105 protein-coding genes, 9 tRNA genes, 1 other RNA gene and 3 pseudogenes (2 of these 118 cut by a window edge) are annotated in these 115,343 nt (G+C 43.3%); 24 read left to right on the top strand and 94 right to left on the bottom strand.

Going from position 1 to position 115,343, the window contains the following annotated elements; genetic code table 11:
- From LPB220_RS01630 to LPB220_RS01620, 3 genes are all read right to left on the bottom strand, one after another.
- Positions 1–769 carry the 5' portion of a uroporphyrinogen decarboxylase family protein gene (locus LPB220_RS01630; RefSeq protein WP_150905226.1) on the bottom strand. Its footprint begins 233 nt before the window's first position, so only the first 769 of its 1,002 coding nucleotides appear in the window; it begins with the start codon at positions 767–769; its stop codon lies off the left edge, out of view.
- A 99-nt stretch (positions 770–868) separates the two neighbouring features.
- Complete coding sequence (locus LPB220_RS01625) at positions 869–1,069, bottom strand: hypothetical protein (protein WP_049473093.1); 201 nt, start codon at positions 1,067–1,069, stop codon at positions 869–871.
- Positions 1,070–1,086: 17 nt separating this feature from the next.
- A complete protein-coding gene (locus LPB220_RS01620; protein WP_150905224.1) occupies positions 1,087–2,088 on the bottom strand; it encodes a uroporphyrinogen decarboxylase family protein in 1,002 nt (333 codons plus the stop codon).
- A 435-nt stretch (positions 2,089–2,523) separates the two neighbouring features.
- On the opposite strand from LPB220_RS01620, the gene LPB220_RS01615 reads away from it, so the two are divergent.
- Complete coding sequence (locus tag LPB220_RS01615) at positions 2,524–3,381, top strand: 5'-nucleotidase, lipoprotein e(P4) family (protein WP_003004374.1); 858 nt, start codon at positions 2,524–2,526, stop codon at positions 3,379–3,381.
- 57 nt (positions 3,382–3,438) lie between these two features.
- Here the strand turns inward: LPB220_RS01615 and glmS are convergent, their stop codons facing one another.
- From glmS to LPB220_RS01580, 7 genes are all read right to left on the bottom strand, one after another.
- Complete coding sequence (glmS, locus tag LPB220_RS01610; protein WP_150905222.1) at positions 3,439–5,247, bottom strand: glutamine--fructose-6-phosphate transaminase (isomerizing); 1,809 nt, start codon at positions 5,245–5,247, stop codon at positions 3,439–3,441.
- Positions 5,248–5,477: 230 nt separating this feature from the next.
- Complete coding sequence (locus LPB220_RS01605; protein WP_150905220.1) at positions 5,478–6,863, bottom strand: glycoside hydrolase family 1 protein; 1,386 nt, start codon at positions 6,861–6,863, stop codon at positions 5,478–5,480.
- Between the two features lie 135 nt (positions 6,864–6,998).
- Positions 6,999–7,694, bottom strand: coding sequence for a gamma-glutamyl-gamma-aminobutyrate hydrolase family protein (locus LPB220_RS01600; RefSeq protein WP_225305920.1), 696 nt, complete (start codon positions 7,692–7,694; stop codon positions 6,999–7,001).
- A 180-nt stretch (positions 7,695–7,874) separates the two neighbouring features.
- Positions 7,875–9,395, bottom strand: coding sequence for an ABC transporter permease/substrate-binding protein (locus tag LPB220_RS01595; protein ID WP_150905216.1), 1,521 nt, complete (start codon positions 9,393–9,395; stop codon positions 7,875–7,877).
- Positions 9,388–10,116 (bottom strand): ABC transporter ATP-binding protein, encoded by a 729-nt coding sequence (locus tag LPB220_RS01590; RefSeq protein ID WP_150905214.1) that lies wholly within the window; start codon positions 10,114–10,116, stop codon positions 9,388–9,390. Before LPB220_RS01590 ends, LPB220_RS01595 begins: the two co-directional genes overlap by 8 nt.
- Positions 10,109–10,963 carry an SDR family oxidoreductase gene (locus LPB220_RS01585; RefSeq protein WP_150906780.1) on the bottom strand — a complete coding sequence of 285 codons (855 nt, stop codon included), beginning with the start codon at positions 10,961–10,963 and terminating at the stop codon, positions 10,109–10,111. The genes LPB220_RS01590 and LPB220_RS01585 overlap by 8 nt, the downstream gene beginning before the upstream one ends.
- A 17-nt stretch (positions 10,964–10,980) precedes the next feature.
- Complete coding sequence (locus LPB220_RS01580) at positions 10,981–11,430, bottom strand: MarR family winged helix-turn-helix transcriptional regulator (protein ID WP_150905211.1); 450 nt, start codon at positions 11,428–11,430, stop codon at positions 10,981–10,983.
- Positions 11,431–11,718: 288 nt separating this feature from the next.
- Between LPB220_RS01580 and cbiM the strand changes: the two genes are divergently transcribed.
- From cbiM to LPB220_RS01565, 3 genes are read left to right on the top strand one after another with little or no spacing between them, the layout of a single operon-like run.
- Positions 11,719–12,702, top strand: a complete 984-nt coding sequence (gene cbiM / locus LPB220_RS01575) for a cobalt transporter CbiM (protein ID WP_150905209.1) — start codon at positions 11,719–11,721, stop codon at positions 12,700–12,702.
- Positions 12,695–13,483 (top strand): energy-coupling factor transporter transmembrane component T, encoded by a 789-nt coding sequence (locus LPB220_RS01570; RefSeq protein ID WP_150905207.1) that lies wholly within the window; start codon positions 12,695–12,697, stop codon positions 13,481–13,483. The genes cbiM and LPB220_RS01570 overlap by 8 nt, the downstream gene beginning before the upstream one ends.
- A gap of 12 nt (positions 13,484–13,495) precedes the next feature.
- Positions 13,496–14,221 carry an energy-coupling factor ABC transporter ATP-binding protein gene (locus LPB220_RS01565; RefSeq protein WP_150905205.1) on the top strand — a complete coding sequence of 242 codons (726 nt, stop codon included), beginning with the start codon at positions 13,496–13,498 and terminating at the stop codon, positions 14,219–14,221.
- A 53-nt stretch (positions 14,222–14,274) separates the two neighbouring features.
- Here LPB220_RS01565 and LPB220_RS01560 read toward each other — a convergent pair whose 3' ends face one another.
- The 5 genes from LPB220_RS01560 to LPB220_RS01535 all read right to left on the bottom strand — a co-directional run bounded on the left by LPB220_RS01560 (position 14,275) and on the right by LPB220_RS01535 (position 21,358).
- Complete coding sequence (locus LPB220_RS01560; RefSeq protein ID WP_150905204.1) at positions 14,275–14,688, bottom strand: YjdF family protein; 414 nt, start codon at positions 14,686–14,688, stop codon at positions 14,275–14,277.
- Between the two features lie 144 nt (positions 14,689–14,832).
- Complete coding sequence (locus LPB220_RS10740) at positions 14,833–16,062, bottom strand: acyl-CoA thioesterase/BAAT N-terminal domain-containing protein (RefSeq protein WP_191904614.1); 1,230 nt, start codon at positions 16,060–16,062, stop codon at positions 14,833–14,835.
- A gap of 56 nt (positions 16,063–16,118) precedes the next feature.
- Complete coding sequence (locus LPB220_RS01545; protein WP_150905202.1) at positions 16,119–16,574, bottom strand: MarR family winged helix-turn-helix transcriptional regulator; 456 nt, start codon at positions 16,572–16,574, stop codon at positions 16,119–16,121.
- Positions 16,575–16,756: 182 nt separating this feature from the next.
- On the bottom strand, positions 16,757–19,258 hold the full coding sequence (gene leuS, locus LPB220_RS01540; RefSeq protein ID WP_150905200.1) for a leucine--tRNA ligase: 2,502 nt from the start codon (positions 19,256–19,258) through the stop codon (positions 16,757–16,759).
- A gap of 123 nt (positions 19,259–19,381) precedes the next feature.
- Positions 19,382–21,358: a peptide ABC transporter substrate-binding protein gene (locus tag LPB220_RS01535; RefSeq protein ID WP_150905198.1), complete on the bottom strand. Its 1,977-nt coding sequence runs from the start codon at positions 21,356–21,358 to the stop codon at positions 19,382–19,384.
- A 165-nt stretch (positions 21,359–21,523) separates the two neighbouring features.
- On the opposite strand from LPB220_RS01535, the gene LPB220_RS01530 reads away from it, so the two are divergent.
- The gene (locus LPB220_RS01530; protein WP_150905196.1) at positions 21,524–22,846 is read left to right on the top strand and encodes a DUF1958 domain-containing protein; all 1,323 of its coding nucleotides are present in this window, start codon (positions 21,524–21,526) and stop codon (positions 22,844–22,846) included.
- Between the two features lie 58 nt (positions 22,847–22,904).
- Here LPB220_RS01530 and LPB220_RS01525 read toward each other — a convergent pair whose 3' ends face one another.
- Positions 22,905–23,996, bottom strand: coding sequence for a glycerol dehydrogenase (locus LPB220_RS01525; RefSeq protein WP_061591484.1), 1,092 nt, complete (start codon positions 23,994–23,996; stop codon positions 22,905–22,907).
- Positions 23,997–24,401: 405 nt separating this feature from the next.
- Complete coding sequence (locus tag LPB220_RS01520) at positions 24,402–26,297, bottom strand: M13 family metallopeptidase (RefSeq protein WP_150905194.1); 1,896 nt, start codon at positions 26,295–26,297, stop codon at positions 24,402–24,404.
- A 148-nt stretch (positions 26,298–26,445) separates the two neighbouring features.
- On the opposite strand from LPB220_RS01520, the gene LPB220_RS01515 reads away from it, so the two are divergent.
- The 4 genes from LPB220_RS01515 to tpx all read left to right on the top strand — a co-directional run bounded on the left by LPB220_RS01515 (position 26,446) and on the right by tpx (position 29,522).
- The gene (locus tag LPB220_RS01515; RefSeq protein WP_150905192.1) at positions 26,446–27,168 is read left to right on the top strand and encodes a metal ABC transporter ATP-binding protein; all 723 of its coding nucleotides are present in this window, start codon (positions 26,446–26,448) and stop codon (positions 27,166–27,168) included.
- On the top strand, positions 27,165–28,007 hold the full coding sequence (locus LPB220_RS01510; RefSeq protein WP_118397261.1) for a metal ABC transporter permease: 843 nt from the start codon (positions 27,165–27,167) through the stop codon (positions 28,005–28,007). The genes LPB220_RS01515 and LPB220_RS01510 overlap by 4 nt, the downstream gene beginning before the upstream one ends.
- Positions 28,008–28,018: 11 nt before the next feature.
- The gene (fimA, locus tag LPB220_RS01505; RefSeq protein WP_150905190.1) at positions 28,019–28,948 is read left to right on the top strand and encodes a metal ABC transporter substrate-binding lipoprotein/fibrin-binding adhesin FimA; all 930 of its coding nucleotides are present in this window, start codon (positions 28,019–28,021) and stop codon (positions 28,946–28,948) included.
- A gap of 79 nt (positions 28,949–29,027) precedes the next feature.
- Positions 29,028–29,522: a thiol peroxidase gene (tpx, locus tag LPB220_RS01500; RefSeq protein WP_049473113.1), complete on the top strand. Its 495-nt coding sequence runs from the start codon at positions 29,028–29,030 to the stop codon at positions 29,520–29,522.
- A 33-nt stretch (positions 29,523–29,555) separates the two neighbouring features.
- On the opposite strand, the gene LPB220_RS01495 is transcribed toward tpx, so the two are convergent.
- A complete protein-coding gene (locus LPB220_RS01495; protein ID WP_150905188.1) occupies positions 29,556–30,581 on the bottom strand; it encodes a DUF3114 domain-containing protein in 1,026 nt (341 codons plus the stop codon).
- Positions 30,582–30,705: 124 nt separating this feature from the next.
- On the opposite strand from LPB220_RS01495, the gene LPB220_RS01490 reads away from it, so the two are divergent.
- A complete protein-coding gene (locus LPB220_RS01490; RefSeq protein WP_150905186.1) occupies positions 30,706–31,359 on the top strand; it encodes a metal-dependent transcriptional regulator in 654 nt (217 codons plus the stop codon).
- A 21-nt stretch (positions 31,360–31,380) separates the two neighbouring features.
- Here the strand turns inward: LPB220_RS01490 and dtd are convergent, their stop codons facing one another.
- The 8 genes and pseudogenes from dtd to LPB220_RS01450 all read right to left on the bottom strand — a co-directional run bounded on the left by dtd (position 31,381) and on the right by LPB220_RS01450 (position 38,292).
- Positions 31,381–31,824, bottom strand: a complete 444-nt coding sequence (gene dtd / locus LPB220_RS01485) for a D-aminoacyl-tRNA deacylase (RefSeq protein ID WP_150905184.1) — start codon at positions 31,822–31,824, stop codon at positions 31,381–31,383.
- 206 nt (positions 31,825–32,030) lie between these two features.
- Positions 32,031–34,250 (bottom strand): annotated as a pseudogene (locus LPB220_RS01480) (RelA/SpoT family protein).
- 188 nt (positions 34,251–34,438) lie between these two features.
- Positions 34,439–35,182 carry a 16S rRNA (uracil(1498)-N(3))-methyltransferase gene (locus LPB220_RS01475; protein ID WP_150905182.1) on the bottom strand — a complete coding sequence of 248 codons (744 nt, stop codon included), beginning with the start codon at positions 35,180–35,182 and terminating at the stop codon, positions 34,439–34,441.
- A 1-nt stretch (position 35,183) separates the two neighbouring features.
- The gene (gene prmA / locus LPB220_RS01470) at positions 35,184–36,134 is read right to left on the bottom strand and encodes a 50S ribosomal protein L11 methyltransferase (protein WP_150906778.1); all 951 of its coding nucleotides are present in this window, start codon (positions 36,132–36,134) and stop codon (positions 35,184–35,186) included.
- A 137-nt stretch (positions 36,135–36,271) separates the two neighbouring features.
- Positions 36,272–36,745: a GNAT family N-acetyltransferase gene (locus LPB220_RS01465; RefSeq protein ID WP_031574866.1), complete on the bottom strand. Its 474-nt coding sequence runs from the start codon at positions 36,743–36,745 to the stop codon at positions 36,272–36,274.
- On the bottom strand, positions 36,742–37,176 hold the full coding sequence (locus tag LPB220_RS01460) for an NUDIX hydrolase (RefSeq protein WP_031574864.1): 435 nt from the start codon (positions 37,174–37,176) through the stop codon (positions 36,742–36,744). The genes LPB220_RS01465 and LPB220_RS01460 overlap by 4 nt, the downstream gene beginning before the upstream one ends.
- Before the next feature lie 49 nt (positions 37,177–37,225).
- Positions 37,226–37,768: a hypothetical protein gene (locus tag LPB220_RS01455; protein ID WP_150905180.1), complete on the bottom strand. Its 543-nt coding sequence runs from the start codon at positions 37,766–37,768 to the stop codon at positions 37,226–37,228.
- 53 nt (positions 37,769–37,821) lie between these two features.
- Positions 37,822–38,292, bottom strand: coding sequence for a DUF3013 family protein (locus tag LPB220_RS01450; RefSeq protein WP_150905178.1), 471 nt, complete (start codon positions 38,290–38,292; stop codon positions 37,822–37,824).
- Between the two features lie 114 nt (positions 38,293–38,406).
- Between LPB220_RS01450 and LPB220_RS01445 the strand changes: the two genes are divergently transcribed.
- The 5 genes from LPB220_RS01445 to LPB220_RS01425 all read left to right on the top strand — a co-directional run bounded on the left by LPB220_RS01445 (position 38,407) and on the right by LPB220_RS01425 (position 41,261).
- The gene (locus LPB220_RS01445) at positions 38,407–39,678 is read left to right on the top strand and encodes a replication-associated recombination protein A (protein WP_150905176.1); all 1,272 of its coding nucleotides are present in this window, start codon (positions 38,407–38,409) and stop codon (positions 39,676–39,678) included.
- A 66-nt stretch (positions 39,679–39,744) separates the two neighbouring features.
- Positions 39,745–39,937: non-coding RNA, 6S RNA (ssrS, locus tag LPB220_RS01440), on the top strand.
- 5 nt (positions 39,938–39,942) lie between these two features.
- Positions 39,943–40,015: transfer RNA gene (locus tag LPB220_RS01435), tRNA-Lys, on the top strand.
- Positions 40,016–40,110: 95 nt separating this feature from the next.
- Positions 40,111–40,527 (top strand): helix-turn-helix domain-containing protein, encoded by a 417-nt coding sequence (locus tag LPB220_RS01430; protein ID WP_225305933.1) that lies wholly within the window; start codon positions 40,111–40,113, stop codon positions 40,525–40,527.
- 218 nt (positions 40,528–40,745) lie between these two features.
- Entirely contained in the window at positions 40,746–41,261 is a 516-nt protein-coding gene (locus LPB220_RS01425; protein WP_003004261.1) for an HdeD family acid-resistance protein, read from the top strand.
- A 545-nt stretch (positions 41,262–41,806) separates the two neighbouring features.
- On the opposite strand, the pseudogene LPB220_RS01415 reads toward LPB220_RS01425, so the two are convergent.
- Positions 41,807–42,148 (bottom strand): annotated as a pseudogene (locus LPB220_RS01415) (T6SS immunity protein Tdi1 domain-containing protein); the annotation flags it as partial.
- Between the two features lie 102 nt (positions 42,149–42,250).
- Between LPB220_RS01415 and LPB220_RS01410 the strand changes: the two are divergent.
- The 3 genes from LPB220_RS01410 (at position 42,251) to LPB220_RS01400 (ending at position 45,637) form a co-directional block, all read left to right on the top strand.
- Positions 42,251–43,093 (top strand): aldo/keto reductase, encoded by an 843-nt coding sequence (locus LPB220_RS01410; protein WP_150905174.1) that lies wholly within the window; start codon positions 42,251–42,253, stop codon positions 43,091–43,093.
- A gap of 304 nt (positions 43,094–43,397) precedes the next feature.
- Positions 43,398–44,549: a low temperature requirement protein A gene (locus LPB220_RS01405; protein WP_150905172.1), complete on the top strand. Its 1,152-nt coding sequence runs from the start codon at positions 43,398–43,400 to the stop codon at positions 44,547–44,549.
- Between the two features lie 557 nt (positions 44,550–45,106).
- Positions 45,107–45,637 (top strand): hypothetical protein, encoded by a 531-nt coding sequence (locus LPB220_RS01400; RefSeq protein ID WP_150905170.1) that lies wholly within the window; start codon positions 45,107–45,109, stop codon positions 45,635–45,637.
- A 197-nt stretch (positions 45,638–45,834) separates the two neighbouring features.
- On the opposite strand, the gene LPB220_RS01390 is transcribed toward LPB220_RS01400, so the two are convergent.
- The 19 genes from LPB220_RS01390 to LPB220_RS01295 all read right to left on the bottom strand — a co-directional run bounded on the left by LPB220_RS01390 (position 45,835) and on the right by LPB220_RS01295 (position 61,682).
- Entirely contained in the window at positions 45,835–46,542 is a 708-nt protein-coding gene (locus LPB220_RS01390; protein WP_150905168.1) for an ABC transporter, read from the bottom strand.
- On the bottom strand, positions 46,539–47,219 hold the full coding sequence (locus tag LPB220_RS01385) for an ABC transporter ATP-binding protein (RefSeq protein ID WP_061591468.1): 681 nt from the start codon (positions 47,217–47,219) through the stop codon (positions 46,539–46,541). The genes LPB220_RS01390 and LPB220_RS01385 overlap by 4 nt, the downstream gene beginning before the upstream one ends.
- A 289-nt stretch (positions 47,220–47,508) precedes the next feature.
- On the bottom strand, positions 47,509–48,813 hold the full coding sequence (locus LPB220_RS01375; protein ID WP_150905166.1) for a sensor histidine kinase: 1,305 nt from the start codon (positions 48,811–48,813) through the stop codon (positions 47,509–47,511).
- A gap of 13 nt (positions 48,814–48,826) precedes the next feature.
- The gene (locus LPB220_RS01370) at positions 48,827–49,561 is read right to left on the bottom strand and encodes a response regulator transcription factor (protein WP_150905164.1); all 735 of its coding nucleotides are present in this window, start codon (positions 49,559–49,561) and stop codon (positions 48,827–48,829) included.
- Between the two features lie 633 nt (positions 49,562–50,194).
- Positions 50,195–51,820, bottom strand: a complete 1,626-nt coding sequence (groL, locus tag LPB220_RS01365) for a chaperonin GroEL (RefSeq protein WP_150905162.1) — start codon at positions 51,818–51,820, stop codon at positions 50,195–50,197.
- Between the two features lie 21 nt (positions 51,821–51,841).
- Positions 51,842–52,123, bottom strand: a complete 282-nt coding sequence (gene groES / locus LPB220_RS01360) for a co-chaperone GroES (RefSeq protein ID WP_024055367.1) — start codon at positions 52,121–52,123, stop codon at positions 51,842–51,844.
- 129 nt (positions 52,124–52,252) lie between these two features.
- Positions 52,253–52,546 carry a hypothetical protein gene (locus LPB220_RS01355; RefSeq protein WP_003004348.1) on the bottom strand — a complete coding sequence of 98 codons (294 nt, stop codon included), beginning with the start codon at positions 52,544–52,546 and terminating at the stop codon, positions 52,253–52,255.
- Between the two features lie 100 nt (positions 52,547–52,646).
- Positions 52,647–53,501: a PTS system mannose/fructose/sorbose family transporter subunit IID gene (locus tag LPB220_RS01350; protein ID WP_173018936.1), complete on the bottom strand. Its 855-nt coding sequence runs from the start codon at positions 53,499–53,501 to the stop codon at positions 52,647–52,649.
- Positions 53,485–54,327, bottom strand: coding sequence for a PTS mannose/fructose/sorbose/N-acetylgalactosamine transporter subunit IIC (locus LPB220_RS01345; protein WP_003019182.1), 843 nt, complete (start codon positions 54,325–54,327; stop codon positions 53,485–53,487). The genes LPB220_RS01350 and LPB220_RS01345 overlap by 17 nt, the downstream gene beginning before the upstream one ends.
- 56 nt (positions 54,328–54,383) lie before the next feature.
- Positions 54,384–54,878, bottom strand: a complete 495-nt coding sequence (locus LPB220_RS01340) for a PTS system mannose/fructose/N-acetylgalactosamine-transporter subunit IIB (protein ID WP_000261775.1) — start codon at positions 54,876–54,878, stop codon at positions 54,384–54,386.
- A gap of 14 nt (positions 54,879–54,892) precedes the next feature.
- A complete protein-coding gene (locus tag LPB220_RS01335) occupies positions 54,893–55,330 on the bottom strand; it encodes a PTS sugar transporter subunit IIA (protein ID WP_003004126.1) in 438 nt (145 codons plus the stop codon).
- Between the two features lie 140 nt (positions 55,331–55,470).
- Complete coding sequence (locus LPB220_RS01330; RefSeq protein ID WP_150905158.1) at positions 55,471–56,769, bottom strand: ABC transporter substrate-binding protein; 1,299 nt, start codon at positions 56,767–56,769, stop codon at positions 55,471–55,473.
- Complete coding sequence (locus tag LPB220_RS01325) at positions 56,766–57,452, bottom strand: response regulator transcription factor (protein ID WP_003004460.1); 687 nt, start codon at positions 57,450–57,452, stop codon at positions 56,766–56,768. Before LPB220_RS01325 ends, LPB220_RS01330 begins: the two co-directional genes overlap by 4 nt.
- Before the next feature lie 3 nt (positions 57,453–57,455).
- Positions 57,456–58,772, bottom strand: coding sequence for a sensor histidine kinase (locus LPB220_RS01320; RefSeq protein WP_049522525.1), 1,317 nt, complete (start codon positions 58,770–58,772; stop codon positions 57,456–57,458).
- Positions 58,772–59,755, bottom strand: coding sequence for a substrate-binding domain-containing protein (locus LPB220_RS01315; protein WP_061455740.1), 984 nt, complete (start codon positions 59,753–59,755; stop codon positions 58,772–58,774). The genes LPB220_RS01320 and LPB220_RS01315 overlap by 1 nt, the downstream gene beginning before the upstream one ends.
- 189 nt (positions 59,756–59,944) lie before the next feature.
- On the bottom strand, positions 59,945–60,340 hold the full coding sequence (locus tag LPB220_RS01310; RefSeq protein ID WP_021154298.1) for a single-stranded DNA-binding protein: 396 nt from the start codon (positions 60,338–60,340) through the stop codon (positions 59,945–59,947).
- A 101-nt stretch (positions 60,341–60,441) separates the two neighbouring features.
- Complete coding sequence (ytpR, locus tag LPB220_RS01305; RefSeq protein WP_150905156.1) at positions 60,442–61,068, bottom strand: YtpR family tRNA-binding protein; 627 nt, start codon at positions 61,066–61,068, stop codon at positions 60,442–60,444.
- A 9-nt stretch (positions 61,069–61,077) separates the two neighbouring features.
- Complete coding sequence (locus LPB220_RS01300; RefSeq protein WP_013904499.1) at positions 61,078–61,395, bottom strand: thioredoxin family protein; 318 nt, start codon at positions 61,393–61,395, stop codon at positions 61,078–61,080.
- Entirely contained in the window at positions 61,392–61,682 is a 291-nt protein-coding gene (locus tag LPB220_RS01295) for a DUF4651 domain-containing protein (RefSeq protein ID WP_150905154.1), read from the bottom strand. Before LPB220_RS01295 ends, LPB220_RS01300 begins: the two co-directional genes overlap by 4 nt.
- 143 nt (positions 61,683–61,825) lie before the next feature.
- Here LPB220_RS01295 and pepA point away from each other — a divergent pair, with 143 nt between their 5' ends.
- Both pepA and LPB220_RS01285 read left to right on the top strand, forming a co-directional pair.
- Positions 61,826–62,890, top strand: a complete 1,065-nt coding sequence (pepA, locus tag LPB220_RS01290; protein ID WP_150905152.1) for a glutamyl aminopeptidase — start codon at positions 61,826–61,828, stop codon at positions 62,888–62,890.
- Between the two features lie 244 nt (positions 62,891–63,134).
- Positions 63,135–64,619 (top strand): DUF1846 domain-containing protein, encoded by a 1,485-nt coding sequence (locus tag LPB220_RS01285; protein WP_003009791.1) that lies wholly within the window; start codon positions 63,135–63,137, stop codon positions 64,617–64,619.
- Between the two features lie 335 nt (positions 64,620–64,954).
- Here the strand turns inward: LPB220_RS01285 and folK are convergent, their stop codons facing one another.
- The 18 genes from folK to pbp1b all read right to left on the bottom strand — a co-directional run bounded on the left by folK (position 64,955) and on the right by pbp1b (position 86,399).
- Positions 64,955–65,764, bottom strand: coding sequence for a 2-amino-4-hydroxy-6-hydroxymethyldihydropteridine diphosphokinase (gene folK, locus LPB220_RS01280; RefSeq protein WP_150905150.1), 810 nt, complete (start codon positions 65,762–65,764; stop codon positions 64,955–64,957).
- A 25-nt stretch (positions 65,765–65,789) separates the two neighbouring features.
- Positions 65,790–66,344, bottom strand: a complete 555-nt coding sequence (folE, locus tag LPB220_RS01275; protein ID WP_031572633.1) for a GTP cyclohydrolase I FolE — start codon at positions 66,342–66,344, stop codon at positions 65,790–65,792.
- Positions 66,345–66,352: 8 nt separating this feature from the next.
- Positions 66,353–67,663, bottom strand: coding sequence for a bifunctional folylpolyglutamate synthase/dihydrofolate synthase (locus tag LPB220_RS01270; RefSeq protein WP_070586318.1), 1,311 nt, complete (start codon positions 67,661–67,663; stop codon positions 66,353–66,355).
- A complete protein-coding gene (gene folP, locus LPB220_RS01265; RefSeq protein ID WP_070586317.1) occupies positions 67,664–68,614 on the bottom strand; it encodes a dihydropteroate synthase in 951 nt (316 codons plus the stop codon). It lies immediately after the preceding gene.
- 162 nt (positions 68,615–68,776) lie between these two features.
- Positions 68,777–69,508 carry a CPBP family intramembrane glutamic endopeptidase gene (locus LPB220_RS01260; protein WP_150905148.1) on the bottom strand — a complete coding sequence of 244 codons (732 nt, stop codon included), beginning with the start codon at positions 69,506–69,508 and terminating at the stop codon, positions 68,777–68,779.
- Between the two features lie 72 nt (positions 69,509–69,580).
- Positions 69,581–70,774, bottom strand: coding sequence for an acetate kinase (locus tag LPB220_RS01255; protein ID WP_150905146.1), 1,194 nt, complete (start codon positions 70,772–70,774; stop codon positions 69,581–69,583).
- A gap of 51 nt (positions 70,775–70,825) precedes the next feature.
- Positions 70,826–71,779 (bottom strand): class I SAM-dependent methyltransferase, encoded by a 954-nt coding sequence (locus tag LPB220_RS01250; protein WP_021154287.1) that lies wholly within the window; start codon positions 71,777–71,779, stop codon positions 70,826–70,828.
- Between the two features lie 30 nt (positions 71,780–71,809).
- Positions 71,810–72,277: a competence type IV pilus minor pilin ComGG gene (gene comGG, locus LPB220_RS01245; RefSeq protein WP_225305918.1), complete on the bottom strand. Its 468-nt coding sequence runs from the start codon at positions 72,275–72,277 to the stop codon at positions 71,810–71,812.
- Positions 72,234–72,686, bottom strand: a complete 453-nt coding sequence (gene comGF, locus LPB220_RS01240) for a competence type IV pilus minor pilin ComGF (RefSeq protein ID WP_031572613.1) — start codon at positions 72,684–72,686, stop codon at positions 72,234–72,236. The genes comGG and comGF overlap by 44 nt, the downstream gene beginning before the upstream one ends.
- On the bottom strand, positions 72,676–72,963 hold the full coding sequence (comGE, locus tag LPB220_RS01235) for a competence type IV pilus minor pilin ComGE (protein WP_003004353.1): 288 nt from the start codon (positions 72,961–72,963) through the stop codon (positions 72,676–72,678). Before comGE ends, comGF begins: the two co-directional genes overlap by 11 nt.
- Positions 72,929–73,333, bottom strand: a complete 405-nt coding sequence (comGD, locus tag LPB220_RS01230) for a competence type IV pilus minor pilin ComGD (RefSeq protein ID WP_003004513.1) — start codon at positions 73,331–73,333, stop codon at positions 72,929–72,931. The genes comGE and comGD overlap by 35 nt, the downstream gene beginning before the upstream one ends.
- Entirely contained in the window at positions 73,323–73,640 is a 318-nt protein-coding gene (gene comGC / locus LPB220_RS01225) for a competence type IV pilus major pilin ComGC (protein WP_150905144.1), read from the bottom strand. Before comGC ends, comGD begins: the two co-directional genes overlap by 11 nt.
- Positions 73,637–74,668, bottom strand: coding sequence for a competence type IV pilus assembly protein ComGB (gene comGB, locus LPB220_RS01220; protein ID WP_176745544.1), 1,032 nt, complete (start codon positions 74,666–74,668; stop codon positions 73,637–73,639). Before comGB ends, comGC begins: the two co-directional genes overlap by 4 nt.
- On the bottom strand, positions 74,601–75,542 hold the full coding sequence (gene comGA, locus LPB220_RS01215; RefSeq protein ID WP_021154281.1) for a competence type IV pilus ATPase ComGA: 942 nt from the start codon (positions 75,540–75,542) through the stop codon (positions 74,601–74,603). The genes comGB and comGA overlap by 68 nt, the downstream gene beginning before the upstream one ends.
- 87 nt (positions 75,543–75,629) lie before the next feature.
- Positions 75,630–76,019 (bottom strand): DUF1033 family protein, encoded by a 390-nt coding sequence (locus LPB220_RS01210; RefSeq protein ID WP_042759849.1) that lies wholly within the window; start codon positions 76,017–76,019, stop codon positions 75,630–75,632.
- A 190-nt stretch (positions 76,020–76,209) separates the two neighbouring features.
- Positions 76,210–79,863 (bottom strand): DNA-directed RNA polymerase subunit beta', encoded by a 3,654-nt coding sequence (rpoC, locus tag LPB220_RS01205; RefSeq protein ID WP_049492130.1) that lies wholly within the window; start codon positions 79,861–79,863, stop codon positions 76,210–76,212.
- Between the two features lie 158 nt (positions 79,864–80,021).
- Entirely contained in the window at positions 80,022–83,591 is a 3,570-nt protein-coding gene (rpoB, locus tag LPB220_RS01200; protein ID WP_023919659.1) for a DNA-directed RNA polymerase subunit beta, read from the bottom strand.
- A gap of 351 nt (positions 83,592–83,942) precedes the next feature.
- Positions 83,943–86,399, bottom strand: a complete 2,457-nt coding sequence (gene pbp1b, locus LPB220_RS01195; protein WP_191904613.1) for a penicillin-binding protein PBP1B — start codon at positions 86,397–86,399, stop codon at positions 83,943–83,945.
- 182 nt (positions 86,400–86,581) lie between these two features.
- Between pbp1b and tyrS the strand changes: the two genes are divergently transcribed.
- Positions 86,582–87,838, top strand: coding sequence for a tyrosine--tRNA ligase (gene tyrS, locus LPB220_RS01190; RefSeq protein ID WP_150905140.1), 1,257 nt, complete (start codon positions 86,582–86,584; stop codon positions 87,836–87,838).
- 62 nt (positions 87,839–87,900) lie between these two features.
- Here tyrS and LPB220_RS01185 read toward each other — a convergent pair whose 3' ends face one another.
- From LPB220_RS01185 to LPB220_RS01165, 5 genes and pseudogenes are all read right to left on the bottom strand, one after another.
- A complete protein-coding gene (locus tag LPB220_RS01185) occupies positions 87,901–88,314 on the bottom strand; it encodes a DUF3021 domain-containing protein (RefSeq protein WP_049472884.1) in 414 nt (137 codons plus the stop codon).
- 9 nt (positions 88,315–88,323) lie between these two features.
- Positions 88,324–88,779 (bottom strand): LytTR family DNA-binding domain-containing protein, encoded by a 456-nt coding sequence (locus LPB220_RS01180; protein ID WP_049523750.1) that lies wholly within the window; start codon positions 88,777–88,779, stop codon positions 88,324–88,326.
- An 18-nt stretch (positions 88,780–88,797) separates the two neighbouring features.
- Positions 88,798–89,640, bottom strand: a complete 843-nt coding sequence (locus LPB220_RS01175) for an ABC transporter permease (protein ID WP_150905138.1) — start codon at positions 89,638–89,640, stop codon at positions 88,798–88,800.
- Positions 89,640–90,506, bottom strand: a pseudogene (locus tag LPB220_RS01170) (ATP-binding cassette domain-containing protein). The gene LPB220_RS01175 and the pseudogene LPB220_RS01170 overlap by 1 nt, the downstream one beginning before the upstream one ends.
- Positions 90,507–90,630: 124 nt before the next feature.
- Positions 90,631–90,948, bottom strand: coding sequence for a winged helix-turn-helix transcriptional regulator (locus LPB220_RS01165; protein ID WP_150905136.1), 318 nt, complete (start codon positions 90,946–90,948; stop codon positions 90,631–90,633).
- Positions 90,949–91,035: 87 nt separating this feature from the next.
- Here LPB220_RS01165 and LPB220_RS01160 point away from each other — a divergent pair, with 87 nt between their 5' ends.
- Together LPB220_RS01160 and LPB220_RS01155 are read left to right on the top strand one after the other, a co-directional pair.
- Positions 91,036–91,353, top strand: coding sequence for a YciI family protein (locus LPB220_RS01160; protein WP_150905134.1), 318 nt, complete (start codon positions 91,036–91,038; stop codon positions 91,351–91,353).
- A gap of 107 nt (positions 91,354–91,460) precedes the next feature.
- Positions 91,461–92,315 carry a methyltransferase domain-containing protein gene (locus tag LPB220_RS01155; protein ID WP_150905132.1) on the top strand — a complete coding sequence of 285 codons (855 nt, stop codon included), beginning with the start codon at positions 91,461–91,463 and terminating at the stop codon, positions 92,313–92,315.
- Positions 92,316–92,399: 84 nt separating this feature from the next.
- Here the strand turns inward: LPB220_RS01155 and LPB220_RS01150 are convergent, their stop codons facing one another.
- The 12 genes from LPB220_RS01150 to LPB220_RS01095 all read right to left on the bottom strand — a co-directional run bounded on the left by LPB220_RS01150 (position 92,400) and on the right by LPB220_RS01095 (position 108,001).
- The gene (locus LPB220_RS01150; RefSeq protein ID WP_014712763.1) at positions 92,400–92,963 is read right to left on the bottom strand and encodes an NAD(P)H-dependent oxidoreductase; all 564 of its coding nucleotides are present in this window, start codon (positions 92,961–92,963) and stop codon (positions 92,400–92,402) included.
- Positions 92,963–93,556, bottom strand: a complete 594-nt coding sequence (locus LPB220_RS01145; protein WP_150905129.1) for a TetR/AcrR family transcriptional regulator — start codon at positions 93,554–93,556, stop codon at positions 92,963–92,965. The genes LPB220_RS01150 and LPB220_RS01145 overlap by 1 nt, the downstream gene beginning before the upstream one ends.
- A 197-nt stretch (positions 93,557–93,753) precedes the next feature.
- Positions 93,754–95,058 carry a response regulator transcription factor gene (locus LPB220_RS01140; protein WP_150905127.1) on the bottom strand — a complete coding sequence of 435 codons (1,305 nt, stop codon included), beginning with the start codon at positions 95,056–95,058 and terminating at the stop codon, positions 93,754–93,756.
- A gap of 10 nt (positions 95,059–95,068) precedes the next feature.
- Complete coding sequence (locus LPB220_RS01135) at positions 95,069–96,715, bottom strand: sensor histidine kinase (RefSeq protein WP_150905125.1); 1,647 nt, start codon at positions 96,713–96,715, stop codon at positions 95,069–95,071.
- Between the two features lie 2 nt (positions 96,716–96,717).
- Positions 96,718–97,329 (bottom strand): YesL family protein, encoded by a 612-nt coding sequence (locus LPB220_RS01130; RefSeq protein WP_150906772.1) that lies wholly within the window; start codon positions 97,327–97,329, stop codon positions 96,718–96,720.
- Between the two features lie 171 nt (positions 97,330–97,500).
- Positions 97,501–98,982, bottom strand: coding sequence for an ABC transporter substrate-binding protein (locus LPB220_RS01125; protein WP_150905123.1), 1,482 nt, complete (start codon positions 98,980–98,982; stop codon positions 97,501–97,503).
- A gap of 79 nt (positions 98,983–99,061) precedes the next feature.
- Positions 99,062–99,994, bottom strand: a complete 933-nt coding sequence (locus LPB220_RS01120; RefSeq protein WP_003004100.1) for a carbohydrate ABC transporter permease — start codon at positions 99,992–99,994, stop codon at positions 99,062–99,064.
- 13 nt (positions 99,995–100,007) lie between these two features.
- Positions 100,008–100,937 (bottom strand): ABC transporter permease, encoded by a 930-nt coding sequence (locus tag LPB220_RS01115; protein ID WP_003009701.1) that lies wholly within the window; start codon positions 100,935–100,937, stop codon positions 100,008–100,010.
- Positions 100,938–101,164: 227 nt separating this feature from the next.
- The gene (locus tag LPB220_RS01110) at positions 101,165–103,045 is read right to left on the bottom strand and encodes a beta-N-acetylhexosaminidase (protein ID WP_150905121.1); all 1,881 of its coding nucleotides are present in this window, start codon (positions 103,043–103,045) and stop codon (positions 101,165–101,167) included.
- On the bottom strand, positions 103,039–103,908 hold the full coding sequence (locus tag LPB220_RS01105; RefSeq protein ID WP_150905119.1) for an ROK family protein: 870 nt from the start codon (positions 103,906–103,908) through the stop codon (positions 103,039–103,041). Before LPB220_RS01105 ends, LPB220_RS01110 begins: the two co-directional genes overlap by 7 nt.
- A gap of 90 nt (positions 103,909–103,998) precedes the next feature.
- Positions 103,999–106,644: an alpha-mannosidase gene (locus LPB220_RS01100; protein ID WP_150905116.1), complete on the bottom strand. Its 2,646-nt coding sequence runs from the start codon at positions 106,642–106,644 to the stop codon at positions 103,999–104,001.
- Between the two features lie 76 nt (positions 106,645–106,720).
- Positions 106,721–108,001: a glycoside hydrolase family 125 protein gene (locus LPB220_RS01095; RefSeq protein ID WP_150905114.1), complete on the bottom strand. Its 1,281-nt coding sequence runs from the start codon at positions 107,999–108,001 to the stop codon at positions 106,721–106,723.
- A gap of 215 nt (positions 108,002–108,216) precedes the next feature.
- Between LPB220_RS01095 and LPB220_RS01090 the strand changes: the two genes are divergently transcribed.
- Positions 108,217–110,292, top strand: a complete 2,076-nt coding sequence (locus tag LPB220_RS01090; RefSeq protein WP_150905113.1) for a GH92 family glycosyl hydrolase — start codon at positions 108,217–108,219, stop codon at positions 110,290–110,292.
- A gap of 189 nt (positions 110,293–110,481) precedes the next feature.
- Here LPB220_RS01090 and LPB220_RS01080 read toward each other — a convergent pair whose 3' ends face one another.
- The 13 genes from LPB220_RS01080 to LPB220_RS01020 all read right to left on the bottom strand — a co-directional run.
- Positions 110,482–111,051 carry a DUF6287 domain-containing protein gene (locus LPB220_RS01080; protein ID WP_023919723.1) on the bottom strand — a complete coding sequence of 190 codons (570 nt, stop codon included), beginning with the start codon at positions 111,049–111,051 and terminating at the stop codon, positions 110,482–110,484.
- Positions 111,052–111,189: 138 nt separating this feature from the next.
- The gene (locus tag LPB220_RS01075) at positions 111,190–112,695 is read right to left on the bottom strand and encodes a zinc ABC transporter substrate-binding protein AdcA (RefSeq protein ID WP_118096029.1); all 1,506 of its coding nucleotides are present in this window, start codon (positions 112,693–112,695) and stop codon (positions 111,190–111,192) included.
- Between the two features lie 2 nt (positions 112,696–112,697).
- Positions 112,698–113,501 (bottom strand): metal ABC transporter permease, encoded by an 804-nt coding sequence (locus LPB220_RS01070; RefSeq protein ID WP_150905111.1) that lies wholly within the window; start codon positions 113,499–113,501, stop codon positions 112,698–112,700.
- On the bottom strand, positions 113,494–114,198 hold the full coding sequence (locus LPB220_RS01065; protein ID WP_003013743.1) for a metal ABC transporter ATP-binding protein: 705 nt from the start codon (positions 114,196–114,198) through the stop codon (positions 113,494–113,496). The genes LPB220_RS01070 and LPB220_RS01065 overlap by 8 nt, the downstream gene beginning before the upstream one ends.
- Before the next feature lies 1 nt (position 114,199).
- The gene (locus tag LPB220_RS01060) at positions 114,200–114,637 is read right to left on the bottom strand and encodes a zinc-dependent MarR family transcriptional regulator (protein ID WP_003004547.1); all 438 of its coding nucleotides are present in this window, start codon (positions 114,635–114,637) and stop codon (positions 114,200–114,202) included.
- Positions 114,638–114,740: 103 nt separating this feature from the next.
- Positions 114,741–114,824: transfer RNA gene (locus LPB220_RS01055), tRNA-Leu, on the bottom strand.
- A 10-nt stretch (positions 114,825–114,834) separates the two neighbouring features.
- Positions 114,835–114,906, bottom strand: a tRNA-Gln gene (locus LPB220_RS01050).
- Between the two features lie 19 nt (positions 114,907–114,925).
- A tRNA-His gene (locus tag LPB220_RS01045) sits at positions 114,926–114,998 on the bottom strand.
- A 12-nt stretch (positions 114,999–115,010) separates the two neighbouring features.
- Positions 115,011–115,081 (bottom strand) — tRNA-Trp (locus LPB220_RS01040).
- 6 nt (positions 115,082–115,087) lie between these two features.
- A tRNA-Tyr gene (locus LPB220_RS01035) sits at positions 115,088–115,168 on the bottom strand.
- Between the two features lie 15 nt (positions 115,169–115,183).
- A tRNA-Phe gene (locus LPB220_RS01030) sits at positions 115,184–115,256 on the bottom strand.
- Positions 115,257–115,259: 3 nt separating this feature from the next.
- Positions 115,260–115,333 (bottom strand) — tRNA-Met (locus LPB220_RS01025).
- Between the two features lie 9 nt (positions 115,334–115,342).
- Position 115,343: transfer RNA gene (locus LPB220_RS01020), tRNA-Ser, on the bottom strand (it continues 89 nt past the right edge of the window).

The following is a 115,343-nucleotide window of genomic DNA, read 5'->3' as shown; positions in this document are numbered from 1 at the left end:
TTCCTTCTGGTCCAACTGCCCAGTTAATGACTTGAGCTGGGTAGTCTGTGAAGAGATGGATATCATTGCGAGCTCCTTCGTAGCCACAGATATGAAGGATATTTACCCCACCTGCTTCATTGGCTGCTTCTAAGACATGGAGTTCACTCGGTGCAATACTATTTTTATAAACTTCTTGGCTCACGCGCGCATCTTGGATACTTTGAACACTGAGGTAGATCCCGTCTGCTCCTGCTTCTTTAATGATGCGTTGGCTCAAACTTGCAATATCTTGACCAATCGTATCCAATACTTTTTTAAGAGTTGCTGCATCTTGATCGATGAAGTTTGCGATCAAGTCATCTCCTCCTGAAACTTCTCCGACCAACCATTTAAAGTAGGTCACTGGAGCAAAGATATTGTAGATAGCCACAATGTCTTCTTCAAAACCGGCACGGATTTTTTTCACAAGCTCTACCTGCTCTGTGATCCATGGATGATCTGCTCCGAGTGGTTCAATCCCTGCTAAGTCAGAAATATTTTCAAGGCCTTTGTGAATGGCTGGATTTGGATAAGCAAAGTAACCATCACTCATGAGTTTGACAAAGTCTGGTTTGACCTTGTGAAGGAAGTTTTTATGGCCATTGAGATTTTTTTCAATAATTTCCGGATTGGAAAATCCTTTCAACCATTCTTCTTCTGTTGTAAAATGATGCCAAAATCCAACTGGCACACGGTCAACTGCTTCTCCTTTAAAAGCTTTTAAGACTAATTCTCTTTTTGATGACATGTTCTTACCTCGTTCTAATCTTTTCTTGTTTGTTATCTTATCACTTCGATAATTGTTTGACTAATATATATTTTTTATCAAGCTCTTCATCTTTTTTTATCACTGATCTTCAAGGAGTAGAATTCCTGCTAGGTCAGATGGGCGGATGAGGGAGAAACTATGAGCTGGAATCTTCTCCAGTCTTGCCATATCTGGATCTTTTTTGGCTTTCCCCTGACTACTTGCAAGAGCAGCTTTACTAAGCCCTAAAAGCAAAAACAAAACGGTTACCAGGATACACCATACATTGATCTTTTTCATCTCCCTCTCCTTTCGTCTTACAATACAGCTGCTTGACGTACCCAATCTAGGCGTTCCAATTGGAAATCATCTGGCACGGTACAGTCTGCTCCAAGGATCAAACCACGGCTTCCAGCTTCTGCCACCAAGCGACGCGTTTCTTGCTCGATCGCTTCTCGTTCCCCTTGGTAGAGCAAGCCTTTCTTGCCATTGACAAAACCACCCAAGACAGCACGATCACCAAAGAGCTTGCGACCCTCTGCTAAGCTGAGCCCTTCATGATGGGTCGCCCAGTTAATGACTTGAGCCGGATAATCCTTGAAGAGCTCCACTTCATTGCTAGCTCCTTCAAAGCCGCAAATATGAAGGATATTGATGCCACCCGCCTCATTGGCTGCTTCTAGGACAGCGATGTTGCTTGGTTCGATCACCTTACGGTATTCTTCCTGGGTTACGCGCTCATCTTGGACCTGCTGGGTTGAGAAGTAAATCCCTTCAACACCTGCTTCTTGGATCAAGCGACGACTTAAAGTAGAAATGTCTCCTGCAATGACGTCAAGAACATAGGCCAAGGTTTCTGGATCTTCCTTGATAAAGTCCGCCATCACTTGGTCCCCACGGGATTGATCCGTCCGAAACCAGCGTTTCAAATAAGAAATGGGCGAGAAGATATTGTAGAAAGAAGCAATCTCTTCATGGAAATGGGAACGAATCTCCTTGACCACTTCAATTTGTTTTTCAATCCATGGATGATGCTCTCCAATCGGTTGAATATCCTTCAATTCTCGGATCGATTTGATCTCTCTCGAATAAAGAGCACTCGGATAGCGGAAGAAGCCATCGCTCATGATCTTGACAAAATCAGGTGAAATTTCTTCTACATAGTGTTGGTGGCCCTTAATACTTTTTGCTACTACAGCCGGATTGTCGAGACCCAATTCTTTTTCTTCTTGAGTCACATAATGGAGCCAAAATCCTACAGGGATTCGTTCTACTGTTTCGCCTCGAATGGCACGAAGAACCAGTTCTTTTTTACTCATACTGTGAATCCTCCTCAATATTTCTCCAATAGAAAGGCTAACTGCTTTCCTTCTGGAATTTGTAACCATGATATCACCTCGAAAAGTAGCTGACTAATATATTTTCCCTATCAAGGCCTTAAAATTTCTTTATTGAGAAAGCCATCAAAAAAACGCAAGCCCTTGAAAATAGGGACTTGCGGCTATCTTTCTTTATTCTTTCATTTTAGAAGAAAAAGGCTGCTTTGATCTTTTCTTGATCCGGTTATAGCAAAAAACTATACCCCTTCTTTTGAAGGAAAAAATGGCGTATGTTAAAGCAAAGAAACCTTTCATAACAGCATTTTTCCTCCTTTGTTCTTTTCACCGATTCCTAGACACCTTCTTCTCTTTCTTGTCAGGCAAGATTGAAAGGAGTATAATTTTTATAGAATAATTTTAAGGAGTGTACGGTTTATGAAAACAACAAAAACCACCTTTACCATCGTTTCTGCTCTTGCTTCTGTCATTTTACTGACGAGTTGTGGAAGCAACACCACTAAAACGCAAGAGACAAAAGCAAGTAGCACTAAAAATCAGGTGACGATGACCTATGATCAGCAGCGCTCACAAGAAAATACCATGTCTGTTCTCTGGTACCAAAAGGCAGCAGAAACCAAGGCTTTGTATTTACAAGGCTACAATGTCGCTACTGACCGTTTGAAAGAGATCCTCCAAACTCCTTCTGATAAGCCTTATTCCATCGTCTTGGATTTGGACGAAACTGTTTTAGACAACAGCCCTTACCAAGTTCAAAACGTCAAAGATGGTACGGCCTTCAATCCTAAAGATTGGGATGTTTGGGTGAAAAAAGCAGCCGCAAAAGCGGTGCCAGGTGCCAAAGATTTTCTTCAATATGCGGATCAAAACGGGGTTCAAATCTACTACATTTCTGACCGTACAACCTCTCAAGTAGATGATACCATCAAGAATCTTGAAAAAGAAGGCATTCCTGTTCAAGGACGTGACCACCTCATGTTCTTAGAAGATGGCGTCAAATCAAAAGAAGGCCGTCGCCAAGCTGTGCAAGAAAAGACCAATCTTGTCTTGCTTTTTGGGGACAACCTGGTTGACTTTGCAGACTTCTCTAAGACATCTGAAGCTGATCGCGACAAGAAATTGGACGAATTGCAAAAAGAATTTGGTGAAAAATTCATCATCTTCCCAAATCCAATGTATGGATCATGGGAATCTGCTGTCTACCAAGGTAAAAAACTAGATGCCAAGGGACAAACAGAAGAACGCCTCAAAGCCTTGCAAGGTTTTGACAAATAAAGCAAACATCCTCGCTAGGAAAAACCTAACGAGGATGTTTTTTCTATATAAACAAGTTTATTCAACGGTTACAGACTTAGCAAGGTTCCGTGGTTTATCAACATCGAGCCCACGATGAAGGGTTGCAAAGTAGGCAATCAATTGGGTTGGCACCACCATTGAGATTGGAGAGAGGTAAGGGTGAACCGCTGTCAAGACCAAATCATCTGTCTCTTTAGCGACATTTTCTTCTGCAATGGTTAAGACATGAGCCCCACGTGCTGCCACTTCTTGGATGTTCCCACGTGTGTGGCTGGCTAGGACTGGATCAGACAAGAGGGCGATGACCGGTGTACCGTCTTCGATCAGAGCGATGGTACCGTGTTTCAACTCACCCGCAGCGAAGCCTTCACATTGGATGTAAGAAATTTCTTTTAGTTTCAAACTAGCTTCCATGGCAACATAGTAATCTTGACCACGTCCGATATAGAAAGCATTGCGGGTTGTTTCCAACAAGCCACGAACTTTTTCATCGATCACTTCTTTTTCTGAAAGGGTTGATTCGATCGATTGGGCAACGATAGACAATTCGTGCACCAAATCAAAGGCTTTGGCCTTCTCATTGCCATTGGCTTCCCCAACAGCTTTAGCAAGAAAGGCAAGGGCTGCGATTTGAGCCGTATAAGCCTTAGTAGAAGCTACCGCAATTTCAGGACCCGCATGGAGCAACATGGTCATGTCTGCTTCACGTGAAAGAGTTGAACCTGGAACATTGGTCACTGTTAAGCTTGGAATGCCCATTTCATTGGCCTTGACCAGCACTTGGCGGCTATCGGCTGTTTCACCAGATTGACTGATAAAGATGAAGAGTGGTTTCTTGCTAAGAAGTGGCATACCATACCCCCACTCAGAGGAGATACCGAGTTCTACTGGAGTATCTGTCAACTCTTCCAACATTTTTTTAGACGCAAATCCAGCATGGTAAGAGGTACCAGCCGCAAGGATATAGATGCGATCTGCTTCTTGAACAGACTTGATAATAGCTGGGTCTACCACTACTTGACCAGATTCATCTGTATAGGCTTGGATCAACTTACGCATGACAGTTGGTTGCTCATCGATTTCTTTGAGCATGTAGTATGGGTAAGTCCCTTTTCCAATATCAGAAAGGTCAAGTTCAGCCGTGTAGCTAGCCCGTTCTTTGACGTTTCCATCATAGTCTTGTACTTCAACGCTGTCAGCCTTGACAATGACCAACTCTTGGTCATGGATTTCCATGTATTGGTTGGTTTCGCGAATCATGGCCATGGCATCAGAGCAGACCATATTGTAGCCATCTCCAAGACCGATCAAGAGTGGTGATTTATTTTTCGCCACATAGATGGTGCTTGGATCTTCCGCATCCATCAAAGCAAAAGCATAGGCCCCACGGATGATGTGGAGGGCTTTTTTGAAGGCTTCGAGCGTAGACAAGCCATCTTCTTCAGCAAATTTTCCGATCAAGTGGGCGGCGATTTCTGTATCTGTTTGCCCCTTGAAATGGTGACCGGCTAGGTATTCTTCCTTGATTTCAAGGTAGTTTTCAATCACCCCATTGTGGACCAAAACAAAGCGACCTGTTTCAGAGCGGTGTGGGTGGGCATTGTCCTCAGTTGGTTTTCCATGAGTGGCCCAACGGGTATGTCCAATTCCAGCTTCCCCTTCGACACCTTCTGCCTTAGCTGACAATTCTGCAATACGGCCGACTGCCTTCACCAATTGGCTCTTGCCTTCACTAGCCAGAAAAACACCTGCAGAGTCATAACCTCGGTATTCGAGTTTTTCAAGTCCTTGGATCAAAATATCTGTAGCATTTGTATTTCCTACAACACCAACGATTCCGCACATAGTCTTTACGATATAGCCTTGCTATACTTTCCCCTTTACTTAGTCAAACGACCTATGGTCGATTTATCAGTTACTTCGAAATTGGTCTAGTCTAATTTACCAAAAAAGTAACCAGCGGAGTCAGTATACAATGCTTCTTCTAGTTTGTCAACTAGCAAATATAAGAAAATTGGTCTAGTTAAGGAAAGCTTAAGAAAAACCTATCAACATCTTGGTTGATAGGGTTTTTTCTACTCTTCAAATCCATTCTGCTGGCTCAATTCACGGAACCAATGGCCCGATTTTTTCAGGCGTCTTTCTTGAGTAGCTAGGTCTAGTTCAACAAGGCCATAGCGGTTCTTATAACCATTGAGCCAGGACCAGCAGTCAATAAAGGTCCAGATCAAATAGCCCTTACAGTTGGCGCCATCTTGAATAGAACGATGGAGCTCACGAAGATGGTCTTTGACAAAGTCAATCCGGTAGTCGTCTTGAATCACGCCATCCTCACGGAATTTTTCCTCTCCTTCGACTCCCATCCCATTTTCTGTCAAGATCCACTCAATATTGCCATAGTTTTCCTTAATATTTTGGGCAATGTCATATAGGCCTTGCTCATAGATCTCCCAACCACGATGGGGATTAATCTTGCGACCTGGCATGACATAGGGTTCATAAAATTGCTCAAAAAGTAAGGGAGAAGCTGGATTTGGGGCATAACGAGGAGCTGCCACACGGAGTGGTTGGTAATAGTTAACCCCGAGGTAATCGACGGTATTTTCCTCGATCAAGCGCAACTCAAAGGGATCATAATCTGGCAAGAGATCACGCTCTCGCAGGATCTCCACTAATTCTTCAGGATAGTGGCCAAGAACAGAAGGATCTAGAAAGGATTTAGCTTGAAAGAGCTCGGCAATGAGAGCGGCTTTAAGATCTTCTGGATGCTGACTCCGAGGATAGGCTGGTGTCAAATTGAGCACAATCCCGATACGGTAATGGGGATCCACCTCGTGACAGGCCTTGACCGCTAGAGAGCTTGCAAACTGGGTGTGGTAGGCTACTTTTACTGCTGCTGCTGCGTCTACCTTATGAGGAAAATGGGCATCATAAAAATAACCAAACTCCACAGGGACAATGGGTTCATTAAAGGTGATCCACTGGTCGACCAGATCCCCATAGATCTTGAAACAAAAACGCGCATATTCTTGATAAGCATAGGCGGTTTCCTTATTTTCCCAACCATCGCCCTGCTCTTGGAGCGCCACCGGCAAATCAAAATGATAGAGGTTGACCAAGAGGTGAATTCCTTTTTCCTTAATCTTTTCAAAGACACGGCGGTAGAAATCGACACCCGCTTGATTGATCTTTCCTCGACCATCAGGGAAAATGCGGGACCACTGAATAGAGGTCCGAAAAGCTGTATGACCGGTTTCTAACAAGAGATCCAGATCGTCTTCCCAGTGTTCATAAAAAGTAGATGTTTTCTCTGGTCCTTGCCCCTGATAAAAGCGATTGGGTTCGATCTTATACCAGTAATCCCAGAGATTGTCACCTTTTCCATCCTGATCTAGACGCCCTTCTGTCTGTGGACCCGAGGTCGAACTCCCCCATAAAAAATCCTTTGGAAATTGATACATGTCCTAAGCCTCCTCATTCTACTAACTCTATTGTAGCGAATCTTCCCCCAAAACCTAGGCACAATTTACAGTCTTTCTTACGCAGATTAAAGAAAAAGCCCCCTTAGGAAAGATTCCTAAGGGAGCTGGTCTTCATTATAAGTCATTCACAACATATTCAAAGAGCTTGTGGTCTGCTGGACTCTTGTCAAAACGCAGTTCCGGATGCCACTGAACGCCGAGAAAACGACTCTCATCTGTGGATTGAACCGCCTCTATGACGTCATCTTTGGGATCCCGTGCGATCACTTCTAAGCCATCTGCCAAGTCTTTGATACTTTGATGGTGAAAAGAATTGATGCGACTGGTCTTGCCATAGATTTCTTGCAAGATTGTCTGATCCTTGGTCACCAGCTCTTGGCTGGTGTATTGACCTGGATTGTCCTGCCAATGGTGTTCAATATCTTGATAAAGAGTTCCCCCTAGTGCGACATTGTAGAGCTGGGTTCCTCGGCAGACTGTAAAGATAGCTTTTTTTGCCGCACGCGCTTCCTCAATCAAGGCCAACTCAAAAAGATCGCGTTTCAAGAGGTAGTCATCACTATCAATGGCGATTTCTTCTCCGTAAAACTTGGGCAAGACATTTTGACCGCCGGTGATGATGAGCTTATCAATCATCGACAGGTAGTGTTTGGCCATGTCCGCATCTCCAATTGGCAAGATCAAGGGAATTCCTCCCGCCTCTTTGACCGCTTCGACAAAACCAGTTGCTGCATAACTCATGTTCGCGTCTGGATCATCCGGGAAGGGTTTTTCATTTCCTGTAATTCCAATCACTGGTCTTTTTTTCATACTTATTTCCATATTCTTTCATTCATTTTCAAGGCTTATTGTAACACAATTTTAAGCTAGACTCAATGGAGAGTTTTTGAAGGGATCGTCCACCTCCTCTAACCTCAAAACTTGTTCGAAGACCTTTGAAATTGCTTTCTACCAAAAAATTCTCAAGTGCAAAGACTTGAGAATAGCTTGTTAATTTTTCATCAACCCTTCTTTTACCAAGAAGTCACGCGCTACTTTAGCAGCAGACTTGCCTTCTACCCCGACTTGATAGTTGAGCTGGCTCATTTGGTCTGCTGTGATTTTACCAGCTAGTTTATTCAGAACAGCTTCCAATTCTGGATGTTTTTTCAGTAATTCAACTTTCATGAGTGGGGCTCCTTGATAGGGAGGAAAGAGTTGCTTGTCATCTTCAAGGACCACGAGGTCATAGCGAGCCAGCTCGGCATCCGTTGAGTAAGCATCTGTAATCTGTATATCACCGGACTGGATCGCCTGGTAGCGAAGGGCTGGCTCCATGGTGGAGACTTGTAGATGAAGTCCGTAGACCTTCTGCAAGCCCTTGTTTCCATCCTCGCGGTCGTTAAACTCTAAGGTAAATCCTGCCTTGAGTTGTCCTTCTACCTTTTTCAAATCGGAAATGGTCTTGAGGCCATACTCTTGGGCAATTTTCTTAGGCACCGCAACAGCATAGGTATTCTGATAAGCCATGGGTTTGAGCAAGGCCAGGTCGTCTTGTTTCTTGATCCCATCTCGGGCCGCTTGATAGACTGCTTCTGGATCATGACTGACTTGTGGCGCCGGTTTGAGGAGACTTTCGGTCACAGTTCCTGTAAATTCTGGATAGATCGCGATATCCCCTTTTTTCAGAGCTTCATAGAGGAAGGTGGTCTTACCAAAATTTGGTTTGACGGTCACTGTCATATCCGTATTTTCTTCGATCAAGATCTTGTACATATTGGCTAGAATTTCTGGTTCCGGACCTAACTTACCAGCGATGACCAGGTTTTCTTTTTCCGGTTTGGGAAGAAGACTTGGTGTATAGCTAGCTCCCAATCCCAGGATCATCACAGCAAAGACTACAAAGATAGTTCGTAATTTGGCCTTTTCCATCCATTTGAGAAGAAGGTTAAAGGCAATGGCTAAGAAGGCAGAAGACAGGGCTCCGATCAAAATCAAACTGGCATTATTGCGGTCAATCCCCAGAAGGATAAAGGAACCAAGTCCCCCTGCTCCAATCAAGGCAGCAAGGGTAGCCGTCCCGATAATCATTACAGTTGCTGTCCGAATCCCAGACATGATGACGGGCATGGCCAAGGGAATCTCAAACTTCTTGAGTCGTTCCCACTTGGTCATCCCAAAGGCGACTCCTGCTTCTTCGAGACTAGGGTCAATCCCTTGCAAACCGGTGATGGTATTTTGAAGGATAGGGAAAATGGCGTAAATGACCAGAGCTGTCAAGGCTGGAAGCGTCCCAATCCCCATGATGGGAATGAAGAGCCCCAAAAGGGCCATGGAAGGTATGGTCTGGAAGATCCCAGCTAACTGTAGGATCCAGTTGCTCGCTCTCTTGCGAGTACTTAAATAAATAGCCAGTGGAACAGCCAGAAAAATAGCAAGGAGCAAAGTCAGTAATGACAGTTGCAAATGTTGCCCCAGTGCAGTGACCCAGTTTCCAAAGCGTTCTTGAAAAGTTGCAAGTAGTTTAGACATGGTGAGCACCTCCAAATAAATCCGCAACAAAGTCGTTGGCTGGTTGGCCTAGAATGGTCTCAGCATTCGCCACCTGTACAATCTCTCCTTCTTGTAGCACCGCAATCCGATCGCCTAATTTCAAGGCCTCGTCCGTATCATGAGTCACGAAAATAGTCGTCATACCAAATTCTTTGTGCAAGTCTTTGGTAAGTGCCTGCAGTTGCTTGCGAGAAATAGCATCCAAGGCTGAAAAGGGCTCGTCCATCAATAGAATCTTTGGCTCTGCAATGATGGCCCGCACAATCCCAATCCGTTGTTGCTCCCCACCTGATAACTCGCTCGGTAAACGATGAGCATACTCTGCAGCAGGGAGACCCACCTTGTCCAAGAGTTCTTCCGTTTTAGAGGCAATTTGTTCCTTGCTCCAGCCCTTCATCTCAGGGATCAGAGCAATATTCTCAGCGACAGTTAGATTTGGAAAGAGAGCGATGGCCTGAAGGACATAACCGGTGCTGAGACGTAACTCTCGTTCATCATAGTCCTTGATGCGTTTTTCATCCATATAGATATTGCCATCTGTCGGCTCCAAAAGCCGATTGATCATCTTAAGCATGGTGGTTTTTCCAGATCCTGAAGGTCCTACCAAGACCATAAATTCTCCCCGCTCAATACGGAGATTGACATCTTTTAAAATGTCAGTATCCGTGTAGCGCAGGACTACATTTTTGTATTCAATCATATTCTTCCTCAATACGTTTTCTGTCTCTAAGAATATCCAATAGGCTACTTGCTGGATGCCCTAGAACTTTTTCAACATCTGTTGAAACCCCAGCTTGTTCCCCAACTTTGATAGCTGTATAGGTAGTGACCCAGGCATCGTACTCCCAAGTTTGTGCTGGCCATTTTTTCCGTGACTCATAGGCTTCTTCTAGCGATTCATCTACATACCTGATGGAGTTGCCGGTCCCTTTTGAGAGAAGCGCTACGATTTCTTCCATGGAAAGGTTCTCTGGTCCTGTTAGATTCAAGGTTTGGTTTTCCCATTTCTTAGCATGTGAGAGAATCTCCGCTGCAACACTAGATGTGTCCTTACGGGCAACTGCTGATACAAGGCCACTACCAGCCGGACCACGAATTTCTCCATTTTCAAGAGCAATATCAATCAAGAAATCCAAGTAAAAATTATCTCTTAGAAAAGTATAGGAGAATCCTAACTCCTTGATATAGGCTTCCGTCTGGGCATGATCCCGAGACAAGGTAAACGTTGCCTTCTCATCTGCCCCATAAAAGGAGGTATAGACGATATGCTGCACCCCTGCTAGCTTTGCGGCATCTAAAAAACTCTTGTGTTCCTTCACACGCTCTGGATTTTCTCGAGCAGAGACCATCAGCAAGACATTGATCCCCTTTAAGGCTTCAACCACCTCTGGAGTATTGGCATACACCATTCTACGCATTTCCGCAGACGCGTAGACTTTTGCACGCTCTGGGCTTCGTGCCAGATGGATAGAAGCAATTCCTTTCTTATCGACAAGATCAGCCACATAAGAACCTAATTTCCCTGTTACACCTGTTATTCCAATCATCAGCATATTCCCTTCTACTATAGTTCATTTTCTTTAGCTTTTAGGTTTGAGATAATACGCTCTTGATAGGCCTCAAATTCTCGGATTTCTTGATCCGAAAAGCCTTGGTAGAAAATCTCACCCAGTTCCTTGCTGACACGATCCCCAATTTCTTTTTGCGCCCAACCCAATTCGGTCAAACTAACAAACTTTCTTCGTTTATCTTGAGTGCAAGGTTTTACAGTAACCAATCCTTGGTTTTCTAACTTCTTAATCATGCTGGTTAGGGTATTGTTGGCTAGCCCTGAAGCAAGAGCAATATCCGTCGCAGTTGCTCGACCATCTTCTTTTTGCCAAAGGACTGTTAAAATTTTCCCTTGTTCACTCCGGTATTGGGCATCTGTCTCCTTGCTCAAGAGTTTTTGAAAGATACGCCCATTCAATAAACGAATCTGTAGAGCTTGGTAGCCCCCTATCATCTTATTCATTCTGTCTCCTTTTTCTTCTATATGGAACTTTATATCGCTAATTGTAATATTTTTTATTACATCTGTCAACTATTTCGATATAGAACCAATAAATTTATTTAAATCCACATTAGAAAAGCCTTTATAGCCCTTCAAAGTAGTTCTTCCCCTTCTTTATAATAATTTATTTTGGTAAATTCGCCCTGTTTAGTAACAGTAACAAATGTTGGACTCGTTTTGCAACGACACACGATTTTATAATGTGGTAATCTGTTAACTGAAATAAATGATACTAGTGGAGAATTTGTTATGCATATACCAGATAATTACCTAAGTCCCGCAAGTTGTGCTGTTTTAGCTCTTGCTGCTGCACCTGTTATTGTCTTGTCTGTCAAAAAAGTCAAGGTCCAATTAAAAGATAATAAAGAGCTAGCTCCGATGCTTGGGATCGCTGCTTCTTTGTCCTTCTTATTAATGATGTTTAATGTTCCTGTTCCTGGTGGAACGACCGCTCACGCTGTCGGAGGAACCCTTCTTGCCATTCTCATAGGCCCCTATGCGGCCTCTCTAGCGCTGACAGTCGCCTTACTGCTACAGGCCTTCTTATTTGGTGACGGAGGGATTCTCGCTCTTGGGGCCAACATTTTCAACATGGCCATTGTGATGCCTTTTGTTGGCTATGCTATTTATAGCTTGTTCCGCAAACACCATCATGAGACGCTTGGCGTTATTATCGGTTCTTTTCTTTCGATTAATGCTGCTGCCTTCTTAGCTGGTGTTGAATTGGGCTTACAACCCCTCATCGCATCAGAAGCTGGTCAACCACTCTATAATCCTTATGGATTGAGTATCACGGTTCCTGCTATGTTGGGAGCTCACCTCCTTGTAGCAGGTTGGGTCGAAGCCTTCTTCACCCTTGTGATTTACCGTTTTGTCAAACAAGTCGCTCCTACAGAGTTGTACACACCAAGTACCAAAAATACTACTTCATTCGTGAAAAAAATTCGCTGGGTGCTTCTTGCCTTGGTTCTTCTCAGTCCACTTGGACTCCTTGCAGATGGGACAGCTTTTGGTGAATGGTCTGCCGAAGAATTGGGTAGCCTGCTTCATGGCAAAGTCCCAACAGGGATCAAAAATGGATTCTCATTTGAAGCCTTATTTAGTGATTACACCATTCCTGGAACTAAAATTGCGATCGGCTATATTCTCTCAGCCGTTACGGCCATCCTTATCTTCTATATCATCAGTAAAATCATTCGATCAATGAACGGAGAAAAAACTTCTCATGCGTAAACTTCCTGACTGGCTTCATCAAGAGCAAGCGACTCTTGAAGCATCTAAAAGCCATCACTATTTACAAATGAATCTTCAAACATTGCGCCACTTTCTTGGCAAAATGAAGCAAACGACGCCCGCATTCAAGGCCAAAACTTCGTCTTGGATGCGACTCGTTTCCTTTTTAATTCTAGCGATCCTCATCACGACCGCCCACCATCCCATCCAACTGTGGTTGATCGGTATCCTTTTGTTAATGCACATTGCCATGCTTCCTGGTGAAGTCCTGCTACACCTTTTTAAGGTCCTGTTCAAGGTACTGCTGATTTCCACAATAGTGATTTTGCCCAGCATTTTATTTCAAGGATTTCAAAATGGTGCCCTCTTTTTGCTACGTGCAGGGATGATTGTCCTCAATATTTCCCTCTTTCTAGCTACAACGACAAGCGTGCAATTGGTCGAGGCCCTTCGGCAATTACGTGTCCCAAAAACCTTCGTGCAAACCATTGATATTACCCTCAAGTATGGCTATATTTTAGGGAAACACTTGCAACAACAGATCGAATGCGTCCAGCTGAGAACGGTTGGACAAAAAGTGAATCTCAATCTCTTTGGCTCCCTACTTGGGCTCTTGTACCTATCCACCAAACACCATACCAAAGAAGTTTACGAAGCGATGATTCTTCGAGGCTACGGTATGGATACAAAGCGCAAAGAAGCCTTCCACTGGAAAAAAGAAGATGTCTTTTTCCTATTGGAATTGGTGGTCCTTGTGACCTTAACGACCTTACTCGGCTAGAAAGGAAGTCCTATGATTACCATTCAAGATGGAAATTACCACTATACCGAAGAAACTGGAATCCACGATATTCAACTCCAGATTCAAAAAGGGGAGACCATTGGCTTGATGGGCCCAAACGGAGCTGGAAAATCGACCTTCTTTAAAATTCTGGTTGGGCTCTTTCCCCTCTCGTCTGGTCAGTACCACTTTAAGGATTGGACCATTGACAAAGACTTCTTGAAAGATCCCCATCGTGCGGGTCAACTCTTCCAACAGGTTGGACTCATTTTTCAAAACAGCGATACGCAATTGTTCAACACAAGCGTCTATGATGAACTGGCTTTTGGCCCACGTCAATTAGGCTTACCCGAGACCGAAGTCGAACAACGCGTCAAGGATACGCTTGCTCTTTTAGAGATAGAACACCTGAGAGATCGTATTCCCTACCATCTTTCTGGTGGCGAAAAGAAGCTAGTCGCTATCGCTAGCGTCCTCACCATGAATCCTATTCTCTTGCTATTTGACGAGCCATTTAACGGCCTCTCACCAAAATACCAGAAGCTGATTGTCACCTTGCTCCAAGAACTCAAAACGGCCGGAAAAACGATTGTGATTTCCTCCCACCATTTCAAGCAAATCGCACCGATTGTAGAACGGGTCCTACTCTTTTCTGAAGAACACACCATCACAGGCAGCTACGATCGAGCTGATTGGGAAAATGACCCAGCTATCCAACAATCCTTCACCACATGTTAAAAAGCCTCGGTAGGTTTTACCTACCGAAGCTTTTTTGATGAAAGAGATAAGGGTTAATGTCCTTTATGCTTCTCTCTTCGTTTTTGCTGTTTGCGTTCAAATTTCTCTTGTTCGAGCAATTGCTTTTGGACACTAGATTGATGTTTTGAAATCTTTTTTCTTTCCTCATACTGCAACTGCAATAGTTCTTTCGACTTGGAAGAAACTTTCTGATTTACTTGTTTCTTCACCATTCGCTGTAATCGTTTAGGATTCTTGATTTTTACATGTTGCTTAACTATAGCTTCTGGACTAAAAGATAATTGAGTAAACTGAGTCTGTAAGATCTCTAGAATTTCATCATCTTTTGGCTCCTGACCGAATGTCACACGACAAACTTGATAAGTGTCTCGATACACTTGTTCGAACAAACCATACCAAAATCCATCTTCAAAATAAACTGTCAATCCAATTGAAATTGTTTCCACGACAGCACCTCCTTAAATCTATCCCTAAGAATGGACAACCAAGGAGGAAGGTTACTGATAGGCTTGCCTACGTCTGGACTACCAACCAGAACTGTGTTTTTATCTTAGTTGGAACTATTATAGCATATTTATAATCTATTTTTATTACTTCTTCAAATGCCTATCAAAAAAATGAATCGTAGCCAACCAAGAATCCTTACTCTCTTCCATCAGTAAACACCAATCTTTTCGATAACGATGATTTGGTTGATAAGACACCGTCAACATGTGACCTGTTTCATGATATTTTTTAAATGTAATGTAGTGGCCTTTATAATGTGAGACAATATCATCAATCGCTGACGAGGCATCCCATATTTCATCAACAGTACTTCCGAGCAATAAGATTGGTGAATGCATTTGACCAATATCTATCCTAGCAGAGCAATCTTTAGGGAAGGTTTTTCTAAAAAATTTACTGAATAGATAATCTCCAAGCCGAAACTTTTGATAGGGAAGTTCTTTTTTCAAATGTGTCCAAGAAGAAGTATGAGAGTTCCATTTCCCTTTTATCCCTTCATACACCACATTAGAGGGTGAATTTAGCACCAAACATTGAACGTCATTAAAAAGGCTCTCCTCAGCTAAAACCAATTCTGCTCCCTTAGACCGTCCATAGATTCCAATTCTTTCACTATCTACTTGAGGGTGCTGACGTAGATAACTCTTTGCCTCCACAAGACACTCCAAAGGAATACATTCCAAATGTTTTGGTAATCCCTCTAAACCAAAGTAGGCAATTGCTAGGCAAATATAACCTCTAGAAGATAGAAGTTGAGCTATATTCTGTGCCTTTTCAATCCTTCCTTCACTACCGCTCACAATAATCAATGCTGGTGTTTTTATTGCCTTTTTATCATAAAAGAGTCTCCCTTGAAAATGTTTCCCGTAAATATCTTGATGACTAATTTGCGAACTCATATAATGTCTTGTGAAAGTTCTCTCTGCAATGACAGTATTTCCTTGCATAACTTTGATTTCCACAAAAAAATGATCTAATAAGGGAATTTTAGAAAGAGAGTTTGGAAGTTTCTTTCTCTTATTGGTCAAGGGCTTGGCATTAAAAAATAGTCCCATTGTTGAAATGCTTTCATAAGATCCATAACAAGATGGAGTTTGTGACATATTAATAATACCATTCGTATCTGATACAAAAGTCGCTGTTGATTTCCATAAAACATCATGAGCTAAACGCATGGGAGCATTGATACAATAATAATCAGATAGAAACATTTCGACTCGATATGTTTCTCTTGGTTTTAAGTCATTGATGACAATATTAAAAGATTCATCTGCTAACTCAGACGCCGTGATAAGTTCAATTTGTATATTCATATCTTCCTCTTTTTGTTAATATAATTAACAATATAGTTTTAAAATTACCGTGATTTTTACCACGGTAATTCTCGCCATACCTGTTCAATATCATTCATCAGTTTCATAACCATTTGAAGGTCTTCCTCACTATAGTTTCTTAAAACTGAAAAAATGGCTTTTTCAATATGTTCCTGCTGCTCTTTATGAATGTTAAAAACTTCAACACCTTTTTTAGATAAGCTCAGATATTTATTTTTTTCATTATCCGGTGCAAATTCAAAAGTAACGAGGTCTTTCTTGGTTAAACGTCTAACACTCTGAGTAATGGCACTCCTAGATACTTCAAGTAACTCAGATAATTTCACTAGATTCACAGGCTGATTGCGACCTATCAGGTCGATCAAATGGACTTCATTAATAGTGATTGATTTATCAATACTGTTCCTATGCTGAGCTTTTTTCAACTGTTCAAAAGCTAAAGCAAAGCTGTTAAAACGATTATTAAACTTATACAGTTCTTTCTTATTCATAGCGCCTCTCTTTTGTTAATGATATTAACAAAAATACTATTTATTGTCAAGCTGAGCCTAAAAAATCCTCCAGAGCTGAACTCTGAAGGATTCATTTTTATTTTACAACAATATTAACCAATTTAGTTGGCTTCAATAGTCCAGTGGACTATTGAAGGTGGCAGATAGGGCTAATAAACTCGTTATTTAACAACGATATTAACAAGTTTATTAGGGACACTAATCACTTTCACGATGTCCTTGCCATCGATCTCTGCTTTGACTTTTTCGTCAGCTAGAGCGACTTCTTGCAATTCTTCGCGTGAAAGATCTTTAGCGACCATGAGTTTGGCACGGACTTTTCCTTTGATTTGAACGACGATTTCGATTTCGTCTTCAACCAATTTGCTTTCGTCCCATGTTGGCCAAGCTACGTAAGAGATAGACTCACCGGTTGCTGCGACTGTTTGCCAGAGTTCTTCTGCCAAGTGAGGGGCAAATGGGGCAATCAATTGGATAAAGCCTTTGGCGTAATCCACATAGAGTTTATCTTCCTTGTTAGCAGCGTTGACAAAGACCATGAGCTGGGCAATGGCTGTGTTGAATTTCATAGACTCGATTTGCTCAGTAACAGCTTTAACGGTTTCGTTATAAACCTTATCAAGAGTGCCATTGTTTTCCGCAACGATTTCTTTACTTGTAATCAAACGATACACACGGTCAAGGAATTTACGGCTTCCTTCCAATCCTTCTTCAGACCAAGCGATAGAAGCATCGAGTGGTCCCATGAACATTTCATAGACACGAAGGGTATCCGCACCGTATTGTTCCACCACATCATCTGGGTTGACCACGTTCTTGAGGGATTTAGACATCTTGGCTGGCGCCTGCTCCAACTCTTCTCCTGTTTCCACATGGCAGAAGCAACCGTCACGTTTTTCAACCTTGTCAGTCGCCACAAGAGCTCCACGGTGGTCACGGTAGCTAGTTCCCAAGATCATTCCTTGGTTAAAGAGTTTTTGGAAGGGCTCTTTAGTAGGTACAACACCAAGATCATAGAGGAATTTGTGCCAGAAACGAGCGTAAAGCAAGTGAAGCACGGCGTGTTCTGCACCACCCACGTAGATATCGACTGGCAACCATTGTTTGAGAAGGTCCTCGTCAGCCAATTTCTCAGTGTTGTGTGGATCGATATAGCGGAGGTAGTACCAGCTTGAACCAGCCCATTGTGGCATCGTATTCGTCTCACGACGACCTTTGACACCATCTTCGCGGGTCACTTCCAGCCAGTCTGTCAAGTTGGCCAATGGGCTTTCACCAGTACCTGAAGGGCGGATGTCCTTAGTCACTGGCAAGACAAGTGGCAATTCACTTTCTGGAACAGCTGTTGAAGTTCCATCTTCCCAATGAATGATTGGGATTGGTTCACCCCAGTAACGTTGACGGCTAAAGAGCCAGTCGCGGAGACGGTAGGTCACCTTTTCTTGACCAAAGCCTTTTTCTTCTAGCCAAGCCACGATTTTAGCAATCGCTTCTTCTTTGTTGAGACCGTTCAAGAAGTCAGAGTTGACGTGAAGGCCATCTTCTGTGTAAGCAGCCTCTTCAACATTCCCACCTTCAAGTACTTCTACGATTGGAAGTCCAAACTGTTTAGCAAATTCCCAGTCACGCTCATCGTGGGCAGGTACGGCCATAACAGCACCTGTACCGTAGCTAGCAAGAACATAGTCGGCAATCCAGATTGGAATTTCTTTGCCATTGACAGGGTTGATGGCATAAGCACCAGTCCAAACCCCTGTTTTTTCCTTGGCAAGGTCTGTACGAGCCAAGTCTGATTTAAGGCTAGCTTGGTGTTTGTAGTCCGCTACAGCCTCAGCTTGTTCAGATGTCGTGATGGCATCTACTAGTTCATGTTCAGGCGCCAAAACAGTGAAGGTCGCACCGAAAAGAGTATCTGGCCGTGTCGTAAAGACTGTGAATTCCTTGTCTGTTCCTTTTACTTTGAAAGTGACATTGGCACCAGTTGATTTCCCAATCCAGTTGCGTTGCATGTCCTTGATAGACTCTGGCCAGTCCAGGTCATCCAAGTCAGCCAACAAACGTTCCGCATAGGCAGTGATTTTGAGCATCCATTGGCGCATTGGTTTGCGGACAACTGGATAGCCCCCACGCTCAGATGTTCCATCTGGAAGAACTTCTTCGTTGGCGATAGCTGTACCCAATTCTTCAACCCAGTTTACTGGCACTTCCGCTTCATAAGCTAAGCCTTTTTCGTAAAGCTTGGTGAAAATCCATTGCGTCCACTTGTAGTAGTTCGGATCTGTCGTATTGACTTCACGGTCCCAGTCGTAAGAGAAGCCAAGCGCATTGATTTGACGTTTAAAGTTGGCAATGTTTTCTGCTGTGAATTCCGCTGGGTCATTCCCTGTATCCATAGCGTATTGCTCTGCAGGCAAACCAAAGGCATCCCAGCCCATTGGGTGAAGGACATTGTAGCCTTGGGCACGTTTGAAACGGCTAAGGATATCAGTCGCTGTGTAGCCTTCTGGGTGTCCTACGTGAAGACCCGCTCCAGATGGGTAGGGGAACATGTCCAATGCATAAAACTTAGGTTTTGAAGCATCTGTTCCTGTCTTAAAGGTGTGATGGTCAGCCCAGTATTTTTGCCACTTAGGCTCGATTTCTTTATGATTGTAAAAACTCATAGCGTCTCTCCAATTTTCGTGATGCTCCTATTATACCATTTTTAGGCGATTTTTAAAGGTTCAGACAAAGAAAAAGACAGGTCCCATACGGGACCTGTCTCTCCTGTTTTCTTCAAGAAAAGTCTATTTCACATGCTTTTCAAGTTCTTCTTGCGCTTTTTTATTGGATTTTTCTTTTTCTTTCTTCCATTGATCACGCGCTTTGTCGTAGTCTTTAGCCGATACGACCTTGTCTTGAACTTCCAAATATTTATAGTTGAAGGATTGACCCTTGTGGCCTGTCCAAGCAAAGGCTGCAGAGTATGGTACAGTCTTACGAACGCCTGGAGAAGCTCCATCTGAATGGATCGGAATTAAGAGGGCACTATCGGTCAACCAAGCTTGAGCAGCAGCATATTTTTCATAACGCTTGTTCACATCTGTGGTTTCTTTTTGAGCATCCTCAATTAATTGATCGTATTCATCAAAACCAGCTGCTTTTGCGGCCGCATTGTTGGTACCAGCATCGAATCCAAAGTAGGCATTGGCATTTTCGCCAGATTTACCACTAGTGATATCAATGTAAGAAGATGGGTCCGTATAGTCTGGTCCCCAACCCAAGTTATTGTTTAGATCCCAGTCTTGTTGCGAAGCATTTTCAGCAAAGTAGGTGACCCGTTGAAGATCATCATCTGAGATCATTTTCAGATCAATAACAATATTTTCTGCTCCTAAAGTTGACTCGATCGACTGTTTGAAGGATTGGGCTTGTTTGATTCCTTCTGTATAAGTTGAAGAAGTTGGAAGATCCAAATGAATTGGGAATTCAACTCCTTGAGCCTGCAAATCTGCCTTGGCTTTGGCAAACTCTTCTTTGGCCTTGGTTGGATTGTAGAGGGTATCTTTTCCATCTGCGACAGAGACCCCTTTCCATTCATCCCCATAAGCTTCCAAGTCTTTTTCTACTGCATCCCCAAATTGTTGGCCATTGATTTGAACAAAGTTTGGTGGCGTAAAGGTATTACGGATGACCTTATTGGCAGCTGCTTCCCCGTTCGCCTGAGCTACATATGCCTTACGGTTGAAGGCAAACATAATGGCTTGACGGAAGTCCTTATTTAAGATTGCTTTCTTGGTCGAAGTCTTTTGAGCATCTGTGGTTTTAGCAGTAATTTCATAAGACTGACGGTCAATGTTGAAGGAAAGGTTATAGGTAGAGGAACCTTGGTCACTAAAGACGATATCGTCTTTGTGCTTCTTCTCTACACTCTTATAGTTAGAGCCACTTGGGAAGACACGGGCAACTGTATAGTCGCCTTTATCAAATCCACGGATCAAGGATTCTGAGTCTTGTCCATCATAATAGGTCAACTTCACTTTACTGATCTTGACATTATCCGCATCCCAGTAAGTTGGGTTCTTTTCCAAGGTCGCAGAAGATTTAGAAGTGATGGATTTGATCAAATAAGGACCGCAATATAGGATACTAGACGGAGAAGTTCCTTGACCATAGTCATCTCCTTTAGATTTCAGGAATTCTTCGTTGACCGGCATCAAGATCCCCATCGTAGTCTTAGAATTCCAGAAACTTTCTGGTTGGCTCAAGGTATATTGGACTGTGTAATCGTCAATAGCTTTCACACCAACAGTTGAGAAATCAGATGTCTTCCCTGAAACATAATCATCCAAGCCTTTGACAGATTTTTGGACCAAGTAAATCGCTTGTGATTTCTTGTCTGCTGCGTGCTTGAGACCTGTGACAAAGTCTTTGGCCTTGACTTCTCCATATTCTTCCCCTTCAGAAGTCATCCATTTGACCCCTTTACGGAGTTTATAAGTATAGGTCAAGCCATCCTTGGAAACAGTCCAGTCTTTAGCAAGCGATGGGATCAAATTCCCGTACTTGTCCACTTCCAACAAGCCATCTATCGCATTTCCTGTAAACTCGGAAGTCGATTTTTTATTAGAAATCGAATAGTCGAGAGTATCTGGATCCTGGGTATAGACATAGCTATATGTCTGACCACCAGAGCTACTAGATTTCCCTCCTGAGCAGGCTGCCAGTACACCAGCTGATAAAAGCAGAGCGCTGGTAGCTAAGAGTACCTTCCCTTTATTCATATAAATCACCTCATTGTAAAAAATGTTATACTCAATTTAAATTATAGCACTTTCTAGGGAAATGTAAACGCTTTTACTGCGAAATTATTCTATTTTTTCTTTATTTTTTCAATTTCTACTTTTTCTAAAATTTTTTTAAGTTGAATCCCTGGCCTGTATGATATAATGGAATCTATGAATTATGGGAGACATTTACACAAACGACTTAAACACAGCCTCTTGTCCCTCCTTGTAGGAGTCTTGACATTAGGCCCTATTTCCACTGCTTTTGCGGACGACATCTACCAGCAAGAAGATGTCATGAAAATCGCAGCTGATGCTGGACTGGTATTGGATGATTTTTACAAGCCTAAGGCTGATATCGTCATCGACGCCAATACTGGAGCCATTTTGTACGGAGACAATATCGATACGGTCCGGGACTCTGGAAGCATGGCCAAGCTCATGAGTGCCTATGTGGTCTTTCGGGCCCTCAAAGAAGGCAAGATCAAGTACGATACCGTAGTCACAGCAACAGAGGCAGACCAAGCCATCTCGGAAAACAATCTGTTAAGTAACTCACCTATTGTAGCTGGTGTTGACTACAAAGTATCTGAATTGATCAAGATGCTCTTTGTTCCATCTTCTAGTGCAGCCGTGATCATGCTCGCCAACGCCGTCACTGACAATGATCCCGATAAGTTTTTGGACTTAATGAATCAGTACGCACAAGAAATGGGGATGAGTCATACCAAATGGCACAATCCAAATGGGGCGATGATCTCGGTGCTTCAGGGCTACTACAACCCTCAGCGCTACGATGTCAATGCCAATAACGAAATCACAGCGCGAGACATGTCGATTCTGGCTTATCACATCGTAAACGACCTGCCAGAAATGTTGGAATACACCAAGCAAGCGCACACCACGATCATGGAAGGAACCCCCTACGAGCAAAGCTACGATAACTACAATACTTCCCTCGAAGGTGGAAAGTTCGCCCTTAAAGGAACAGATGGACTCAAAACTGGATCCAGCCCGACTGCTGACTACAACTACACCGCGACAACCAAGCGGGGGAAACAACGGATTATCGAGGTCATTTTGGGGGTTGGGAACTACGATGTCGAGATCGCCGAAAGCTACCGCAATCAAATAGGGAATACCTTGGCTGAGAAAATGTTCGCAGACTACCAGTATAAAAAAATCCTTTCTGCAGGCGATCATACCATCGACGGGAAGACCATTCACTTGAAGCAAGACTTCTATGCGACCGTTAAGAAGGGGACGAAGCCAGCCCTTAAACTGGAAGACAACAGCCTAGTCGTTCAGAACGGCTTGCAACAGGTATCTCCAAGCATTAAACCTGAGGTGGCCGTCAGTGAGTCTAAAGCAACGACCTCTAGCAGTAAAAGCAAGGGACTCGATGTTATGTGGCTCTTCTGCTTCTTGCCTGCCGGAATTTTATACCTGATCTTTAAACAAACCGATCCAAAAAGAAGAAAATAGGAAAAGAACTCCCATTACCATAAGGTATGGGAGTTCTTGGTTTGTCGACAAAGCCATCTTAGGCCAAACCTTGAACGTAGGCATCTACTGCTACGATGGCTTGGGCAATATCAGAAGCCTTCACTTCAAATGGCATTTGATGGATGGTTTCTCCTTCGATGGTGGCCTGTTGGCCAACCTTGAGAAGATCTTCATAACTTGCAGTTTCAAGATGCATTTCTTTCAGAGTGGTTGGCATACCGATTTGTTGATAGAAACGAATGTATTTATTCAATTCTTCCTTAGGACGGTTTTCTAAGAACAATTGAACTAACGTTCCGTAGGCTACTTTTTCACCGTGAGTCAAATGGTGGATGTCCCCAGTAAGGGCTGTAAAGCCATTATGGATGGCATGGGCAGCTGCTAACCCACCACTTTCAAACCCAATACCACTAAGAAGGGTATTGGCTTCAATGATGTTTTCAAGAGCAGGGGTTACGACTTTGGCTTCACAAGCAGCCATGGCTTGGAGTCCATCAGCAAATAAGGTTTCTTCACAACGTTGTGCAATGGCGACACCCGCTAAGGTTTGTCGTTGACCCAACATGGTTTTTCCATTGGCTTGCATTACCGCACGCGCTTCGACCCAAGTCGCTAATCCATCTGCGATTCCAGAAGCGAGCAAACGTTTTGGTGCTTGAGAGATGACTTTGCTATCCACCAAGACCAATTCTGGGTTTTTAGAATAGAAAATATAGCGAGCAAAGGCACCTTCATCCGTGTAGATAACTGACAAAGCGGAAACGGGAGCATCTGTAGAGGCAATGGTAGGGGCAATCACAACTGGTGATTTTAAAAGATCGGCAATAGCTTTCGCACTATCGATGGTCTTTCCTCCACCAAGTCCAATGACCAAATCACAGCCATTTTCTTCTGCCAAACTAACCACACGATTGATTTCGTTATCAGAAGCTTCTCCATTGAAGAAGACTGGCAAAACCGTGAGCCCATTTTGACCAAGGTATTCTTCAAAACGCTTCCCTACGATATCATAGACCACTGAATCACATAGCAAAACAGGGTGATTCCCTAATTCTGAAATAGATTGCGCATTTTCAAATAAGGCATTCTCACCTTGAATGTAACGTGACGGACTTGCAAAATTTCTCATAGTCTGCTCCTTTAAAATTTATTTAGTTCACACCCATAGTAGCATTTATTTCTATGAAACTCAAAGAATTATACATGGCTCCAATCAATTAAATTTATCTGTTCACACAGTTGTTAGAAGCGCTTCATTTTTATTTGATGAATCTTATTATCAAAAATCCCCAAAGCTAGTTTCAGTAGGTTGAAACTTGGCTTTGGGGATTTTTATTTTTTTCACGAGCGATCAAGAAAATCAATCGCCTAACTGAAGTCAAGACTACTTCCTTTTGAAAAAAGATAAATCACTATCGCGAAATTGAACTCGCCCTAAAAGCGTCGAGAAAAAGAGAGATTGACTGGTGGACATGGCCCACATGGTCAATCTCCTATTTTCTTCTCGCTTTTTTTACGGGCTTAGTATCTTAGACTACCAAATGATCACGCGGTCTTCTGGTGCGCGCCACATGCCGTCGCCTTCTTTGACATCGAAGGTTTCAAAGAATTCGTCAAAGTTTGGTAATTGAACATTGGTACGGAGTTTTCCTGGTGCGTGGACATCGACACTTGCGAGAAGTTGCATGTACTCTGTCCGAGCTTTCATGCGCCAGATGCGAGCAAAGTTGGTGAAGAATTCTTCTGCTGAGAAATCTTCCTCTTTCTTAGCAGCTTCAAGGGCTGCAGCAATCCCTCCGAGGTCTGCCACGTTTTCAGAAACAGTCAATTTCCCGTTGATCTTGGCACCGTAGGAGTCTTGGCCTTCGAACTGATCGATGACCTTTTGCGTGCGAGCGGTAAAGGCTTCATAATCTTCTGGCTTCCACCAATCTTTCAAGCTACCGTGCTCGTCAAAGGAAGCACCATTGGTGTCAAAGGCGTGGGAGATTTCATGGGCAATGACCGCACCGATTCCGCCGTAGTTGGCTGATGACGATTGATGAAGGTCATAGAAAGGTGCTTGCAAAATAGCTGCTGGGAAGACGATTTGGTTTTGTTGCGGATCATAGTAGGCATTGACCATATTAGCTGGCATATGCCATTCGCTCCGATCGACTGGTTGGTTCCACTTGCTCCAAGTATGGGCAATGGAAATTTCGTAAAGGGCTTGAGCATTTTCCACCAAGGTCTTGCTCTCGTCGATGATCTTCTTGGCGTATGTTTCTGGTAATTTTTCAGGGTAGCCGATATGCGGTGTGATGACATTGAGCTTGACAATAGCTTTTTCGCGAGTTTCAGGAGCGAGCCAGTCTGCTTTTTCCAGACGATCCTTGTAGACCTCAATCATGGTTGCTACTTTATGCTCTACGTCTGCTTTTGCTTCTGGTGAGAATTTTTCACCCGCATACCAGAGTCCAAGCGCTTGGCTATATGGTACTTCTGCTAATGACAAGGCCGCCTTTTCTTTTGGACGAGGTTCTGGAATACCTGCAATCGTACGACTATATTCACCAGCCAAGACACGGATTTCTTCGGTCAAGAATAAAGTCCAATCTACGGCTGCACCGAGTTTCAATCTTGCATGAATGGTTTCCCAGTTGGCTGCTGAATAGAATGTTGGTGCGAATTCCTTCCAGAAACGCTCTTCTGGAACGATGATTTTATCTGGTGTTTGTCCGATCACTTCTGTAAAGAAAGTATCGAGTGGCAATTCTGGAACCAAGGCCTTGAAATCTGCCCACTCATAAGGATGGTAGAGTTTGTTGTACTCGGATCTTTCTTCATTTGACAAGATATATTTGGCCAATTCTGCATCCGACGCAATGACCTTATCCAGGATATCTTTGATTTCTGCCTCTGAGAATTCAAATTTAGGTAAAAGTTTTTCCATCATTTGGCGCCAGATAGCCAGTAATTCTGGGCCTTTTTCGTTACCTTCTTCATAGTAGGTCGTATCTGGCAAGATATGAGCCGGCGCTTCTCCCCACAAGACATTCATTTGGGCATTCATATAGTCTGGTGACACCATAAATGGCATGAGATTTGGTTTGCCAGCTAGTTCATAGGTACCCAACTTGCTGGTATAGTCTTCAAAAGAAGTCAGAGCCTTGATTTCATTGATCAAGGGCATAGCTGGAGCGACACCAGCTGCTTCCCGTGCATCAAAATCTGCCACCATTTTGTGGTATTTGACGAAGTTTTGCAGAATGCTGTCTTCAGGCAGCTCTTCTCCCCGTTGCCATTTCCCAGTGATATCCAACATCAAGTTTTCGATGTCTCGATCTAAGTCCATAAAACCACCAGTTGACGGTTTGTCATCAGGAATCACAGCTGTCTCAGCCCATTCCCCATTGACGTAATCATAAAAATCATCTTGTAAACGTACCATGATCTTCTCGCTTTCATTCTTTTCTAATAACCTTATCAAAAATAGGAACTTTTTTCAATGATTACAAGTAAGTTAATCTAAATTATTTTAAAAATTAACTTGACTTAATTTTTTTATTTATGTATATTAATAGTAAAGGAGCAAAATCATGATTCAAATTGAACATCTAAGTGTTGCCTACCAGCAAACACTGGCCTTGGAGGATCTTTCCCTCACCATCCAGGGTCCAACCATCCTAGGCATTCTTGGACCCAACGGAGCTGGAAAATCAACCCTGATCAAGGCCATGCTAGGACTTCTCCCTCATTCGGGAAAGGTCCTGCTCGATCAAAAAGATCTCGGCCAAGCTCTTCAACGAGTGGCCTACGTCGAACAGAAATCCGCTATTGATTTCCACTTCCCCATCACGGTGCGGGAGTGTGTCTCACTGGGTCTCTATCCCCATCTTTCTATCTTCAAGAGAAAAAGCAAAGAAGATCTCCAAAAGGTGGAAAATGCAATGAAGCTTGTCAATCTTCTTGATCTAGCAGATCGCCAGATTGGTCAGCTTTCAGGAGGGCAATTCCAACGGGTCCTAATCGCCCGCTGCTTGGTCCAAGAAGCAGAGGTCATCTTTTTGGATGAGCCCTTTGCAGGGATTGACTCCGTTAGCGAAGACATCATCATGCAAACACTAAAAACCTTGAAAAAAGAAGGCAAGACCATCCTGATCGTCCATCACGACCTCAGCAAGGTCCCTGCTTACTTCGACCAGGTCCTCCTTCTCCATCGTAAGCTGATTGCTTTTGGAAAAACAGAGGAAACCTTTACCAAGAAGAATCTGCATGCAGCCTACGGGCATGAACTCTTTATAGGAGGTGGCGTCGGATGATTACAGAATTTATCGATGGATTACAACAATTCCACTTCTTACAGAATGCCCTGATCACAGCTATTGCCATCGGGATTGTCGCTGGAGCTGTCGGATGCTTTATCATTTTGCGAGGAATGTCTCTCATGGGAGATGCCATCTCACACGCGGTCCTTCCGGGGGTGGCCCTGTCCTTTATCCTTGGCATCAATTTCTTTATTGGCGCCATTGTCTTTGGGCTTCTAGCTTCCATCCTTATCACCTATATCAAGAGTAACTCCATCATCAAGAGCGACACAGCGATAGGGATTACCTTTTCTTCTTTCCTTGCCTTAGGAGTCATCCTGATTGGAGTCGCAAAAAGTTCCACCGACCTCTTCCACATCCTCTTTGGGAATATCTTGGCCGTGCAAGACCAGGATATGTGGATGACCATCGGTGTTGGGGTGGCGGTCTTGCTGGTAATTGTCCTGCTCTTTCGCCCCTTGCTACTTACTTCTTTTGATCCCGTTCTAGCTCAATCCATGGGCGTCCGGGTCAAGATCTATCACTACCTCCTCATGGTGCTCTTGACTTTGGTTTCTGTCACTGCTATGCAGAGTGTCGGGACCATTCTCATCGTCGCCATGCTCATCACACCTGCTGCGACAGCCTATCTCTATTCCAATAGCCTCTGGTCCATGATGCTTTTGTCCTCTAGCCTAGGTGCTCTTGCATCCGTTCTGGGACTCTTTATTGGCTATAGTTTGAACATCGCCGTTGGATCTTGTATTGTCCTCACTTCTGCCGTCTTCTTTCTCATCAGCTTTTTTATCGCTCCTAAGCAGAGAAAGAACAAGCACGCTCTTTCGTCTCATTAAAGGAGAAACACATGAAAAAAATCGCTTCTGTCCTCGCCCTCTTTGTGGCGCTCTTATTTGGCCTTCTAGCCTGTAGCAAGGGGTCTTCTTCTGGAGCTTCTGGTAAATTGAAAGTGGTCACCACCAATTCGATCCTTGCAGATATGACCAAAAATATTGCTGGGGATAAGATCGAACTCCACAGTATCGTTCCCGTCGGCAAAGATCCCCACGAATACGAACCACTACCAGAAGATGTCAAAAAAACTTCGCAAGCAGACCTGATCTTCTACAACGGGATCAACCTTGAAACCGGTGGCAATGCTTGGTTTACCAAGTTGGTCAAAAATGCCAATAAAGTAGAAAACAAGGACTATTTCGCTGTTAGTGAGGGAGTCGACGTCATCTACCTAGAAGGCCAAAACCAAGCTGGAAAAGAAGACCCACACGCTTGGCTCAACCTTGAAAATGGGATTATCTACGCTAAAAACATTGCCAAACAATTGATCGCCAAAGATCCGAAAAACAAGGACTTCTACGAAAAGAATCTAGCTGCTTATACTGAAAAACTCAGTAAGCTCGACCAAGAAGCCAAGCAAGCATTCAATAACATCCCAGCAGACAAGAAGATGATCGTAACCAGCGAAGGTTGCTTCAAGTACTTCTCCAAAGCCTATGGCGTCCCATCTGCCTATATCTGGGAAATCAATACGGAAGAAGAAGGCACACCTGACCAAATCAAAACGCTGGTAGAAAAGCTCCGTCAAACCAAGGTGCCTGCCCTCTTTGTTGAATCCAGTGTCGATGAACGTCCTATGAAAACTGTGTCTAAAGATACCGACATCCCAATCTATGCAAAGATCTTCACTGATTCCATTGCCAAAGAAGGAGAAAAGGGCGATAGCTACTACAGCATGATGAAGTGGAACTTAGACAAGATCGCAGAAGGTTTGAGTCAGTAGCCCCTTCAGATTTCTAAACAAATCAGTGGCCCCTCCTCCGGTATTGCGGTACAATAAAAACAAAAAAAGGAGTCTTTTTATGGCAACATTTTTAGGAAACCCTGTTACCTTTACCGGATCTCAACTTCAAGTAGGGGAAATGGCTCATGATTTTTCATTGATCACTCCAGCTCTTGAAAAGAAATCTTTAGCTGATTTTGCTGGCAAGAAAAAAGTCCTCAGCATCATCCCATCCATCGACACAGGGATTTGTTCGATGCAAACACGTCACTTCAACAAGACCTTGTCGGACTTGGACGACACTGTCGTCTTGACGGTCTCTGTCGACCTTCCTTTTGCTCAAGGTAAATGGTGCGCTGCTGAAGGACTCGACAATGCTATCATGCTCTCAGACTACTACGACCATTCCTTCGGAAAAGCCTACGGCCTCTTGATCAATGAATGGCACTTGCTCGCACGCGCTGTCTTGGTCTTAGATGCAGACAACAAGGTGACTTACGTTGAATACTTAGACAACATCAACAGCGAACCCAATTACGACGCTGCAATCGAAGCCGTCAAAGCACTTGGGTAAACGAAAAAGAGGTCTGCGACCTCTTTTTGTCTGCTATAAAATCCGATGGAGCCCATTCTGGAGGAGAACCCGCCAGCGTAAGCGAGGGATGCCTCTGAGGAAACTTCGCACGCGTCTTGCCACTTGTTGCTTATAGCTCTTGCCTCCTTGTACAAAAACTCCTTTTCGACTCCAATAACCTTGCTCTCCTCGGTCATTCTTCGGAGCTAGATAGCGAACATCTTGCTGATAGAGGACATGCTTGCGAAAGGCTGGATCCCAAGCTTTGACGGGGTCAATATCTAAGTCCTTATGGGTCCGGCCCCTAGCCAACCCGTAGTTAAAACTGGCACCATTGACAATGCCATTTTCAGAAATTTCTACTGGATCGACTTCATTGAGGAAATGCCCAGCTTGATCGATAATATACTCCGTATGAAAATTTAACAAGACCTTGAAATTGACTTGTCGGGAGGCTCCTGATGGATAATGAAGGTGACCATCTGGCCCTAGGGAGACCTTGTTGTGAAGGCGAGCAGCCGCATAAGCATCCACCGTGACAGCTTTAGCCTCCTGTAGGTAAGCTTGTAAGGCCTCCTCGTCAGTCTGTCCAGCTCTCGAGTCATGCATCCTAATCCATTGTGCCTGGTAACTTGAAAGTAGGTAACGCAACTGGTGAACCTGGCGTTTCAAAAGCTGATCTCCCGACTGATCCGCTAAGGGATCCCTTTCAAAGGCGACCTGCACGACGCGTGAAAATGCCGTCCAAAAGTCGGATCCTGGCGGACAATCTGGAGCCATCCTACTCAGAAGAAAGGCTGTTCCTTCACAAGTTCCAGACAAGTCACTCGGCATTAGGAGAATTTTCATGACGCCCCTCAGTAAGTCTTGGGCAGCAGTCTCCGTTAGATCTTTGATCTCTTGAAACCACATGTTTTGAAACAGAGGACTGGCAAAGAAAAAGATAGACTGGTATTGTTCTTGGTAGGCTTGTGGATCTTTGTATCCCTGCAAGTGCTTCTCTAGATAGGCTAAACTATTTTCTCTCCAGCCTAGTCTCGCTAATTCCCGTCTGTTCATGATGCCGTCCTTTCTATGCTACTATACTACCATCTTTTGGAGCTTGAGACAATTCTCATTACTCCACTAGCGTTTTTGAGGATTTTTTTGATATACTAGAAGTGAGCGAAGAAAAGAGGAAAGCATGACACCAAACAAAGAAGATTACCTCAAGTGCATTTATGAAATTGGCACAGAAGTAGAAAAAATCAGTAATAAGGAAATCGCCAGTCGCATGCAGGTCTCTCCGCCTGCTGTGACCGAGATGATTAAGCGCATGGTCTCTGAGGGCCTCTTGGTAAAAGATAAGAACCATGGTTATCTACTAACAGATCTGGGTTCGCAATTGGTCTCTGATCTCTACCGCAAGCACCGCTTGATCGAAGTATTTCTGCTGGAAAAACTTGGCTACACAACTGAAGAAGTCCATGAAGAGGCAGAAGTTCTCGAGCATACTGTTTCTGAACATTTCATCGACCGGCTGGATCACATGCTTGGAAACCCTAAGACTTGCCCTCACGGTGGGACAATTCCAAAGAAAGGCGAAAGGCTTGTCGAAGCCTACCAAGACCGTCTCAGTGAAACGACCCAACCTGGTCTGTATATTCTGCAAAGGGTCTATGACACCTATGAATTGTTAAAATTCTTAGACCAGATCCATCTCCAGATCGGTGATACCATTGCGTTTCAACGGTATGATGATTACACAGGCCTCTATCACTTCGTTATCCAAGGACAAGAAATTTCTATCAACCAAGTGATCGCCCAACAACTCTATATTGAAAAACATGCAGTCTAACCCGACTGCATGTTTTCTTACTTATGGATTTTTTGTATCTAGTAAAATCGTCACCGGACCATCATTGATCAATTCAATCGCCATATCGGCTCCAAAGATCCCTCGTTTGACAGGGACTTCTTTTTCTAATTGATCATTAAAGGCATCATATAACTGACTGGCCATATCTGGCTTGGCAGCCCCTATAAAAGCAGGACGGTTGCCTTTTTTTGTCTCCGCAAAGAGGGTAAATTGAGAGATCGACAAGATTTCTCCTTGGATATCTTTGACCGAAAGATTCATCTTATCTTCCTCATCTGAGAAAATACGCATCTGCGATACCTTTCGAACCGCATAATCTAAATCTTTCTGGTCATCCTCAGGCCCTACTCCCACCAAAAGCAGCAAACCTTGCTGGATCGCATTGTAGACTTGACCATCAATGGAAACCGAGGCACTCTTGACCCGTTGAATCACTAATTTCATTTTACTATCCTATTTTATAAATCTATCGAGCATTCACTGCCACCCTTGAAAGAACATCAATCTCAGACAAGGCAGTGAGACGCAGGCACACTATCTGAAAAGTAAAGGCTGTTCAGTTGCTTTTAGTGCGAGGTAGCGAGACGAAGACAGTACTGTAGTACGGCGAGACGAGCTAACGAAGCAATAAAAGATAACTGAGCAGCCGACTAGCCGTTGGTACGCTTAACAGAGTACACCTCCGGTACACTCTTAATCTTATCCACAACTGTTGTCAACATAGACAAGTTTGGAATCCCAAAGGAAATGTGGATATTGGCAAATTTCATATCTTTGGTTGGTTGGGCATTGACGGTCGAGACCATCTTAGCTGTATTGGAGAGGACTTGTAGCACATCGTTCAGAAGTCCGGCACGGTTGAGTCCGTAAATATCGATGTGAGCGATGTAGTCCTTGGTCGTGTTGTTATCTTCCCACTCGACATCGATCAAGCGTTGCTCGTAGTTGTCTTGAGCTCGGAGATTCATACAGTCCTGACGGTGAATGGCAACACCGCGTCCTTTGGTGATGTAGCCAACGATTTCATCGCCTGGAACTGGGTTACAGCACTTAGCAATCCGAATCAAGAGCCCAGAAGCGCCTTGGATGACCACGCCACCTTCGTGACGGACCTTCAAGGTGTCTTTTTTATTTTCAACCTTGACCTCGCCACCTTTGACTAGCTCTTCTGCTTCTGCGCGTGCCTTAGCCCGTTCTTCTTCCCGGCGTTCATCCTCCGTCAAGCGGTTAAAGATGGTAATAGCTCCGATCTCTCCAAAACCAATCGCCGCAAACAAGGCTTCTTCCGTCTTGTAACTTGATTTTTGTAGCACTTTGTCCATGTGCTTTTTGTCCATGAACTTATTGGCTACCAAGTCATGCTCGTGGAATTGGGCCATCAAGAGGTCCCGACCCCGGTTAATCGACAATTCCTTGTCTTGATTTTTAAAGAATTGACGGATCTTGTTGCGCGCCTTGCTAGTTTTAACAAGGGTCAGCCAGTCACGGCTCGGACCAAAGGAATTGGCATTGGTGATAATCTCCACCTGATCTCCCGTCCGAAGTTTGGTATTAAGAGGCACCATCCGGCCGTTGACCTTGGCACCAATCGCTTTTTCCCCAACCTTAGTGTGGATTTCATAGGCAAAATCGATCGGTCCGGAATCTTTCGGAAGCGAGCGCACGGTTCCATCTGGTGTGAAGACGTAAATTTCTTCTGCCAGGATGTCTTCTTTTACATTTTCAACAAATTCTTTGGCATCGCCTGACTGGTCTTGGAGTTCCATCATCTCCTTGATCCAATTCATTCCAATGGCCGATTCCTTACTGTTGACTTGACCCTTGATCCCTTTTTTATAGGCCCAGTGAGCCGCAACCCCATACTCAGCAACCTCATGCATTTCCTTGGTTCGGATCTGGAATTCAATCGGTCCTTTAGGGCCATATACAGTCGTATGGATAGACTGATAGCCATTGGCCTTCCGGTTGGCAATATAGTCCTTAAAACGCCCCGGCATTGGCTTCCAGAGCTCATGGATGTAGCCTAGCATAGCATAAACATCACTTGGAGTATCCAAAATACAGCGGATGGCAATCAAGTCATAGATTTCATCAAAGCGTTTCTTCTTATCCTGCATCTTGCGATAGATCGAATAGATATGCTTTGGTCAACCATAAATTTTCCCATGCAGATGGCGTTCCCCAGCATAGGTCTCAATCTTGTGGACAACCTCTTCGACCAACTCTTCTCGCTCGCGACGTTTTTCCTTCATCATATGCGAAATCTTGTAGAATTCGACTTCATTCAGATAACGGAAGGACAAATCCTCAAGCTCCCACTTGACGCTGGAAATCCCGAGACGGTGGGCTAGCGGTGCATAGATCTCCATGGTCTCACGCGAAATGCGCTCTTGTTTATCCTTGCGCAAATGCTTGAGGGTACGCATATTATGCAAGCGGTCTGCCAATTTGACCAAAATGACACGGATATCTTGAGACATGGCCATGAGCATCTTGCGATGGTTTTCCGCTAACTGCTCTTCATGGGACTTGTACTTGACCTTCCCGAGCTTGGTCACCCCATCGACAATCACGCGCACATCATGACCAAATTCGCGCTCTAAATCATCTAAAGTCGCATCCGTATCTTCCACGACATCATGCAAAAAGCCACAGGCGACCGTCACAGCATCCAGTTTCAGCTTGGCAAGGATCCCTGCCACTTGAATTGGGTGGATGATATAAGGCTCGCCAGACTGACGGAATTGCCCATTATGGCAATCAACCGCATAGACCAAAGCCTTTTGCACAAAAGCAACATCTTCAGGTGATAAATATTTTTTTGTAAGGGCAACGACTTGGTCCCCTGTTAAATTCTCTTCTTTCGGCATGTATTTTCTCCAGTTTCTTGGATACTATTTTAACACTTTTAGAAGCAGATGGGAACCAATGAAGCTACTTTAATATACGGATACTTAATACACGGATACTTCTCGAAGATCATTCTGGGATCCACCTTGCTTTCATCATTCGTAAAAGTTTTTTGTAAAAAAATTAACGAAGCGATTCCTTCACTTCGTTAGTTCATTAATTCTGTAACAACGCTCACGGCACTGAGAGCATAGAGTGGGGCTGTTTCTGCTCGTAGGATGCGAGGACCAAGTCCTGCTAACACTGCTCCCTGAGCTGTAAAACTTTCAATTTCTGCAGGGGATAGACCGCCCTCTGGTCCAAAGATAAAGAGTAGTTTACTTCCAGCTTCTAATCCGGTCAGCGACTGAATCAGAGTAGCTGCCTCCCCCTCTTTAGCTGACTCTTCATAGGCCACCACGATCCGGTCAAACTGGTCAAGTTGTGCTAGAAAGTCTGCCTTTTTCTCAAAAAGGATAATGCTTGGGACCAAATTCCGCTTGCTTTGCTCGGCTGCTCCAAGGGCAATTTTTTCTAGTTTTTCGACCTTTTTACCCAACTTCTTGCCGTCCCACTTGGCAACGGACCAGTCTGCAGGGAAGGCCCATATTTGGCTAGCACCCAGTTCTGTTACTTTCTGAGTGATGAACTCCAGCTTATCTCCCTTGGGAAAGCCTGATGCAATGGTCACTTGGACTGGCAGTTCCACATTATCAGCTAATTCTTCGATTAGCTCCAATTGACGGGCTTCCACATTGACCACGCGCGCCAAGCGCTTGATCCCATCATCAAAGACTAGAGTAACTTCGTCCTCTTCTTTTAAGCGCATGACCTGAAACATGTGCTTGCTGGTTTCCTTGTCCTCTATGGTGACAGGTGAGCTAGCCAAGCCTTTTACAAAATACTGCTGCATGCTAGCCTCCAATCACACCGGAGACATCCTTGGTCTTCTTGAAGACGCAGGCATTCCATTCCCCTTGGATCATGTGGGTTTCAAGGAAAAATCCAGCCGACTCAGCCGACTCACGCACCATGTCCCACTTGTCCTTGATAATGCCACTCATGATCAGGTAACCTTCGTCCTTGACCAAACGATAAGCATCATCTGTCAGATGGATAAGGATATCCGCTAGAATGTTGGCCACGATGACATCTGCCTCAATCTCCACGCCCTTGAGCAAATCACCTGGGGCTACATGGATGTTTTCCATGCCAGAATTGAGCTCAATATTTTCCTGAGCGACACGAATCGCCACATCATCCAGGTCATAGGCGAAGATTTCCTTGGCACCTAGAAGTGAGCTGGCGATAGAAAGGACACCTGAACCAGTCCCCACATCTAGCACTGTTTCGCCACCGCGAAGAACCTGCTCCAAGGCAAAGAGGCTCATCTTGGTTGTCGGGTGGGTTCCTGTTCCAAAGGCCATACCAGGATCCAGCTTGATAATCTTTTCTCCCGCCGTTGCCTCATAGTCTGTCCATGACGGCACGATGGTCAAGTCATGAGTGATACGAGCTGGTTCATAGTATTTCTTCCAGTTGTCTGCCCAGTCTTCCTCAGCCAAGGCAGTCGTCCCCATCTTGACCTCTCCTAGATCCATAAAATCCGTCAATTCTGCTAAGCGAGCCTGCAAGTCCGCTTCAACCGCTGCTACATCAACCGTTTCCGGGTAGTAGGCCGTCACCACGATTTCTTCTTGCTGCTCGACATCAGGAAAAATCTCACCAAAGCGGTCGACATTTCCCACATAATCCATGCTGTCTTCGATTGCTACCCCTTGGGCGCCTAACTCGATCAAGAGATTGGAAACCAACTCCTCTCCCTCACGCTTCACTGTAACTTTTAACTCTTGCCATGTTTCCATCATTAAGATACCAAGCCCGTAAAACACAAAGCCAAAATTGGAAATTCTCTGAAGACGCTTGTGTCTAAGAGAAGTTTATATTTTTGGCACAGTGTTTAGGGCAGGTTCAGTTTAGAAATTTAACCGAACCATCCTTTCTATTTGTCAATCAATTTTTTCATGTAGACCATATCCATACCTTCTTTTTCAGGCTCGATATGAGTTTGACGGTAGCCATTTTTCTCGTAGAAGGCAACCATTCTCGCATCCTGTAATACCGTACACAAATCCCATTGTGTGATGGTTGACAATTCCTCTTCTAGCAATCTCAGTCCCTCAGAACCATACCCTTTTCCCTGATACGGAGGCAAAATCGCTGCGGTCCCTAACCAAGCTTCCGTTAACTCTTCATTGGTCTGAACTCGTAAAAATCCGATGTTTTCTTCATCTTTTTTTACAAAGTAGTAATAGCTATTGGGACGCTCTGCCAGTTTCCATTTGATTCGTTCACGGTCCTCGAGATAAGGGTCATATTCATCATGGTATTTTTCATAAACAGCCTTAAAGCTAGCTCTCTGAATTGCAATAATAGTTTCTAAATCCTCTGCTCCCGCTCGAACAAGTGTTATCATAAACCTTCCTCCAAATAATCCCTCAATCTCCCCTGTAGCTGAGGCACTGCCTGTTTAGACTTCAAAAATTCCTCAATAGGCATCAGTTTATAGGCCTGTCCTTCATTCCCAAAGGTAATATTGTCAAATTGTTCTTGTCTTAGCTGACCAACCATAAAGACCGATTGCTTGTCTTTAAAGATTACGCTAGGATAAATCTTGCTCCAAAGCAGACAGTCTTCATCTAAATGAATTCCCAATTCCTCATAAACTTCACGCGCTGCGCACTCGAAAGGGCTTTCGTTTCCTTCACGACCACCACCTGGCAACTCCCACATGTTGGGACAAGGGATATCGTCCTTGTCATCACGTAAGATAGTCAAGACCTTATCCCCACAAATCAAGGCAATCTTGCAACCTTGGAAATCCATTCTGCTATCCAATAATTCCATGATATTTACTCTTTTCTATGATAACAATTACTCTCTAGGAAAATACGAGCTAGCTTTCTTCGATTACTTTTTGGCACTCTGCATCCCAGTATGCTTGCCATCTGCCATGTTTTTTAGCAAAATAAACCGTAAACTCATCATTTACATAATCTGCAACATAGCGAAGATTAGGCGGGTTTTCCTCAAAACTTAATATCCAAGGATGGAAGTAAAAGGTTTTCTCCCACCTCTTCTGAGTATAGCCTAGATCCTTAGCATACTGAGGGATGGGTTGTTGCATCTCACTTTCCAAATAGGACTGAATGGCATTGTCAAAACTATTCAAACGAGCTAATAGTTGCTTAAACTGATCTTCCTCCTCAATTTTGAAATCACCTATGAACTCAAATTCTGCAAAGTCTATAGAAAATTCAAATAATGTGATTTTACCATCCTCAACATAGTGCCCATCTTCATCAACACAACAACGAGTTCCTGACTTCAATACTCGCTCAAAATCTAAATTCGCAAAGCGATTGCGGGGCAGAATGCAAACTGATTGCTCAGATTTATCTGACCTTCTCCTGAAAAACTGTTTGACTTTTTCTAGCATAGTTTTCCCCTTCTCCTTGAATCCAGTATTCAAAAAAACACTTAGAATCTTTTCTAATATCTCGGATAGGGATAAAAGGTGCTTTCTTCTAGGCCAACTTTGCCTTCTTCAAAAACTTCTTGGTTCCAGACGATCTCAAAGCTCTCTGCTTCTTCGTCTGCCAAGAAATCCATGAGCTCATCCAAGGCCAGCTCGGCTGTATCTCGAAGGAAAGTCGCAAAATAGGCTAGAAACTCACGAGACAAGCCTTTTTTAGGCTCATAAGGAATCGCTGTTAAATAGGCATCTTCTTCCACATGCGACTTGGCTGGATTGTAGAAGATGACGGCTTCTTCAAAGAAGATATCCTCATCAGACTCTTCACCAGCCTCATCAACCAGGGCAACCCCTCCCGTATTCTGTACATCCAAGAGAAAAGCCACTTCTACCGCATGGTTTTTCTTATCCCAATTGATCTCAAAATCAAAAGGAAAAACCTTGTCCATCTCCTCTTCTAAAATATCCAAAAATCCGTATTTAGACATAGCGTCCTCTTTCTAATTTCCCACTCTTAGAGCGGAATATGATACAATAGTTACTACAATCTTACCATAAAAAACGCCTCTTTGAAAGGAGACAAAGCTAGAAAGGAGAAGGAAATGCCCGACAATCTCGCACTCCGGATGCGACCACGGACGATCGATCAAGTCATCGGTCAACAGCACCTGGTCGGAGAAGGCAAAATCATTCGTCGCATGGTCGAGGCCAATCGTCTGTCCTCCATGATTCTCTATGGACCTCCGGGGATCGGAAAGACCAGTATTGCTTCTGCCATCGCAGGAACGACCAAGTATGCCTTTCGGACCTTTAATGCAACAGTTGATAGTAAAAAACGCCTCCAAGAAATCGCAGAAGAAGCCAAATTTTCTGGTGGCTTGGTCCTGCTTTTGGATGAGATCCATCGCCTCGATAAAACCAAGCAAGATTTTCTTTTGCCTTTGCTCGAAAGCGGTCTGGTCATCATGATCGGTGCAACGACTGAAAATCCCTTTTTCTCTGTCACACCCGCTATTCGAAGCCGCGTACAGATCTTTGAGCTGGAACCTTTGACGACGGAGGAGGTCAAGCAAGCTCTAAAAACGGCGCTAGATGATCCCGAGCGTGGCTTTAATTTTCCAGTCGTGCTCGATGAGGACGCTTTGGATTTCATCGCTACCTCGACCAATGGAGATCTTCGTTCCGCCTTTAATTCTCTCGATCTGGCAGTGCTATCGACCTCTGAAAATGCAGAAGGCGTCCGCCATATTACGCTAGACATCATGGAAAATAGCCTCCAACGTAGCTATATCACCATGGACAAGGATGGAGACGGCCACTACGATGTTCTCTCTGCTCTGCAAAAGTCTATCCGCGGTTCGGATGTCGATGCTAGTCTCCACTATGCAGCTCGCTTGATCGAAGCGGGAGACCTACCTAGCCTAGCTCGTCGCTTGACCGTCATCGCTTATGAGGATATCGGCCTGGCCAATCCAGATGCGCAGATCCATACCGTAACATCCCTTCAGGCAGCTGAGCGTATCGGCTTTCCTGAGGCCCGCATTCTCATCGCCAACATCGTCATCGATCTAGCCCTTTCGCCTAAGTCCAACTCTGCCTACGTCGCCATGGACAAGGCCTTGGCTGACCTTAGAAGTTCTGGCAATCTTCCCATTCCTCGCCACCTCCGCGATGGTCATTATGCTGGAAGCAAGGAACTGGGAAATGCGCAAAACTATAAATATCCCCACAACTACCCTGGCAACTGGGTCAAGCAAGACTACCTGCCAGACAAGCTCAAACACGCTTCCTACTTTATTCCCAATGAAAATGGCAAGTACGAACGTGCTCTCGGAGCCACCAAGGAGAAGATTGATCAATTTAAGAAAAAGTGACATCGGTTTCAAAAAATTGAGATTTTTCCTTGAAATATTTTCAAAATGTGGTATCATATACATATAGAAACGCTGTGGTGTACGACTTCACACTTAAGTGTTGACCGACTATTTTTTGTATTATTAGGGAAACAAAAGACTTCTGGCAGTATGCAGGCCGTTTCACGCGGAAGCAGCTAAGTCAGAGCGAGTTGCCCACCTGCTTAATTGCGCGGGTTCAATACAAATCGTGAAGTTTCGGCACCAATACAGCTTTTTATATTTGCCTCCTTAGCTCAGTTGGTAGAGCAGTAGACTCTTAATCTATGGGTCACAGGTTCGAGCCCTGTAGGGGGCATCTAAATCAACAGGAAAAAGCCTTGATTTATAAGGCTTTTTTGCTTGTCTATAACTGATTTGCCCCATCATTTGCCCCACATTTTTTTATGAGCAATCTTTCCAGACATCTCTGATTATGAAAAACAAAAAAGCTATCCTACCTTTGCAAATTTAGATAAGATAGCAGAATATTTTAATGCAACTCCAACCCAACTATTTGGAACTAGTAAAGAGATTGAGTTAGAAAAGAGTGTTCTTGAATCTAATGAATACTCTGATAAAGTAAGTGAGATTTTAAAAGCTGTCAAATACATCGAAGATTTTCTAGAAACTGATGGACAGTACTTAGAGGATTTACTTTACTTAACAAGAGGCAACCAACTATACACAGAAGATGGAGATGAGTTGTATATTGATCCAACTTCTCAGAAAAGAACACTTCATAACCAATATGAACCTGGTTTTATTGAAGCAAGGGATAAATCTCCACTAGAACTCTTAATTGAAAATAAGGAATTGTTTGATAAATAGAAAAAGCGAGGATAACCTCGCTTCAGATTGAAGTTAAAATCTTTAGAAGACACTTTTATAAGGACTTTGTCTTCAATCTGTGAAAAGGAGTGAAAACTCCTTTTCTTTTTGTAAGTCAGACTGAAACTTCCAAATTGTTTATTTATTTTATTGACATTTTCTATAAAAATAAGTACAATAGTTTTATTAGCAAATTATACTATATAGGGGGTATTGAAATGAAATTTTCTAATCGTTTACTGCTATTCCTTGCAGGAGTTGTTTTTGTCCTTTTAGGACTTTTCCTATTTACAAACCCAGTAGCTAATCTTGTTGCTTACAGCTGGTGGATTTCATTTGGTTTACTGGTTTCTTCTATAGCAGCTATTTTAGGCTATTTCTCTGCACCAAAAGAGCTTCGCTCACCTGTTTATCTTTTCCAAGGATTTGTTAGTCTTCTCTTAGCTCTTTACCTCGTTGCTTATGGCTTTGTGACCCTGCCGGTCGTCATTCCGACCATTGTAGGAATTTGGTTAATTGTAGAAGCCATTATTGCTTTCTTTAAAGGCAATCGTCTAAGATTGATTTTCCCTATTATTGGTAGCAATATCATGTGGGTAGCCTTGCTTGAATTTTTACTAGGTCTAGTGATTCTGTTCAATCCAGTGGCTACAGGTGTCTTTGTCGTTTATGTCATTGCCTTTTCATTTTTAGTTACTGGCTTCACCTACATTATTGAGGCCTTTCGTAAATAGTCTAGTTGCTATTTCTATCGCATTCAAAAAAGCTGGGAAATCATATTCTCAGCTTTTTCGTCTCTTTAATTATCACTTTTTCGCATTCCATTCTACGTAGAAATTTGTTTTTCCATTTTATTCTCCAATTTGATCTCGCACTGACATTTATTTATAACAAAACTATATATCTAGAATAGCATAATCATTAGGTATTATAGGTTTTCAAACAAAATACGAGTCATTCGTTTTTGCCCCGCTTTTGCCCCATTTTTAAATCCTGACATTGAAAATACCTAAAAGTATTTCCCTAAAATCAGCTATATTTCAACATTTTTGTTTATTTTCAATATGAAAAGTTCTTACAAATCCATGCAGGGGGCATCTAAATCAACAGGAAAAAGCCTTGAGTTCCAAGGCTTTTTTGCTTGTCATTTTGTTTTTTATACCAAATTTTGTACCAAAAAGTTTATATTCACAAAATAAACGAGTCTCATCCAAAGACTCGTTATTTATCTCACACTCGTTTTCGTCGAAAAAACCACCTCGAAGGTGGTTCCTTTCTATCAATCGTCCATCACTCCGCCTGTGAGTTGGTACATGAGATAAATGTGCTCCAGGACTTTGACTTTATCCATATGTTCCACATCTTTAAAGCCTCCTAATGCTAGTAAAGGAACAAAACCGAAACATTGGTTATATGACAAGGGACCATGTTTTAACACAGCCTGTCTATATAAATCCAGTTCAAAGTTATCAGTCACATATGAGTTATCTAAATACTGAAGAAAATATTTCAGGCTCTTGATAATAATGTCGCAGTCTTGAAGATTTTATTTTACAATACCAACAAATTCATTCTCTTCCCAAGTAATAATATCTCCAAAGGCTGTTACGAACATCGGAAAAAGAAGTAAGGAACTATTCATAATAATAGCCGTAGCAAATCTTTGCATTTTTGTCTTATCTTTTTTAAGATAGTACTATTAAAAAAAGATAAGGTGAAAATCATGGAAACATATACACTTGCAAATGGGGTTACTATTCCTAAAATTGGTTTTGGAACTTGGCAAATTGCTGAAGGCGAAGAAGCCTATAACAGCGTTAGCTTCGCACTTAAGGCTGGTTACACACATATTGATACCGCACAAATTTACGGTAACGAGGTTTCTGTAGGTAAGGCGATTGCTGATAGTGATTTGGCACGTGAGGATATTTTCCTAACTACCAAACTTTGGAATGATAAGCACGATTACGAGTTGGCTAAGACTTCTATCGATGAGTCTCTCGAAAGACTTGGTGTGGATTATTTGGATCTTTTGCTTATCCATTGGCCTAATCCAAAGGCGCTTCGTGAGAATGATGCTTGGAAGGCTGGCAATGCGGGTGCATGGAAGGCTATGGAAGAAGCTTACAAAGAAGGTAAGGTGCGCGCTATCGGTGTGTCTAACTTTATGCAACATCACCTAGAAGCTCTTATTGAAACAGCTAAAATTGTTCCACATGTCAATCAAATCCTCTTGGCTCCAGGTTGTGACCAAGAAGACTTAGTTGACTATTGCCAAGAGCGCGATATCCTTCTTGAAGCCTATAGTCCACTAGGTACAGGTAGCATTTTTGGAAATGAAGATGTTGAAGCAGTGGCTGAACGTAACGGTAAATCTGTAGCACAAGTTGCTCTGCGTTGGAGCCTTCAAAAAGGTTTCTTGCCACTACCTAAGTCTGTGACACCTAAAAATATAAAAAGTAACTTGGATATCTTCGACTTCGACTTATCAGAGGAAGATATGGCAGTCTTGGATAAGATTCAAGGCATCAAAACTCAGGATGATCCTGACACAGTTAATTTTTAATAGGATTTTAAGCAACTCGTCAGGGTTGCTTTTTAGCGTGTTTCTTTAGATTTGCTATGATGAAACTATCATTTTTTATTTATAGATGGGAGTTACGTAATGGAGTCTCGAAATCTTTTGCCTCAGAATACACGTACTTCATTATCAATCATCAAACACTCTGCCTGTGAGTTGGTACATGAGGTAAATGTGCTCCAAGGTTTTGACAATTCGCGCCACATGAAATTATTTAAGCATATCCTTTTTCTCTCATTACCATTTTCTGTTATAATAAATTGTACTTCTAGAATAGAAAGGACTTAAGATGACAACTCTTATTAAACATAAACGTGTAGAATTTTCAGAACTATTTTATGACCTAGTGTTTGTTTTTGCAATTTCAAAAGTAACTACTTTAATTGACCATCTTCATAACGGTATTTTGACTTGGAATTCTTTCCTTGATTTTTTCATGGCTGTCTTGGTTCTCACCGATTCCTGGATGATTCAAACCGTTTATACCAATCGCTATGGAAAGAACTCTTTATTTAACATGGTAATCATGTTTATCAAAATGGGAATTTTACTCTTTATAGCCAATATGATGGGACCTGATTGGCAACAATATTTTCATTATCTCTGTTGGGCTATTGGTACATTAACCCTTACCTTGTTTTTTCAATATTTGGTTGAGTTTTTTAGAAAATCAACCGATGATGTTAATCGGGAAAGTATCAAAGGTTTTCTATGGATAACAGGGCTAGGAAGTTTAGGAGTCTATTTAGCAGCTCTTCTTCCTCTTCCTATTTACGTTAGAGTCTATATCTTCTTTGCTAGTATTCTGCTAACGTTTATTATGCCAATTATCTTGCTTAGTAAAGATAAGCATTACCAGGTAAATCTCCCCCATTTAATCGAGCGCATCTCCCTTCTTGTCATTATTACGTTTGGAGAGATGATTATGGAGCTAGCTAACTTCTTTACAATCGAGAATTTCTCGATTTATTCGGTTCTTTATTTCATTATTATGCTTTCTCTGTTCTTGTTTTATTTTGGTCAATTCGACCATGCTATTGATGAAAAATCTGATCAAAAGGGACTATTTCTAATTTACAGTCACTATCCTATTTTCATTGGACTTATGATGATGACTGTATCGATTGGCTTTCTTCAGAATCCTGAAGTTAATCGTCTCTTTGCAACCAGCTTCTCTTATATCGGATTTGGCCTCTTTCAAGCTGCTGTCCTAGTAAATGGGCCCTATAACAAACACTATCTTCGCTATTCGAAAAGTTACTACTGTGTCCAAGCGACACTCTATCTGGCTGCCTTGATTCTCTCTTTAATCTTTGCTTCTAATCCTATAATAGTAGTGAGTATAACAACCATTTTAGCTCTAGCTATAGCCACTCATTTTATTTATTTTTATGTGACACAGAATAAAAAATATTCCAAATCTAACTGGGGGTTCTTTTAATGAGTTTATAACATAAAAAAGCTTTGGGAACCAAGGCTTTTTTTCATTAATTTGTTTTTCCATTTTATCCTCCAATTTGATCTCGCACTGACATTTGTTTATAACAAAACTATATATCTAGAATAGCATAAACATTAGGTATTATAGGTTTTCAAACCAAATACGAGTCATTCGTTTTTGCCCCACTTTTGCCCCATTTTTAAATCCTGACATTGAAAACACCTAAAAGTATTTCCCTAAAATCAGCTATATTTCAACATTTTTGTTTATTTTCAATATGAAAAGTTCTTACAAATTCATGTAGGGGGCATTTTTTATGCAAAAAAGCCTTGAAAACCAAGGCTTTTTTGCTTGTCTCAAGAGCGTTTAGCTCATATTTTTATATACTATAATGTAGCGTACGAAGTTAGAACATCCTGCATCGTTGTTATTCCATTTAAAATAAAAAAGCACCTTTGAACCCTAGCAAACATTTGACAGCTCTTCATCGAATCCGCTATGATAAGGGTACTTGAAATTCCAAGTTTTCGTTGCATCTTAAATGTAAGGAGTCCAAAATGAAGATCTATTATTCAAAATATATCGGATATGGCTCTCTGGCTTTTGCCTGTGCGCTCTTTATCCACTTAGCTTTTTTATCGATCCTAGGTTTTGAGGGTTTTCCCAAAGTCAGTTTCGTCACCCTCATTCAGATCCTTTTATTTTTGATTGCGATCTATGCAACCATTGCTGGGATCAAAAGACTGACCAGTCGTCAGATCGCCTTTGAGCTGACTTCTGATGGGATCCATGCTTATCAGGGAGTGATTCTGACAAAAGATATCTTTATCCCCAAGGATGATTTGGTAACTGCAGCCTATAAAGTGACTGACGTCAGTGACCCGGATCACCAAAATAGCAAAAGTTATTTCATCGAGTTTCAACTGAGGGACAATACTGCACTAGAAAATATCTCAAAATCCAATACCATCATTGATACAGAGCAACATACCGTAAAACTCTTCGTCAATCTTTGTAAATTTAAGGAAGAAGATTGGCAAGATCTTTCCAAGTACTTGACGGACGAATACCGAATAACCGTTTTATAGCAAAGAAAAGAGAGTGGGACAGAAATCGGTAATTCGTTAGAATTCGATTTCGTCGTCCCACCTCCGCACAGTTGAGTAGGGCTGTAAAAGCTGATGAAATCAGCGAAGTAGAGCCCACTCAACCACTGCGTCTTGCTCGACAATCCAAAAACAATTGAGAGGCTAGGACTTTTGTCCCAGCCTCTTTTTAACTGCTCCTAGTTCCCCATTTTCCCTTTGGGTACGAGCAGATAGAAAAATAGCAAATTCAATCCAAATACGGCAACAAAGAGCGCCAATTGAGAGACATCGATCGTTTGTTTCTCGGTTAAATCTTGGATCAGCTTTGTATAATAATAGCCTGGGAAAGCCCGTTGTAGCTTGCCAACTATGTCCATAAATCCTCCACTTGCGCCAAGCGTATCAAAGGGAATAATGGTCATAGCGGCCAAAATAATGACAGGAAAGCCAATGATATCAATCGTCTTAGCATCTACCCTGACCCCGAGTACAAAGCCAATCACACTAAAGTAGATCCCCATCAAGGATAAGAGGAAAAATTGTACCAACAGGCTAGTCGTCACCGGAAAGTGAAAACCTAGAACAGCAACTACTAGCACTGCTAAAAAGATCAAGCTGTTCAAAATCAGTTGTACGATGCTTTGATCCCATAAATAGTTCTTGACACTATAGCTTGTAAAGTGGGATTCAAAAGAATAAAACCCGATATCTGAGGCGATTCGCTTACTAAAAGTTGCAAGGCTATTGCCAATGACACCGATAAATACGGCAATACCTAATAAAATACTTGGCGAAACCCCTTTTTGAAGCTGATAAAAGAAGATATACCAGCCTATGGGTAAAATAATGGTGAATAATACAAAGCGCTTATTTCGTAAAACTTGTTTTAATTGAATCTTTTTCATGCTTGTTCCCCTCCTTTATTCATCTCTTCTCGGAAATACTGCTCAATGGTTTGACCAGCCTGGTGAATGTCCTCGACAGACTTTGCGGCAGCAATTCGACCCTCTTTTAAAATCAAGACTTTTGTAAAAAAGGCATCAATTTGGTTAAAATCATGGGTCACCACAACAGATGTAAACTCTTGCTGCTCCAGTAGTTTCCAAAAGTTATCCACTGCTTCCAAATCCATGCCAGTCGTTGGCTCATCTAAAAAAATCAACCTTGGATGATTCAAAATGGTTACCAACAAGGACAAGCGTCTCTTTTGACCACCAGAAAGACTTCCCACCATCTGCTCTTTTGAGCCTCTCAATTCGACCATCTCTAAGAGTCCATTGATATCAGCCTGCTTCAGCTGATTCATCCGGCTTTTTAATTCGACGAATTCAGCAACGGTTAGATCCTCGATGAGTAGATCCCCCTGAGGCATCATCCCAATTTCTCTTTGAAAATCAAGCGAAGTCTTTATCGTCCCCGAATCAGCCTGGAGCTGCCCAGCGATAATGTTGAACAGGGTGCTTTTACCTGCTCCATTATTTCCCAGCAAGGCAATTTTATCTCCTTCTTCTATCGAAAAAGACACCCCCTTTAATACAGCTTTCTCCTTAAATGATTTTGTAATAGATGCCACCTGAAACATACGATCCCTCTTTTCTTATTGATCTTGTGTCCATTATACTTCAAGGGGAAAACCTTGGAAGCTCTCTGTCAGAATCGGTCAAAAAATCGTCGTGAACAGTCAAAAAAGAGGCTGGGACAAAAGTCCTAGCCTCTCAATTGTCTTTGGATTATCGAGCAAGACGCAGTGGTTGAGTGGGCTCTACTACGCTGATTTTATCAGCTTTTACAGCCCTACTCAACTGTGCGGAGGTGGGACGACGAAATCGAATTCTAACGAATTACCGATTTCTGTCCCACTCTCTCTTCCATTATTCCTTCCAAAAGGTCAAGCTCTGAGTAAATCGGTAGTTTGAACTCTTGGTAGACACTGTCGTTTTGGGATATTTTTCCAGTAATTGTTGGATCTTGTACAAGCCAAGACCGCGGCCATCTCCTTTACTTGAGTAGTCCTTTTCAAAAATTCTCGCCAGATCTATTTTTTCAGCTTTTGTACTATTTTCAACGATTAAGATGAGGGAGTTTTCCTCCTGGAGCATAGCAAGAGTCAGCTGTGGGTCGTCTGATTCGATACTCGCTTCAATAGCATTATCACAAAGGATGGATAAGAAGGTGATGAAATCTAAAACTTCGATGAATAAATCACGAACAGGTTCATCGATCTCGACAGAGATCCCAATCCCTTTATTTTGAGCTTCCAACAATTTTGCGGACAGAACACTTTTTACAGCTGGATTTTCGATATGACTGAGTTTGGCAATATCAAACTTACTATCGTAAAATTGTTGGCCACTCTCTCGAAGAACATTCTCATAGACTTCCCTGATCGCATTGAGATCTTCATGCTCAATACTTAACTTGAGACTGGTTAAAATATTCAGGTAATCATGACGAAAGGCACGAATCTCCCCATAGAGCATTTCGACGTGTTGACTATAGGTGGCTAACTCCTGCAGTTGCCTATCTTTTTGCTCTAGAATCTCTTGTTTCAATCGTTCTCTGGACACTGCATTGAAATACAAGAGCATCACAAAAAACAGAATCAAATAAATACTATTTAACTGTTTCCGCAAAGCATCTGCATGCGGAATAATATCCTCAAAAACCACCAGACCTACAACACTGAGCAAATACACAAACATGGAAAGATCCATTGGGAGTAAGAAACGATTAAAATACTGCCGTTGAAACCCTACTTTTAAATCTGTAAAATCTAGTTTTAACAATTTAGTGAGCCCTAAATAGACAGGAAAGACCAGCAATTCAAGTAGAGCATCATACCAGCTGACAGATGCCTCATGAACAAGTACAATCCCTAACATTGGAAAGACATAAAAGGCTAAGAGACGCCCAATGAGACTCTCCATGACAACCGGGTAGAGCCCATAAAAAATGTTCAAAAGGTGTCGTATTTTACGATTTCGATAGAAACTATAGGCAATAAATACTAAGAAATAGCCAAAAAAGCCTACCGGTGGCACAAGGGTAAAGATAATTGCAAAGAAGAAAGGGCACAAAAAGAGCCAGCGCCAAGCGAACTCTTGTCTACTGATATGACGATAGATCAGCATGCTGACGAAGAACTTTAGGTAAGACATTAGAATATCTAACAGCAATTCCTTCTCCCTTCTATTTTTTCAAAGCTTCCAGTAAGCCTCTATACTTGGTCCGTGAGATCAAGCAATTGTCCCCATTTTCAAAAAAAGCTTTCTTGGCTTCCTTATCAATCTTCGTAATATTTTGTGGATTCACCACAAAGGAGCGGTGGCACCGATACAAGCGGGGATCTGCTTTTTCGATATCGGCAATACTAGCGTAAAATTCTAATCGCTCATCCTTGGTGTGTAAAATAACCTTGTGAATGGTTGGAGAAGTTTCAACATACAAAATCTTATTAAAGGGAACTTGTACACGCGCCATCGCACTCTCAAATGTAAAAGCATCTTGCGCAATCGTGGTCCCAGCTTGCTCCAAGGTATAATCGATGGCTGAGCTGATTCTCTCTCTGAACTCTTCCTCACCCAGCGTTTTATCGATAAAATCCAAGGCGGCTACTTTGTACTGAAAGGTAATGGGCATGAATTCAGAGTGAGTGGTGACAAAGACAATGGTCGCATGGGGGTCTTTCTTACGAATCTCTTTTGCAATCTCCAGACCTTTTTTCTCCTCACCTTTAATCTCGATATCTAAAAAGAATAGGTGATGAGCGCCTCTCTCTGTGATAGCATCCAGCAACTGGCTTGATTTCCCAAACACTTCTGGTGCTTTGCATTGCAGGGATTTTTGATGGATGAGATCCTGCAAGACCGATTCGATTCGTGATTGCTGGATCCACTCATCTTCTAACACAAAAATCTTCAACAAAGTCTTCACTCCTTCCCCTCGACGAATATGTTCTATTTTACCATAAATAATAGCTGCTGAGCCACTCTTTCAAAGTAGACTCAAAAGGCATTCTATCTTTTCTCCTTAACAAGAAAAAACTCTCCCGGAGGAATCCGGAAGAGCTTGCGCAAGGGGAATTTGAAAAATATTTTTTAATATGAAAAAGGTCGATAAAATCTACACTATGTTCAAACTCTCATTTTACTAACAGCGATATTACGATCAAGTTTTATTGTCAATAGACATGTATGTGGGAAGTTCTCCCCTTGCAACAATGTAGACCTGTGATCTACTCTTACTAGTATACACTAGAATTATTACAAAATCAGTTAATTTGTATTGCAATTTGTTGGCAAATATTCCTCCGCTTGAAAACACCACAAACGCTTGTTTCCCAAGCATCTACGCAAGTCCTCTTTAATTAGTATTTATCATTTCTGTTACAAAATTTAAAATAAAAATATTATTCCATAACACATGAAAATTCTAAAGAACGATAAAAAGGAAGGAACGATATTTTCCTCCCTTTGAGCTAGTAAGACACTTCGGCAAGGCACCATTGTGCTTGCCGTAGTCTAATGAGGTGCTTCAGCACCCATTAGACTACGTGTCTTACATCATCCCACCCATCATGCTTGGATCCATTCCTGGTCCTGCTGGGGCTGCTGGTTCTGGTTTGTTGGCTACGACTGCTTCGGTTGTCAAAATGAGGCTAGCAACGGAAGCGGCGTTTTGAAGGGCTGAACGGCTAACTTTGACAGGGTCGATGATTCCTGCATCAATCATATTCACCCATTCACCTGTTGCGGCATTGAAACCTGTTCCGACTTCGGCATTTTTCAAGCGATCAATCACAATAGATCCTTCGTAACCGGCATTGTGAGCAATTTGGCGAACAGGTTCTTCCAAGGCGCGAAGAACGATATTGCGTCCGGTCGCTTCATCCCCTTCCAATTCAAGGGCTGCGACTGCAGATATGACATTGACAAGAGCTGTACCACCTCCGGCAACGATCCCTTCTTCAACGGCTGCGCGAGTCGCATTAAGGGCATCTTCGATACGAAGTTTCATTTCTTTCAATTCTGTTTCTGTTGCAGCACCGACCTTGATTACGGCAACACCACCAGACAATTTAGCCAAACGTTCTTGTAATTTTTCACGGTCAAACTCAGAGGTTGTGGTTTCGATTTGTGACTTGATAACAGCCACACGGTTAGCGATCGCTTCTGGGTTACCAGAACCTTCGACAATGACAGTAGTGTCTTTATCGACTGAAACTTTAGCTGCTTGACCAAGGGCTTCAATGGTTGCATCTTTCAATTCCAAACCAAGATCGTCTGTAATGACTGTACCACCTGTCAAGATGGCAATGTCTTCTAGCATGGCTTTGCGGCGATCTCCAAATCCTGGTGCCTTGACAGCTACGACATTAAAGGTACCGCGGATCTTGTTCAAGACAAGTGTTGGAAGAGCTTCGCCATCGACATCATCAGCGATGATCAAGAGTGGACGGTTGCTTTGAAGAATGCTTTCCAACAATGGCAAGATTTCTTGGATATTTGAAATCTTCTTGTCAGTGATCAAAATGTATGGATTTTCAAGGTCTGCCACCATTTTTTCATTATCAGTGACCATGTATTGTGAAAGGTAACCACGGTCAAACTGCATTCCTTCAACGACTTCCAGTTCTGTCTCCATTCCACGAGACTCTTCAATCGTGATAACTCCATCTTTGCCAACTTTTTCCATGGCTTCAGAGATGTACTCACCGACTTTTTCAGAACGAGAAGACACAGCAGCTACTTGAGCAATCGCTTCCTTGCTCGATACTGGGATCGCATTGTTTTTCAAAGCTTCTACTGCTGTTGCAACAGCGGTCTCAATTCCACGGCGGATGCCAATTGGGTTAGCACCTGCAGTGACGTTTTTGATCCCTTCACGGACGATAGCTTGAGTCAAGACCGTTGCGGTCGTTGTACCGTCACCTGCGATATCATTGGTCTTAGAAGCCACTTCTGACACCAATTTGGCACCCATATTTTCAAAATGGTCTTCCAATTCAATTTCTTTTGCGATGGTCACCCCATCATTTGTGATCAAGGGTGAACCAAATGATTTTTCAAGAACCACATTGCGACCTTTAGGTCCCAATGTAACTTTCACTGTATCTGCTAAGACATCGACACCACGGACCATTGCAGAACGTGCATCAGATGAAAATTTAATATCTTTTGCCATTTCTCTTACCTCTTTCTTCTCTTACTCTACAATTGCAAGAATGTTTGCTGTTCCAACGATGGTGTAGGTTTCTTCCCCATCTTTCACTTCAATTCCTGCATGGCTTTCAACCAAAACGTGGTCTCCTGCTTTTACAGCTGGAGCAATGAGTTCACCACTTAGGGTACGCACACCTTCACCAACAGCCACTACTTCTGCTGTTTTTGTATCAGCCTTGCTCGCACCTGCGAGGACAAAACCTCCAACAGTCTGTTCTTTTTCTTCTACTTTTAAGACCACACGGTCTCCTAATGGTTTTAACATTTTCATTCCTCCATACGTGTTTTTAGCACTCTCTATACGTAAGTGCTAACTTATGTTTCTATTGTATCACTTGGTCAGAAATAGTCAAGAAAAAAACACCTCAAAAATAAATGAGATGTTTCTAAAATATCAATTTAAAATTGTCAATTTTTGATTGAAATCATCGATCACTTTTTGAAGATTGATCCGCCCGCGGTAGATGCCATATCCAAAAACAATCATGCCTAAAATTCCAACCAAGGCTAGTAAAATCCCGAGGATCAAGAGTGGGAGGAAACTTTTGTGAAAGAGATAGATCAATACCACACCAATACTGGCAATGATAAAGAGTAAGCTGAACCAACGACCAAGGTTTTCAAGCATGTGGCGTTGGTACTTGATTTCTGTTTCATATCCATTGACAAGTTCTTGTTTTGTAACCATGGGATTCCTCCTGATAAAAATTGAGAATGAAGTGCAAGTAAAGGAGGTCAATTCACTTCATTCTCAAAAACTCCTACTAGCAAATTCGTTTTTCTTTTCCTTAGTATTTAAGATGTGGATCAAAGATACCAAGGGCAACACCGATCAAAGCCACTACAACGAGAAGTAACATAACTTTGTTTGGTGAAATTTTTTTCTTAGACATCAACCACCAGCAAAGAGTGATGAAGGCCGCTGTCAAGAGACCTGGATAAACACCATCGATCTTTTCTTGGATGTTCAAGAAGACTTTTCCTTCAGCGTTCTTGAATTGAAGGGCTGTTGTAACAGATACCCAAGTAGCTGCTACGGCACCGATAACCATACCACCGACAACGCTGATCGCTTTACGAAGAGCTTGTCCTTTTGGTCCTACAAGGAATTCAACGGCTTTATCCCCTAATTGGTAACCTTTGAAGAAGGCAAAGCGCATACCAAAGTAGACTAAGAGGTTCCATACGACGATGTAGAAGAGAGCACCAGCGACGTTACCACCTTTAGAAAGACCAAGGGCAATCCCCAAGAGAACTGGGATCAAGGTACCAACAACCAATGAGTCACCAATACCAGCGATTGGTCCCATCAAACCGGCACGCATACCGTTGATGGTTTCGCCATCTACTGCATCTCCGTTTGCACGCGCTTCTTCCAAACCAGCTGTGATCCCTACAACAAGAGATCCAAGTTGTGGTTCAGTGTTGAAGAAGGCTGTATAGGTTTGCATAGCATCCTTTTGTTCTTCTTTTGTGTCATACATTTCTTCTACGATTGGAAGCATAGAAGTCAAGTACCCGAAGGTTTGCATATGTTCTTGAGAGAAACAAGTCAAATGACCATAATACCAATGATGGAATGCTTTTGCTAATGTTTTCTTTGAAATTTTCTTTCTATCAGCCATTTTAAATATCCTCCTCATCATCGTCTAGATCCACCGCTCCGGCTGGAGCAGCTTTCATCGATTTGATCACTTCAAGTTCATAGTAGATTACTGCAAAGATTAATGAAACAACGGCACTGGATACCAAGTTCAATCCGAGAGATTTCGCCAAGGTAAATCCAACAAAGAATGGAATGAAGTCAGTTGCTTCTGTAACAATTTGTTTCAACAAGATGGCAATACCGACACATGGGAGAAGAGCACCGACTGTAAAGAGGGCTTTCATCCAGTAACCATCCATAGGAAGGTATTGTTTCATCAAATCAACCATGTTTTCACCGTATTTGGTGATAATCATTGTTGGAAGGAAAGAGAAGAGGAAGTGAGAGATCCAAGGGTAAACCCAGTCAACTGCGTAGAGTTTTTTGAAGTTCCCTTCTTCAACGGCTTTCCAACCAATGTGTTGCCAAACCAAGTTCATAGTAGCGGTACCGTAGAAAAGAACTGTACCGATTGTCCCAACGGCTGCACCGATTGGAGCTGCAGCTGCGGCGATTCCAGCTTCATCTGTGATGTTATTGGCATGCACAAACAAGATAGCAAGAGGAACACCGATGTAAGAGATGGCACGCACATCGGCAGATACGGTACCACCAGGTGTTACCAAGGCGATATAAACGACTTGAAGGGCAACCCCGACCATAATACCAGTTGTCACATCTCCAAGAATTAAACCTGAAATCAACCCACCGATCAAAGGACGACCGAGTGTATAGTTCCCGATACTGGAACCTCCCATACCAGGCATTGAAGACAAGCTGGCGAAAATACCAAGCAAGATTGCTTGAATCCATGAAATTGTCATAACAAACGCTCCTTTTGTTTGTAAATTTATTTACCTAACAGATAGGACTGTTAGTTTTAAAAACCAAATTTTGATTTGAAATCATCCCAATAACCGATGGAAACATCTGGCAACAATTGGAATTTCACCTTGTAGCCTGCTGCTTGAATAGCTTGGAAGGCTTCTGCTTCTTCCTGAGTGATGGATTGGTTATTTCCCAATTTCACAGCTCCAGGACGATCATTGGCAGGGCCTACGATGATTTCTTTAACATCACCTGGGACAAACCCTTGGTCGACCAAAATTTCCTTCATATCGATTGGATTTTTGGTGATCAAGAAGTAACGACTATCTGATTCTGTTACTTTTGCTGATTTTTCTTTAAAGGCTTCCTTTGTCCATACAAAGGTTTTCTTGTCTGATGCACCTTTGTAAGCTTGGATCAAAACCTTGTTTGATGCTGCTGCATCGTTTACGGCAATCAAACCATCACATGGTTTTTCCTTTGCCCAGCGTGTGACTGTCTGACCGTGAATCATGCGGTCATCAATCCGTACAAATGTTACTACCATAAGGTACCTCCCTATTAAATATCGTCATCATCTTCTTCAGCACCAGTGGCTGAAACTTCAAAAGGCTGTAGTGCAGATCGTGCTTCTGATAAGATGGTGGCTGACAAATCGTCTCCATCCAACACATCCTTCATCACAACTGCCGTCAAGGCCATGGTGAGGTTCATCCCACCAAGAATCAAGGCTCCATCGAGCTTTCCAGCTTCTTCTAGAACCGTGGCTGCAGTGGTTAATGGACTACCACCTACGATATCTGCCAAGACCAAAACAGAATCATCAGCTGTCAATCCTGAAATGCTCTCTCTGAAATCAACTGCGAAGTCATCGACCGATTTTCCTTCTTTGAGTCCAACCGCGATGACCTGATCCATCTTATCACCAGCAAACATGGCTAGTGATGTTTTTAGACCTTCTGCCAGTCCACCATGACTGACCAAAATGAGGTATTTCATTTTGCTACGCCTCCTTTATTTGACTCTATTGTAGACTATTTGAAAGCGCTTTTACATTGTCAAATGTCACATTCCCAATATGACATTTAGCAATAAAAAAATGACATCTGTCACTTGACAAAATGCCATCTTATTTTACTCTAAACTCCTACCTGTAGACTACTTTCAATCTCCCTCTGAATTTGAGGCAAGCGGTTCTCAACATCTTGATCGCGCAAGGCATTGCCAATCAAGTAGTCTAGCTTTTCTAGCACCTCTTTTGAGACATTTTTAGGACTACTTTCAACAGCTTGTTCCATGATGCGGTTCAAGGTCTGATTGGTCAGGGAATCCGTTCCAAAATCATCCACCTGCAGAAGGTCTTTACTAGAGCGACTCTTGACTACCTGTGGCATGACAGAGATCCCTTGGGATTGGGCAAAGAGGGTTTGTTGAATTTCTGGATCCTCTGTCAAAACTTGCATCAACTCCCAAGCTAACTTGGAATGAGAACTTCGGGCTGACATAGCAAAAGAAGTCGTCGTGACCAAGGTTGCCTTGGTCGTTTTTGACTTAGCCGGCATCGGGATACAGGTCCAGGTGAAGTTTGAATATTTAGAAACGTGGTAGGGATAAGGTTTATAGGTCCGATATTGGGCCAAGGTCATGGGATAGAAGGCGACTTTCCCCTGGTCAAAATCTTTAGAGCTCACCTTGTAATTTTTATTTAGATCTTCCAATTTTTGAAGAAAAGTCAAAGACTCTTTGACTTTTGGAGCTGTCAGCTTGAGCATGCCTCCTTGGAAGAGATGACCTCCATTTGCCGCCAAGGCTTCTTTCCAGGTGTATTCTGTGCTCCCAAATTGGTCCAATTGCCCATCTCCATTGGTATCTTTGGTTAGTTTCTTGCAAATCGTATAGAACTCTTCAAGGGTCCAACCTTCTTTAGGAACCGCGATGCCTTCTTTATCCAAGAGATCTTTATTGACACACATCAAAATCGGATTACTTTCATAAGGTAAGGCATAGGTTTGCCCCTGATAGACACCTGATTCAAAGGCAACGGGGTAAAAGGCAGCTTGATCTTTTCGATCCATATAGCCGTTTAACTTTTCTAATACGCCACGCGCCGCTAATAAGGAAAGATCTTGCTCAGAGACCATAAACACATCTGGTGTCTTTCCTGAGACAATCTTTTCAGAGAGCCAGTCTGAATAATCTGACTGCGGGATCCCATTTTCATACTCCACACGAACGTGGGGATGAGACTTTTCAAATTTTTCAATCGCACGATCCAAGGCATGGGAACGTTGACTGGTCGGCACATCCCAACTAGAACCTGCATACACGCCAATATGAAGCACGGTCGGTTGCTGTTTCCACCAATAAAAACTCGCGCTCGCACAGAGCGCAACAAGGAGACCAAGCCCCCAACAAAGATGCTTTCGCTTCAATTTCATTCTGTATTTCCTTTAGAAAAATCACGTCTCGTCACTCCAGTTTGGACTGACCAGATCGCTAATTGCGTTCGATCTCTTAGGTTTAATTTCGCCAAAATCGTTGATAAGTAATTGCGCACGGTTCCTTCTGACAAGAAGAGTTTGGCCGCAATTTCTTTATTGGACTCCCCATAGCCAACTTCTTGGATAATGCGCCATTCTGTTGTGCTCAAATCCTTGACATTGTCCTCATCCACAGCAATAGAGAAGTTGGATTTAGCCATTTGTGAGAAAATTTGAAAGACTTTACTAGCGATATTCGGGTTGATCATGGCTCCGCCCTGATACACCACCTTAATCGCTTCATAGAGTTCCTCTGTCGAGGCTCCCTTTAAAAGATAACCTGAAGCACCATACTTGAGCGCACTATAGATAAATTCATCATCATCAAAGGTCGTTAAAATAATAATTTTGATATCCGGATAGTGTTCTTTTACTTCTTTTGTCGCCAAAACCCCATCCATCCCTGGCATCCGGATATCCATCAAGATTAGGTCAGGATGGGTTTGGGGAATGCTAGACAGGACGTGATTGCCGTCTTCCACTGTGGCCACCACTTCGATATCGGGGTGGGCTGACAAAATAATTTTCAGAGATTCTCGAATCAAGGCCTGGTCATCTGCCACCATTACTTTTATTACCATCTCTTATCTCCCTTCTTTATATTTCGGTAAACTGACGCGCGTGAAAAATCCATCGCGGCTTTCAAATTGAAGCTGTCCTCCTAGGATAGAAATTCGTTCCATCATCTGTTTGAGTCCATAGCCATAAGTCAAGGTTTCAAACCCAACCCCATTGTCCTGCAACTCGATCAGGTAATCTTCTTCATCCTCAAAAAAATGAAGGCTCATCTGACTGGCATGACCGTGGCGAACCGCATTGGTCATAGACTCTTGGATCACACGAAAGATCGTATCTTCAATCATGACGTCCATATCGACATCGACCCATTCATAGTGTAAATCAACCTGCAAGTTGGAAAGCGTCTGGTACTCGCGGATCATCTTTTCTAAAGCATCTTTGAGGGTTCGTCCCTCAAGGGCACCTGGACGGAGGCGGTTAAGAGAGCCCCTCACATCCTGGATTCCTTCACGGACAACTTCTGATACGCTTTTTACCTGCTCTTTTGCCCGATTGGGATCGATATCAATCAAGACTCCGACAGCATCTAAGCCTGCCGATATCCCTGTTAGCGCGTGTCCCAAGGTATCGTGAATCTCCCGAGCAATCCGCTTGCGCTCTCGATCCTCTGCAATCTTCTCAGACAAGGCCATATAGTTGTTCAACTCCGTATTCACCTTCGAAACCATGGCCAGCTCTTCTTCTACTTCGTGGTTTTCCGCAAGAACATTCATAATATAGAACAAAAGCGAAATAATGAAGAGAACCATATTCAAGGCATAGAGGGAATTCTTTAAGAAAAAGGCCAGAATCCGGATGGAGGCAGGGTAAAAATGAATATAGACATCCAGAGAAGGTATCGGAAAGAAAAGCGAAAAGACGTCTGAATTGGTCACAAGTAGAATCAAGAAACTCACTAGGATAAACGCAAACCAATACTTGCGGTCTCGCTTGGTATTCAACTCTTTGGAACCATAGAAGATATCCGCAAAAACCAAGAGAATCAGCCCGTTATAAGCTACATTTTGGACCCACATCAAGAGCAACATCAGGAGGATCTCCAAAATGTTCCACTTATCAAAAATGGACCATCGACTCGTTTGAGACCGGTAACGACTCATGGAGATCAAGGCAATTCCAGCAAATAAGAGCGCAGACAACCAAAAAGTTGTCGAAGGCGCAAAAGGAATACGCTCTAAACGTTCTACTAATAGAGAAGCTTGCCGTTGGGCAATGATATAGTTGGTTGCTTGAAGATAGATGATACTGTTGAGCATCACAGCGATAAAATTCACGACCATCAGAATGGCCAAACTGTATCTCACACCTCTAAATTTTCTCATTACTGCCACCCATTCACATCAAATTGATCGATGTTTTCCTTTGTCATCATTTGAACCGGAATGGTTATTTCTTTTTGGTAGCTCTTCCCATCAGCCATATCTTGGATGACCTCCATCACGCGGTCTCCCATCTTCAACGGAGACTGGGCAACGGTTCCCACGACATCATCTGTCGAGTGCAGCAAGGCTTTCATATCTGGTGAGCCATCAATCCCATAGATCGCAATGGGGTGGGTGATTCCTTGCTCCTTGATGGCCGCTAAAGCTCCTATAGCTGAGCGGTCATTCAGGGCGACTAGTGTATCGATATTTCCCCCTGACTGCAAGAACTTACGGACAGCAGGCATGGCGATCTCCGTCTGCCCCTTGGTTTCTAGTTCCGAGATGATCTGATAAGAGCCATGTCCTTTGATGGTATCCTTAAATCCCTGTATCCGCGTATCTGCCGAAACAGTCCCCTTATGCTCCAAGAGCAAAATACGAGCATTTGAAGAGCGTTTCATCAACTCTTTCGCAATCAAGACTCCTGCTTGGTAGTTATCAGAGACAATGCTGGCATCCGGCTTAAAATGCTTGAGCTGGGTATCAACTGCAATAATCTTAATTCCTTGTTTTCTAGCTTTTTTAAGAGCTCTTAAAATGGGCTGACTATCCCCTTTGACCGGATTAATCACAATCACATTTACCTTTTGAGCGCAAAAATCATCGATCTGCTGGCTCTGCCTTTTTTCGTCCAATTCTGGATCTCGGACAGATACAAGAGCCCCTTTCTCATCGGCAATCCGACTAATTTCCGAATGAATACTTTTATAGAACTCATTGTTCATGGTCATATAGGTGACACCGATCTTGGTCTGATCCTTGATGCTACTGGTTTGACAAACGGCATAGATCCACAAGAGGATGCAGGCCACTGGAATCACCAGTAAAACCCGTTTTATCAGCCATTTCAACCGTTCTTTTCTTTCTTCTTTCCCCTTCAAACTCCGTTCCTTTTCTGAAAATTTTGAATATATATTACTTTATTTTACTACTTTTTCAAGAAAAGTGCTGGCTTTTATTGTACAGATGCATATTTTTGATTCATTTTAAAAAGAGTAGTTCCCGAATGAAATCCCTAGCAAGTATCAAAAAAGCTGGTCTATAAACGAACCAGCTTTCTTTTTTTGTTTCTAAAAAGGAAGATCTTCCTCCTCTAAAATGATGTCGGCTAAATCTCCCGTTCCACCATTTTCACGCATCGCTCGCTGAGCGCGGCTCTCTAATAACTGAAAACTTTGGCAGAGGACCTCTGTCACATACTGCATGATGCCATTTTTCTCGTAGCGGCGCGTCCGAATCTCTCCATCCAAAGAGATCAAACTCCCTTTGCTGGCATAACTAGCCATGGTTTCAGCCAATTTCCCCCAGACAACGACATTGACAAAATCAGTCTCTCGCTCCCCGTTTTGGTCCTTGTAGCGACGATTGACCGCAACGGTCACTCGGGCAACGGATTTGTCTGTGCTGGTTTTATGCAATTCTGGGGCCGCCACTAAGCGACCGATTAAAATAACTTTATTATACATCATTTACCTCCTATCTATTTATTCGAAAAAAATTTAAAAAATGGAGGTGACAAACCAAAATCAAAAAAATCTAGGATCCAAAACATCCTAGATTCTTCTCTTTATTCGTGCCAGTGACGAGCAGGATCAAAAGGTGTCCCTGCTACTTCTGCGTCATCTAATTCAATAATACCTCGTTTTTGAGGAGCATTTGGCAAGTGCAATTCACGCGGACTGCACATCATGCCATAGCTTTTTTCTCCACGAAGAGCCCCTGGGAAAATTAAGCTGCCATCCGGCATCATAGCACCTGGAAGAGCGACAATGGTCTTGAGGCCCACTCGCGCATTTGGAGCCCCTGCTACAATCTGAACTGTCTTATCTGGTCCAACTGCTACTTGGCAGATATTCAAGTGGTCACTATCTGAATGGGCCACCATTTCAAGGATTTCTCCCACCACAAATTTTGGTTCCCGATCATTGACCAAGCGTTCTGAAAAACCTTCTCTTTCCAATTCTTGGTTCAAACGATCCACTTGCTCATCTGTCAAAAAGACTTGGCCCTTGCCTTCTACGGCAAAGATAGTTGAGAGTTCAAAGATATTCCAGGCAACTGTTTCTTGGTTGTCCTCACGGTAAACGCGAGCCACCTTCCCTTTTCTCTCCACCGCTAGCTTAGCTTCACCACTGTTTTTCAAGGTCAGCATCAATACATCGCCGACTTGTTCTTTGTTGTATGTTACAATCATGTTCTTCTCCTATTTTAATCCTGCTAAGAATGCTGTAATCTGGGCTTTAGTTTTCCGATCCCGATTGACAAACCGTCCGATTTCCTTATCCTTTTCCAGAACCACCAAACTAGGGATCCCATAAACATCCCAGACTTTCGCCAGATCCATATAGGCATCTCGGTCAATTAAGATAAAGGTAAATTCGGGATTTTCAGCCTCAATCTCCGGCAAAAAAGGCTTGAGATAACGGCAATCCCCACACCAGTCCGCTGAAAAGACAAAGACTTTCTTGCCCTCTTGCTCTACATAAGAAGCAATTTCTTCTAGAGAATTTGGTGTAATCATAGTTTTTCCTCTTCGTACTGCAAAAGACCATCCTCATAGACAAAGCGGTAATGGCGCTCATCTTCAAAAATGACGCCTCCTACTAAACGCTCTTCACTAGACTCGTAGAGTTCCACATACAAGGTCGCAATCGTCCCCATAGCTTCCATTTGCTCCCGTACTTCTGCTACCAACTCTTCTTGAGTACGGAGACGCTTTTGATCTTTGGCAATTTTATAAACACCGGCCGCAAGAGCTCCTGCACTTGCTACAGCCAGACTAGACAAAATAATTTTTTTAGCTTTCATAGTGCCTATTGTAACACAAAATAAGCAGAGGGACAATGGTCTAGGCTGGATCTCCTCCTTCAGTTTTTCGGGACCGATTTCTATAATAACGCTACCATCCTTGTAGAAAAAGTGATAAAATAGCATCAGAAAGAAGGTAACCTATGACTGATTTATTTTCTAAAATCAAAGAAGTAACTGAAATCCCTGCCATCTCAGGTCATGAAGCTCCTGTACGGGATTATTTGCGCCAACAATTGACCCCTCATGTGGACGAAATCGTGACAGATGGTCTCGGTGGGATCTTTGGAGTCAAACACTCAACAGCTGCCGACGCTCCTCGTATCTTAGTAGCTGCCCACATGGACGAAGTTGGTTTTATGATCAGCGAAATCAAAGCTGACGGAACTTTCCGTGTTGTCCCAATCGGAGGTTGGAATCCGATGGTCGTCAGCAGCCAACGCTTCAAACTCTTTACACGTGATGGACGTGAATACCCTGCTATTTCCGGATCTGTTCCTCCTCATTTGACACGTGGAACAGGTGGACCAACCGTACCTGCCATTAGCGGCATCGTCTTTGATGCAGGCTTTAGCTCTAAAGCCGAAGCTGAAAGCTATGGGGTCCGTCCTGGAGATACTTTGGTTCCAGATAGCTCTGCGATTCTCACTGCTAATGGTAAAAACGTCATCTCCAAAGCATGGGATAACCGCTACGGCGTCTTGATGGTCAGCGAATTGGCCAAGAGTCTTTCTGGACAAGCCTTAAACAACGAACTCTATGTAGGGGCTAACGTTCAAGAAGAAGTAGGACTTCGTGGTGCCCACACCTCAACTACTAAATTTGATCCTGAAATCTTCCTTGCTGTAGACTGTTCACCAGCAGCGGATGTCTTTGGGGACCAGGGCGCGATTGGTGAAGGAACACTGCTTCGCTTCTACGATCCAGGTCACATCATGCTACCAAATATGAAAGACTTCTTGCTCACAACTGCTGAGGAAGCGGGCATTAAATTCCAATACTATTGTGCCAAAGGTGGTACCGATGCAGGTGCAGCACACTTGAAGAACGGCGGAGTCCCATCAACAACCATCGGTGTCTGCGCACGTTACATCCACTCACACCAAACCCTCTATGCCATGGATGATTTCTTGCAAGCGCAAGCCTTCTTGCAAGCATTGGTTAAGAAATTGGATCGTTCTACAGTTGATCTGATCAAACACTATTAAGCAAATCCTATCTGAAGCCCCGTAAGGGGCTTTTTTAGGAGGGAAACAAGGTTCTCTTGGAAACTTTCCACCGTGAGTCACCATTGAGCTCTTTGGCATCCACACTTCCCTATGGAAAGTATCTTAGAATATTTTATCTTCCATCGCTTTTCTGATATAATATGAAAGAATGAAATGGTAGGGAACTGAACACTCATCCTTGATTCTGTGTAGCAGGCCCTTTCCTTATATGCAGGAGTTTTACATGAAAAAACAAGCTTTTAGTTCTGAAAAGTATTTGAACTTGCAACGTGACCACATTATTGAGCGGATCAATCAATTCGATGGCAAGCTCTACCTTGAATTTGGTGGTAAGATGTTAGAAGACTTCCACGCTGCTCGTGTCCTCCCTGGATACGAACCAGACAATAAGATCAAGCTGCTCCAAGAATTGCGCGACCAGGTGGAAATTGTCATTGCCATCAACGCCAACAACATTGAGCACTCAAAAGCCCGTGGAGACCTAGGAATTTCTTATGACCAAGAAGTGCTACGCTTGATCGACAAATTCAATGAATTAGGGATCTTTGTGGGCTCTGTCGTGATCACCCAATATGCTGGACAAGCTGCAGCAGATGCCTTTCGCAAACAACTGGATAAGAGCGGGATCGCCTCTTATCTCCACTATCCGATCAAGGGCTATCCGACCGACATGGACCACATCATCTCTCCTGAAGGGATGGGGAAAAATGACTACATCAAAACTAGTCGCAATTTGGTCGTTGTGACAGCTCCTGGCCCTGGTTCTGGTAAGCTGGCAACTTGTATGTCCAATATGTACCATGACCAATTAAATGGGATCAAATCCGGTTATGCTAAGTTTGAAACCTTCCCAGTATGGAATCTTCCTTTGCACCACCCAGTCAACTTGGCTTATGAAGCAGCGACTGCAGATCTAGACGATGTCAATATGATCGATCCTTTCCACCTCCAAACCTACGGGGAAACAACGGTCAATTACAACCGCGATATCGAAATCTTCCCTGTCTTGAAGCGCATGTTGGAACGCATCTTAGGAACCTCTCCTTACGCTTCTCCAACAGACATGGGCGTCAACATGGTTGGCTTTGCCATTGTGGACAATGACGCTGCGATTGAAGCTTCCCAACAAGAAATCATCCGTCGCTATTACCAAACAATCTTGGATGTTAAAGCAGAGCGTGTCGGTGAAGGAGCTGTCAAGAAGATTGAGCTCTTGATGAATGATTTGGGCATTACTCCAAATGACCGGAAAGTGACCGTGCTTGCTCGTCAGAAAGAAGAAGAAACAGGGGAGCCAGCCTTGGCCCTTGAATTGCCAAACGGCGAGATGGTGACCGGAAAAACCTCTGATCTCTTTGGTCCAACGGCAGCCCTCTTGATCAATGCGATCAAGAAATTGGCGCATATTGATAAAGAAACCAAATTAATCGAGCCAGAATACGTCCAACCTATCCAAGGCTTGAAGATCAATCATTTGGGTAGCCGTAACCCTCGTCTTCACTCAAACGAGATCCTCATCGCCCTGGCCATTACAGCCATGAGCAACGAAGATGCTAAGCTTGCTATGCAAGAATTAGGCAAGTTGAAAGGTAGCGAAGCCCACTCAACCGTGATGCTGACAGACGAAGACAAGAATGTCCTTCGCAAGCTCGGCATCAACGTCACCATGGACCCTGTCTACCAATACGATCGCTTGTATCGTAAATAAACTCAGACAAACAAAAACAATCCCTGTTTTAGGAATTGTTCAGATTGAAGACAAAGTCTTCTTAAAAAACTTTCCTTAGGCGAGTACGGACGTCAGCGAACTTCTACGAAGTTCCATGACTAATTATTGAGCCTAAGGTCCCAATAATTCCGAGTGCCTGAAACTGAGTCGTTTCAGGCACTTTTCTCACGGCGGAAAGTTTCAGAATATGATTGAATAACTATAACGAGTATAATTTTTAAAGAATTGATTAGATTTTATTAAAGATTCGTTTCTCTACGCTCTCAACAATCCCTCGAATAGGGATTGTTTTTTTATGATGCAAAGAAGAGGGACTATTTGACAGCCTCCCATAATTGGCGAATGGGCTTTCTTTGAACAGGGTCCACAAAATGAGGAGCAATTTCATTCAAAGACTCTAGGACAAAGGCACGTTCTGCCACATAAGGATGCGGTAATATCAGGCTAGGACTGTAACAAATGGTGTCCTCCATATAGAGCAGATCTAGATCGATCACACGTGGCCCCCACTTGATCTCACGGACACGCCCCATTTCCTGCTCAATGGCCAGTAAGGTCTCTAATAAATCCTCTGGGGTCATCCAGGTTTCAACCTCTGCCACCTGATTCAAAAAGGTGTCCTGCTCCACTCCTCCCCAAGGTTCTGTTTCAATCCTTGTGGATGTCTGAAGAAGGCGAATGCCTCGATCCTTGAGTTTTTCTAGCGCCGTCTCTAGTTGCAGTTGTTTATCTCCCATATTGGTGCCAAGCCCAATAAAGGCCCGTTTTTTCTCCCGTTCGATTGTCACCGAACAAGTCTCTAATGGCAAGGGAACAGGAGCCCAAGGTTTTTTTAACTCCAGACGAACTTTTTCTACAAAGGCATAGCTTTCGAAAATCTTTTGCACCAACTGAAAGGCCACCGTTTCAATCAGATCGATCTTTTCTGCCTGCATCCACTCGGTCAACTGTTCCGCCAAGATCCCATAATGGATCGAAGCTTCCAAATCACCTGTGCGGGCAGCACGAGTCATCTCATAATCTACCCATAGGTCTAGGACAAAGCGTTGTCCTAATTCTTTTTCTGCTGGGAAAACACCGTGATAGGCGTATACCTCTAAGTCCTTGATCCGTAATTGATCCACTCTGTTCACCTCTTATAGCCAGCCATTAGTGGCCCATGAGTTTATAGGCTTCATTTTTTAAGTCTTTATCTGTCGCAAGCAGTCCACGCGCAGCAGTTGTCACTGTAGCGGTCCCAGGTTTACGGACACCCCGCATGTTCATACACATATGCTCTGCTTCTACCCAGACAAGGGCACCTTGCGCTCCAAGATATTCCATCAAGGCATCTGCGATTTCTACCGTCAAACGTTCCTGAATCTGTGGTTTTTTAGCATAAACTTCGACCGTACGAGCCAGTTTTGAAAGCCCAGCAACACGGCCATTTGGAATGTAGGCAATGTGCACTTTTCCATAAAACGGTAAAAAGTGATGCTCACACATGGAATGGAAGAAAATATCCTTCTCAACCACCATATTGTTATCAATGATTTCAAATGATTTAGACAGGTGCTCTTCTGCTGTCTGCCCTAGTCCTGAAAAGATTTCTTGGTACATCTTGGCAATGCGGGACGGGGTTTCTTGAAGCCCCTCACGGTTCTCATCTTCACCGACTGCCTCGATGATCATTTTTACTGCTTCTTCAATTTTCTTTGTATCCATATCATCTCCTAGTTGGATTTTTCTGTTTTTAATAAATAAGGTCGTACCTGGCTAAGGAAATAGAGCGATCCCGTTACAATGAGGAGCTCATCATCTCCAGCTTGCCAGTTTTGTAGAAACTCTTGCCAGTTGACTTCCTCAAGCTGATGGTTTTTCGCAGCAGCTCTTATCTCTTCTTGAGAATAGGCTCTTGGATCTTCAAAGCTCGTGAGGATCAAGCGACTATTTTCTAGTTTCTGCCACTGAATGAGCATCTCTTCTAAGGCTTTGGTCCGGATGCAGGTAAAAAGAATGGTCTTTTTTTGACCTGGAAAAAGTTCCCGAAGACTTGCGATCAAAGGCGCAACGGCGTGGGGGTTATGGGCCCCATCTAGCAAGATCATGGGATTTTGCGAGACCACTTCCATCCTGCCAGGCCAGACGACTTGATGCAAGGCCTCATCCACTAACTCTCTTGACAAGAGTTCACGCCCTTCTCTTTCAAAAAGTACATCACAGATACTGATCGCAAGAGCTGCATTTCTAGCCTGGTGATGACCTAAGAGCGCTACTTGATAGGGAGCCTTTTCTCTTTTGGAACTGTGATAAGAAAAGGATTGGCCTGATAGACAAGAGGCCTCTAGCTCAACTTGGTAATCTCTGTCATAGGCTGTTATCGGTGCCTGCTTCTGAATCGCAATACCTTCAATGACTTGGCTGGCTTCTGCTTCTAATTTCCCTAGAACCAGAGGAATTCCTGGCTTAATGATACCAGCCTTTTCACGGGCGATGGAAGCCAGATCTGGCCCAAGAAGGGCGACATGATCCAAACCAATCGAAGTGATCGCCGTCAGAACAGGCTGACAAACATTGGTACTGTCTAGTCGTCCCCCCATACCGACTTCCATGATCACATAATCCAGCTCCTCATGAGCAAAATAATCATAGGCAATGGCCGTCATCACTTCAAATTCAGTCAAACCTTGAAAGACGGCCTTTGATTGTTCAGCTTGCAGGAGCTGCTGGTAACTATCCAGGTAGGTTTGCAGGTCTTGATCTGAAATGGCTTCGCCATTAATGGTGATTTGGTCATTGTAATGGATCAGATAAGGAGAGGTAAAGACTCCAACTCGTAAACCTGCCTGCCTCAAGAGTTGGGACAAGGTAGCAATGGCAGAGCCTTTGCCATTGGTCCCCGCAACATGAATGACCCGACAGTCTAGGTGAGGATTTCCTCTCAAAGCCAAGAGAGCTTCCATGCGCTCCAAGCCGAAATGTGGATCTTGGGAACGATAGGCTTCTAGCCAACGAAGATCCAACTGATGTTCTTTTGTCTTCATTTACTTGTATTGTTTTAAATTGGTATCTGCTGCCTCTTGGGCTTGGAAAATGGCTTGCCCCAGACTGGCTGCCATCTTGTGAAGGGGAATATCATGCACCCGCACCACTTCGACTCCTTGACTGGCTGCAATACTCGTCAAATGGCTCGAAGCCAGGTCCCGATTCCAAAAACCAGTCTCCGTAGCAGGATCTGTCTCAAATCCAGCTTCCTCAATAATGTTGACCACAAAGCGTTTGCGGGAGACCCCTAGAAAGATCGGATACCCCTTTTGGTGAATCGTCCCAAGTTCTTGTAATAAGAGTAAGTTCTCTCGCTTGGTCAACCCAAATCCGATCCCAGGATCCAGCATGATACGATCCGTCTGGACACCAGCTGCTCTCGCTATCGCAAGCGAGCGGTCAAAGAAGGTCCACATCAAATCTTGAATCGGTTCTTGAGCCATCTGTTGAAGCTCTTGCTCTGAAAAGACTGGTTCGAAACCAAAACGTGGAAAGATAGTGGAACTTGGATGATGCGGTCTTGCCATCACTGGATTAAACATGAGAACTGCGCTCGCTTCATGCTCCGCGACGACAGCAGCCATCTTAGGATCTCCAAGAAAACCCGTAATATCGTTGACAATATCAGCCCCAGCTTCGAGCGCCGCTGCCGCCACCTGGGACTTCCAGGTATCCACTGAAATCAAGACATCACTTTCTTTCCGAATGGCTTTAATCACTGGAACCACGCGGTCAATCTCTTCTTGGATCTCCACATAATGACTTCCTGGTCTGGTTGATTCTCCTCCGATATCGAGGATCTGAGCTCCTTCTTGGATCAATTTTCTCACCTGCTGCAAGGCTGCATCCACACTCGTATACTTACCGCCATCAGAAAATGAATCCGGAGTGACATTTAAGATCCCACAAAGAAGGGTCCCTTGGCCACTCAGCCATTTATTATCAATCATTTTCGTTCTCCTTTGATTCCCTTCCTACAGCATGATTGCGAACAAAAGAGGCTAGAACAAGTGTTCTAAACCTCTGAGTCTACTCTCCATACGGATTTCTGATTTTTTCTGACCTTCTGTAGGATGGTTCTGCATCAAAACTCATTGGTACCTACCATTTTATCATAATTTATCATGGAAGAAAACTCTCGATACCGGCAATAAACAAAGGAGGAATACAGCTGGATAATAATAAGCCAGCGCATTCAAGGTCATGTGAAGGCAAATGCTATATTCGATCCGCTTGTAGCGATAAGCCACCCAAGTTAAGATCAAGGACATGCCTCCGTAAGCTACCCATTCCCCTAGGGTACTCGGTCCATGCAAGTACGTAAAAAAGAGAGCACCAGCTAGGTAACCGATTGGTTCTGCCCCTCGAAAGATCAAACGAGGGATGATGGCCCGACAGAGCAGCTCTTCTAGAATCGGAGCAACAAGGATCACGACCATGCCCATAGCAAGAAAAGGAGCATGAGATTGCAGTTCATTCAGAGCCGCTTGGTTTGCCGTCGTACCACCTGCCTCTTGTTTCAACAAGGGATAGGCGAGCAGGTTATTAGCCATCAACAAGAGAAGAAAAAGAAAATTTCTCCCCAAAGACGGCCAGGTTATAACCCCAGCATCTAAGTTCTCCAGAGGGCTCTTTTTGATGACTATATAAAAAATAAATAGCACCGCCACTGTCACCAAGAGAGTGAGGATAGTGACCCACCTTGCATCCATTCCTTCTTGAAGGGAATAAACCATGGTGATGAGGGGGAATTGTGAGAGAAAGAATAAGGGCACAAAAAGAAGGAGCCAGAGGGCATTCTTACATAATGGGTGCTTTCGAACAAATGACTGTATATTTTTCAATGGACAACCTCTTTCTTGTATAAAATAAGAAGACTGGGGCTTTCGCCTCCAGCCTTCTCTCTTTATTACAGTTTACTGATTTTTGAAACGTTCAACGTCACGCGCAATCACCAACTCTTCATCCGTTGGAATCACCAATACCTTCACACGGGAATCATCTGTGGAAATATCTCCGACAACTCCAAAGACGTTCTTTTCAGGGTCGACCTTGCAGCCAAACCAGCTGATTCCATTGATAATAGAAGAACGAACGTTTACTGCATTTTCACCGATTCCTGCTGTAAAGATGATGGCATCTGCACCATTCAAGACAGCCAAGTATTGACCGATGTATTTTTGCAAACGATCGATAAAGATATCGTAAGCCAATTTGGCTTTTTCGTCTCCATTATGCATCGCTGTATGAATATCCCGCATGTCACTAGAAGATCCAGAAACACCCAGAAGACCTGATTCACGATTGAGGATGCGGCTAATATCTTCAGGCTTACTGAAATCCTCTGTATGTTCCATCAAGTAAGGAATAATCGCTGGATCAAGATCCCCTGTACGGGTTCCCATCATGACACCACCTAGAGGGGTGAAGCCCATTGAGGTATCGACAGAGATTCCCTTGTCAACCGCTGTAACAGATACACCATTTCCAACGTGGCAGGTGATCAATTTCAATTCTTCTAATGGTTTTCCAAGAAGTTTAGCAGCTTCACCAGCTACATACTGGTGACTGGTTCCATGAGCGCCATACTTCCGGACCTTATTTTCTGTGTAATATTTGGTTGGAAGAGGGTAACGATAAGCTTTTTCTGGCATGGTTGTATGGAAAGAAGTATCAAATACTACAACACTGGTAATATCTGGACAAATCTCTCTAAAAGCCCGAATCCCAGCTGCATTTGCAGGATTATGAAGAGGTGCTAACAAAGACAATTCCTCTACTTTTCGAAGGACTTCGTCATCTACCAAGGCAGAATCATTGAAGTATTCTCCACCAGCAACGACGCGGTGACCCACGCCTGTAATCTCATCGTAGGATTTGATAATATCAAAGCGAATCAAATCATCCAACAAAATTTTTACAGCTTGTGTATGGTCCTGGATATCTAATACTTGTTTTTCTGAACGTCCATCAAATTTAACAGTTGAAATAGAATCTTTCAATCCGATCCGTTCAATCAACCCTTTTGCAAGAACCGTTTCCTCTGGCATTTGGTACAATTGCCATTTCAAACTAGAGCTTCCTGCATTAATAGAAATTGTTTTCGACATATATTCACCTCATTAAGCGTTTTCACTTCCTCTATTATATCAGATCTTTGATCAAATTTCACTATCCTTTAACCAGTTTTGGAAACTTTCCATGAAGTGAACCACTTGGTCTTGATCCTGGAGATCGGTAAAAGGATAAACAAAAGGCTGAACAGATTCTTCTTCTTGTTTTCGTAGGACGAAAATCGTCTTAGCATAGGCTGGATTTGAAAAGAGAGATTCTGGCAAGGTCAGCATGGCCAGGATTTGAGCCTTGTCTTTCAACCAAGCTTTTAAAAGATCACTCTGAGGACTCGTCAAGAGGTTGTTGGGAGCTAAAAAGATAGCCACTCCTTGAGGTTTCAAGTATTTCAGCGCCTGTTCCATCATAAGGTGATGGGCATAAGTATGCCCTTCGGAGCTCGCTACCTGATAGCGCTGTGCAATGGCATCATCTGGATAATAACCAATTGGTAAATCGCTAACAATCAAGTCACTTTCTTTCAAAACTTGTGGACGAACAGCGTCTCCTTGTGCAAAGACAACACTAGACTCCATCACATCTGCGATACTAGCAGATAGGTCAATCAAGAGATCGTCCACTTCCAATCCTAAGTAATCAATCTTGAGACGGCTATTGTTGACAATAGTCTCAGCGAGATTTCCGGTCCCACTTCCCACTTCTAAGACATCCAGTTGGTCGCTTTTGGCCAACTGATCGATCAAAAATGTAATGATAAAACCAATCGCATCTGGGGTGAACTGGTGATTTGCTTGCAAAGGCTCTGTTTGAGCAGCTTTCATAAAAAGGAACTGGTAGGCTCTGCGCCATTCTTCCTTACTTAAACCTAGTTCTTTTAATTTTTGGCTATTATTTTTGACAATGTCTAGATCTGTCTTGCCCTCTAAATACATGGCATTTTGCTCAATCAAGGCATCATAAAAGTTGGTCGACAATTCATTTTGAATACTTTGAGTGTTTTCTAATAGATAGGTATAAGCTTGTTCAATTTTTTCGAAATTCATGATTTCCTCCGCACCCTATCATACCAAAAATTAGTCTTTTTCGCTATTTTCTGATGGTTCCTTGATCTCGTTTGGCGTCTCTTCAGAAGGCGTTTCGCTCCCTGCTTTCTCCTTATCTTTCTGTGTCTTCTTCTTTTCTTTTTGGCTCTTGCTACTTTCTTTTTCTTCCCTTACAGGAAGGACAAACTCATAGCTTTCGCCATCCATCTCAGCTTGGGCATGAAGAAAACCAGTATCCTTCTTTAGCTGAACTGTTCCAGACTTTAAATGAATCTCTGATGTCTTCTCATCACTCTTTCTCTTTTCAAGAGCCAATTGCACCAAAGCATAGGCCCGTAGACGATCTTGACTCGTCTTTAAGATCCGTCTTTCCGCAACCTGACGATGCAGGTAAAACTGAAGCAAGAGACTAAAAATCGCTGCCATCAAGAGAGCGTAAAGCAAGACACCAGCCTTAACTTTTTTCATTTTGTATCGCTGGTACCACATGGTAGACATACTCCCTTTCTAGACCTTCTTCAAAATTCAACCGCAGATGAAGGAGCTCTCCCTCCTGCCAAATTTGGCTAGAGCGAACCCCTGAAATCATAGGCTGATAGCCTCTGCCCTTATCATCTGTTTTTCGGATATCATCTCCTTTAGATTGGCCAATAGCAATTGGTTTTTGATCCTGAACCAAGTAGATATGATTGTCCGCTACTTTTTCAAAATGACTCCGGTCCAATTCCACCTGCAATTGTTGCTGAAAAAGTACCCATTCTTCCTGCTTTTGATGCGCCTGGTAGTCCAATTCAGCATGCAGGAGCTTGGTCAAGCCTTGAAAGACCAACACACCCCCACTGAGCACCAAGAGAGCGACCAAGGCTTCGAGCAGGGTAAAGGCCTTGACCTTTCCGTTATTCCACATGCAGTACCACCTTCCCTTGATGATAGACCGTGAGCTGATCGGCATCTTTTTCGACTTGAACCTGAATACCATTGGCCTCCAGATGATTTTGCCCTGTCTGAAGCGCCATTTGAGCGACAGATAAGACCTCTACCTCTTTGAAATCCGCTAGTCGCTCCTTGCGCGAACGCCGGATCTCCCCTAACAATAAGGTCGTAATCATGGCAAATAAACCCAAGGCAACTAAGGATTCTATGAGAATACTAGCGGGAACGGATGCTTTTTTTAATTTTCCCATTTCCAAGCGACAGTTGATAGGTCACCACTCCTCTCTGTGTCTGAAAGTGAACATTGGCCAGGGATGAATTGCCACCTGCTCGGTCTAAACGAATAGTTTTAGGATCTTGCAAAATGACAGAATCAGGAATCTCCACCGTCTGGTAAGGCGTTTGAATCTTCCTTGCAGTCACTTCAACATCCAATTCCGTTTGCCTTGCCAGCGCTATTTTCTGGCTTTCTTGATAGAGGTGTTCAAACTCTGCAAAAAATACTTTTTCTTCCACCTGCTGAAAGCTCGTCTTGATCGATCCCGATAAGCCCAGATAGATAAAACTGACGATCATCAAGGTCAGAAGGGTCTCCACCAAGGTGAAGGCCTTAATCTGCAACCGCACGAGTTTCTCCACTATTTTTCGCATAATAGGCACGGTAGGACTCTGCTTGTTTGTTGGTAATATTTCCATCAGCAATCAGCTTTGCTAGAGTAGCTTGTTCATTGGTATGATTGAGCTCGTACAATTCAGCCTGGCTTTCGACCACCTTCACTACAGCTGCATTTCCTGTCTCTTTCACGGAGTCTTTTTGCTTGGTCAAATTCGGCACAAAGAGCAATAAGAGCACACTGATGATCAATAAGACCACCAACATTTCAATCAGTGTAAAGGCTTTAACCTTATAGGTTTTTAATGTTTTCATAAATGAACCTCCATATTTTGATAAATCGGCAGCAACATGGCTGCATAGAGTAAGACAATCACAAGAGCCACAAAGACAAACACCAAGGGTTGTATCACATTCATGGCCTTGTGAACCCGACGAAAGAAATCTTCCCATGTTTTTTCAGCGTAGATCTCTAGCTCACTTCCGAGCTTTGATTTGACTTCACCGTATTCAATCATAAGGGACAATTCTTTTTTGAAAAAAGAATACCCCCTGACCGTCTCTGAAAAGGACTGGCCACGATCTAAAGAAAGAGCTAAGTCCCTTCCAATTTCCTGAAAAAGCTGGGATTTTTGCCCCTGCATCATGGAAAAAATCTGAGACAATTCCAATCCTTGTCCAATCAGATTACCCCATTCTCTGGCATAATAGGCTGTCAAATAAGCTTGAATCATGCCTTTCCCGAAAGGCAGATGAGACAAGGTTCTAAAAACCTTGATCTTGCCTGACTTTCGATAATAGAGAAAGCTGAGTAAGAAGAAGATCACCAGTCCCGCTCCTAAGGCCAAAAAGAGTTGGGGGAAGGAACTGATCAATTGCGTCCCAATATTTTGAGCATCCATTTGAGGAAGCAAGTAATTGCGCAGGCCTAGCATAATCAGAACTAAAAATCCAAGCAAGATGAGAGGATAGGTGCTCACCTCAATCAGCTTTTTCTTGACCTTGCGCATGTTTTCTAGGTAAGCACTGATTTTCTCCAAGCTCAATGCAAGATTGCCATGGAGTTCAGCGAGAGACAGCTGTGTCGTGACCGCATCTGAAAAACCGATCCCCGCCATCATCTCTGAAAAACTCCGCCCCCTCGAGAGGTCCTCTCGCATCTGGGAAACCAAACGACTCTCCACTAGGTGAGAGCGATCCAGAAAATCGACAATCTCAGACAGATGAAAACCACTCGAATAAAGATTCAAAAACAATTCGATGATTTGCTTTTGTTTAGCGGTAGATAATTTTTTCGGCTTGCGCCTGAGCCAGCTGGATATATCCCGATTGAGCCAAGAGATCCATTTGTTGGTTCCAGCGGCTGGCTGAGTGCTCTTGGTAGTTTTCCGTCGCAAAATCGACCACACCTCCTCCTGCAATTAATCGTTGGTAGCAAATACCTTGTAAAACAATCTTGAGCTCTTCCTCACTCACTCCAAGTTCTAAGAGCCTCTCATAAACACCTCGAACGCTTTTGGCATGAATCGTAGAGAAGACGGTGACTCCTGTCAAACTAGCTCGTACGACCGCACGAGCTGTTTCCTTATCTCGGATCTCTCCAATAATAAGAAGGTCCGGCCGATGGCGCAAGGAGAGTTTGATCAGGTTGTCATAGGTCATGCCGATCTGGTCATTCAGCTGAAGCTGAAGCATATTATCCTGCTTGATCTCGACAGGATCTTCAATAGACATGACTTGCTGGTCCGCAAAGCGCTCTTGCGCCAAAGCATGCATGAGAGTGGTCTTTCCCGAGCCAACGGGGCCCGCAAAAAGATAAAGCCCACGACCAGCCAATTTCTTCTGCAAGTCTGGCAGCTGGTCAAACCAAAACCGCAATTCACGTTCCTCATCATGCAAGAGCCGAATGACCAAGCTTTCATAACCACGATAATCCCCCACCGTTGACAAGCGAATCGAGACCACTCCATCCTCTAATGGGTAATCACACGACCCTAGCTGGCTGCGCCTTTTTTCTCCCACATTCATCCCTGCCACGAACTTAAAGTGGCTGATAATAGCCGTCATGTCCTCAAAAGGGAAGGACTTTACAAAGCGCCTCTCGTCTCCCACCCTCATAAAAACCTGGTACTCCTCCTTCCGAGGAATGAAGTAAAGATCCTGAGCTTCTTCCTTTTTCCCCATGCGGATCAGTTTTTTTGCAATTTCTTGAACCATAGTTCCTCCTCTCACTTATACTATTCGAAAAAGAAGACAAAAAAAGAAGACTTTCTAGATCGCTCTAAAAAATCTTCCGAATGTCTCTTATGACAGGGTTGTCCCCTTTTTTGAATCGAGTGTATATTGACAAGAACGGTGTTTGCGACTGCCTCTTTCCTTTTCGTAGCCTGGGCGGAGCTTGCTTTTAGGGATCTTGTGCTCGTCTTCTAGAAGGACAATCGAATGGAAAAACTGCACATCTTCACTGCAGTCCTCACACCACTCTTGCTCGTTGGTATCCCAAAAGATCGTCATGAGATCACTCCGACTCTTATAACTTGGAAAGTGTGCATTCAACTCCAACCACTTCTGCTTGTAGTATTTCAAAGCCTGGTAATAGTCTTCAAACTTCCGGCTACTGACGATATCTTCTTCCCAACCTTCTAAAAACCACCAGGGTTCACAGTCCCCGTACATTTCAATCACTCGATACATAAACTCTTCCATCCTTTGTATCCTCTATTATATAGAAAATCCTTTGAGAATAAAAGTTTTCTGCTCAGAGCATGATTTTTCAGGTAGTTTTCAGGTGATTTTCACAATTATTTTCCAAAAATAGACTGCCTAATTGCTATTGGTTCCTTTTTTCAAAAAAAGCCGGAACATGTAGTTCCGACTAATTTTCTTATTCTTCTACGACTTCAGCTGTTTGAACTTCATCGACTGTTCCATCTGTTAATGGTACTTCTTCGATAATTTCAACTTCATTAATCGCTTGTGGTTCCAAATTACGGTAACGAGCCATACCTGTACCCGCAGGAATAATCTTACCAATGATAACATTTTCCTTAAGTCCAAGGAGATGGTCTTTCTTACCGCGGATCGCTGCGTCCGTAAGAACACGAGTGGTTTCTTGGAAGGAAGCAGCTGACAAGAAACTGTTGGTTTCAAGAGAGGCTTTGGTGATTCCCATAAGGACTGGACGAGCAGTCGCAGGAACTCCACCAGAGATAAGGACATCCTTATTAGCATCTGTAAAGTCTGTAATGTCCATAAGCGTACCCATGAGAAGGTCTGTATCTCCTGGATCCATGACACGTACTTTACGGATCATTTGACGAACCATTACCTCGATGTGTTTGTCGCCGATTTCTACCCCTTGGCTACGGTATACTTTTTGTACTTCCGCAAGAAGGTAAGTTTCAACCGACAAGACATCACGAACGGCAAGGAGACGTTTTGGTTGGATAGACCCTTCTGTCAGAGCCGCACCACGAGAGACTTGATCTCCCACTTCGACTTTCATGCGGGCAGTGTAAGGGACAACGTATTCGCCCTCACCAGTTGCTCCGCTAACAAAGACTTTCTTGGTGCGTGTAGAAGCATCTTCTTCGATCGCTGTGACTTCCCCTTTGACCTCAGTGATGACCGCTTCCCCTTTTGGATTGCGGGCTTCAAAGATTTCTTGGACACGAGGAAGACCTTGCGTGATATCGGTATTTGAGGCAACCCCACCCGTGTGGAAGGTACGCATGGTCAACTGTGTACCAGGTTCCCCGATAGATTGGGCAGCGATAGTTCCGACTGCTTCACCCACTTCAACCGCATCACCAGTCGCCAAGTTGATACCATAACAGTGACGGCAGACACCATGGCGGGTGTTACATGTAAAGACAGAGCGGATAGTGACTTCTTCCACACCAGCTTTGACAATTTCACGTGCTAGGTCTTCTGAAATCAAGGTATCTGGACCAACGATGACTTCACCTGTTTCAGGATGTTTAACAGATTTCTTGGTATAACGACCAGTCAAGCGTTCTTCGAGTGGCTCGATCATTTCCTTACCATCAGTAATGGCACGGATCACAAGTCCACGGTCTGTTCCACAGTCGTCTTCACGGATAATGACGTCTTGGGCCACGTCAACCAAACGACGAGTCAAGTAACCTGAGTCGGCTGTCTTGAGGGCCGTATCGGTCATCCCTTTACGGGCACCGTGAGTTGAGAAGAACATTTCGAGTACTGACAAACCTTCGCGGAAGTTTGACAGGATTGGCAATTCCATGATCCGTCCGTTTGGAGCGGCCATCAAACCACGCATACCGGCAAGTTGCGAGAAGTTTGAAATGTTACCACGGGCTCCAGAGTCCATCATCATAACGATTGGGTTCTTCGGATCTTGGTTATCCACTAAGCGTTTTTCCAATTTTTCACGGGCTGCACGCCATTCAGCTGTAACGGCATTGTAGCGTTCATCATCTGTGATCAAACCACGACGGAATTGTTTAGTGATTTGTTCCACACGTTTGTGAGATTCTTCAATGATTTCTGCTTTATCTTCAACGACCGGAATATCGGCAATCCCCACTGTCAAACCAGCAAGGGTTGAGTGATGGTAACCCAAGTCTTTCAAGCGGTCCAAGAAAGCAGATGTTTCAGTTGTACGGAAGCGTTTGAAGATTTCTGCGATGATATTTCCAAGATTTTTCTTCTTGAATGGAACGTTTAATTCCAATTTCTCAATCGCTGCTTTGACATCTTGACCAGGCTCCAAGAAGTACTTAGCTGGAACGCCTTCTGTCAAGTTGGCATTATTTGGCTCTTGAAGGTATGGAAGCTCTGCAGGCATGATATCGTTAAAGAGGATCTTACCAACAGTTGTCAAGAGAATCTTGTGTTGTTGCGCTTCTGTCCATGGTTTGTTCAAGCTATCTGTCGCAATTCCGACACGTGTATGCAAGTGAACATAGCCATTGCGAAGAGCCATGACCGCTTCATCACGGTCTTTGAAGACCATGCCTTCTCCTTCACGACCAGCTTCTTCCATAGTGAGGTAGTAGTTCCCCAATACCATATCCTGAGATGGGGTAACAACTGGTTTACCGTCTTTTGGATTCAAGATGTGCTCAGCAGCCAACATCAAGATACGAGCTTCTGCTTGAGCTTCTTCTGAAAGCGGTACGTGGATGGCCATTTGGTCACCGTCAAAGTCGGCATTGTAGGCTTCACAGACAAGTGGGTGCAAGCGAAGGGCTTTCCCGTCAATCAAGACAGGTTCAAAAGCTTGGATCCCCAAACGGTGAAGGGTCGGTGCGCGGTTCAAGAGAACTGGGTGTTCTTTGATCACTTCTTCTAGGATATCCCAGATGCGTTCATCTCCGCGTTCGACCAAGCGTTTTGCAGCTTTAACGTTTTGCACGATATCACGCGCAACGATTTCACGCATGACGAATGGTTTGAAGAGCTCGATCGCCATTTCACGTGGCACACCACATTGGTACATCTTAAGAGTTGGACCAACGGCGATAACGGAACGTCCTGAGAAGTCCACCCGTTTACCGAGCAAGTTTTGACGGAAGCGTCCTTGTTTCCCTTTGAGCATGTGACTCAATGATTTCAGTGGACGGCTACCTGGTCCTGTGATCGGACGACCACGACGACCGTTATCGATCAAAGCATCAACGGCTTCTTGGAGCATCCGTTTTTCGTTTTGCACGATGATACCAGGGGCATTCAACTCAAGCAAACGTGCCAAACGGTTGTTCCGGTTGATTACACGGCGGTAAAGGTCGTTCAAGTCAGAGGCAGCAAAACGGCCACCATCCAATTGGACCATCGGACGAAGATCTGGTGGAATAACTGGAAGGATGTTGAGAACCATCCATTCTGGCTTGTTACCAGATTTGTAGAAGGCATCCAAGACATCCAAACGACGAACAGCCTTCACACGTTTTTGACCAGTTGCAGTCTTCAATTCTTCTTTCAAGAGAGCAATTTCAGCTTCCAAATCCACTTGTTTCAAGAGGTCTTGGATCGCTTCTGCACCCATCTTAGCTACAAAGGAACCTGGTCCGTATTCACGCAAGCGTTCACGGTATTCACGTTCTGTCATGATGGATTTGTGCTCAAGTGGTGTATCTTTTGGATCGATGACCACATAAGCTGCGAAGTAAATGACTTCTTCAAGGGCACGAGGGCTCATATCCAAGGTCAATCCCATACGAGAAGGGATTCCTTTGAAGTACCAGATGTGTGATACAGGTGCTTTCAACTCGATGTGCCCCATGCGTTCACGACGAACTTTCGCACGTGTTACTTCAACCCCACAGCGGTCACAAACGATCCCTTTGTAACGGATCCGTTTGTATTTCCCACACGCACATTCCCAGTCTTTTGTAGGTCCAAAGATGACTTCATCAAAGAGACCTTCACGTTCTGGTTTCAATGTACGGTAGTTGATTGTTTCAGGTTTCTTGACCTCTCCATAAGACCATGAACGGACCTTGCTTGGAGAAGCTAGGGTGATTTGCATACTTTTAAAACGATTTACATCAACCACTATTTCTTACCTTTCCTTGTTTTCATACTTGTTTCATTTGAATACAGCTTAGGTGGGGGAAGAAAGGAAACTTTCTTGCACCTCCTTGTGTCTGTATCTTGTTATCGAATCATCCTGCTAGAAGCATTGGTTTCTCACAAGACAATCATTTTTACTGATTATTTTTCTGATTCTTCAGCATCAAAGGCTGCTTTTGCTTCCTTGGCTGCTTTTTCACGTGCTTTTTCAAGGTCATCCACATGAATCACATCATCGTCTTCCCCTTCATCGAGGTCACGAAGTTCCACTTCTTGATCATCTTCGTCCAAGACACGCATGTCAAGACCAAGTGATTGCAATTCTTTGACAAGAACGCGGAAGGATTCTGGTACACCTGGTTTTGGAATTGGTTTACCTTTGGTAATCGCTTCATAGGCTTTCAAACGTCCGTTGACATCATCTGACTTGTAAGTCAAGATTTCTTGAAGGACATTTGATGCACCATAAGCCTCAAGGGCCCACACTTCCATTTCCCCGAAACGTTGTCCACCAAATTGAGCTTTCCCTCCGAGTGGTTGTTGGGTAACCATTGAGTAAGGTCCGACTGAACGGGCATGGAGTTTATCATCAACCATGTGGTGGAGCTTGATCATGTACATGACACCGACAGAGACACGGTTGTCAAATGGCTCACCTGTACGTCCATCGTAAAGAATAGTCTTAGCATCGCTATCCATACCAGCTTCTTTTACAGTATCCCAGAGGTCTTCTGAGCTTGCTCCGTCAAAGACTGGTGTTGCGATGTGAATACCCAAGTTACGAGCGGCCATACCAAGGTGAAGTTCCATAACCTGACCGATATTCATACGTGATGGCACCCCAAGAGGGTTCAACATGATATCAACCGGTGTACCGTCTGGAAGGTAAGGCATATCTTCAACTGGAACAATACGAGACACAACCCCTTTGTTTCCGTGACGACCGGCCATCTTATCTCCGACGCGGATCTTGCGTTTTTGTGCGATGTAAACACGAACCAACATGTTGACACCCGATTGCAATTCATCTCCGTTTGCACGTGTAAAGATCTTAACATCGCGAACGACTCCATCTCCACCGTGAGGTACACGGAGTGATGTATCCCGCACTTCACGAGATTTATCTCCAAAGATCGCGTGAAGGAGACGTTCTTCAGCAGAAAGGTCTTTTTCACCCTTCGGTGTGACCTTACCGACAAGGATATCGCCTTCTTTTACTTCCGCACCAATACGGATAATACCTGTTTCATCCAAGTCACGAAGAGCATCTTCCCCGACGTTTGGAATTTCACGGGTAATTTCTTCAGGGCCTAACTTGGTATCGCGTGTTTCTGATTCGAATTCTTCCAAGTGAACAGATGTGTAGACATCTTCTTTCACCAAGCGTTCGCTCATGATAACGGCATCCTCGAAGTTATACCCTTCCCAAGTCATGTAAGCGACGATTGGGTTTTGACCAAGGGCCATTTCCCCTTTTTCCATCGATGGACCGTCAGCAATAAAGTCGCCTTTTTCAACAACATCGCCAACTTTTACAAGGGTACGTTGGTTGTAAGCCGTACCTGAGTTTGAACGACGGAATTTTTGGATGTGATATACATCAAGAGATCCATCTTCCCGACGAACTTCTACCTTGTCTGCATCCGCGTAAGTAACTTTACCATCGTGTTGAGCAATGACTGCAGCTCCTGAGTCATGGGCAGCTTGGTATTCCATACCAGTACCCACATAAGGGGCTTTTGGATCAATCAATGGCACAGCCTGACGTTGCATGTTGGCACCCATGAGGGCACGGTTGGAGTCATCGTTTTCCAAGAAAGGAATACATGCTGTCGCAACGGCAACTACTTGTTTTGGAGACACGTCCATGTAGTCGACTTGATCAGATGGGAACTCTTGGTTGTTACCACGGTGACGTCCCATAACGATTGGCTCAGCAAAGCCACCCTTTTCGTTCAACTTAGAGTTGGCCTGAGCAACGATGTACTCATCTTCTTCATCGGCTGTCAACCAAACGATTTCGTTAGTGACTACACCTTTTTCACGGTCCACTTTACGGTATGGTGTTTGGATGAAACCATACTTGTTCAAGTGTCCATAAGATGACAAGTTGTTGATCAAACCGATGTTTGGTCCTTCAGGTGTTTCGATTGGACACATACGACCATAGTGGGTATAGTGCACGTCACGTACTTCATATCCAGCGCGGTCACGTGTCAAACCACCAGGCCCTAAGGCAGACAAACGACGTTTGTGAGACAACTCAGAAAGCGGGTTGTGTTGGTCCATGAACTGTGACAATTGGGAAGAACCAAAGAATTCTTTAATTGCTGCAGTTACTGGACGGATGTTGATGATTTGTTGTGGTGTCAAGACATCGTTATCTTGTACAGACATCCGTTCGCGAACGTTTCGTTCCATCCGTGAAAGTCCAAGACGCACTTGGTTGGCAAGCAATTCACCAACGGCACGAATCCGACGGTTTCCAAGGTGGTCGATATCATCCACGCGACCAATACCTTCTGCCAGGTTCAAGAAATAGCTCATTTCTGCCAAGATATCTGCTGGAGTTACAATCCGTACTTTGTCAGATGGGTTGGCATTTCCGATGATGGTGACAACGCGGTCTGGATCTGTTGGAGCGACAACTTTGAATTTTTGCAATTCTACTGGTTCTGTCAAAACAGCAGCATCATTTGGAATGTAGGTGATTTTGTTCAAACCGTTATCCAATTGTTCAGAGATGCTGTCGATCACATCGCGCGTCATGACAGTACCAGCTTCTACAAGGATTTCCCCTGTTTCAGCATCTACCAATGGTTCTGCGATTGTTTGGTTCAACAAGCGGTTCTTGATATTGAGTTTCTTGTTGATCTTGTAGCGACCGACAGGAGCCAAGTCATAACGACGTGGATCAAAGAAACGAGCTACCAACAAGCTGCGTGAGCTTTCCGCTGTTTTTGGTTCACCCGGACGAAGACGCTCGTAGATTTCTTTGAGGGCTTCATCTGTCCGTGAATCCATTGGATTTTTGTGGATATCTTTTTCAATGGTATTACGAACCAATTCGCTATCCCCAAAGATATCGATGATTTCATCATCTCCAGAGAATCCAAGAGCACGCACAAGAGTTGTAAATGGAATCTTACGTGTGCGGTCGATACGTGTGTAAGCAATGTCTTTTGAGTCGGTTTCAAGCTCTAACCAAGCCCCACGGTTAGGGATAACAGTTGATCCATAACCAACCTTACCATTCTTGTCCACCTTATCATTGAAGTAGACACCTGGTGAGCGGACCAACTGAGATACGATAATCCGTTCTCCACCATTGATGATGAAGGTTCCCATTTCAGTCATGATTGGGAAATCACCAAAGAAAACTTCTTGGGTCTTGATTTCACCTGTTTCTTTGTTGACCAAACGGAAGGTCACAAAGATTGGTGCTGAGTAGCTGGCATCGTGGATGCGCGCTTCTTCAAGCGAATACTTAGGTTCGCGGATTTCATAACCCACAAATTCCAATTCCATTGTATCCGTGAAGTTTGAGATGGGAAGCACATCTTCAAATACTTCCTTCAAGCCATGATCCAAGAAATCTTTGAATGAGTCTGTCTGGATTTCAATCAAGTTTGGTAAATCAAGAACCTCTTTGATTCTTGAAAAACTACGACGGGTCCGATGTTTCCCGTATTGAACGTCATGTCCTGCCAAAGTTTTTAGCTCCTTTTTCCATACTAGGATAGCTTGGTAAAATGACTTTCACCACCTATCCGGTTTTAACTACAATTGTGTGATTTGCATCACGTGAAGAGCTATCTCTTCACCTCATTCGTCGCTTTTTGTAATTTTTAGAAAAATTAAATTTGTGTAACAAACTAGGATTTTTCTGAAAAATAGGCACAAAAAGAGCAGCTAAATCGACTTATTCAAGTAAGATTTAACTGCTGTAAGCTCTTATTTGGACAATATTTCAAATAAAGCACACGACAAATTAGTTATCACTATTATACCGTTTTTTGCTCCAAAAATCAAGGCTTTCTCCAGGTTTTCTACTGGATCAGACTAGTGTCGATTGCCACGATTTGAGCTGTTTCGATTTGAACTATTGCTGGATGAACTATTGGTTGTCGAATTGTTCTTATTATTCGACTGATTTCCACTGGAATTACCGAGAATGGCTGCCCAAGCACTTTGATAATCGCTATCCGATCCCCCGATGGCAAAGCGGTATTGAGTGGTTGGCGCTCCGTTTTTGGCCCAAAGGCTCGTCACCATTTGACCGCTCACATCGATATCCCGACCATTGACATTGACGCGGCCCGGTCTTTCACCAGTCGATTTGAGCACTTCAGAGCGGATCACACTCTTATCGAGAGTGAATTTATCCTGAATCCCAAAGAGACTTGGATCTGCTTGGTAGATTGCATTCGCCAACTGCGCCATGTATTGGGCATTGTTGTTGTATCCAGTCAAGGTCTGCATGGAAGCATTGTTGTCATGACCGATCCAACCTCCTAAAGAAACATTAGGGGTGGACAGCATCAACCACATATCTCCATTTGAGTTAGTGGTACCGGTTTTTCCAATCCAGTCTGCACCTGCCAGCGTTGGGTTGACTTGGCTAATCCGTGACTTAAAGGTCGTTGTTGCACCAGACGTAATAACCCCGCGCAAGAGATCCTGCATAATCGTTGCCGTTGCTGGAGAGTAAACACGAACAGGATCTGCCTCGTGCTTGTATACCACATCTCCATCTCGATCAATGATTTGCTCTACCATGTAGCGTTTGAGGTAGTTCCCATTGTTAGCAATGGTTTGGAAACCATTGGTATGTTGGGCAACAGTGACCTCAATTCCTCCCCCCATCGGCAGACTCTCAATGCCATATTCAGGGATATCATAGCCCATTTTCTTCATGTAGGATGGGACATCCACACCTTTTTCACGAAGAGTCCGGTAAGTCCAGTAAGCTGGAATATTCCATGAGGTATTGAGGGCCTCACGAAGATCCATCATGGCTGTCCCTCGGCTATCCACGTGCATGATCGGCTCCCCACTTGAGAAATTAGTCGGGTAGTTAGAAAGGATGCTATTGCTTCCCATCAAGCCTTGGTCGATGGCAATCCCATATGCCAACAGCGGTTTGATAGTAGACCCTGGGGAACGCTCTGTATCAAAAGCATGGTTGTTTTGGTTGCCGTCAAAATTCCGTCCACCGATAAATCCTAAAACGGCACCCGTTCGGTTGTCCATAAGGACATTCCCAACTTCTACAAGACCCGTCCCATCATCCAAGACACTTCCAAAATTCGATACCGCGGCCTGCATCGCATTGTGAACCGGTTTGTTAATCGTGGTTTGAATGGTGTAGCCACCTTCGCGCAACTCGCTCTCAGCTAATTCCTGGTAAGCCTTGACGGTTTCATTATTTTTCAAGTCTTGCTTGGTGACATTGTCTCGCTTGATCAAGTAATCATACATGGCCTCTTTTGCTTCTGCCATGGCTTGGAAGTAGAGGTAGTCATGCGGTGTTTTCTCGATGCCATCTGGAGCGATGAAGTCTTTGGTCAAGTCGTACTGAGCATAGGTCTCGTAGTCTTTTTTCGACAAGGCTCCTGTCCGGTACATATTGAACAAAACGTCTTTGGCACGCGCCAGACCTAACTCGAGGTTCTCCTTGCTCTTTAGGCTACCGTCTGCAGCATAAGGAGAGTAGACAATCGGACTTTGTGGCAAGCCAGCGATAAAGGCCGCTTGTGGAACGGACAAGTCTTTCGCAGAGACGCCAAAGATCCCTTGAGCTGCAGCTTCCACACCCGCAATATTTTGTCCCCGATTGTTGCGTCCAAAAGGCGAAACATTTAAGTAGGTGGTCAGGATTTCATTTTTATCCATTCCCCGCTCTAAAGCCAAGGCATCGACAATCTCTGTCGCCTTACGAGTAAAGGTTGGAGCGTCTCCCACGACTTGCTGTTTGATCAACTGCTGGGTCAGGGTTGATCCCCCACTAGAGGAGCCCACACCGGCTACAGATCCAAGTGTTGCCCGAAGAACGGCTTTAGGTACAACCCCCTTGTGGCTTTCAAAATTCTCATCCTCAGTAGCGATCACAGCCTTCTTGACATTGTCTGAAATGGCGTCTCCTGCTACTGGCGTGCGGATCAAATCACTGTCCACTTCTGCAATCAAACTCTTATCTGAATAAGTCAGTTTTGAAACACTGCTGACATTGCGGACCTGCTGGACCAATTCTTCTGTCTTTGGAACCTTGACGTTACTAAAGAGGCTCGCCGCATAACCAATCCCGATCCCTGCGCCAAATAAAAAGAGGCACACGAACAGGGCGATCATGACATCCCACAAGAGTTTGAGGGTTCGTAAAAAGGTCGCAAAAATATCACCGACAGACCAGCTACTTTCCTCACTTTTTTCCTTATTCGGAGTTTCTGTATACATATTTGCAAAGAATTTTTGAATCTTCGTCCAAAATTCTTGCAGCTTCTCTTTTAATTGATTCACTGATTCTTTCTCCTTGTTCCCTATATTATAGCAGATTAGGCCCTTTGTTTTCAATCACAAGAGCGTAGAAATCGTCACTCAATCTTCTTGAGTAAGGTCAAGAAAATGATGGAAACCATTGCCATTTCCGTGGTTTATGGTAGAATAGAGAAATGAATAAACTTATAAAGGAGAAAAGACACATGCACATTTTTGATGAGCTAAAAGAGCGTGGTTTGGTATTTCAAACGACGGATGAAGAAGCCTTACGCAAAGCACTGGAAGAAGGTCAGGTTTCTTATTATACTGGTTATGATCCAACTGCTGACAGCCTTCACCTTGGTCACTTGGTTGCCATCTTGACGAGCCGTCGTCTTCAACTAGCAGGCCACAAACCTTATGCGCTCGTTGGCGGTGCGACTGGTCTCATTGGAGATCCGTCCTTCAAAGATGCTGAACGTAGTCTCCAAACAAAAGAAACTGTACAAGAATGGGTTCGCTCCATTCAAGGACAATTGTCTCGTTTCCTCGATTTTGAAAATGGGGACAATAAAGCCGAAATGGTCAACAACTACGATTGGTTCGGAAGCATTAGCTTTATTGACTTCCTTCGTGATGTCGGAAAATACTTTACGGTCAATGCTATGATGAGTAAAGAATCTGTTAAAAAACGGATTGAGACAGGGATTTCTTACACAGAGTTTGCCTACCAAATCATGCAAGGCTATGACTTCTACGTCCTCAACCAAGAACACAATGTCACCCTTCAAATCGGTGGATCTGACCAATGGGGAAACATGACAGCTGGTACTGAGTTGATGCGCCGTAAAGCGGATAAAACTGGTCATGTTATGACTGTGCCTTTGATCACAGATGCAACTGGTAAGAAATTCGGAAAATCAGAAGGAAACGCCGTCTGGCTCAATGCAGACAAAACATCTCCTTACGAAATGTACCAATTCTGGATGAATGTGATGGATGCCGACGCTGTGCGCTTCTTGAAGATCTTCACTTTCTTGTCACTCGATGAAATCGAAGAGATTCGCAAACAGTTTGAGGCTGCTCCTCATGAACGCTTGGCTCAAAAGATCTTGGCGCGTGAAGTGGTTACTCTTGTCCACGGTGAAGAAGCCTACAAAGAAGCCCTCAACATCACCGAACAACTCTTTGCAGGGAACATCAAAAAGCTTTCTGTCAAAGAACTCAAACAAGGCCTTCGTGGTGTGCCAAACTACCAGGTCCAAGCAGAAGATAACCTCAACATCGTTGAACTCTTGGTCACAGCTGGTGTGGTAAATTCTAAACGCCAAGCCCGCGAAGATGTTCAAAATGGTGCTATCTACGTTAACGGCGAACGCATCCAAGATCTTGACTATGTCTTGAGCGATAGCGATAAATTAGAAAATGAATTGACCGTTATCCGCCGCGGTAAGAAAAAATACTTTGTTTTGACTTATTAAGAAAGTAAAACCACGAAGTTAATACGAAACTTCGTGGTTTTCTTATACACTTTTTTCTGGGACTATTTCCCTTTTCTGCGATACAACAATGCTTGGTTGATTCGTTGAGTTTTTTTATGGAGTTGCCAAATCTGGTAAAGCCAGATCAGGCCGTAAATGGCTAGAAAGATCAACCAAGGAATCGGGCTCCGTAAGGCTGCCCCCCAGCCAAAAAATAAGTAGGTCAATGCTAAGATGGTAGCTGTCACAACTAAATGCAGGACCACACGCAAACTATAGGTCAAAAACTCTTCTTCCTCAAGAATGAACGTCAAAACTCCCATTGTTCCACTCATTAAAAAGATCGCTAGGATGTTGCGTACATTCACAGCGGGATAGACGATGTTGGGATAGATATGGGATAATAACACCAAACACAAATAAAAGAAGGATCCTGTCCTCATACCAGATACAAAATAAGCTATAACTCGTTTCATCACTTTCTCCTATACCCCTAAATAATCCATCAAGGATTTGACATATTTCCGACTGACACTTGATTTCACTCCGCGTGTCAGTTTAGCCATCATATTGCCTGAAAAACTATCCGATAGCGATTCTAAATGGTCGATATTCATCACCGCGTGGCGTGATATCTGTAAAAAATTACGACGATTAATCCGATGTTGAAAATTTGTCAAAGTATCTCTGACGGTGAACGTTTTGTCTGTCGTATAAATGGTTAGCTGATTCTTATCAATCTCGGCTAGAATAATGTCATCAATTTTCACCATAATCAAATGATCATCTGTTTTGATAGGAATCACTACTTGATTCACTGTCGAAAATTGTTCGAGATAGTCCATCACCTCTCGTGCTTGATCAGATAATTGCTTGGCTTGAATGACCACACAGGGGTTGCTTTCTGCGATATCCTGTTTTTCCTCAAAACGAATCTTCATTCCTACTCCAATTCTCACTTACTTTCTTTTACTCGATCTTTTTGCCAAGGAAATCCAAATCCCCAAAGCTAGAAGAATACCTCCTAACACTATAAGGTATGTTTGTTCCTTTGTCAATAAAGCTTGCCATTTGAGCTGAACGCCCATTTTTTCTTGAAAATCTCGAAGAAGATCATCTCGCCCCTTAAAGGTTTCGCTCACTGCTTCTTTCATGAGTACTTGTCGATAAAGTGCAGCAATATAAGTTGCTGGAGTACATTTCATTAGTAGTTGTGCAAAATCAGGTAGAACACCTAAAGGTACATAAGTCCCTACCAAAAAACCGGAAGCTGTACCCACTATGGTCGCAAACTTTCCAAGACTGTCTACGGATTGGAAAAAATAAACAAAAATGGCATTCACTAAACTAGAAAGCAGGCTACTAAACAGCATGATGAGGAGTACTTCAGGTAATAAAGATAGTGCTGGAGCTTCTCTAAAATAGCCACACATCAGCACATACATAAGGACTTGCATGAAAAAAGAGATGATGATTGCGCTCGTTAGATACGAAAATGGTAACCGCCACTTTCCTTGATCCGATAAATAAAGATCCTGATCTACTTGATGTTCACGGTCCTTTACTAACTGAGTCAGGGCAGCCAGACTTGTCGTAATCCCTGTCACAGCCAGCGTCCCACTCATTAACCAATTATTTAACACAGGACCACTATTTGGGAGCTGAGCCCAAGCATCTGTCAGATTTTTTTGAAGAAAAATAATATAGAGAACAAAGGAAATCAAGGCTCCCAACAGGGAGAAGAAAACTCCTGAACGATTCCTAAAATACAATAAAAAATTTCGCTTTAGTACGGCTAGCATTAGCGGACCTCCCTTCCTGTAAGTGCAATAAAGGCATCATCCATGGTCCCTGGACGAAACTCAAAATGGGCTAGATTATCTCTAACTTGCGCCAGATAATCAATGGCTTCCCTTTCACTCTTGGGTTGAAAAATATACTCCAATTGACTTTGTTGCTCTACTGACATTCCCGAAGATTTGAGACTTTCTATCTGCTGCATCTCCTTGAAACGAATCTTCAAGATATTTTTTGCATACTGGCTCTTAATATCTAGTGCCGATCCTTGAGCAATCACTTCCCCATGGTCTACAATATAAATTTGATCAGCTTCATCTGCTTCGTCAAGATAATGCGTGGTCAATACAACGGTCATTCCCTCTTCTCTCTGCAATTGATAGAGCAAATCTCAAATGGACTTCCGGGTTTGAATGTCTAAACCTGTCGTTGGCTCATCTAAGAACAAAAGGTCTGGACTGTGTAGTAGAGCACGCGCAATGTCAACCCGACGCTTTTGACCACCTGAAAGCGTCCCGTATTTCTGCTTTTGGAAAGCTGATAGGCCTAGCCGATCAATAAGATCAGACACACGATCAGGTTTTAAGCCTTTATACTGTTTCGCACGAATGGTCAGATTTTCCCTAACCGTTAGCATCTCATCTAAGACACTAGTCTGGAAGACCACACCAATTTTCGTACCTGGTTCATAGATGATTTCACCTTGCGTTGGTTGTTTCAAACCAATCAACATGGAAATCGTTGTTGATTTCCCCGCCCCATTTGGTCCTAGAATCGCATTAAAGGTTCCCTTTTCAAACTGTAAATGAATATTGTTTACGGCTAAATGATTTCCATATCGTTTACTGATGTTTTTAGCTTGTAATATCATGTTCTCTCTCCTTTTGATAGAACCAGTCTAGCAAAAAAGCCGTTTAAAAAACGGCTTTTGGGGATAAGTGGTTAAAATGAAGAGATGAGTGGCGAGATAGAAGAGATTAAAATGAGGGAAAAATTCATTGCAACCATTCTTTTCCCCATTGATTCAAGTCCTTTAAAATCGGCATCAGTGATTTGCCTTTTTCTGTCAGCTCATATTCTGTATGGAGTGGCATCGTTTCAAAATCATATTTCTCAACCAATTGGTTCTCTATTAAAACGTCTAAGCCACGTGTCAAACTGATAGTTGTTATCCCTTCAACTTCTCTTCTCAATTGATTGAAACGAACTCTCTTATGCTTGTTTATAACCCATAATATATTCATCCTCCATTTCCCACCAACCACATCTAAGACTCGAGACATACTACAGTTCCAATTTTTATTTGTTAACATTTTTTCTCCTTACAAAAATGTGCCTACTATTCAGGTAGTTTGTAAAGTATTATAATCTATTTATCATTTATTTTAAAGGAGTCACTTATGTTTATTGTAAACCTTACCTATATCAAGCCCCTTGATGAAGTTGAAAAACACTTAGAAAAACACATAGATTTTTTAAATCAGTATTATACAAAAGGTCTTTTTATCGCATCTGGAAGAAAAAATCCAAGAACTGGCGGTATCATTCTCATGAGAGCAAAAAATAAAGATGCTGTCCAAGAAATCATTGCACACGATCCATTCTATCAAAATGAGATTGCTCAATATGAGATCATTGAATTTGAAGCAAGTAAGTATTGTCTAGAATTGAAAACCCTCCTCAGCGATCCATTGGACGAAAATGAGGAAATTAAATAAAGAGACTCAAGGTCCATTCAATACCGCGTAGAACCGTTAAAAAAGTGTGACTTAGTCCCATTACAGCATCGGTTGCTATCTAGAGGCTCTTTTGTTACACTACTAATATGAATACACCGATCAAACCAAAATTACAACGATTTCAAACAGCCACTGCCTTTGCCTGTCCCATCTGTCAATTGGACCTAGAACTTGTGGGGACCAGTTTTAAATGTCCCAAGGGCCATTCTTTTGATTTGGCGAAATTTGGCTATGTCAACCTGGCTCCCCAGATCAAGCAATCAAAGGACTATGACAAAGAAAATTTCCAGAATCGCCAGCTGATCTTAGAAGCAGGTTTTTATGAGCCGATTCTAACAGCGATCGGACAAAAAATTCCGACCAGTGATGCCAGAATTCTAGATATCGGTTGCGGAGAAGGCTATTACTCCCGAAAGCTACAAGAAGCCTATCCCAAGGCTACTTTCTATGCCTTTGATCTTTCCAAGGAATCTGTGCAACTAGCTGCCAAGAGTGATGCTAGCTGGAAGGTCAATTGGTTTGTAGGAGACTTGGCTCATCTACCCATTCAATCCAAGAGTATGGATGTCATTTTGGACATCTTCTCCCCGGCTAATTACGCTGAATTTGAGCGTGTCTTAAAGGCTGAAGGGGTCATCATTAAGGTCGTTCCAACCTCTTCTCATCTAAAAGAAATTCGTCAGTTGGCCCAAGATCAATTGACCAAGCAGTCCTACTCCAACCAGGAAATTTTGGAGCACTTTGAAGACCACTGCCAGATCCTCTCATCCGAAACGGTCAGCCTCACCAAGAGTTTAACTCCTGAAGAACGCCAGGCGCTCCTCGCCATGACCCCTCTTCTATTTCACGTAGACCAAGAAAAAATCGACTGGACCCAACTCACAGAAATCACCATTGAGGCCCAAATATTGGTTGGGAAAATCAAGATACAAAGAACGTAAAATGAAAAGTAAAAAGGCTGAGACAAATCGTCTCAGCCTTTTACTCATCTTCTGCATGCTCTGTCATGACTTGTAAAGCACTTTTTAAATTCTTTTTGCTATTTGTGCGATTTTTTCGAGTTCTTCTTTCCGTTGACGATCACTCATATATTCCACTCGTGTAACTTGTGTCACTTTAACCGGTTTAATACCACAGGGTTTCAAGATTTGGGATTTTAGAACCTTTGCGTAGTCTTGAGAAAAAGGAAGAAAAATTTTTGGCGTATTATGCGTCGTAATGATCCACGCTTTTCCATCTAGTTGCCCCACCGGACCTCGAGGTCCATTCTGATAAGCAAAACCTGCAACAAAAACACGATCAATAAAACCTTTTAAAATAGCTGGCATTCCACTCCACCAAGTAGGGAAAATAAAAATCAACTGATCCGCCCAACTCAATAAATCTCTATACGGTTTCATGTCTTCATTATGCTGTAAATCTCTCCTTTTATGCCTTTCATCAAAACGTAAAACCGGATCAAAGTTTTCTTTATATAAGTCTACTATTTTAACCCTATGCTCTGGTGCTAAATGCTTTTGCACAGTTTGAAGGATTGATGCATTATAACTTGTTTCATTCGGATGTGAATAGATTATTAAAACATTCATCAGCTATCTCCTTTTATATAAATATCAAGCATCGTTCTGACGGTCTTTTGAACATCATTTTCTTTAAAGCTTTCTCCAACGGGACTCCTTACCAATAGAGCCAAACCAGCAATAAAACTCCAAAAATGGATCAAAATTTCTGCGTCACTACTAGAAAGATTTTCCTCATCTTTAAGTCTTAACGCTACCGACTTAAAATGTTCAAATCCTGGTAAAGAGGAGTTGACTGAAATAGTTTCATGGGATAACTCCATATAGTTATATGGAAATTTGATAAATAATGCTTCAAATAGATAGGTTTCCTCTTGGGCAAACCTTACAAAGTTACAGCCCATCAGAGTTAGTTGAGTTCTTGCATCTATGGAAGTATCAATCCCTTGTATCATATTTTTCAAAAAGAACATTGATAAGTGTTCCATAACCACTTGAATATATCTATCTTTACTTCCAAAATGCTTATAGGGAGCTCCATGAGTCACCCCACATTTTTGAGCTATTGTACGCATAGACATCCGGTCAATCCCGTTAGTTCTGATTTCTTCAATGCCAACCGAAATTAACTTTTCTTTCAGTTCTTCCGTATTCCGTTTCATTTGACCACCTTCCCTTATCAAAGTATACGTCGTCTACTTTTTATAAAGTATACACCGTCTACTTATATTTGTCAAATAAAAAAATACTCAAAACTTAGCTTCATAGTCTCTGACCTTCTGTTATGTACTCACCTAAGGAAAGTTTCTAAGAAGACGTTGTCTTCAATCAAAAGGCTGAGACAAATCGTCTCAGCCTTTTACTCATCTTCTGCCTGCTCTGTCATGACTTGTAAGCGATAGGTTTTAGGCGATTTCCCACAGAGTTTACGGAAAACCTTGTAGAAATAGCCTACATTACTGTAACCAACTTTATAGCAGATATCTTCAATACTGTCATTGGTCGATAAGAGGAGCTGCTGGGCAGCCTTAATCCGCTGTTTGTTGAGGAGTTCTGCGAACGTTGCATTGGTTTCTCGTTTAATCAATTGGCCTAAATAGACTGGATTGATAAAGAGAGCCTGACTGATGTCCTTGAGTGACAGCTCTTTTTGGTAATCACGGCTAATCACTTGGAGGACACTCGCTACATTTTCGTTCATCCGATAGTGGGATAAGAAACGGGACAACTCTTCCTGGATAAAGCTAATCATCTCGCTAAAGGTAGCAGCTTCTTGGACTTTCTTGACCACATCGGCCAAATCATCTCCTTGCAGGTATTCAAACAAATGAAAGACATCCATCAAAAATTGGATAAAGAGTTGCTTTGTCAGCGAAACCTTGGGTGTCTTCTCAAGGATCATTTTTTCCAACCAGTCCAGTTCTTCTAAGATCTGTTGGATATTTCCTTGCATGATTACCCGATAGGCAGGCTCGTAGTAATGGAAGACCTCTTCATCTTGATTGAGAGGGATCGCCCCATAGAAGAGGCTCCGCTCTACTAGGTCCTTAAATTGATGAAAGTGCTCCTTATATGGAGGCTCAAAGGCCTTCTGAATCATGGCTTCTTCTTCTTGATCCGAGATAAAGAGTTGAAGATTTTGCCCAAGAACTTGATAAGACGAGCTGATAAAGCCTTTTTTCTCCTTAGCGACTCCAATCCACAGTGAGTTCCGACCTGCGATATACTGACAAAACTCTTCCTCAGAAATATCATCGTGAATCAAACGGTTGGCCAACTCTTGGCTTGGTTGCTGGATTTGGTTCCGAATTTTTTCTAGGATATTGCCCATCTCCACCTTATTGACAGGTTTGAGCAGGTAGTCTGCCACGCGCAAATTGAGGGCTGTCTTGACATATTCAAAATCCTGATAGCCTGACATAATGATAAAAGCAGCATCTGGTATCAAATCCTTCATCTCAGCAATCATCTGAAGTCCAGTTTTCCCAGGCATATTGACATCCGTGATCACCACATCTACCGGATACTCTCGCACATAATCAAGGGCCTGATCTGCATCTTCTGCAGTTGCGACCACTTCCATATTCCAGTGGTCAAAGGGGATTAATTTTTTTAACCCTTCTGTAATCATATACTCATCGTCTACTAATAAGACTTTGTACATTCTGTCTCCTTTATTCGTCTTGAATGGTAATCGTATAGGTCACTCCATGGTGAGGTTGGGAGAAGACTTGTATGTGGTAGCGATCTCCAAAATAGAGCAGCAGGCGTTCATGAACATTGACAATTCCGATGGACTGCCGACCACTCTTTTCTTCGATTTCTGAGCGTGTATTGCGATTGGCTAGCATCTCTTGAATGCTTTCTAGCTGTTCTTCTTTCATCCCGCGCCCATTATCAGTGATCAAGATGATGACCTGTCCTTCTCCTTGCAAGACCTTGACACTGATCACATTGTCCTTGCGTTTATGGTCCACCCCATGCGCAAAATAGTTCTCGACCAAAGGCTGGATGGTGAATTTTGGAATCTTCATTTTTTCCAAACCTGGATCGATCTTAAAGCCATAGGCAATCGATTTGGGATAACGTACCATGCAGAGGTAGCTGTATTTGCGACAAAATTCGAGCTCATTTTCAACTGTCGTCACTCGCTCGTCTGAGATATTATTGCGCAAGAGACTACTAAACTCATAGATAATATCACCCAATTCATCCTGCTCTTGCATGACGGCATACATCCGGATAAATTCCAGTGTGTTGTACATGAAGTGGGGATTGATCTGGGCTTGTAGTGCCCGCATATTGGCATCTTTTTGGCTGAGCTGTAGCTGGTAGATATCCCGAATATTCTTATCCATATTGTCTAACATGGTATTGATCATATTCCCAATAACCAGCAGTTCTTGGTCCTTGGTCGAGGTATCAATCCGTCGTTCACTCTCCCCTTGACTGATCTGATTCATGGTATCGACCAAATCAAGGACTTGACGCCGGTAATTTTTGAAAATCTGACCTAATAACAAGTAAAGGATCAAGAAAATTAGGAAAGCAATGGAGAGAAAAGTGGTCAGGTTAGCTAGACCCTTTTTGACCAGATAACTTTCAGAAACAGCTACATCCACCTTGTAGCCATAGATCGTGCTACGGGTTTGCCATTTAACATCTTTTGATTGTCCCTTATCCCCTTCATGGTACATCTCTTTCCCAAAGGGAGTGAAGATCCGTACAGCGACCGGAAGATCGCCTCTGGCATTATCAATCGCTGCCGTCAAAATTGCTTGGTTCAGCGTCATATAAGCAATCCCAACTCCAGCACCCGTAGTCGGATCTGTCAAAGGAACCGGAATGGCTGTCGCAGGAGCCTTGTAATGGTCCGCTGAGACTTGCTTGCCTCCCTGTGATTGCCGGGTAGAGACAAATACCGTCTTGTAATCAGACAAGGTGACATCGATACCCTCGATGTTTTTATTGCTCAAATAGAGACTGTCAATATTCTTATGTAGGGACAATTGGATATAAGAAGGGAATTGGGCATTCAATCGCCAAGTCTCATACTCCGATGGTGACAAGGTAAAATAGCGATAAACTCCTTCTAATTTTGCAGGGTTTTCAACGAGGCTACGTCCTTCTTGTGTGACCCGTTGATAAGAAGTCTCGAGATCCGTCACCACTTCGGTCAAGACCCGTTGGGCGATCCGGTCGGCTTCAGCTTGCTGGTTTTTCCAAGAGATCCCCGCGACAACTAGGCCCATAATGGTCAAAATGACTACCATGACATAGGCGTAGAATTTTAAAAGCGTACTTAACCAGATTTTTTTCATCGTTAGGATACCAATTTTTCGTGGATGTTTTGATAAACAGGGTCAAAGATATCATTGACAAAGAAATGCCATACACCGATCAAGACGAAAAAGAGAAGGGCTGGCATATAGTAGCTAATGACGCCAAGTAGCGCGGTTCCAAGGATGAGCTTCAGAACTGGACGAATGTCCAGCAACATTCCGATCAAACTGAGCTTGATACTGTTGGCATAAGAGAGATCGAAATGAACTTGCAATTTCAAATAAACGGCGTAAGCTAGAGGCGCAACCAAGAGGAAAACCAGATTAAACAAGAGAACCAAAATTTGGAAGAAATTCAAGTGAGGAATCTGGACTATGAGGTACATGCCATAGAGGAGAACCCCTTCAATGGCAAAGAAGGTATAAAAGACTTGATTAGCCGGGCGTAGATTTTCTTTGAAGAGTTCCCAAGCGCGTGACCAATGATAGTCCTTGTAGGTCATGCCATTTTCCGCATAGAGGCTCATGATAGTGGCACTAGCCGGTCCTACTCCTAGTAGAACACCCCCACAGATCGTCAAGACCCAAAAAATCCCTGTTACCAGCATAGCAACATAGACTCTCGTAAAAATGAACTCGATGATTTTTCCCATCATTCAGCCTCTTTTCCAATTAGTGATTCTATTATACCATAAAAATAAAACGCTTTCCCCCTATTTGCATTGGTAAATTGAAATATTGATTTTCATTTACAAGACTCATTTTCATAAAGACACAAAAAGGCTCTGGAGATCCCTCCAAAGCCTTTTTCGAACTACCTGTTCTTATTTTTTAGAAGCAAGGAATTCGTCGTATTGTTTTTGCATTTCGTCAAGCACTTTTTGGTAAGCACCTTCTGATTTCAATTTTTCAAGCATCTTAGGAACTTCTACTTCAGGATCCACAGTACCAGTATTGATAGCACCTGCGAATTGGTTCAAAGTATTTGTAAGAGCAGTGATTTCTGATTTCACTTTATCTGTGTTAAAGATGAAGCCAAGTGCTGGAGATTCTTTTGCAGTTTCCAAGTCTTTCTTAGATTGTGCAATTTGTTCATCTGTTACGTTTTCGTTGATGTAAAGAATCCAGTTGTTACCAGTGTTCCATCCAGACATGTGAGTGTTTCCGTTGTAGCCATCCAAGACTTTGACACGGTTTTCTTTGCCGGGAACTTTTTCCCAGTTCTTGCCTTCTGGTCCATAAACAAGGCCGTTCAAGAGTTCTGGATCAGTGTTCAAGAGATTCAACACTTCCATTGCTTTTTCTTTGTTCTTAGAGTTGTTTGAGATAACAAAGTTAGCTACTTGAGTAGTATTGTTCTTCTTGTACAGTTCAGTAAATGGTTTGATTTCGATCTTACGGTTTGCTACACGAGAAAGCAAGCTGTTACCGTAGTCAGCTGGCCCTACTGTTTCTTCACGAACCAACCATGTATCTTGAGAAAGATCATAACCAGTGTCGCTCGTTGCTACGTCTTTTGGAATGTATCCTGCTTCGTAGTATTTGTGAAGAGTCTTCAAGTTTTCTACATAACGAGGAATTGTGTAACGGTCAACGATCTTAGTAGTGTCACCTTTCAAGTCAACAACGAATGGAAGTCCATCAACAGCCACATAGTCAAAGTCATCTGAAGGTCCACCGTAGCTCTTGTTCATTGCAAATGGAACAACGTTTGGATCTTTTTCTTTGATGGCTTTCAAGACTGGTTCAAGAGAAGCATAGTCTTTCACGTTTGAAACGTCGATACCATATTTTTCAAGAAGTGGTCCGTTAAATGCAAAGTTTTGAGAAGATGCAACGTTAGCTGCTACTGGAACAGCATAGATCTTGCCGTTTACAGTGTTCCCTTTGATGTAAGCTGGGTCAAGTGCTTTGTAAAGGTCTTTCCCTTCTTTCTTGTACAATTCTGTCAAGTCAGCATAAGCACCTTTTTGAGCGTTAATGACATAGTTATTAGCAAAGGCAATATCATAGTTTTCACCAGATGAGATGATAACGTTCATTTTTTGTGCATAGTCACCCCAACCAAGATATTGGATATCCAATTTTGCGCCAACTTTCTTTTCAATGATCTTGTTGGCATTTTTAAGAAGAACATCCAAGTTATCTGGTTTATCACCGATTTGGTACATCTTGATGATTGGTTTACCGTCTTCAGTTGTTGCAGATTTCTTGTTGTTACCTGTAAGGCTTCCACAAGCAGCAAGAGTAGCTCCAAGAGCGATGACACTAGCAGATGCTAACGCATATTTTTTCCAATTTTTCATAAGAAAAATCTCCTTTATGTTATTTTCTTTTTAGACTAAGTTATGAGTTGAAAATCCTGTTGATTTTCAATGAACGATGTTATTCTTTCACACCACCGATGGTCAAGCCTTTTACAAAGTAGCGTTGGAAGAATGGATAGAGAATGGCGATTGGCACTGTTGCCACAACCACCATGGCCATACGTCCTGTTTCCCGTGGGATGGATTGTACAGCTCCTGCCAATTGGCCGGATACCCCGACATTTTTAGCGATGTAATCCATATTGTTTTGGATTTGCATCAAGAGGTATTGCAATGGGTAAAGGTTGTCACTCTTAATATAGAGGAGGGCATTGAACCAGTCATTCCAGAACCCTAAAGCGGTGAACAAACTGATGGTCGCAATCCCTGGTAGAGACAATGGCAAGCAGATTTGGAAGAAGATCCGTGTTTCACTTGCCCCATCGATCCGAGCGGATTCAAGGATAGCTTCTGGAATGGTCCGTTTAAAGAAGGTCCGCATCAATATGATGTTAAATGGACTGAGCAACATTGGGATAATCAAAGCCCCGATGGTATCACCTAACTGCAAGAGTTGAGTGGTCACAATGTAGCTTGGAACCAACCCTGCACTAAAGAGCATACTAAGGAGTGAAAATACGGTAAAGAACTTGCGGTATTTAAAGGTACTCCGTGAGATTGCGTAAGCATAAGTTGTGGTGATAAAGACATTACATGCTGTTCCCACAATGGTCACAAACAAGGTAATGAAGAGGGCTTGCAAGATTTTGTCTTTGAACTGTACCAAGAAGAGGTAACCATCAAATCCAAATTTTGCTGGCCAGAATTGGAAACCATGGACTGCCAAACTTTGTTCGTCTGTCAAAGAGATCATGACAACGAAGATGAAGGGAAGCACACAGGTCAAGCCGACCAAGGTCAACAACAAGGTAAAGAAGAAGTTGCTCTTCTTACTGAAAGAATGGATCCCGACATTATCAATTTTTTCTTTTTGAATGGTTGATTTTTTCATACGATCCTCCTTTCTAGAAGAGAGCGGCATTCTTATCAATGCGACGGGCAATGATATTTGAGATTAAAACAAGAACCAAACCGACTACCGATTGGTAAAGACCGGCTGCTGCTGTCATCCCGATATCCCCTGACTTGGTCAAACCGTTGTAGACATAAACATCAATAACGTTGGTCACACTATAGAGCGCTCCAGCATTATGCGGGATTTGGTAGAAAAGACCGAAATCTGCGCGGAAGATATTTCCGACTGCAAGAATAGTCAAAACCGTAATCAAGGAAGACAACTGAGGAATGGTGATGTTGCGAATGCGTTGCCACTTAGACGCACCATCCACAGTCGCTGCTTCATAGTAAGTTGGGTCAATTCCCATGATGGTTGCATAGTACATGACACTACTATAACCAAAGCCTTTCCAGATTCCTAAGAAGAGGAGAAGCGCTGGCCAGATCCACAATTCCGAGTAGAAATTGATGGCTTTCATACCAAATGAAGTTAAGATGTGGTTGACCAATCCTTTGTCCACGTTAAGGAAGGCATCGGTGAAGAAGCTGATGATAACCCATGATAGGAAGTATGGGAAGAGCATGGAGGTTTGAAGCACCTTGACCACTCTTTTTGATCTCAACTCACTAAAGATGATGGCGATCCCAACGGAAACAATCAATCCTAAGAAGATGAATCCTAAGTTGTACAATACCGTGTTTCTTGTAATAATGTAGGCATCTTTGGAACTAAAGAGGAACTTGAAATTGTCAAAGCCAACCCACTTACTCTTCATGACACTGTCAATGAAGCCCTCTCCCGTAATATGATAGTCCTTAAATGCTACGATATTCCCAAAAACCGGAATATAGAAGAATAAGATTAACCACGCTGCACCAGGTAAGACCATTAAAAGAAAAATGAAATTTTCTCTCAGAGTCCTTACAAACTTTTTCATTTAACTCCCCCCCTTTGAGCCTTGAGCGTGTTTATTTGCTTTGGTAGCGTTTACATCACCTATTATAAGATAGCCCATTTACATTTTCAAACTCCTAATTATAGAAAAAATTCTACAAATTTATGACATAGCTTTAAAAAAGAGTAGAAAAGGGTGGTCGTAAAGACAGCTCCTCTTCTACTCCTAGCCACTGTGGATGAGACTTCTGTCATCCAACTTGGCATTTTTTACGTTGTATAAATGGTTGAAGCCGTCGCAATAGTATGCCACTGGTTAGCCGTTGTGGCTGCGAAGTCCTGATCCCCGTAGAAATCGTTGAATGGCAAGATCTCTACTTCTAGTTCATCGATACGAGGGATTTCGCCTGCTAGGTAGTTTTCAATACGGCTTTCAGCTCGCTTGATCCGCTGCAAGAGTCCACCCATACGAATATCTACGGTATCCAAACCAAAGACCTTGTTTTCTTTCAACCATTGGTGGCTAAAGAGAGCATGTAAGTGTTCAATCTGGCTTCTGAGTTTTGGTAATTCTTCCCGAGCAATTTGTTGCAAGCTCTCTTTATCACCTGCGTGATAGGCCTCACGGATGCGTCGACCTACATCCACTTTACTACTTAAAATGGCATTCAACTGAGCCTGGGTTTCAAAGAGATAGGCGTAGATGCCTGCTTTTTCTTTGATAGCAGCAAGAGTCTCAGCTGCTTGGGCAAAGTGTGGCTTATCCTGTTCAGGTGTCATGTGTTTGTCAAGAATTGGGCAGAGAACATCCTGATAAAAGACATAGCGATTGGGGTTAATGCCACTGAGATTGTCTGGTAGGTCTGGCAAGAGGTTGGCCAGATCCAGCTGCATAAAGTCCTCAACGGATAGACCAGTATTAGTCTTAAAGTGAGCAGATAGACACTCTAAATTATTGCGATAGCTGAGCTCCGCCCAGATTTGTAAGCTCGGTAGGATCGAGAACTGGGCTGTTTCACCACCATTGTCCCCCCAGCCCGTCACAATGACTTCCTTGATCTGGTTGGCACGGCAAGCTTTATTGGCTTCAAGAGCGATGAGACGACTGAAATGGTTGTGGGGTGTGAAGCCAATCCACTTCCAAGCCCCACCAGCAAAGGCGATATCTTGGCTAATCTTGTGGTGATTACGGAAGTTACGATTGTATTTTTCCTCGCTATCCTGATAATAATCCCAGTAAACCAAGGTCACACGGTCTTTGAGACGGTCTAGATAAACTCGTGTTTCTTCTGGAATGTCCACCTCACGATCGTACTGGCCATCTGCTGACATAAGCTTGAAGAACATATCGCTCCACATCTGGCAGTGGAAACCATACTTATCTGCAATATCCAGCACGCGCTCCAAGTGTTGGCACATAAGGAGACTCCGGTCCACAATACCGTTCAAGATAAGATAACGACCCAAACCAACCAGGTGGGCTTCGTCCATCCCGATATTGACCTTGCGCGTTTGTAGTTTAGATAGCGTCGCAAACATGCCATCAATCAGGTCATAAACTTTTTCTTCACCGATAAGGAGAATGTCCTCTACATCGCGGAGTTCCTGCACTTCTTTGACACCCCATTTGACAAAGGCTGACAAGTGGGCCAAGGTTTGGATGCATGGGACAAAGGTCATGTCAAACCGCTGGGCATAGGTTTCAATTTCCTGTAACTCTTCAGCTGAGTATGCTCCACGGAAATAACCAAAATAAGGTTGCCCCTCAATCTGATAGGTGTCTTCCATGTAGAGCTCAAAGGTTGAATAACCCATGAGAGCCAAGACTTCAATCATCTGTTTGGCAGATGCGACATTGATCACGGCGTTGCGCGAACAGTCCGCCATATAGGCCAAATCTTCGTAAGCCGCTTGTTCTTCAATCTCTACCTTGTCCCCTTCTGCTAAAGCTGTTGCTAGAACGGATAAGGCGCGGTAAAGTTGATGCGGTTTGCGGTAGGTCAATTGATACTGTCCACTCTCACCCTTGATAGAGATAGAAGCATGGTCAGACTGACCAACCGCCACTTCTACATCTGGTAGAGAAATGTGATTTTGGAGCAACTCTAAAGCTTGCGCTTGTTTACTGCTGATTCCGGTAAAAGTTACCATTGGTTTTCCTCCTGTAACCAGTTGACAAGGGCACCGTAGAGATTGGCATCTGCCTGATAGGTGCAAGCTTGAATCACTGGAGCAATTGTATATTCTTCATATCTGTCCACAAAAGTATCTACTGCTTTTTGAACCCCTCTGATAAAATCTGGATTCTGACTAATAGAGCCACCCAGGCTAATGACATCTGGGTCGATGAGATACTGGATATTGAGCAGTCCTTGGGCTAGGTTGCGATTCATCCGCTCAATAGCTTCTTGGCAAAGGGCATTGCCTGCTGCCGCCTCTTGGTACACCTTACGGCCATCCCAGTCAGACTGACCAGATTTTTCAATGACATAGCGCACCATATTTCCTGTTGATGCTAGTTGTGACCAGTTATTGAGCTTTTCTGCAGGTTCGATGGTTGTCATGTAGCCAAACTCACCGCCCAAGCCATGACGACCACGGTGAAGCTTGCCATTGATGATCATGGCGCCACCGATCCCTGTACCAATCACGACACAGGCTGCATTTTCAATCTCAGGATGCGCCAGCAATTCACTCAGTCCAACACAGTTGGCATCATTTTCTAGATGGACAGGTAGCTTGTGATGAGAAAGGGCCTCATACCATGAAAAACCATGGATGTAAGGAATGGCACTGGTCCCTTCAATTACCCCTGTTTCTTGGTTAACAGCCCCTGGCACACTCATAGCAATCCCACGGTAGTCACGTTCTGACAATCGCTGGTCCAACCAAGCCAACAAATCTTCTAGAGTTTTTGGCGTTGGGGTGCTGGCCTTATCTAAAATCTTTCCATCCGGAGTGAGACTAGCAAACTTAATCCCAGTCCCTCCGATATCAATCGTTGCAATGGTCATTGCTTTTACCTGTAAAAAGGAGCGAGTCAGCAGTCGGTTCTTACTTTTTCGCTCCTCCTTTCCTTTTATTGTTTCTTCAGCTGCAACCAGCTATACTTCTTCTTTTTTAATCCATTCTGTCCGGATTTCTTGCGGTGCCAATAAACCTGTATGGACCGGATACGGTTGTTCCAGAAGATCGACAACCGTTTGTTGTCCTTCTGACACGCGCACATTTTCTTGGCTCATATTGTAATAGCGAAGGATGTAACCTTCTTCATTTTCTGCTACCTTAAAGGCTGTTGGACAAACCTGAGGATGTGTCAAGGCTGTATGCTTGAGTAAACTACCAGACGCTGCTACACTTCCTTCTTGTTTTTCAACTTGAAGGCTGGTCATCGGTGTCTGCAAAGCTTTAGCTCGGCGATAAGCAGAGAAGCGTCCCTGAGCTTGATGGCATTCTACTGCATATTCAACCTCAAAGTCCCGCAAGCATTGTGCTTCTGGTGTTGGGAAATAGCCCCAGTCACCAAGTTCGCCGGAAGCACGGAGAAGTGTTACAGCTATCGTATCGTCTCCAAGGATTTCGTATTCATGCAATCCTTTATTGGCCACTGTTACCCCTTTGACGTCATCATACAAGCTGACGAAGGCTTGCTGGTGTTGGGGATTTTCAGGATTTTCCCAAGAAGCAGCCGGTTTATTTGGCCGTGTGACCACCTCAAAAATGCTTTCCGAGTCGTTGCTTGGACGTGTATTGTGAGTCTTGACCAAGAGACGGATACGGTGATCCTTAGCTGTATTGGTGAAGCGCGTCTTGAAGCGAATTTGCGGATCATCTACAAAGATGGTCATCTCCGTTTCAAGAGGGATGGTTGTCAGCTCTTCTGAGCGGCTTGCCTTGCGGTTCATAAACTCGATAATGCCTCTTTGCTCCGCATCCAATTGTTCATCCGCGCTGACCGGGATCGTCAAGTCATGCTTGAGCAAGATTTTGGCATAGCGAGCATTGTTTTCCAAGACCTCATAAGCTGTTAACTCCGCATAGATCGGTTCGGTTCCTTTTGGTTGGAAGTAGATATATTCATTTCCAATATCACCACGATCTTCAAAACGAAGGAAATCCTCATAAGCCTCATTGGTCGTTTTATCATAGAGGGTCAAGCCATCATCGATACTAAGGGTTACAAATGGCGTATCGATCACCCCATTTTGGAAAAGACCATCATGATGAGGTGCTTTGCCTTCCAAGAGCTGGAAGGTGGTCCAAGAAAGAGGCGCTAGGTGAACCGGAACCGTCACGCGCACTTGACGCGCGATATAAGGTTGACGGAATTTATCCTTAGGCAGGGTATAGCCAAAGCTTGCTCCCAAGTCCTCAATCTCTGCTTCTACAAGATGCCCATCTAAATCTTCTACGTGGTAGTCTGGCAAGCTCAAAGCGGCCATTTTCTTGAAGCCTTCTGTCGGATGCAATTCCTTAAACGGACAAACTGCTACATCGACAATCGTGCTGACGGTGTCCACCTTATTATGCAAGCCAGTATTGATGACCGTAAAGAGGTGCTCACTCTGGGCTTTTTGAGTCGCTAGTTTACCCTTCCATTCGTTCAGAAGGTTGGTCTTGACGAAGTTTCCAACTTGGTTGACCTTGGCAAAACGAACTTCCATTTCACGGTGAACATCATCCACACTACATCCACATATACTATCGTGTGGCGCATTTTGTAAGAGCATCTTCCAGGCATAGGTCAATTGATCCTTGTGATTGTGACCACCTGTAATGATGGTCAAAGGTTCCACCACTTGCTCCAGCAAATTGCTGTTTTCTTGAAAGGCTTGTTTGAGATAAACGCGTGAAGAAGAGGTATTAGCAAGTGTGTACCAGCCATCGGTTTCCTGACTGGTCAATTCCCCCGTAACCGTTGATAATTGTTCAGGAAGCGCACTTTCCACTGCTTGAACATATTCATCAAAGGAGCTATGAATAAAGGTCACGTCAGGGAAAAGCTCATTGGCCACGCGAATAGCTTCACTCAAGTTTCGTTGAACCGGTTGGTGGTCGCAACCGTTCATCATCAACCATTGGTTGGTTGAGGCATAGTCACGAACATCTGCCAATTTTTGTTTCCAAAAAGCTAAAGCCTCATCTTTATCTACTGGAATTTCGTTCCCGTTACTGTACCAGTTAGCAAAAAGAATACCCAGCACACGGCTACCATCCGCCCCTTGCCAGTACATTTCAGAAAATTGAGAGGTAAACTGCTCATCTTCGAGGACTTGGTTGTCAAATCCGATTGGTTTGACCCCACGCCCAAAGGCTGCTACGTGAATCCCTGATTTTTGAAGGATTTGAGGAGCTTGTCCCATATTTCCAAAGGTATCAGGGAAGTAACCAATTTGAGTTGATTTGCCCCATTTGGCACATTCAGCTTGACCAATCAAGGTATTGCGGACGTTGGCTTCACTGGAGATTAGGTAATCATCCTGCAAGATATAAAAGGGACCAATCTTGAGCTTGCCTTCGTCGATATAACGCTGCACCTTGTCACGGTTTTCAGGGCGAATTTCTAAATAGTCATCGAGGACGATGGTTTGTCCATCCAAGTGGAAACTTTTGAATTCAGGGTCATTTTCAAAAAGATCAAAGAGATTGTCAAAGAGTTCCACCAATTGCATGCGGTGACTTTCAAAAGGTAGATACCACTCACGATCCCAGTGGCTGTGAGAGATAATATGTACAACAACATTTTCCATGAGTAAAACCTCATTCTAACTTAAATTTAAAGATCTATTTGTGATTCTTTACAAGAATCTGTTAAGCGACAGCTCATTAGCGAATATCCAAGTAATCCAAGACTAATTCACAGAACATCATGTTGGCCCAAGAGAACCATTCACGCGAGTATTTAGTTGGATCATCTACATGGAAACTTTCGTGCATGACGCCCGTGCCTCCATCGCAGGCAACCAACTGGTCCAGCAAATGTTTTTTCTCAGCTTTATCTGTCGTTGTCAATCCTTGAATGGATAAAGCAATCGGCCAGATATAGCGATAAAACGTATGAGAACTTCCTAGTCCACTTGCGTACTTCCCTTCATAGAAGTAGGGATTTTCAGGGCTCAAAATCGTCCGACGAGTAGCTTGGTAGACCTCATCGTCAATGGCGCAATATCCCAGATAAGGAGCTGCCAACAAGCTTGGCACGTTTGGATCATCCATGATGCTAGCATTTCCCAAACCGTCTACTTCAAAAGCATAGATCTTCTCGCCCTTGCTGTTAGTCGTGTAGGCGTAGTTTTCGATCCCTTCTTGAATCTCCGCTTGCAGGCGTTTGGCATCTGCAATGATCCTTTCACTATCGGCTAGATTCAAGTCTGCAAAGATTTCTTGCACATAACCCAAGACAACCACTGCGAACATATTGGACGGAATCAAGTAGCTATACTGACAGCAGTCATCACTTGGACGAAAGGCTGACCAGGTCATCCCTGTCACGGAGAAATCTGGCCCAAAGCCGTCATTTACCAAGGTATCTTCCTTACGATCGGTATCACGGACGAAACGGTATGGTGAGTTTTTGTGGTCTTGCTCCACTGTCCAGAGATGAAGGATTTCCTTGGTCGCTGTGACAAAGGTTTCATCAAATTGGCTAGTCTCACCAGTTTCCTTCCAAAGGAGGTAAGCCAATTGCAAGGGATAGCAAAGCGAATCCACTTCATACTTGCGCTCCCAAATCCAGCCATTCAAATCGGTGTGGTCGGTCTCGTGGTGGCCTTTCCAGTTCTCCTCAATATTAAAAGAGTTAGCATAGGGATCCTTGAGGATCAAGGTCATCTGGCGTTTGACCAAACCAGCAATGGTCTGGCGCAAACGAGGGTCTCTTTTTGCCACATGAAGATAAGGTCTCAATTGAGCCGTTGAGTCACGCAGCCACATAGCTGGGATGTCCCCTGTTAACACAAAGGTTGAACCATCTTCTAAAATTTCAACTGTGTTGTCCAAAGTGTCTGTATAACAACGTTCAAAGACATCCACCCACTCCGGGTACTCCTTAGCTCGCTCAGCCACTTGATCCAACCATTCTCGCACAATTTCTTTTGAATAGGTCATTTATTTTCCTCACACGTATCGATTCTTTCCTATTCAGTATAAAAGATTTCAAATGGGAAATACATACGCAAACTATAGCCCTTTTTCTACAAAATTTTCCATTTGATAAAAACGCTATCATATTTGACAACACTTTGATACAATGAAGGAAATACCACCGCGTGTTCCAAGAAAAATACAGATCATTTAAGGTTGATGAAGAAAAAGGAGACAAGATGCGCACACATTGCCAGACCATCGATACCCGCTGGGGAAGTGATAATCATCCCCACTATTCGCACGGAAACACCCTCCCTTATACCGGAGTTCCTTTTGGAATAAACTACTTCCTTCCCCAGACGACACACGAACAAGGGGCTTGGTTTTTCAACCCCAATCTTCCTATTTTTCAGGGATTTCGTCTCACCCACCAGCCTAGTCCTTGGATAGGAGACTACGCTTGGTGCCTTATCACGCCCATCACAGGGGAAGTTACAAGTTCAGACCTCTTCAGGCGCCAAAGTAGTTATTCGATGAAAGAAGCTGTTTTCCAGCCCCACTACCTTCGTATTTTTTCGGAACGTTATCAGATTCAAAGCGAGCTAGTTCCTAGCCGCTACGGGGCTATCATGCGCTTTCGAGCACCAGAAAAGTTGACTCTCTGCTTTCATGCAGTAAATAAACTAGAGGACTTGACCCTTACAGACCAAACCTGCCACTTCCGCATTCTGGATCAGGCTCATACCGCAGATACTTCCTACTCTTTCTATCTCCAGTGGCAATTTAGCCAGCTGATCGAGAACGTCACTCACATCGATCAAGATCTTTTTCTCACCTTTGCTTGCAAGGAAGTGACCGTCCAATTAGGTAGCTCTTATCTGTCTCAAGACATGGCTCACAGCCATCTTCCCAACCTTCCCTTGGAGGAAGCTAAAAAAGAAGCAGCCGATCAATGGAATCAACTGCTAAAACGAATTGAAGTGAAGGATAACGGAGGGCGTGACCAAGCCTTTTTCGACCATTGCCTTTACAGACTCCTCCTTTTCCCTCAAACTTTTTATGAAACGGATACTAAGGGAAATGACTGGCACCTGGATGTTGCCCATAATGAAATCAAACCAGGAAAAGCTTATACCAATATCGGATTTTGGGATCTCTTCCGAACATCTTTTCCGCTCTTTAGCCTTATCTATCCCGATTACTACCGTCACTTTCTCGAAGGATTTTTAAACACTTACCAGGATACTGGTTTTCTTCCGAAATGGTTGGCCCCAGATGAACGAGGGATGATGCCAGGCACCCTTATCGATGGAGTCTTTGCGGATGCTGTCACAAAAGGGATCGCACCAGATCTACACGAAAACATGCTAACGGCCATGCTCCAGACAGCCAAAAAAACAGATCCCGCTCAACATTTTGGTCGCCATGGCAATGAAAGCTACAAGACCCTTGGCTACCTACCCGATGATTTTCACGAAAGTGTTAGCCACAGCCTCGATTATGCTTATAGTGATTTTTGTATTGCCACTGTCGCTAAGCAATTGGGGCATACAGAAACAGCTGCTCAGTATGCTTCTTCCAGCCTCTCCTACCGAACATTGTACGATGCTCAAACAGGCTTCATGAGAGCGCGATCCACCAATGGAAACTTTAAAGAGCCCTTCTCTCCTACCAGCTGGGGAGGAGATTATGCAGAATGCTCTGCAACCCAGGCTACTTTTGGAGCCTTACACGACCTCTCCGGCCTGATAGAGCTGATGGGCGGTAAAAAAGCCTTCACCCAACGATTGCTGGATCTGGCCAATCAAAAACCTCAATTTGATGTAAGAGGATATGGCTATGAAATCCACGAAATGAGTGAAATGGCCCAAGCCCCATTTGGGCAGATTGCCATCTCCAATCAACCCAGCTTTCACATTCCCTACCTCTTCCGTCACAGCCTTCATCCCGAATACACCAATCTCCTGATCCACCAGATCCGTTCCCAAGCTTTCCATCAAAATTTCCAAGCCTATCCAGGTGATGAGGACAATGGTAGTCTATCTGCTTGGTACATCTGGTCAGCCCTTGGACTCTATCCAACCTGCCCAGGAAAACCAATCTATGATCTAGGGCTCCCCCTCTTTAAAGAAGTCCTTCTCCATCTTCCCAAGCAAGAGCTCAAGATTTGCGCCAACTCACACACTGCAGGCGCCTATTTCATCCAAAAAGCCCTATTAGATGGTAAAGAGAAACAAGAGATTTCCCATCAAGACCTCCTTGAAGCCCAATTGCTCCAATTTGAGCTTTCTTGGCTCCCCCCACATGCATAAGAAAAAGAGGCTGGGACAAAAGTCCTAGCCTCTCAATTATTTTTGGATTGTCGAGCAAGACGCAGTGGTTGAGTGGGCTCTACTACGCTGATTTCATCAGCTTTTACAGCCCTACTCAACTGTGCGGAGGTGGGACGACGAAATCGAATTCTAACGAATTACCGATTTCTGTCCCACTCTCTTTTTCCATTATTCATCTCCTACATGATAGTAGATCGAGCCTTGTTCCCCAAAACTAGCGATACCAACACCAGACCATAAGCGGTTTTTAGAGGCATCTGATGTATCTTTAAAGACGACTTGTCCTTGATCATCGACCTGATCACCAATGGTCACTCCTGCAGGAATATACTCCAACAAGAAGCCTCCATCACGACCACCATAAATGCCTTCTGATGCTGTTCCATAATCTGTCAAAGAAGCTCCATAGCCCTCTAACTCTTGTGAGACCAACCCTTTGTCGTTAAAGACCAGCTTATTTCCTTTATCATCTTGCCAGACACCAGCAATACTGCTGTAGTCTCCATTGGCAATAGCTTCAAGATCCATTTTCTTCACTTCTTTTTTCTCTTCTTTTTTCTCTTCTTTTTTTTCTTTCTCCTTCACTTCCGAACTAGAAGCAGCCGTCTTTTTGACTTCAGAAGAGGCATTCGTTTGACTAGAGGAAGCGGTTGATTTTTTACTCGCTCCCTGTTGCGAACAAGCTACCAACAGGACCACGCTGAGAAGACTCACAAGAATTGCACCAACTTTTTTCATTTAAAATTCCCCATACATTTTTTAATTTAAAGCCCTTTCATTGTAACGTATTTTCAAGCATTTGACAAGCTTCACTCCCCATTTTTAATCAAAAAGAGACCGGGATAATCAGTCCTAGTCTCTCTTTTGATACAGCTCTCAATGAGCCAGCATTTCCTGTGCTACTTCTAAACCAGATAAGTTCGAAGGATAATACGTTGGCCAATTTTCCAACTCATCATAAAGCGCTTCTTGACTCTTTCCTCCATGGAAAATGTGGAAGTGGGCTGCCTTTACCGGAGTAATTTCATGGTCACTAAATTGAACATATTTGAAGTCTCCCGCATCGCTCTCCTTGGCTTCAAAGAGATAACGAACACCACGATTCCCCTTCTTATAAGTCAAAATGTGCTTACCTACGTATTTATAGGTATATTTCTTAGAAGATCCTTTTTGATAAAACTCCATTGAATCCTTATCAATCTTAATCCGATCAATATCTGTTTGGTAACCCTTGGTATAATATTCCTTATACTCAGCAGCCGTCATAGTTGGATTTAATTTTGCCTTATAATCAAATACCTGATCCAAAGTTCCATCTTGCAAGTATGGATAAACCGATTTCCAATCACCCGCATAATTTGCCAAACTACGATCCTTCACTTGACTATCCTCGAAATAGCCCTTTTGAACTGTCTTAGCGTCTTCCTCATGTTCCGGTTGAATATCCTTACCAGCTTGTGACGTTGTTTTCTCTAGCGCCTTCAGATTCTCCTTCATAACAGACACGTAGTCTTCGCCATCTTTCATTTCTTGATCCGTCAGGCTTTCCAAAGGATTTAAGACAGCCAACTCAACACCAGCTTCAGAAGACAAGGTTTTCGCCAAGGACTTAGAAGCATTTTCCTCAAAGTAAATGACCTTGATCTCATTTTTCTTGATATACTCTGTCAATTCACGCAATCGTGCAGCAGAAGGCTCGCTATCAGGTGAAATCCCTGAAATGGCCACCTGGTTTAAGCCATAATCCAAGGCCAAGTAACGGAAAGCCGCGTGTTGGGTTACAAAATTCTTTTGTTTCGCATCTTTCAAGCCATCCTGATAAGCTTGATCCAAGGCCTGTAATTTCTTTAGATAGGCTTGGGCATTTTTCTCAAACGTCTTTTTCTTATCTGGATAAGCTGCCACCAATTGATCACGAATCGACTCTACCATCTTCATGGCACGATGTGGAGAGAGCCAAAGGTGAGGATCATATTCATGATGGTGTTCTTCGCCACCTTCGTGTTCATGTTCCTCTTCCAATCCAGGAAGCAAGACCATGCCCTTGGTAGCATCGATCACTTTGGTTTTCTTATCCTTCATTGATTTCAAAAGATTTGGAACCCACGTTTCCATATTTTCATTTTCATAGACGAAAACATCCGAATCTTGAATCATAGCCCGCCCCTTAGCAGACAATTCATATTCATGAGGCTCTGATCCCGCTCCAATGAGCAGGTCTACCGTTCCTTCATCTCCGACAATATTTTTTGTAAAATCATAAACAGGATAAAAAGTGGTCATCACTTTTAATTTTCCATTTTGACTCTGACTTTTACCACAAGCAGTCAAGATAAGGGCAAAAGCCACCAACAACATTAAACCTATTTTTTTAAATTTCATATTTACTTCCTCAAACGTGATCCAAGATTCACAAGCAAGAACAGTGCCACAAACAAAAGCGTGATGCTGGCACTCGCCGGTGTATCTGCAATATAAGACAAAATCAACCCACTAAACATCCCGATAAAGCCAATGATGACCGCAATCAGCATGACCCCACGGAAGTTCTTCCCTAATTTCAGCGCAATACTAGCCGGTAAGACCATGATAGTTGAAACCAATAACGATCCTGCTGCAGGAATCATTAAGGCGATAGCAACCCCTGTCACCACATTAAATAAAATGGACATGGTCCGGACCGGAAGGCCATCTACGAAGGCCGTATCTTCATCAAAAGTCAAAATATACATAGGCCGCAAGAATAAGGCCGTCAGCACTAATACAACGAAAGCAATCACAAACAAGGCGATCACCTGTTCATCCGTAATGGTTAGGGTAGAACCAAACAAATACTGATCCAAGCTCATCGAGCTTTTCCCACCACCACGCATCAGTACTAAAGCTAGGGCAAGACCAGTGGACATTAGAATTGCCGTCCCGATCTCCATAAAGTCCTTAAATAATGTCCGTAAATACTCAAGAAAAACCGCAGCTATAATGACAATGATCATAGTCGAGAGCGTCGGGGAGATTCCAAGGAAAAGCCCAAAAGCGACACCCGCAAGAGAAACGTGACTCAGCGTATCACTCATCAGACTCTGCCGTCTTAAAATTAAGAAAATCCCTAATACAGGAAAAAAAAGACTCATGGCAACCATAGCCAACAAGGCCCGTTGCATAAAATCATACTGGAATAAATCAAGCATGGTCACCCTCCCCTTCTGTATCATGGACGTTAAAACATCTCCAAGGAGAGCTTTGGTCACGAACCAAATGAATATTCCGATCCGCAAATTGGTTAACCTCTTCAGGATCATGCGTAATCATCAAAACAGATTTTTGATGGTGATGCGCACTGTGATGCATCAACTCATAAAAATCACTCTTTGTCGTCGCATCCATCCCTGTTGTCGGTTCATCTAAAACAAAGATATCCGGATCTGAAGCAAACATCCGAGCAATGACGGCCCGCTGTTTCTGACCACCAGACAAAGAACCAATCGCCCGATCCTTGAACTCCAGCATCCCAACAGATTCTAAACTCTTCAGAATATGTTTTTCATCGTGCTCATTCAACTTTCGAAACCAGCCTTTACGAGGATAACGACCTGACTTCACAAATTCATAGACCGTACTGGGAAACCCTGCATTAAAACTAGCAATCTGTTGTGGCAAATAAGCAATCCTTAATTTCTTCCCCTTAACATTTGTCTTTGAAATCTCAACTGTCCCGACCTTGGGCTGTAAAATCCCAAGACTAGCCTTAATCAAGGTTGACTTAGCAGCCCCATTTTCCCCGGTCAAGGTCACAAACTCCCCACTATCTAAGTAGTAATTGATTCCTTCCAGAACCGGTTCCCGGTCATAATAAAACGATAAATTCGAAACCGTAATATACCTCAAACTATAACTCCTCTTCCAATAAATCTAAAAACCGCGAAATGACCCCTTGCTCATTCTTAGTAAACTTCGACAAAACATCCTCGTAAGTGTGAAGAGTATGCTGATGATGGTGCTGATGCTCTAATGCAATCGGCTTACCAATCTCAGTTAAACGGTAATAGAGAACCCGAGCATCATTTTCATCGCGATAAGTCTCCAGCATCCCCTGACTTAATAAGGGCTTCACGGCCTTCGTGATAGCAGCCTGACTGACATTCAATTTCTTAGCTAAGACAGAATTGGTTAGAGCTTCATCAGCAACCAGCATCAAAATATGTTCCTGAGTGTTGGTTAATGAAACACCACTTGTACAAGAACCAACTAAAATCTCATGCTGATTTTCTGATAACAATAAAATAGAATTTAAAAATCGATCGATTTTATTTGCAACTTCAGACAAAATTAACTCCTTCTAATTCACTAAAAGAAACTTTACCGGTTAATTATATCACAAAAAAGAAAAAAATAAAACAAAAAAAGGAGTAAAACTCCTTTATAATCTATACCGGCGGCCGGGGTCGAACCGGCACGTCCTTGCGGACACTGGATTTTGAGTCCAGCGCGTCTGCCAATTCCGCCACGCCGGCATAAATTTAACTGGGGTAGCTGGATTCGAACCAACGCATGAGGGAGTCAAAGTCCCTTGCCTTACCGCTTGGCTATACCCCAATAATAATATTAATAAATAGGCGAGTGATGGGGATCGAACCCACGCATGCCAGAGCCACAATCTGGTGTGTTAACCACTTCACCACACCCGCCATAATTATTAACACGGGCAGTAGGAATTGAACCCACACTGAAGGTTTTGGAGACCTTAGTTCTACCTTTAAACTATGCCCGTAAAGGATGGAAGGGGAGGGATTCGAACCCCCGAACCCGAAGGAGCGGATTTACAGTCCGCCGCGTTTAGCCTCTTCGCTACCCTTCCTGATTATTGAATTGATGGCGCGAGACGGAATCGAACCGCCGACACATGGAGCTTCAATCCATTGCTCTACCAACTGAGCTACCGAGCCAAATTGCGGGAGCAGGATTTGAACCTACGACCTTCGGGTTATGAGCCCGACGAGCTACCGAGCTGCTCCATCCCGCGTTAATATTAA

Source organism: Streptococcus sp. LPB0220 (assembly GCF_008727815.1).
Classification (GTDB): domain Bacteria; phylum Bacillota; class Bacilli; order Lactobacillales; family Streptococcaceae; genus Streptococcus.
This window is presented reverse-complemented; position numbering and strand designations above follow the sequence as displayed.

Bases quoted from the DNA above. Each gene is read 5' to 3' on its own strand.
- LPB220_RS01625 (WP_049473093.1), bottom strand. From the start codon at position 1,069: ATGAAAAAGATCAATGTATGGTGTATCCTGGTAACCGTTTTGTTTTTG.
- LPB220_RS01620 (WP_150905224.1), bottom strand. From the start codon at position 2,088: ATGAGTAAAAAAGAACTGGTTCTTCGTGCCATTCGAGGCGAAACAGTA.
- LPB220_RS01615 (WP_003004374.1), top strand. From the start codon at position 2,524: ATGAAAACAACAAAAACCACCTTTACCATCGTTTCTGCTCTTGCTTCT.
- glmS (WP_150905222.1), bottom strand. From the start codon at position 5,247: ATGTGCGGAATCGTTGGTGTTGTAGGAAATACAAATGCTACAGATATT.
- LPB220_RS01605 (WP_150905220.1), bottom strand. From the start codon at position 6,863: ATGTATCAATTTCCAAAGGATTTTTTATGGGGGAGTTCGACCTCGGGT.
- LPB220_RS01600 (WP_225305920.1), bottom strand. From the start codon at position 7,694: ATGAAAAAAAGACCAGTGATTGGAATTACAGGAAATGAAAAACCCTTC.
- LPB220_RS01595 (WP_150905216.1), bottom strand. From the start codon at position 9,395: ATGTCTAAACTACTTGCAACTTTTCAAGAACGCTTTGGAAACTGGGTC.
- LPB220_RS01590 (WP_150905214.1), bottom strand. From the start codon at position 10,116: ATGATTGAATACAAAAATGTAGTCCTGCGCTACACGGATACTGACATT.
- LPB220_RS01585 (WP_150906780.1), bottom strand. From the start codon at position 10,963: ATGATTGGAATAACAGGTGTAACAGGGAAATTAGGTTCTTATGTGGCT.
- LPB220_RS01580 (WP_150905211.1), bottom strand. From the start codon at position 11,430: ATGAATAAGATGATAGGGGGCTACCAAGCTCTACAGATTCGTTTATTG.
- cbiM (WP_150905209.1), top strand. From the start codon at position 11,719: ATGCATATACCAGATAATTACCTAAGTCCCGCAAGTTGTGCTGTTTTA.
- LPB220_RS01570 (WP_150905207.1), top strand. From the start codon at position 12,695: ATGCGTAAACTTCCTGACTGGCTTCATCAAGAGCAAGCGACTCTTGAA.
- LPB220_RS01565 (WP_150905205.1), top strand. From the start codon at position 13,496: ATGATTACCATTCAAGATGGAAATTACCACTATACCGAAGAAACTGGA.
- LPB220_RS10740 (WP_191904614.1), bottom strand. From the start codon at position 16,062: ATGAATATACAAATTGAACTTATCACGGCGTCTGAGTTAGCAGATGAA.
- LPB220_RS01545 (WP_150905202.1), bottom strand. From the start codon at position 16,574: ATGAATAAGAAAGAACTGTATAAGTTTAATAATCGTTTTAACAGCTTT.
- leuS (WP_150905200.1), bottom strand. From the start codon at position 19,258: ATGAGTTTTTACAATCATAAAGAAATCGAGCCTAAGTGGCAAAAATAC.
- LPB220_RS01535 (WP_150905198.1), bottom strand. From the start codon at position 21,358: ATGAATAAAGGGAAGGTACTCTTAGCTACCAGCGCTCTGCTTTTATCA.
- LPB220_RS01530 (WP_150905196.1), top strand. From the start codon at position 21,524: ATGGAATCTATGAATTATGGGAGACATTTACACAAACGACTTAAACAC.
- LPB220_RS01525 (WP_061591484.1), bottom strand. From the start codon at position 23,996: ATGAGAAATTTTGCAAGTCCGTCACGTTACATTCAAGGTGAGAATGCC.
- LPB220_RS01520 (WP_150905194.1), bottom strand. From the start codon at position 26,297: ATGGTACGTTTACAAGATGATTTTTATGATTACGTCAATGGGGAATGG.
- LPB220_RS01515 (WP_150905192.1), top strand. From the start codon at position 26,446: ATGATTCAAATTGAACATCTAAGTGTTGCCTACCAGCAAACACTGGCC.
- LPB220_RS01510 (WP_118397261.1), top strand. From the start codon at position 27,165: ATGATTACAGAATTTATCGATGGATTACAACAATTCCACTTCTTACAG.
- fimA (WP_150905190.1), top strand. From the start codon at position 28,019: ATGAAAAAAATCGCTTCTGTCCTCGCCCTCTTTGTGGCGCTCTTATTT.
- tpx (WP_049473113.1), top strand. From the start codon at position 29,028: ATGGCAACATTTTTAGGAAACCCTGTTACCTTTACCGGATCTCAACTT.
- LPB220_RS01495 (WP_150905188.1), bottom strand. From the start codon at position 30,581: ATGAACAGACGGGAATTAGCGAGACTAGGCTGGAGAGAAAATAGTTTA.
- LPB220_RS01490 (WP_150905186.1), top strand. From the start codon at position 30,706: ATGACACCAAACAAAGAAGATTACCTCAAGTGCATTTATGAAATTGGC.
- dtd (WP_150905184.1), bottom strand. From the start codon at position 31,824: ATGAAATTAGTGATTCAACGGGTCAAGAGTGCCTCGGTTTCCATTGAT.
- LPB220_RS01475 (WP_150905182.1), bottom strand. From the start codon at position 35,182: ATGCAGCAGTATTTTGTAAAAGGCTTGGCTAGCTCACCTGTCACCATA.
- prmA (WP_150906778.1), bottom strand. From the start codon at position 36,134: ATGGAAACATGGCAAGAGTTAAAAGTTACAGTGAAGCGTGAGGGAGAG.
- LPB220_RS01465 (WP_031574866.1), bottom strand. From the start codon at position 36,745: ATGATAACACTTGTTCGAGCGGGAGCAGAGGATTTAGAAACTATTATT.
- LPB220_RS01460 (WP_031574864.1), bottom strand. From the start codon at position 37,176: ATGGAATTATTGGATAGCAGAATGGATTTCCAAGGTTGCAAGATTGCC.
- LPB220_RS01455 (WP_150905180.1), bottom strand. From the start codon at position 37,768: ATGCTAGAAAAAGTCAAACAGTTTTTCAGGAGAAGGTCAGATAAATCT.
- LPB220_RS01450 (WP_150905178.1), bottom strand. From the start codon at position 38,292: ATGTCTAAATACGGATTTTTGGATATTTTAGAAGAGGAGATGGACAAG.
- LPB220_RS01445 (WP_150905176.1), top strand. From the start codon at position 38,407: ATGCCCGACAATCTCGCACTCCGGATGCGACCACGGACGATCGATCAA.
- LPB220_RS01425 (WP_003004261.1), top strand. From the start codon at position 40,746: ATGAAATTTTCTAATCGTTTACTGCTATTCCTTGCAGGAGTTGTTTTT.
- LPB220_RS01410 (WP_150905174.1), top strand. From the start codon at position 42,251: ATGGAAACATATACACTTGCAAATGGGGTTACTATTCCTAAAATTGGT.
- LPB220_RS01405 (WP_150905172.1), top strand. From the start codon at position 43,398: ATGACAACTCTTATTAAACATAAACGTGTAGAATTTTCAGAACTATTT.
- LPB220_RS01400 (WP_150905170.1), top strand. From the start codon at position 45,107: ATGAAGATCTATTATTCAAAATATATCGGATATGGCTCTCTGGCTTTT.
- LPB220_RS01390 (WP_150905168.1), bottom strand. From the start codon at position 46,542: ATGAAAAAGATTCAATTAAAACAAGTTTTACGAAATAAGCGCTTTGTA.
- LPB220_RS01385 (WP_061591468.1), bottom strand. From the start codon at position 47,219: ATGTTTCAGGTGGCATCTATTACAAAATCATTTAAGGAGAAAGCTGTA.
- groL (WP_150905162.1), bottom strand. From the start codon at position 51,820: ATGGCAAAAGATATTAAATTTTCATCTGATGCACGTTCTGCAATGGTC.
- groES (WP_024055367.1), bottom strand. From the start codon at position 52,123: ATGTTAAAACCATTAGGAGACCGTGTGGTCTTAAAAGTAGAAGAAAAA.
- LPB220_RS01355 (WP_003004348.1), bottom strand. From the start codon at position 52,546: ATGGTTACAAAACAAGAACTTGTCAATGGATATGAAACAGAAATCAAG.
- LPB220_RS01350 (WP_173018936.1), bottom strand. From the start codon at position 53,501: ATGAGGAGGATATTTAAAATGGCTGATAGAAAGAAAATTTCAAAGAAA.
- LPB220_RS01345 (WP_003019182.1), bottom strand. From the start codon at position 54,327: ATGACAATTTCATGGATTCAAGCAATCTTGCTTGGTATTTTCGCCAGC.
- LPB220_RS01340 (WP_000261775.1), bottom strand. From the start codon at position 54,878: ATGGTAGTAACATTTGTACGGATTGATGACCGCATGATTCACGGTCAG.
- LPB220_RS01335 (WP_003004126.1), bottom strand. From the start codon at position 55,330: ATGAAATACCTCATTTTGGTCAGTCATGGTGGACTGGCAGAAGGTCTA.
- LPB220_RS01330 (WP_150905158.1), bottom strand. From the start codon at position 56,769: ATGAAATTGAAGCGAAAGCATCTTTGTTGGGGGCTTGGTCTCCTTGTT.
- LPB220_RS01325 (WP_003004460.1), bottom strand. From the start codon at position 57,452: ATGGTAATAAAAGTAATGGTGGCAGATGACCAGGCCTTGATTCGAGAA.
- LPB220_RS01320 (WP_049522525.1), bottom strand. From the start codon at position 58,772: ATGAGAAAATTTAGAGGTGTGAGATACAGTTTGGCCATTCTGATGGTC.
- LPB220_RS01310 (WP_021154298.1), bottom strand. From the start codon at position 60,340: ATGTATAATAAAGTTATTTTAATCGGTCGCTTAGTGGCGGCCCCAGAA.
- ytpR (WP_150905156.1), bottom strand. From the start codon at position 61,068: ATGATTGTAACATACAACAAAGAACAAGTCGGCGATGTATTGATGCTG.
- LPB220_RS01300 (WP_013904499.1), bottom strand. From the start codon at position 61,395: ATGATTACACCAAATTCTCTAGAAGAAATTGCTTCTTATGTAGAGCAA.
- LPB220_RS01295 (WP_150905154.1), bottom strand. From the start codon at position 61,682: ATGAAAGCTAAAAAAATTATTTTGTCTAGTCTGGCTGTAGCAAGTGCA.
- pepA (WP_150905152.1), top strand. From the start codon at position 61,826: ATGACTGATTTATTTTCTAAAATCAAAGAAGTAACTGAAATCCCTGCC.
- LPB220_RS01285 (WP_003009791.1), top strand. From the start codon at position 63,135: ATGAAAAAACAAGCTTTTAGTTCTGAAAAGTATTTGAACTTGCAACGT.
- folE (WP_031572633.1), bottom strand. From the start codon at position 66,344: ATGGATACAAAGAAAATTGAAGAAGCAGTAAAAATGATCATCGAGGCA.
- LPB220_RS01270 (WP_070586318.1), bottom strand. From the start codon at position 67,663: ATGAAGACAAAAGAACATCAGTTGGATCTTCGTTGGCTAGAAGCCTAT.
- folP (WP_070586317.1), bottom strand. From the start codon at position 68,614: ATGATTGATAATAAATGGCTGAGTGGCCAAGGGACCCTTCTTTGTGGG.
- LPB220_RS01255 (WP_150905146.1), bottom strand. From the start codon at position 70,774: ATGTCGAAAACAATTTCTATTAATGCAGGAAGCTCTAGTTTGAAATGG.
- LPB220_RS01250 (WP_021154287.1), bottom strand. From the start codon at position 71,779: ATGAATTTCGAAAAAATTGAACAAGCTTATACCTATCTATTAGAAAAC.
- comGG (WP_225305918.1), bottom strand. From the start codon at position 72,277: ATGTCTACCATGTGGTACCAGCGATACAAAATGAAAAAAGTTAAGGCT.
- comGF (WP_031572613.1), bottom strand. From the start codon at position 72,686: ATGTGGAATAACGGAAAGGTCAAGGCCTTTACCCTGCTCGAAGCCTTG.
- comGE (WP_003004353.1), bottom strand. From the start codon at position 72,963: ATGGGAAAATTAAAAAAAGCATCCGTTCCCGCTAGTATTCTCATAGAA.
- comGC (WP_150905144.1), bottom strand. From the start codon at position 73,640: ATGAAAACATTAAAAACCTATAAGGTTAAAGCCTTTACACTGATTGAA.
- comGA (WP_021154281.1), bottom strand. From the start codon at position 75,542: ATGGTTCAAGAAATTGCAAAAAAACTGATCCGCATGGGGAAAAAGGAA.
- LPB220_RS01210 (WP_042759849.1), bottom strand. From the start codon at position 76,019: ATGTATCGAGTGATTGAAATGTACGGGGACTGTGAACCCTGGTGGTTT.
- tyrS (WP_150905140.1), top strand. From the start codon at position 86,582: ATGCACATTTTTGATGAGCTAAAAGAGCGTGGTTTGGTATTTCAAACG.
- LPB220_RS01185 (WP_049472884.1), bottom strand. From the start codon at position 88,314: ATGAAACGAGTTATAGCTTATTTTGTATCTGGTATGAGGACAGGATCC.
- LPB220_RS01180 (WP_049523750.1), bottom strand. From the start codon at position 88,779: ATGAAGATTCGTTTTGAGGAAAAACAGGATATCGCAGAAAGCAACCCC.
- LPB220_RS01175 (WP_150905138.1), bottom strand. From the start codon at position 89,640: ATGCTAGCCGTACTAAAGCGAAATTTTTTATTGTATTTTAGGAATCGT.
- LPB220_RS01165 (WP_150905136.1), bottom strand. From the start codon at position 90,948: ATGTTAACAAATAAAAATTGGAACTGTAGTATGTCTCGAGTCTTAGAT.
- LPB220_RS01160 (WP_150905134.1), top strand. From the start codon at position 91,036: ATGTTTATTGTAAACCTTACCTATATCAAGCCCCTTGATGAAGTTGAA.
- LPB220_RS01155 (WP_150905132.1), top strand. From the start codon at position 91,461: ATGAATACACCGATCAAACCAAAATTACAACGATTTCAAACAGCCACT.
- LPB220_RS01150 (WP_014712763.1), bottom strand. From the start codon at position 92,963: ATGAATGTTTTAATAATCTATTCACATCCGAATGAAACAAGTTATAAT.
- LPB220_RS01145 (WP_150905129.1), bottom strand. From the start codon at position 93,556: ATGAAACGGAATACGGAAGAACTGAAAGAAAAGTTAATTTCGGTTGGC.
- LPB220_RS01140 (WP_150905127.1), bottom strand. From the start codon at position 95,058: ATGTACAAAGTCTTATTAGTAGACGATGAGTATATGATTACAGAAGGG.
- LPB220_RS01135 (WP_150905125.1), bottom strand. From the start codon at position 96,715: ATGAAAAAAATCTGGTTAAGTACGCTTTTAAAATTCTACGCCTATGTC.
- LPB220_RS01130 (WP_150906772.1), bottom strand. From the start codon at position 97,329: ATGGGAAAAATCATCGAGTTCATTTTTACGAGAGTCTATGTTGCTATG.
- LPB220_RS01125 (WP_150905123.1), bottom strand. From the start codon at position 98,982: ATGAAAAATTGGAAAAAATATGCGTTAGCATCTGCTAGTGTCATCGCT.
- LPB220_RS01120 (WP_003004100.1), bottom strand. From the start codon at position 99,994: ATGAAAAAATCAACCATTCAAAAAGAAAAAATTGATAATGTCGGGATC.
- LPB220_RS01115 (WP_003009701.1), bottom strand. From the start codon at position 100,937: ATGAAAAAGTTTGTAAGGACTCTGAGAGAAAATTTCATTTTTCTTTTA.
- LPB220_RS01110 (WP_150905121.1), bottom strand. From the start codon at position 103,045: ATGGTAACTTTTACCGGAATCAGCAGTAAACAAGCGCAAGCTTTAGAG.
- LPB220_RS01105 (WP_150905119.1), bottom strand. From the start codon at position 103,908: ATGACCATTGCAACGATTGATATCGGAGGGACTGGGATTAAGTTTGCT.
- LPB220_RS01100 (WP_150905116.1), bottom strand. From the start codon at position 106,644: ATGGAAAATGTTGTTGTACATATTATCTCTCACAGCCACTGGGATCGT.
- LPB220_RS01095 (WP_150905114.1), bottom strand. From the start codon at position 108,001: ATGACCTATTCAAAAGAAATTGTGCGAGAATGGTTGGATCAAGTGGCT.
- LPB220_RS01090 (WP_150905113.1), top strand. From the start codon at position 108,217: ATGCGCACACATTGCCAGACCATCGATACCCGCTGGGGAAGTGATAAT.
- LPB220_RS01080 (WP_023919723.1), bottom strand. From the start codon at position 111,051: ATGAAAAAAGTTGGTGCAATTCTTGTGAGTCTTCTCAGCGTGGTCCTG.
- LPB220_RS01075 (WP_118096029.1), bottom strand. From the start codon at position 112,695: ATGAAATTTAAAAAAATAGGTTTAATGTTGTTGGTGGCTTTTGCCCTT.
- LPB220_RS01070 (WP_150905111.1), bottom strand. From the start codon at position 113,501: ATGCTTGATTTATTCCAGTATGATTTTATGCAACGGGCCTTGTTGGCT.